This window comes from Streptomyces sp. NPDC003284 (assembly GCF_053589675.1).
This window is the reverse complement of record NZ_JBSFSI010000003.1, coordinates 113,560-224,912: the sequence shown is the minus strand read 5'-3', so window position 1 is coordinate 224,912 and position 111,353 is coordinate 113,560. Positions and strand designations below refer to the sequence as shown.

105 protein-coding genes, 4 tRNA genes and 3 pseudogenes (2 of these 112 only partly in view) are annotated in these 111,353 nt (G+C 71.3%); 58 read left to right on the top strand and 54 right to left on the bottom strand.

The window, feature by feature from the left end; translation table 11 throughout:
• On the top strand, positions 1-1,426 hold the 3' portion of the coding sequence (locus ACWDYF_RS08090) for a glycosyltransferase family 87 protein (RefSeq protein WP_389462764.1). The gene continues 107 nt to the left of window position 1, outside the view; only the last 1,426 of its 1,533 coding nucleotides appear in the window; the start codon falls outside the window, past its left edge; the stop codon is at positions 1,424-1,426.
• 94 nt (positions 1,427-1,520) lie between these two features.
• On the opposite strand, the gene ACWDYF_RS08085 is transcribed toward ACWDYF_RS08090, so the two are convergent.
• From ACWDYF_RS08085 to ACWDYF_RS08075, 3 genes are all read right to left on the bottom strand, one after another.
• Positions 1,521-2,552, bottom strand: coding sequence for an alanine racemase (locus tag ACWDYF_RS08085; protein WP_018566236.1), 1,032 nt, complete (start codon positions 2,550-2,552; stop codon positions 1,521-1,523).
• A 94-nt stretch (positions 2,553-2,646) separates the two neighbouring features.
• Positions 2,647-3,768: a peptidoglycan bridge formation glycyltransferase FemX gene (gene femX, locus ACWDYF_RS08080; RefSeq protein WP_064534046.1), complete on the bottom strand. Its 1,122-nt coding sequence runs from the start codon at positions 3,766-3,768 to the stop codon at positions 2,647-2,649.
• A 209-nt stretch (positions 3,769-3,977) separates the two neighbouring features.
• The gene (locus tag ACWDYF_RS08075; protein WP_018566238.1) at positions 3,978-4,301 is read right to left on the bottom strand and encodes a hypothetical protein; all 324 of its coding nucleotides are present in this window, start codon (positions 4,299-4,301) and stop codon (positions 3,978-3,980) included.
• A gap of 296 nt (positions 4,302-4,597) precedes the next feature.
• Here ACWDYF_RS08075 and rpsF point away from each other — a divergent pair, with 296 nt between their 5' ends.
• The 4 genes from rpsF to rplI all read left to right on the top strand — a co-directional run bounded on the left by rpsF (position 4,598) and on the right by rplI (position 6,341).
• Entirely contained in the window at positions 4,598-4,888 is a 291-nt protein-coding gene (gene rpsF, locus ACWDYF_RS08070) for a 30S ribosomal protein S6 (protein WP_018566239.1), read from the top strand.
• 74 nt (positions 4,889-4,962) lie between these two features.
• Entirely contained in the window at positions 4,963-5,559 is a 597-nt protein-coding gene (locus ACWDYF_RS08065) for a single-stranded DNA-binding protein (protein WP_389462765.1), read from the top strand.
• A gap of 80 nt (positions 5,560-5,639) precedes the next feature.
• Positions 5,640-5,876, top strand: coding sequence for a 30S ribosomal protein S18 (gene rpsR, locus ACWDYF_RS08060; protein ID WP_003949403.1), 237 nt, complete (start codon positions 5,640-5,642; stop codon positions 5,874-5,876).
• A gap of 18 nt (positions 5,877-5,894) precedes the next feature.
• Positions 5,895-6,341: a 50S ribosomal protein L9 gene (rplI, locus tag ACWDYF_RS08055; protein WP_018566241.1), complete on the top strand. Its 447-nt coding sequence runs from the start codon at positions 5,895-5,897 to the stop codon at positions 6,339-6,341.
• Positions 6,342-6,566: 225 nt separating this feature from the next.
• Here the strand turns inward: rplI and ACWDYF_RS08050 are convergent, their stop codons facing one another.
• On the bottom strand, positions 6,567-7,904 hold the full coding sequence (locus ACWDYF_RS08050) for an MATE family efflux transporter (RefSeq protein WP_018566242.1): 1,338 nt from the start codon (positions 7,902-7,904) through the stop codon (positions 6,567-6,569).
• Between the two features lie 459 nt (positions 7,905-8,363).
• Between ACWDYF_RS08050 and dnaB the strand changes: the two genes are divergently transcribed.
• Positions 8,364-9,842, top strand: a complete 1,479-nt coding sequence (gene dnaB, locus ACWDYF_RS08045) for a replicative DNA helicase (protein WP_381738904.1) — start codon at positions 8,364-8,366, stop codon at positions 9,840-9,842.
• Between the two features lie 106 nt (positions 9,843-9,948).
• Here the strand turns inward: dnaB and ACWDYF_RS08040 are convergent.
• A pseudogene (locus ACWDYF_RS08040) lies at positions 9,949-10,213 on the bottom strand (hypothetical protein).
• Between the two features lie 131 nt (positions 10,214-10,344).
• On the bottom strand, positions 10,345-11,007 hold the full coding sequence (gene def, locus ACWDYF_RS08035) for a peptide deformylase (RefSeq protein WP_389462766.1): 663 nt from the start codon (positions 11,005-11,007) through the stop codon (positions 10,345-10,347).
• Positions 11,008-11,090: 83 nt separating this feature from the next.
• On the opposite strand from def, the gene ACWDYF_RS08030 reads away from it, so the two are divergent.
• Positions 11,091-11,666 carry a helix-turn-helix domain-containing protein gene (locus ACWDYF_RS08030; RefSeq protein ID WP_389462767.1) on the top strand — a complete coding sequence of 192 codons (576 nt, stop codon included), beginning with the start codon at positions 11,091-11,093 and terminating at the stop codon, positions 11,664-11,666.
• 80 nt (positions 11,667-11,746) lie between these two features.
• Entirely contained in the window at positions 11,747-13,132 is a 1,386-nt protein-coding gene (locus tag ACWDYF_RS08025; RefSeq protein WP_389462768.1) for a serine hydrolase domain-containing protein, read from the top strand.
• Positions 13,133-13,244: 112 nt separating this feature from the next.
• Here the strand turns inward: ACWDYF_RS08025 and ACWDYF_RS08020 are convergent, their stop codons facing one another.
• Positions 13,245-13,697 carry a GNAT family N-acetyltransferase gene (locus tag ACWDYF_RS08020; RefSeq protein WP_037894530.1) on the bottom strand — a complete coding sequence of 151 codons (453 nt, stop codon included), beginning with the start codon at positions 13,695-13,697 and terminating at the stop codon, positions 13,245-13,247.
• A 43-nt stretch (positions 13,698-13,740) separates the two neighbouring features.
• Positions 13,741-14,217 carry a MarR family winged helix-turn-helix transcriptional regulator gene (locus tag ACWDYF_RS08015; protein WP_389462769.1) on the bottom strand — a complete coding sequence of 159 codons (477 nt, stop codon included), beginning with the start codon at positions 14,215-14,217 and terminating at the stop codon, positions 13,741-13,743.
• Between the two features lie 139 nt (positions 14,218-14,356).
• Here ACWDYF_RS08015 and ACWDYF_RS08010 point away from each other — a divergent pair, with 139 nt between their 5' ends.
• On the top strand, positions 14,357-15,565 hold the full coding sequence (locus tag ACWDYF_RS08010) for an MFS transporter (protein ID WP_389462770.1): 1,209 nt from the start codon (positions 14,357-14,359) through the stop codon (positions 15,563-15,565).
• A gap of 173 nt (positions 15,566-15,738) precedes the next feature.
• Positions 15,739-16,161, top strand: coding sequence for a GlcG/HbpS family heme-binding protein (locus tag ACWDYF_RS08005; protein ID WP_381738915.1), 423 nt, complete (start codon positions 15,739-15,741; stop codon positions 16,159-16,161).
• 86 nt (positions 16,162-16,247) lie between these two features.
• Here the strand turns inward: ACWDYF_RS08005 and ACWDYF_RS08000 are convergent, their stop codons facing one another.
• From ACWDYF_RS08000 to ACWDYF_RS07980, 5 genes are all read right to left on the bottom strand, one after another.
• Positions 16,248-17,114, bottom strand: coding sequence for a GNAT family N-acetyltransferase (locus ACWDYF_RS08000; RefSeq protein WP_389462771.1), 867 nt, complete (start codon positions 17,112-17,114; stop codon positions 16,248-16,250).
• 194 nt (positions 17,115-17,308) lie between these two features.
• A complete protein-coding gene (locus ACWDYF_RS07995; RefSeq protein WP_018566253.1) occupies positions 17,309-17,791 on the bottom strand; it encodes an NUDIX domain-containing protein in 483 nt (160 codons plus the stop codon).
• An 84-nt stretch (positions 17,792-17,875) separates the two neighbouring features.
• On the bottom strand, positions 17,876-18,781 hold the full coding sequence (locus ACWDYF_RS07990; protein ID WP_389462772.1) for a LysR family transcriptional regulator: 906 nt from the start codon (positions 18,779-18,781) through the stop codon (positions 17,876-17,878).
• A 197-nt stretch (positions 18,782-18,978) separates the two neighbouring features.
• Positions 18,979-20,163, bottom strand: a complete 1,185-nt coding sequence (locus ACWDYF_RS07985; RefSeq protein ID WP_389462773.1) for a cystathionine gamma-lyase — start codon at positions 20,161-20,163, stop codon at positions 18,979-18,981.
• A 155-nt stretch (positions 20,164-20,318) separates the two neighbouring features.
• Entirely contained in the window at positions 20,319-20,696 is a 378-nt protein-coding gene (locus ACWDYF_RS07980) for a phage holin family protein (RefSeq protein WP_018566256.1), read from the bottom strand.
• Between the two features lie 48 nt (positions 20,697-20,744).
• Here ACWDYF_RS07980 and ACWDYF_RS07975 point away from each other — a divergent pair, with 48 nt between their 5' ends.
• The 4 genes from ACWDYF_RS07975 to ACWDYF_RS07960 all read left to right on the top strand — a co-directional run bounded on the left by ACWDYF_RS07975 (position 20,745) and on the right by ACWDYF_RS07960 (position 23,084).
• Positions 20,745-21,062 carry a cupin domain-containing protein gene (locus ACWDYF_RS07975; protein ID WP_018566257.1) on the top strand — a complete coding sequence of 106 codons (318 nt, stop codon included), beginning with the start codon at positions 20,745-20,747 and terminating at the stop codon, positions 21,060-21,062.
• Between the two features lie 178 nt (positions 21,063-21,240).
• On the top strand, positions 21,241-21,453 hold the full coding sequence (locus ACWDYF_RS07970) for a DUF5326 family protein (RefSeq protein WP_018566258.1): 213 nt from the start codon (positions 21,241-21,243) through the stop codon (positions 21,451-21,453).
• Between the two features lie 321 nt (positions 21,454-21,774).
• Complete coding sequence (locus ACWDYF_RS07965; RefSeq protein WP_018566259.1) at positions 21,775-22,548, top strand: IclR family transcriptional regulator; 774 nt, start codon at positions 21,775-21,777, stop codon at positions 22,546-22,548.
• Between the two features lie 98 nt (positions 22,549-22,646).
• Positions 22,647-23,084: an SsgA family sporulation/cell division regulator gene (locus ACWDYF_RS07960; RefSeq protein WP_018566260.1), complete on the top strand. Its 438-nt coding sequence runs from the start codon at positions 22,647-22,649 to the stop codon at positions 23,082-23,084.
• Positions 23,085-23,185: 101 nt separating this feature from the next.
• Here the strand turns inward: ACWDYF_RS07960 and ACWDYF_RS07955 are convergent, their stop codons facing one another.
• Positions 23,186-24,577 (bottom strand): YibE/F family protein, encoded by a 1,392-nt coding sequence (locus ACWDYF_RS07955; RefSeq protein ID WP_381738924.1) that lies wholly within the window; start codon positions 24,575-24,577, stop codon positions 23,186-23,188.
• A gap of 241 nt (positions 24,578-24,818) precedes the next feature.
• On the opposite strand from ACWDYF_RS07955, the gene thiC reads away from it, so the two are divergent.
• Positions 24,819-26,609 (top strand): phosphomethylpyrimidine synthase ThiC, encoded by a 1,791-nt coding sequence (gene thiC / locus ACWDYF_RS07950; RefSeq protein ID WP_389462774.1) that lies wholly within the window; start codon positions 24,819-24,821, stop codon positions 26,607-26,609.
• A 77-nt stretch (positions 26,610-26,686) separates the two neighbouring features.
• Here thiC and ACWDYF_RS07945 read toward each other — a convergent pair whose 3' ends face one another.
• The 3 genes from ACWDYF_RS07945 to ACWDYF_RS07935 form a co-directional block, all read right to left on the bottom strand.
• The gene (locus ACWDYF_RS07945) at positions 26,687-27,553 is read right to left on the bottom strand and encodes a hypothetical protein (RefSeq protein ID WP_389462775.1); all 867 of its coding nucleotides are present in this window, start codon (positions 27,551-27,553) and stop codon (positions 26,687-26,689) included.
• A gap of 182 nt (positions 27,554-27,735) precedes the next feature.
• Positions 27,736-28,839: a metallophosphoesterase gene (locus ACWDYF_RS07940; RefSeq protein ID WP_381738929.1), complete on the bottom strand. Its 1,104-nt coding sequence runs from the start codon at positions 28,837-28,839 to the stop codon at positions 27,736-27,738.
• A 183-nt stretch (positions 28,840-29,022) separates the two neighbouring features.
• Positions 29,023-30,135 carry a LacI family DNA-binding transcriptional regulator gene (locus ACWDYF_RS07935; protein ID WP_078510031.1) on the bottom strand — a complete coding sequence of 371 codons (1,113 nt, stop codon included), beginning with the start codon at positions 30,133-30,135 and terminating at the stop codon, positions 29,023-29,025.
• Between the two features lie 446 nt (positions 30,136-30,581).
• On the opposite strand from ACWDYF_RS07935, the gene hisC reads away from it, so the two are divergent.
• Positions 30,582-31,661, top strand: coding sequence for a histidinol-phosphate transaminase (gene hisC, locus ACWDYF_RS07930; RefSeq protein WP_064534024.1), 1,080 nt, complete (start codon positions 30,582-30,584; stop codon positions 31,659-31,661).
• 81 nt (positions 31,662-31,742) lie between these two features.
• Here hisC and ACWDYF_RS07925 read toward each other — a convergent pair whose 3' ends face one another.
• Positions 31,743-32,171: a cyclophilin-like fold protein gene (locus ACWDYF_RS07925; protein ID WP_389462776.1), complete on the bottom strand. Its 429-nt coding sequence runs from the start codon at positions 32,169-32,171 to the stop codon at positions 31,743-31,745.
• Positions 32,172-32,374: 203 nt separating this feature from the next.
• On the opposite strand from ACWDYF_RS07925, the gene ACWDYF_RS07920 reads away from it, so the two are divergent.
• From ACWDYF_RS07920 to cydD, 3 genes are read left to right on the top strand one after another with little or no spacing between them, the layout of a single operon-like run.
• A complete protein-coding gene (locus tag ACWDYF_RS07920) occupies positions 32,375-33,883 on the top strand; it encodes a cytochrome ubiquinol oxidase subunit I (protein WP_389462777.1) in 1,509 nt (502 codons plus the stop codon).
• A gap of 18 nt (positions 33,884-33,901) precedes the next feature.
• Complete coding sequence (cydB, locus tag ACWDYF_RS07915) at positions 33,902-34,906, top strand: cytochrome d ubiquinol oxidase subunit II (protein WP_389462778.1); 1,005 nt, start codon at positions 33,902-33,904, stop codon at positions 34,904-34,906.
• A 52-nt stretch (positions 34,907-34,958) separates the two neighbouring features.
• Positions 34,959-38,486, top strand: a complete 3,528-nt coding sequence (gene cydD / locus ACWDYF_RS07910; RefSeq protein WP_389462779.1) for a thiol reductant ABC exporter subunit CydD — start codon at positions 34,959-34,961, stop codon at positions 38,484-38,486.
• A 46-nt stretch (positions 38,487-38,532) separates the two neighbouring features.
• Here cydD and ACWDYF_RS07905 read toward each other — a convergent pair whose 3' ends face one another.
• Positions 38,533-39,441, bottom strand: a complete 909-nt coding sequence (locus tag ACWDYF_RS07905) for a Cof-type HAD-IIB family hydrolase (RefSeq protein ID WP_381738937.1) — start codon at positions 39,439-39,441, stop codon at positions 38,533-38,535.
• Between the two features lie 91 nt (positions 39,442-39,532).
• A pseudogene (locus ACWDYF_RS07900) lies at positions 39,533-39,649 on the bottom strand (LLM class flavin-dependent oxidoreductase); the annotation flags it as partial.
• On the opposite strand from ACWDYF_RS07900, the gene ACWDYF_RS07895 reads away from it, so the two are divergent.
• The 9 genes from ACWDYF_RS07895 to ACWDYF_RS07855 all read left to right on the top strand — a co-directional run bounded on the left by ACWDYF_RS07895 (position 39,617) and on the right by ACWDYF_RS07855 (position 44,558).
• Positions 39,617-39,877 (top strand): recombinase family protein, encoded by a 261-nt coding sequence (locus tag ACWDYF_RS07895; protein WP_389462780.1) that lies wholly within the window; start codon positions 39,617-39,619, stop codon positions 39,875-39,877. The pseudogene ACWDYF_RS07900 and the gene ACWDYF_RS07895 overlap by 33 nt on opposite strands.
• Before the next feature lie 497 nt (positions 39,878-40,374).
• Positions 40,375-40,668 carry a hypothetical protein gene (locus ACWDYF_RS07890; protein WP_389462781.1) on the top strand — a complete coding sequence of 98 codons (294 nt, stop codon included), beginning with the start codon at positions 40,375-40,377 and terminating at the stop codon, positions 40,666-40,668.
• A 233-nt stretch (positions 40,669-40,901) separates the two neighbouring features.
• Entirely contained in the window at positions 40,902-41,504 is a 603-nt protein-coding gene (locus ACWDYF_RS07885) for a hypothetical protein (protein WP_389462782.1), read from the top strand.
• 14 nt (positions 41,505-41,518) lie between these two features.
• Positions 41,519-41,734, top strand: coding sequence for a hypothetical protein (locus tag ACWDYF_RS07880; RefSeq protein WP_389462783.1), 216 nt, complete (start codon positions 41,519-41,521; stop codon positions 41,732-41,734).
• Between the two features lie 241 nt (positions 41,735-41,975).
• Positions 41,976-42,434, top strand: a complete 459-nt coding sequence (locus ACWDYF_RS07875) for a hypothetical protein (RefSeq protein ID WP_389462784.1) — start codon at positions 41,976-41,978, stop codon at positions 42,432-42,434.
• On the top strand, positions 42,431-42,808 hold the full coding sequence (locus ACWDYF_RS07870) for a hypothetical protein (RefSeq protein WP_389462785.1): 378 nt from the start codon (positions 42,431-42,433) through the stop codon (positions 42,806-42,808). The genes ACWDYF_RS07875 and ACWDYF_RS07870 overlap by 4 nt, the downstream gene beginning before the upstream one ends.
• A gap of 9 nt (positions 42,809-42,817) precedes the next feature.
• Positions 42,818-43,666, top strand: a complete 849-nt coding sequence (locus tag ACWDYF_RS07865; RefSeq protein WP_389462786.1) for a glycosyltransferase family protein — start codon at positions 42,818-42,820, stop codon at positions 43,664-43,666.
• On the top strand, positions 43,663-43,947 hold the full coding sequence (locus ACWDYF_RS07860; protein WP_389462787.1) for a hypothetical protein: 285 nt from the start codon (positions 43,663-43,665) through the stop codon (positions 43,945-43,947). Before ACWDYF_RS07865 ends, ACWDYF_RS07860 begins: the two co-directional genes overlap by 4 nt.
• Positions 43,947-44,558, top strand: a complete 612-nt coding sequence (locus ACWDYF_RS07855) for a hypothetical protein (protein ID WP_389462788.1) — start codon at positions 43,947-43,949, stop codon at positions 44,556-44,558. The genes ACWDYF_RS07860 and ACWDYF_RS07855 overlap by 1 nt, the downstream gene beginning before the upstream one ends.
• On the opposite strand, the gene ACWDYF_RS07850 is transcribed toward ACWDYF_RS07855, so the two are convergent.
• A complete protein-coding gene (locus ACWDYF_RS07850) occupies positions 44,516-45,016 on the bottom strand; it encodes an ATP-binding protein (RefSeq protein ID WP_389462789.1) in 501 nt (166 codons plus the stop codon). The genes ACWDYF_RS07855 and ACWDYF_RS07850 overlap by 43 nt on opposite strands.
• A gap of 168 nt (positions 45,017-45,184) precedes the next feature.
• On the opposite strand from ACWDYF_RS07850, the gene ACWDYF_RS07845 reads away from it, so the two are divergent.
• From ACWDYF_RS07845 to ACWDYF_RS07835, 3 genes are all read left to right on the top strand, one after another.
• Positions 45,185-46,042: an FkbM family methyltransferase gene (locus ACWDYF_RS07845; protein WP_389462790.1), complete on the top strand. Its 858-nt coding sequence runs from the start codon at positions 45,185-45,187 to the stop codon at positions 46,040-46,042.
• 89 nt (positions 46,043-46,131) lie between these two features.
• Positions 46,132-46,611 (top strand): NUDIX domain-containing protein, encoded by a 480-nt coding sequence (locus ACWDYF_RS07840; protein WP_389462791.1) that lies wholly within the window; start codon positions 46,132-46,134, stop codon positions 46,609-46,611.
• Between the two features lie 112 nt (positions 46,612-46,723).
• A complete protein-coding gene (locus ACWDYF_RS07835; RefSeq protein WP_389462792.1) occupies positions 46,724-47,629 on the top strand; it encodes an LLM class flavin-dependent oxidoreductase in 906 nt (301 codons plus the stop codon).
• On the opposite strand, the gene ACWDYF_RS07830 is transcribed toward ACWDYF_RS07835, so the two are convergent.
• The 6 genes and pseudogenes from ACWDYF_RS07830 to ACWDYF_RS07805 form a co-directional block, all read right to left on the bottom strand.
• A complete protein-coding gene (locus ACWDYF_RS07830; RefSeq protein ID WP_389462793.1) occupies positions 47,626-48,042 on the bottom strand; it encodes a hypothetical protein in 417 nt (138 codons plus the stop codon). The genes ACWDYF_RS07835 and ACWDYF_RS07830 overlap by 4 nt on opposite strands.
• Before the next feature lie 4 nt (positions 48,043-48,046).
• A complete protein-coding gene (locus ACWDYF_RS07825) occupies positions 48,047-48,970 on the bottom strand; it encodes a ParA family protein (RefSeq protein WP_389462794.1) in 924 nt (307 codons plus the stop codon).
• Positions 48,971-49,172: 202 nt separating this feature from the next.
• A pseudogene (locus ACWDYF_RS07820) lies at positions 49,173-49,397 on the bottom strand (LLM class flavin-dependent oxidoreductase); the annotation flags it as partial.
• A gap of 41 nt (positions 49,398-49,438) precedes the next feature.
• Positions 49,439-49,900, bottom strand: a complete 462-nt coding sequence (locus ACWDYF_RS07815; RefSeq protein ID WP_018566273.1) for a hypothetical protein — start codon at positions 49,898-49,900, stop codon at positions 49,439-49,441.
• Positions 49,901-49,911: 11 nt separating this feature from the next.
• On the bottom strand, positions 49,912-50,460 hold the full coding sequence (locus ACWDYF_RS07810) for an RNA 2'-phosphotransferase (protein ID WP_389462795.1): 549 nt from the start codon (positions 50,458-50,460) through the stop codon (positions 49,912-49,914).
• A gap of 174 nt (positions 50,461-50,634) precedes the next feature.
• On the bottom strand, positions 50,635-52,398 hold the full coding sequence (locus ACWDYF_RS07805; RefSeq protein ID WP_389462796.1) for an SDR family oxidoreductase: 1,764 nt from the start codon (positions 52,396-52,398) through the stop codon (positions 50,635-50,637).
• Positions 52,399-52,673: 275 nt separating this feature from the next.
• Between ACWDYF_RS07805 and ACWDYF_RS07800 the strand changes: the two genes are divergently transcribed.
• From ACWDYF_RS07800 to ACWDYF_RS07780, 5 genes are all read left to right on the top strand, one after another.
• Entirely contained in the window at positions 52,674-53,645 is a 972-nt protein-coding gene (locus ACWDYF_RS07800; protein ID WP_381739133.1) for an ABC transporter ATP-binding protein, read from the top strand.
• Positions 53,635-54,552 carry an ABC transporter permease gene (locus tag ACWDYF_RS07795; RefSeq protein ID WP_381738944.1) on the top strand — a complete coding sequence of 306 codons (918 nt, stop codon included), beginning with the start codon at positions 53,635-53,637 and terminating at the stop codon, positions 54,550-54,552. Before ACWDYF_RS07800 ends, ACWDYF_RS07795 begins: the two co-directional genes overlap by 11 nt.
• The gene (locus tag ACWDYF_RS07790; RefSeq protein ID WP_018566278.1) at positions 54,549-55,460 is read left to right on the top strand and encodes an ABC transporter ATP-binding protein; all 912 of its coding nucleotides are present in this window, start codon (positions 54,549-54,551) and stop codon (positions 55,458-55,460) included. The genes ACWDYF_RS07795 and ACWDYF_RS07790 overlap by 4 nt, the downstream gene beginning before the upstream one ends.
• An 11-nt stretch (positions 55,461-55,471) precedes the next feature.
• The gene (locus ACWDYF_RS07785; RefSeq protein ID WP_018566279.1) at positions 55,472-56,191 is read left to right on the top strand and encodes an ABC transporter permease; all 720 of its coding nucleotides are present in this window, start codon (positions 55,472-55,474) and stop codon (positions 56,189-56,191) included.
• 413 nt (positions 56,192-56,604) lie between these two features.
• Positions 56,605-56,689: transfer RNA gene (locus ACWDYF_RS07780), tRNA-Ser, on the top strand.
• Between the two features lie 127 nt (positions 56,690-56,816).
• Here ACWDYF_RS07780 and ACWDYF_RS07775 read toward each other — a convergent pair.
• From ACWDYF_RS07775 to ACWDYF_RS07735, 9 genes are all read right to left on the bottom strand, one after another.
• The gene (locus tag ACWDYF_RS07775) at positions 56,817-57,653 is read right to left on the bottom strand and encodes an HAD family hydrolase (protein ID WP_389462797.1); all 837 of its coding nucleotides are present in this window, start codon (positions 57,651-57,653) and stop codon (positions 56,817-56,819) included.
• On the bottom strand, positions 57,650-58,927 hold the full coding sequence (serS, locus tag ACWDYF_RS07770) for a serine--tRNA ligase (protein WP_018566281.1): 1,278 nt from the start codon (positions 58,925-58,927) through the stop codon (positions 57,650-57,652). The genes ACWDYF_RS07775 and serS overlap by 4 nt, the downstream gene beginning before the upstream one ends.
• 572 nt (positions 58,928-59,499) lie before the next feature.
• Positions 59,500-60,432 (bottom strand): prephenate dehydratase, encoded by a 933-nt coding sequence (gene pheA / locus ACWDYF_RS07765; RefSeq protein ID WP_381738949.1) that lies wholly within the window; start codon positions 60,430-60,432, stop codon positions 59,500-59,502.
• Between the two features lie 76 nt (positions 60,433-60,508).
• Positions 60,509-61,876, bottom strand: coding sequence for an iron uptake transporter deferrochelatase/peroxidase subunit (efeB, locus tag ACWDYF_RS07760; protein WP_389462798.1), 1,368 nt, complete (start codon positions 61,874-61,876; stop codon positions 60,509-60,511).
• Between the two features lie 6 nt (positions 61,877-61,882).
• Positions 61,883-63,949 carry a copper resistance protein CopC gene (locus ACWDYF_RS07755; protein ID WP_389462799.1) on the bottom strand — a complete coding sequence of 689 codons (2,067 nt, stop codon included), beginning with the start codon at positions 63,947-63,949 and terminating at the stop codon, positions 61,883-61,885.
• A 13-nt stretch (positions 63,950-63,962) separates the two neighbouring features.
• On the bottom strand, positions 63,963-64,439 hold the full coding sequence (locus tag ACWDYF_RS07750; RefSeq protein ID WP_018566285.1) for a copper chaperone PCu(A)C: 477 nt from the start codon (positions 64,437-64,439) through the stop codon (positions 63,963-63,965).
• On the bottom strand, positions 64,436-65,086 hold the full coding sequence (locus ACWDYF_RS07745; RefSeq protein ID WP_381738955.1) for an SCO family protein: 651 nt from the start codon (positions 65,084-65,086) through the stop codon (positions 64,436-64,438). Before ACWDYF_RS07745 ends, ACWDYF_RS07750 begins: the two co-directional genes overlap by 4 nt.
• A 116-nt stretch (positions 65,087-65,202) precedes the next feature.
• Positions 65,203-65,946: a YcnI family copper-binding membrane protein gene (locus ACWDYF_RS07740; protein ID WP_018566287.1), complete on the bottom strand. Its 744-nt coding sequence runs from the start codon at positions 65,944-65,946 to the stop codon at positions 65,203-65,205.
• A gap of 214 nt (positions 65,947-66,160) precedes the next feature.
• Positions 66,161-67,087, bottom strand: a complete 927-nt coding sequence (locus tag ACWDYF_RS07735) for a hypothetical protein (RefSeq protein ID WP_389462800.1) — start codon at positions 67,085-67,087, stop codon at positions 66,161-66,163.
• A gap of 225 nt (positions 67,088-67,312) precedes the next feature.
• Here ACWDYF_RS07735 and ACWDYF_RS07730 point away from each other — a divergent pair, with 225 nt between their 5' ends.
• The gene (locus ACWDYF_RS07730) at positions 67,313-67,759 is read left to right on the top strand and encodes an ATP-binding protein (protein ID WP_018566289.1); all 447 of its coding nucleotides are present in this window, start codon (positions 67,313-67,315) and stop codon (positions 67,757-67,759) included.
• 69 nt (positions 67,760-67,828) lie between these two features.
• Here the strand turns inward: ACWDYF_RS07730 and pdxR are convergent, their stop codons facing one another.
• The 3 genes from pdxR to ACWDYF_RS07715 form a co-directional block, all read right to left on the bottom strand.
• On the bottom strand, positions 67,829-69,196 hold the full coding sequence (gene pdxR, locus ACWDYF_RS07725; protein WP_389462801.1) for a MocR-like pyridoxine biosynthesis transcription factor PdxR: 1,368 nt from the start codon (positions 69,194-69,196) through the stop codon (positions 67,829-67,831).
• A 72-nt stretch (positions 69,197-69,268) separates the two neighbouring features.
• Entirely contained in the window at positions 69,269-70,726 is a 1,458-nt protein-coding gene (locus ACWDYF_RS07720) for an aminopeptidase P family protein (protein ID WP_381738962.1), read from the bottom strand.
• A 111-nt stretch (positions 70,727-70,837) separates the two neighbouring features.
• Complete coding sequence (locus ACWDYF_RS07715; RefSeq protein ID WP_381738963.1) at positions 70,838-72,385, bottom strand: PP2C family protein-serine/threonine phosphatase; 1,548 nt, start codon at positions 72,383-72,385, stop codon at positions 70,838-70,840.
• A 501-nt stretch (positions 72,386-72,886) separates the two neighbouring features.
• On the opposite strand from ACWDYF_RS07715, the gene ACWDYF_RS07710 reads away from it, so the two are divergent.
• Together ACWDYF_RS07710 and ACWDYF_RS07705 are read left to right on the top strand one after the other, a co-directional pair.
• Entirely contained in the window at positions 72,887-73,552 is a 666-nt protein-coding gene (locus ACWDYF_RS07710; RefSeq protein ID WP_381738965.1) for a bifunctional DNA primase/polymerase, read from the top strand.
• A gap of 53 nt (positions 73,553-73,605) precedes the next feature.
• Positions 73,606-74,316 carry a hypothetical protein gene (locus ACWDYF_RS07705; RefSeq protein ID WP_389462802.1) on the top strand — a complete coding sequence of 237 codons (711 nt, stop codon included), beginning with the start codon at positions 73,606-73,608 and terminating at the stop codon, positions 74,314-74,316.
• 264 nt (positions 74,317-74,580) lie between these two features.
• Here the strand turns inward: ACWDYF_RS07705 and ACWDYF_RS07700 are convergent, their stop codons facing one another.
• From ACWDYF_RS07700 to ACWDYF_RS07690, 3 genes are all read right to left on the bottom strand, one after another.
• Entirely contained in the window at positions 74,581-75,546 is a 966-nt protein-coding gene (locus ACWDYF_RS07700; protein ID WP_389462803.1) for a DUF5926 family protein, read from the bottom strand.
• A gap of 532 nt (positions 75,547-76,078) precedes the next feature.
• Positions 76,079-76,720 (bottom strand): ATP-binding protein, encoded by a 642-nt coding sequence (locus ACWDYF_RS07695; protein WP_037894587.1) that lies wholly within the window; start codon positions 76,718-76,720, stop codon positions 76,079-76,081.
• A gap of 193 nt (positions 76,721-76,913) precedes the next feature.
• On the bottom strand, positions 76,914-77,741 hold the full coding sequence (locus tag ACWDYF_RS07690; protein ID WP_018566297.1) for a glycerophosphodiester phosphodiesterase: 828 nt from the start codon (positions 77,739-77,741) through the stop codon (positions 76,914-76,916).
• 257 nt (positions 77,742-77,998) lie between these two features.
• Between ACWDYF_RS07690 and ACWDYF_RS07685 the strand changes: the two genes are divergently transcribed.
• On the top strand, positions 77,999-79,594 hold the full coding sequence (locus tag ACWDYF_RS07685; protein WP_389462804.1) for a S1C family serine protease: 1,596 nt from the start codon (positions 77,999-78,001) through the stop codon (positions 79,592-79,594).
• A 99-nt stretch (positions 79,595-79,693) separates the two neighbouring features.
• Here ACWDYF_RS07685 and ACWDYF_RS07680 read toward each other — a convergent pair whose 3' ends face one another.
• Positions 79,694-81,211 (bottom strand): MFS transporter, encoded by a 1,518-nt coding sequence (locus tag ACWDYF_RS07680; RefSeq protein ID WP_389462882.1) that lies wholly within the window; start codon positions 81,209-81,211, stop codon positions 79,694-79,696.
• A 214-nt stretch (positions 81,212-81,425) separates the two neighbouring features.
• On the opposite strand from ACWDYF_RS07680, the gene ACWDYF_RS07675 reads away from it, so the two are divergent.
• A tRNA-Ser gene (locus ACWDYF_RS07675) sits at positions 81,426-81,510 on the top strand.
• A gap of 136 nt (positions 81,511-81,646) precedes the next feature.
• On the opposite strand, the gene ACWDYF_RS07670 is transcribed toward ACWDYF_RS07675, so the two are convergent.
• A complete protein-coding gene (locus tag ACWDYF_RS07670) occupies positions 81,647-81,847 on the bottom strand; it encodes a site-specific integrase (protein WP_389462805.1) in 201 nt (66 codons plus the stop codon).
• Between the two features lie 265 nt (positions 81,848-82,112).
• Between ACWDYF_RS07670 and ACWDYF_RS07665 the strand changes: the two genes are divergently transcribed.
• Positions 82,113-82,622: a hypothetical protein gene (locus ACWDYF_RS07665; RefSeq protein WP_389462806.1), complete on the top strand. Its 510-nt coding sequence runs from the start codon at positions 82,113-82,115 to the stop codon at positions 82,620-82,622.
• A gap of 222 nt (positions 82,623-82,844) precedes the next feature.
• Complete coding sequence (locus tag ACWDYF_RS07660) at positions 82,845-83,333, top strand: hypothetical protein (RefSeq protein ID WP_389462807.1); 489 nt, start codon at positions 82,845-82,847, stop codon at positions 83,331-83,333.
• Positions 83,334-83,434: 101 nt separating this feature from the next.
• Here ACWDYF_RS07660 and ACWDYF_RS07655 read toward each other — a convergent pair whose 3' ends face one another.
• The 3 genes from ACWDYF_RS07655 to ACWDYF_RS07645 form a co-directional block, all read right to left on the bottom strand.
• On the bottom strand, positions 83,435-84,196 hold the full coding sequence (locus ACWDYF_RS07655) for a DUF4145 domain-containing protein (RefSeq protein WP_389462808.1): 762 nt from the start codon (positions 84,194-84,196) through the stop codon (positions 83,435-83,437).
• 979 nt (positions 84,197-85,175) lie between these two features.
• Positions 85,176-86,450: a protein kinase domain-containing protein gene (locus ACWDYF_RS07650; protein ID WP_389462809.1), complete on the bottom strand. Its 1,275-nt coding sequence runs from the start codon at positions 86,448-86,450 to the stop codon at positions 85,176-85,178.
• A 139-nt stretch (positions 86,451-86,589) separates the two neighbouring features.
• Positions 86,590-87,558, bottom strand: coding sequence for a bifunctional DNA primase/polymerase (locus ACWDYF_RS07645; RefSeq protein WP_389462810.1), 969 nt, complete (start codon positions 87,556-87,558; stop codon positions 86,590-86,592).
• 398 nt (positions 87,559-87,956) lie between these two features.
• Here ACWDYF_RS07645 and ACWDYF_RS07640 point away from each other — a divergent pair, with 398 nt between their 5' ends.
• The 3 genes from ACWDYF_RS07640 to ACWDYF_RS07630 all read left to right on the top strand — a co-directional run bounded on the left by ACWDYF_RS07640 (position 87,957) and on the right by ACWDYF_RS07630 (position 91,048).
• Positions 87,957-88,268 (top strand): hypothetical protein, encoded by a 312-nt coding sequence (locus ACWDYF_RS07640; RefSeq protein ID WP_389462811.1) that lies wholly within the window; start codon positions 87,957-87,959, stop codon positions 88,266-88,268.
• 387 nt (positions 88,269-88,655) lie between these two features.
• Entirely contained in the window at positions 88,656-89,213 is a 558-nt protein-coding gene (locus ACWDYF_RS07635; RefSeq protein WP_018566302.1) for a SigE family RNA polymerase sigma factor, read from the top strand.
• A 158-nt stretch (positions 89,214-89,371) separates the two neighbouring features.
• On the top strand, positions 89,372-91,048 hold the full coding sequence (locus ACWDYF_RS07630) for a long-chain fatty acid--CoA ligase (protein ID WP_389462812.1): 1,677 nt from the start codon (positions 89,372-89,374) through the stop codon (positions 91,046-91,048).
• Positions 91,049-91,244: 196 nt separating this feature from the next.
• On the opposite strand, the gene ACWDYF_RS07625 is transcribed toward ACWDYF_RS07630, so the two are convergent.
• Complete coding sequence (locus tag ACWDYF_RS07625; protein WP_389462813.1) at positions 91,245-92,546, bottom strand: MFS transporter; 1,302 nt, start codon at positions 92,544-92,546, stop codon at positions 91,245-91,247.
• A 185-nt stretch (positions 92,547-92,731) separates the two neighbouring features.
• Here ACWDYF_RS07625 and ACWDYF_RS07620 point away from each other — a divergent pair, with 185 nt between their 5' ends.
• On the top strand, positions 92,732-93,310 hold the full coding sequence (locus tag ACWDYF_RS07620; RefSeq protein WP_018566305.1) for a TetR family transcriptional regulator: 579 nt from the start codon (positions 92,732-92,734) through the stop codon (positions 93,308-93,310).
• Between the two features lie 98 nt (positions 93,311-93,408).
• Here ACWDYF_RS07620 and ACWDYF_RS07615 read toward each other — a convergent pair whose 3' ends face one another.
• A complete protein-coding gene (locus ACWDYF_RS07615) occupies positions 93,409-98,115 on the bottom strand; it encodes a PAS domain-containing protein (RefSeq protein ID WP_389462814.1) in 4,707 nt (1,568 codons plus the stop codon).
• 234 nt (positions 98,116-98,349) lie between these two features.
• Entirely contained in the window at positions 98,350-98,817 is a 468-nt protein-coding gene (locus ACWDYF_RS07610; protein ID WP_451584265.1) for an SSI family serine proteinase inhibitor, read from the bottom strand.
• Between the two features lie 289 nt (positions 98,818-99,106).
• Between ACWDYF_RS07610 and ACWDYF_RS07605 the strand changes: the two genes are divergently transcribed.
• A tRNA-Ser gene (locus ACWDYF_RS07605) sits at positions 99,107-99,197 on the top strand.
• Between the two features lie 201 nt (positions 99,198-99,398).
• A tRNA-Arg gene (locus ACWDYF_RS07600) sits at positions 99,399-99,471 on the top strand.
• A 244-nt stretch (positions 99,472-99,715) separates the two neighbouring features.
• On the opposite strand, the gene ACWDYF_RS07595 is transcribed toward ACWDYF_RS07600, so the two are convergent.
• Positions 99,716-100,384 carry a YdcF family protein gene (locus ACWDYF_RS07595; protein ID WP_389462816.1) on the bottom strand — a complete coding sequence of 223 codons (669 nt, stop codon included), beginning with the start codon at positions 100,382-100,384 and terminating at the stop codon, positions 99,716-99,718.
• 13 nt (positions 100,385-100,397) lie between these two features.
• Positions 100,398-101,498 carry a helix-turn-helix domain-containing protein gene (locus ACWDYF_RS07590; RefSeq protein ID WP_389462817.1) on the bottom strand — a complete coding sequence of 367 codons (1,101 nt, stop codon included), beginning with the start codon at positions 101,496-101,498 and terminating at the stop codon, positions 100,398-100,400.
• A gap of 343 nt (positions 101,499-101,841) precedes the next feature.
• Between ACWDYF_RS07590 and ACWDYF_RS07585 the strand changes: the two genes are divergently transcribed.
• Positions 101,842-102,258, top strand: a complete 417-nt coding sequence (locus ACWDYF_RS07585; protein ID WP_389462818.1) for an ATP-binding protein — start codon at positions 101,842-101,844, stop codon at positions 102,256-102,258.
• Positions 102,259-103,043: 785 nt separating this feature from the next.
• Here ACWDYF_RS07585 and ACWDYF_RS07580 read toward each other — a convergent pair.
• Entirely contained in the window at positions 103,044-103,802 is a 759-nt protein-coding gene (locus ACWDYF_RS07580) for a DUF3800 domain-containing protein (RefSeq protein WP_389462819.1), read from the bottom strand.
• Between the two features lie 1,387 nt (positions 103,803-105,189).
• Here ACWDYF_RS07580 and ACWDYF_RS07575 point away from each other — a divergent pair.
• Both ACWDYF_RS07575 and ACWDYF_RS07570 read left to right on the top strand, forming a co-directional pair.
• Positions 105,190-105,831: an NPCBM/NEW2 domain-containing protein gene (locus ACWDYF_RS07575; protein WP_389462820.1), complete on the top strand. Its 642-nt coding sequence runs from the start codon at positions 105,190-105,192 to the stop codon at positions 105,829-105,831.
• Positions 105,832-105,974: 143 nt separating this feature from the next.
• A complete protein-coding gene (locus ACWDYF_RS07570) occupies positions 105,975-106,301 on the top strand; it encodes a hypothetical protein (RefSeq protein ID WP_389462821.1) in 327 nt (108 codons plus the stop codon).
• 15 nt (positions 106,302-106,316) lie between these two features.
• Here the strand turns inward: ACWDYF_RS07570 and ACWDYF_RS07565 are convergent, their stop codons facing one another.
• Complete coding sequence (locus ACWDYF_RS07565; RefSeq protein WP_381739003.1) at positions 106,317-106,844, bottom strand: DUF6790 family protein; 528 nt, start codon at positions 106,842-106,844, stop codon at positions 106,317-106,319.
• Between the two features lie 56 nt (positions 106,845-106,900).
• On the opposite strand from ACWDYF_RS07565, the gene ACWDYF_RS07560 reads away from it, so the two are divergent.
• The 6 genes from ACWDYF_RS07560 to ACWDYF_RS07535 all read left to right on the top strand — a co-directional run.
• A complete protein-coding gene (locus ACWDYF_RS07560) occupies positions 106,901-107,323 on the top strand; it encodes a MarR family winged helix-turn-helix transcriptional regulator (RefSeq protein ID WP_389462822.1) in 423 nt (140 codons plus the stop codon).
• Positions 107,324-107,423: 100 nt separating this feature from the next.
• The gene (locus ACWDYF_RS07555) at positions 107,424-108,056 is read left to right on the top strand and encodes a YciI family protein (protein ID WP_389462823.1); all 633 of its coding nucleotides are present in this window, start codon (positions 107,424-107,426) and stop codon (positions 108,054-108,056) included.
• Between the two features lie 73 nt (positions 108,057-108,129).
• A complete protein-coding gene (locus tag ACWDYF_RS07550) occupies positions 108,130-109,062 on the top strand; it encodes a DUF2797 domain-containing protein (protein WP_389462824.1) in 933 nt (310 codons plus the stop codon).
• 78 nt (positions 109,063-109,140) lie between these two features.
• A complete protein-coding gene (locus ACWDYF_RS07545) occupies positions 109,141-110,154 on the top strand; it encodes an amidohydrolase family protein (protein ID WP_389462825.1) in 1,014 nt (337 codons plus the stop codon).
• 156 nt (positions 110,155-110,310) lie between these two features.
• Positions 110,311-111,051 carry a response regulator transcription factor gene (locus ACWDYF_RS07540; RefSeq protein WP_199790734.1) on the top strand — a complete coding sequence of 247 codons (741 nt, stop codon included), beginning with the start codon at positions 110,311-110,313 and terminating at the stop codon, positions 111,049-111,051.
• A protein-coding gene (locus tag ACWDYF_RS07535; RefSeq protein ID WP_389462826.1) for a sensor histidine kinase crosses the window boundary here: on the top strand, positions 111,048-111,353 show its beginning. The gene runs 1,515 nt beyond the window's last position; only the first 306 of its 1,821 coding nucleotides appear in the window; its start codon is at positions 111,048-111,050; the stop codon falls past the right edge of the window. Before ACWDYF_RS07540 ends, ACWDYF_RS07535 begins: the two co-directional genes overlap by 4 nt.

Genomic DNA, 111,353 nt, shown 5'->3' with positions numbered 1-111,353 from the left:
TGTCGGGCGGTACGCGCTGCTCGGGACGTCCTGGTGGACCCCGGTGCGGGTGATCGCCCTGGTCGCGATCGGCATGTTCGCCCTCGGCCTGGTCCAGAAGGCGCCGTGCTACCACAGCGCCTGGTTCTTCGGCGCGAGTTCGCAGTACACGAAGGCCTGCTACTCGGACATCCCGCACCTCTACCAGGGACGCGGATTCGCCGACGGCCTTGTGCCGTACTTCGACAAGCTCACCGGGGACATGCCCTACCTCGAGTACCCGGTACTGACCGGTGTGTTCATGGAGGTGGCCTCCTGGCTGACCCCGCACAGCGGCAGCATCCAGCACCAGGAGCGCTGGTACTGGATGGTCAACGCCGGGATGCTCATGGCGTGCGCGGCCGTCATTGCGGTCTGTGTGACCCGGACGCACGCCCGGCGCCCGTGGGACGGTCTGCTGGTCGCCCTGGCGCCGGCCCTGGCCCTGACCGCCACGATCAACTGGGACCTGCTGGCGGTCGCCCTGACGGCCGCGGCGATGCTGATGTGGGCGCGCGAGCGTCCCGTCGCCTTCGGTGTCCTGCTCGGGCTCGCCACGGCCGCCAAGCTCTATCCCGCGCTGCTGCTCGGTCCGCTGCTCGTCCTGTGCTGGCGGGCCGGCCGGTGGAGCGAGTTCGGCAAGGCGCTCACGGGCGCGGTCGTCGCCTGGCTGGTCGTCAACCTGCCGGTGATGGCCTTCGCCGGTGACGGCTGGTGGCAGTTCTACCGGTTCAGCCACGACCGGGGCGTCGACTTCGGATCCTTCTGGCTGATCTGGGCCCAGAACTCGACCGACCCGCCCAGCACCGACTTCGTGAACACCGTGGCCACGCTGCTGGTGGTGGTGTGCTCCCTCGGCATCGCGGCCCTCGCGCTCATGGCCCCGCGCCGGCCACGGTTCGCCCAGCTCGCGTTCCTGATCGTGGCGGTCTTCATCCTCACCAACAAGGTCTACTCACCGCAGTACGTCCTGTGGCTGATCCCGCTGGCCGTGCTCGCCCGCCCGAAATGGCGCGACTTCCTGATCTGGCAGGCGTGCGAGGTGGCGTACTTCCTCGGGATCTGGCTGTACCTCGCGTACACGACCAGCGGAGACGCCCACAAGGGACTGCCGACCGACGGCTACCACTGGGCGATCGCCCTCCACCTGGCGGGGACGCTGTACCTGTGCGCGGTCGTCGTGCGCGACATCCTCGTGCCGGACCGCGACGTGGTGCGCCGGTCCGGGGACGACGATCCCTCGGGCGGGGTGCTCGACGGGGCCGAGGACGTCTTCGTGCTGGGAGCCGCGGCCCGCCCGGCCCGGCACATGGCCTCCTACGAGGACGCCGAGGCCGAGGCCGCGTGGGCCGGTGGTCCCGTGGAGCACCGCGAAGAGCCGGAGCACCCCGGAGGGCGTTCGCTCTGAGCGAACGGCGCTGACGGCGCCCCGTACGCCATGCGTGAGGCCCTGCCCGGTGACCACCGGACAGGGCCTCATCCACGCGTGACGGCGACCGGGCTCAGCGGTCCACGATCCGGTCGAACTGCGTGGTGGTGTGCCGCAGATGGGCGACGAGTTCGTCGCCGACCGTCGGTTCCGGCGCGTCCGAGGGCACGAACAGGATCGAGACCTGCATGTGCGGCGGCTCGGCGAACCAGCGCTGCTTGCCGCCCCAGACGAACGGCGAGAGGTTCCGGTTCACCGTGGCGAGGCCGGCCCGTGCGACGCCCTTGGCGCGCGGCATGACGCCGTGCAGCGCCTTGGGCGCCTCCAGACCCACGCCGTGCGACGTGCCGCCCGCCACGACCACCAGGAAGCCGTCGGAGGCCACCTTCTGCTGCCGGTAGCCGAAGCGGTCGCCCTTGGCCACGCGCGTCACGTCCAGGACCGCGCCGCGGTACTGGGTGGCCTCGTGGTCGCCCAGCCACAGCCGGGTGCCGATCCGGGCGCGGAAACGGGTCTGCGGGAACTGCTGCTGGAGCCGGGCGAGTTCGTCGGCCTTCAGATGGCTGACGAACATGGTGTGCAGCGGAAGCCGGGCCGCGCGCAGCCGGTCCATCCAGCCGATGACCTCCTCGACGGCGTCCGAGCCGTCCGTGCGGTCCAGCGGCAGATGGATGGCGAAGCCCTCCAGGCGGACGTTCTCGATGGCGGCGTGCAGCTGCGGCAGCTCCTGCTCGCTGACACCGTGCCGCTTCATCGAGGACATCACCTCGATGACGACGCGGGCTCCGACGAGGCCGTAGACACCGTCGATGGAGGACACCGAGCGGATCACCCGGTCGGGCAGGGGCACGGGCTCCTCGCCGCGCCGGTAGGGCGTCAGCACCAGCAGGTCGCCGCCGAACCAGTCCTTGATCCGGGCGGCCTCGTACGTCGTGCCGACGGCGAGGATGTCCGAGCCGAGCCGGGTGGCCTCCTCGGCCAGGCGCTCGTGCCCGAAGCCGTAGCCGTTGCCCTTGCAGACCGGGACCAGTCCGGGGAACTGCTCCTGCACGTGCTTGTGATGCGCCCGCCAGCGCGCGGTGTCGACGTAGAGCGTGAGCGCCATGGCCGGACCTGGGGCCTTTCTCGTGGCTGGGGTGTGGTGAGGTGGGGCAGAGAGGTGGAGGGGACCACCGGCGCCGTCGGAGCGGAGCGCGGGGTCAGCGTCGCGACATGTAGATGTCGAGCGCCTTGTGGAGCAGCTTGTTCAGCGGGAAGTCCCACTCGCCGAGGTACTCGGCCGCCTGGCCGCCGGTGCCGACCTTGAACTGGATCAGGCCGAAGAGGTGGTCGGTCTCGTCCAGCGAGTCGGAGATGCCGCGCAGGTCGTAGACCGTGGCGCCGAGCGCGTAGGCGTCGCGCAGCATCCGCCACTGCATCGCGTTCGAGGGCCGGACCTCACGGCCGATGTTGTCCGAGGCGCCGTAGGAGTACCAGACGTGCCCGCCGACGATGAGCATCGTCGCCGCGGCCAGGTTCACCCCGTTGTGCCGGGCGAAGTACAGCCGCATGCGGTTGGGGTCCTCGGTGTTGAGGGCGGACCACATGCGCTGGAAGTACGACAGCGGCCGGGGCCGGAAGTGGTCGCGCACGGCCGTGATCTCGTACAGCCGCTGCCACTCCTCCAGGTCGTGGTAGCCGCCCTGGACGACCTCGACGCCGGCCTTCTCGGCCTTCTTGATGTTGCGGCGCCACAGCTGGTTGAAGTTCTTGTGGACCTCTTCCAGGGAGCGGTTGGCCAGCGGCACCTGGAAGACGTAGCGGGGCTGGACGTCCCCGAAGCCGGCGCCGCCGTCCTCGCCCTGCTGCCAGCCCATGCGGCGCAGCTTGTCGGCGACCTCGAAGGCGCGGGGCTCGATGAAGTCGGCCTCCAGATCGCGCAGCCGCTTGACGTCCGCGTCCTGGATGCCCTTCTTGATGCTCTCGGAGTTCCAGCGCCGGATGATCACCGGCGGGCCCATCTTGACCGAGAAGGCGCCCTGCCGCTTCAGATGGGCCAGCATCGGCTGGAGCCAGTCGTCGAGGTTGGGCGCGAACCAGTTGATGACCGGGCCCTCGGGCAGATAGGCGAGGTAGCGCTTGATCTTGGGCAGCTGGCGGTACAGCACGAGCCCGGCGCCGACCATGTACCCCGTACGCTCGTCGAACCAGCCGAGGCTCTCGGAGCGCCACTCCGCCTTGACGTCGGCCCAGGCCGGGACCTGCATGTGACTCGCCGCCGGCAGGCTCTGGATGTAGGCCAGATGCTGCTCTCGACTGATGGTCCTCAGGGTCAGGCTCATTCGGGGCGCTCCTCGGGCTGGCGTGTCCCCATGGGTTCAGGGGCTCCGGCTCTCGCGCCGAAGCCTACTGCGCCAGGGGAGCGCGCAGACTGGCCGCACACCACCTTCGCCCCGGCCTGTCGCCCGGGGCGGCAGCGGCGCACGGCGCGCGGACGGCGCCCGCGGGGTGCGGCGGACGCCGTCCGCGATCCGGCCGGCCCGGTGCGGTGTCAGCTGATGACGCCGCCGAAGAGGCCGCCGTGGGCCATGCCGAGGAAGAACCCGATCGCCGAGGCGCCGAGACCGAGGATGAGGCCGAAGCGTTCGCGCGTGGTCACCGAGATCCACTGGCCGTACGCGCCGGTGAGGATGCCCACCAGCCCGGCCCAGGAGCTCACCAGATGCAGGCTGTGGAAGAGGAGGCCGGTGATGAAGGCGAGGACGCCCAGCACCAGGGTCGTCGCGAGCAGCGCGTCCTGGAGCGGGTGGGACTTGCCGTCCGTGGCGAGGAGGCCGTTGTTCGCGGCGGTGTTCGGTCGCATCGTCTGTGCCATGGGGCACCTCCTGCGAGAGGCAGCGCTTCGTAGCGCCGTGTACACCCGAGGTGTCCAGATTGCCGGGTTCTGTGCCCGGATTTCAACCGGAAGCCGGGTGCGGGTAGTCTGTACCGTCTGCACTTGTGTCTGCCCGGCCCGCGCACGGGACAACCCGAGGACGGCCCGGAGAATCCGCCGGTCCGGCCCCGTTGTCAGTGCCGGCTGTTTTACTGGCACACACGATTGCGTACGCATCACAACCCTCCTGCCACGGAACGACCGTGGCCGCTGAGTCCGAAGGAGGTGGGTTCCACATGCGTCACTACGAGGTGATGGTCATCCTCGACCCCGATGTCGAGGAGCGCGCTGTCTCCCCGCTGATCGAGAACTTCCTTTCTGTCGTCCGTGACGGCGGCGGAAAGGTCGAGAAGATCGACACCTGGGGCCGTCGCCGTCTCGCGTACGAGATCAAGAAGAAGCCCGAGGGCATCTACTCGGTCATCGACCTGCAGGCCGAGCCTGCGGTCGTCAAGGAGCTCGACCGCCAGATGAACCTGAACGAGTCGGTCCTCCGGACCAAGGTCCTCCGCCCCGAGACCCACTGAGCCCCGGCTCAGCGATCTCGGGATCCGAGTAGCAGCACCAGCAGCCAGCAGCAAACCCGCCGAGAGGTACCCCCATGGCAGGCGAGACCGTCATCACGGTCGTCGGCAATCTCGTCGACGACCCCGAGCTGCGCTTCACCCCCTCCGGTGCGGCGGTCGCGAAGTTCCGCGTCGCGTCCACGCCCCGCACCTTCGACCGCCAGACGAACGAGTGGAAGGACGGCGAGAGCCTCTTCCTGACCTGCTCGGTCTGGCGTCAGGCGGCGGAGAACGTCGCGGAGTCGCTCCAGCGAGGCATGCGCGTCATCGTGCAGGGCCGGCTGAAGCAGCGGTCCTACGAGGACCGTGAGGGCGTCAAGCGCACGGTCTACGAGCTGGACGTCGAGGAAGTCGGCGCCAGCCTGCGCAACGCCACGGCCAAGGTCACCAAGACCAGCGGCCGCGGCGGCGGCCAGGGCGGGTACGGCGGCGGTGGCGGTGGCGGCCAGGGTGGCGGCGGCTGGGGCGGCGGCTCCGGTGGCGGCCAGCAGGGCGGTGGCGGCGCTCCCGCCGACGACCCGTGGGCGACCGGCGCTCCTGCCGGTGGCAACCAGGGCGGCGGCGGCTGGGGCGGCGGTTCCGGCTCCGGCTCCGGCGGCGGTGGCGGCTACTCGGACGAGCCCCCCTTCTAGGTCTGTGCACCGGGTCCCCGGACCCGGCCGGACCGAGGGTGGGCCGTACCCACACTTCTTGATCACACAGGAGAAACACCATGGCGAAGCCGCCTGTGCGCAAGCCTAAGAAGAAGGTCTGCGCTTTCTGCAAGGACAAGGTCACGTACGTGGACTACAAGGACACGAACATGCTGCGGAAGTTCATTTCCGACCGCGGCAAGATCCGTGCCCGCCGCGTGACCGGCAACTGCACGCAGCACCAGCGTGACGTCGCCACGGCCGTCAAGAACAGCCGTGAGATGGCGCTGCTGCCCTACACCTCCACCGCGCGATAAGGGAAGGGTGAGCCATTCATGAAGATCATCCTGACCCACGAGGTCACCGGCCTCGGTGCCGCGGGCGACGTCGTCGACGTCAAGGACGGTTACGCTCGCAACTACCTGATCCCGCGGAAGTTCGCTATCCGCTGGACCAAGGGTGGCGAGAAGGACGTCGAGCAGATCCGTCGTGCTCGCAAGATCCACGAGATCCAGACCATCGAGCAGGCCAACCAGATCAAGGCCCAGCTCGAGGGTGTGAAGGTCCGTCTGGCCGTCCGCTCCGGCGACGCCGGTCGTCTCTTCGGTTCCGTCACCCCGGCCGACGTCGCTTCGGCGATCAAGGCCGCCGGTGGTCCCGAGGTCGACAAGCGCCGCATCGAGCTGGGCGCGCCGATCAAGACCCTGGGCGCCCACGCGACGTCCGTGCGTCTGCACCCCGAGGTGGCCGCCAAGGTCAGCATCGAGGTCGTCGCGGCCTGATCGCCGTGCTCGGCTGAACGCAGCTGAGAGAGGGGCCGCACCCGGCAGGGTGCGGCCCCTCTTCGTGCTCGGGGCGGGCTCGCGCCACGCAGGCCGTACGGCGTGCGAGCGCGGCTCACGAGGCGGGAAGGACGTCCGTGTTTCACGGTGTGACGGTTTCACCGGTTTTCACGGTTTCACGTGAAACAGCGCGATCACCGGGGCGGTGACGGGCGGGCGCCGGCCTCAGCGCGTCGCGCCCGTCACCAGCCAGCGGCCCGACCGGGTGCGTATCCACAGGGTCAGCATGCGCACGGTCATCATGAGCGCCATCGCGGCCCACAACGCGGTGAGCCCGCCGCCGAACACGGGCACCAGAAGCGCGGCGGGGGTGAACACCGCCAGGGTGAGGATCATCGCCCCGGCCAGGTACGGGCCGTCGCCCGCGCCCATGAGTACGCCGTCGAGGACGTAGACGATGCCGCAGACCGGCTGGGAGAGCGCCACCAGCAGCAGAGCGGGAAGCGCGGTGTGCTTCACCGTGGCATCGCTGGTGAACAGGGGCAGGAACGCCGGGCGGCTCACGACCACGAGAAGTCCGAGGACGACGCCGACCACCGCGCCCCACTGCACCATGCGCCGGCAGACGTCCCGGGCGCCCGCGGTGTCACCGGCGCCCAGGAAGCGGCCGATGATGGCCTGCCCGGCGATCGCGATGGCATCGAGTGCGAAGGCGAGCAGGCTCCACAGGGACAGGATGATCTGATGGGCGGCGATGTCCGCGTCACCGAGGCGGGCCGCGACCGCCGTGGCGATCATCAGGATCGCCCGCAGGGAGAGTGTGCGCACCAGCAGGGGAACACCGGCCTGCGCGCAGGCCCTGATGCCCGCGGCGTCGGGGCGCAGGGACGCGCCGTGCCTGCGGGCTCCGCGGACCACCACGACGAGGTAGACCGCGGCCATGGCGCACTGGGCGATCACGGTGCCCCAGGCGGAGCCCGCGATGCCGAGGCCGGCGCCGTAGACCAGTCCGACGTTGAGGACGGCATTGGCGACGAAGCCGCCCACGGCGACGTAGAGGGGGGTCCGGGTGTCCTGGAGGCCGCGGAGCACCCCGGTGGCGGCGAGCACGACGAGCATGGCGGGGATGCCCAGGGCGGAGATCCGCAGATACGTCGTCGCGTACGGGGCGGCCGTGTGCGAGGCGCCGAAGAGGTCCACCAGCGCCGGTGCGGTGGGCAGCACCGCCACGATGACGGCGGCGCCGAGCAGCAGCGCCAGCCATACGCCGTCCATCCCCTGGCGGATCGCGGCCTGGAGGTCGCCCGCGCCGACACGGCGTGCGACCGCCGCCGTGGTGGCGTAGGCGAGGAAGACGAACACACTGACGGCGGTGGTCAGCAGGGCGGAGGCGACCCCGAGACCGGCCAGTTGCGCCGTGCCGAGGTGGCCGACGATCGCGCTGTCGGCCAGCACGAAGAGCGGCTCGGCGACGAGTGCGCCGAAGGCCGGGACCGCCAGTGCGACGATCTCTCGGTCATGCCGGCGGCGGTCGGCCGCGGGGCGTGCGGGGGCCTGTGTCATGGGCACCAATCTATCCGTCCACAGGTAAGCGATGCAAAGCGCTTTGGACCCTTACTTTTGCTGGTGGGCTGTGCAGGTGTGCGCACTGTTCGAAGCGATCTTGGTCCGATGGGGAAAGTTTTTCTTCTGCACAGCCGGTGGACGGGAAACCAGCAGGTCAGCAGTGGTCCCTGGAATCCGGCGAGGGCTTGTTCACAGCACTGTCCACCGGGTCGTGCACAGGTTTCGCCGAGTTCTCCACAGCATCGGGCCCGTCGTCCACATGGCCTGTGGATAACCAGATTGGCTGACGGTGCCCGGGGGCCTACCGTGGTCCGGCGCCCGCTCCTTTCGCCTGCTCCCGAACCGTCGTGAGACGACGCGCCGGAAGCGGAGGCGGGCTGCTCGATATGTCAGTGCCGTGCCGTAGAAATGAGGGGCACGGCGAGGTCCGCTCGGCGGACGGGAGGAGGCCGCTCGGTGAGCATTTCCGAGCCCTTGGACGACCCGTGGGCCGACAGCGGACCAGGTGATCGTCTGCCTGCCTCCCGCCGACGGCCCGAAGGCGGGCGCGGCCGCGACGAACAGCACGACCGGGGCCAGGAGAGCGGTGCCTGGGAGGGCGGCGGCTCGGCCTTCGAGCGGGTCCCCCCGCAGGACCTCGACGCGGAGCAGTCCGTCCTCGGCGGCATGCTGCTGTCCAAGGACGCCATCGCGGACGTCGTCGAGATCCTCAAGGGCCACGACTTCTACAAACCCGCCCACGAGACGATCTACCAGGCCGTCCTCGACATCTACGCCAAGGGCGAGCCCGCCGACCCGATCACCATCGCGGCCGAGCTGACCAAGCGCGGCGAGATCAACAAGGTGGGCGGCGCCTCGTATCTGCACACGCTGGTGCAGACGGTGCCCACCGCGGCGAACGCCGCGTACTACGCGGAGATCGTCCACGAGCGCGCGGTGCTGCGCCGCCTGGTCGAGGCCGGCACCCGGATCACCCAGATGGGTTATGCGGGCGACGACGACGTGGACGAGATCGTCAACCGCGCCCAGGCCGAGATCTACGCGGTCACCGAGCAGCGCACCAGCGAGGACTATCTGCCGCTGGGCGACATCATGGAGGGCGCCCTCGACGAGATCGAGGCCATCGGGTCGCGCAGCGGCGAGATGACGGGCGTGCCCACCGGGTTCACCGACTTCGACTCGCTGACGAACGGTCTGCACCCCGGCCAGATGGTCGTCATCGCCGCCCGTCCCGCGATGGGCAAGTCGACGCTCGCCCTGGACTTCGCGCGCGCCGCCTCCATCAAGCACAACCTGCCCAGTGTCATCTTCTCGCTGGAGATGGGCCGCAACGAGATCGCGATGCGACTGCTGTCCGCGGAGGCCCGCGTCGCCCTGCACCACATGCGCTCGGGCACGATGACCGACGAGGACTGGACCCGGCTGGCCCGCAGGATGCCGGACGTCTCCGCCGCCCCGCTCTACATCGACGACTCCCCGAACCTGTCGATGATGGAGATCCGGGCCAAGTGCCGCCGCCTGAAGCAGCGCAACGACCTCAAGCTGGTCGTCATCGACTACCTCCAGCTGATGCAGTCCGGCGGCTCCAAGCGCGCCGAGAGCCGCCAGCAGGAGGTCTCGGACATGTCCCGTAACCTCAAGCTGCTCGCCAAGGAGCTGGAGCTTCCCGTCATCGCCCTCTCCCAGCTCAACCGTGGTCCCGAGCAGCGCACCGACAAGAAGCCGATGGTCTCCGACCTGCGTGAGTCCGGCTCCATCGAGCAGGACGCCGACATGGTCATCCTGCTGCACCGCGAGGACGCCTACGAGAAGGAGTCCCCGCGCGCGGGCGAGGCGGACCTGATCGTCGCCAAGCACCGAAACGGCCCGACCGCGACGATCACGGTCGCCTTCCAGGGCCACTACTCCCGCTTCGTGGACATGGCCCAGACCTGACCACGGCCCCTGTGGAGTCTCCCGGCCGAGGTCGTCACCCCACGGGCCGTGTCGCGCCGGTGCTCTGTACGGCGGCACCGTGAGACCAGCGCGCGGGTGCTGCTGCTCAGTGTCTCGTCCCGTACCTGGTCAGGACCACGCCGCCGGGAAAGGTCCGCGTCCCCACCAGGTCCAGGTTCACCCAGCTGTCCAGCACGGCGAAGAAGGGCGTACCGCCACTGAACAGGCGGGCGCAGGTCACTCGCCCGCTCGTGGTCGAGCCACCACCGGAACAGCTCGTCGCTCGGCGGTCCGCTCCAGCCGATGTCGTCGTCGGCCGCGGCGATGCAGCCGTCCAGGGACAGGTGCATGCCGTAGATCGGTTTCCGCACGGCCCCGCCTTCCGTCCGTGGGTGCCCGGCGGAGGGACCGGCGCGGCGCGGGAACTCATCGGTGCGCGGTCCGGGCTCGTCGGCGGTGCTCGCGCTCAGGGCGAGGTGTGGTGCGCTCGGTCGTCCACGCCTCAGCCGTTCAGCGCCGCGGCCCGGGACGCCCGCTGGGCGAAGACGGCCTCGCGGCGGTCCGCCATCTGGCGCAGCGCGTCCTTGCGGTCGCGTGCGGAGAGCCGGTCCAGGTAGGTGTGACCGGCCAGGTGGTCGGTCTCGTGCTGGAGGCAGCGGGCGAAGTAGCCCGTGCCCTCGATGACGAGCGGGGCGCCCTGCTGGTCGAAGCCGCGCACCACGGCGCGGTCGGTGCGGGGCACGGTCATGTTCGCGCCGGGTACGGACAGACAGCCCTCGACGTCGTCGATGAGCCGGCGGCCGCCCGGCTCGGGCAGTTCCAGGACCGGGTTGACCAGGTGGCCGACATGCCGGATCCCGTCGTCGTCCGGGCAGTCGTACACGAAGAGCCGCAGGCCGACGCCGACCTGGTTGGCGGCGAGACCGGCCCCGTCGGCCAGGTACATGGTCAGGAACATGTCGTCGATCAGCGCCGCCAGCTCCGCGGTCCCGAACGCGGTCACCTCCAGGCACGGACGGCTCAGCACCTCCTCGCCCACCACCGTGATCCGGCGGAACGAGCCGTGCTCCGCCCGCGCGGCCCGGTCCGGAAAGGCGTCGACGGGACGGCCCTGGACGCGGATCCGCCGGTCGGCGGGGCGGGAACGCCCGGTTCGCTCGGTCACGGCGTCTCTCCTCGGCTCTTCGGCTCTTCGACTGGCGGCTCTTCGGCTTGCGCTTGGCTTTGCAAAGTAGCAGACTTTGCAAAGTGACTGAAGACCGCGACATCCCGCGTGACCGTACGGGTGACACCGACGGCGGACTGCGCGAGCACGAGGTCCGCACCGCGCTGCTGGACCTGCTCGCGGAGGTCGGCACCGTCACCGCCACCGAAGCCGCTTCCCGGCTGGGCTACAGCTCCGGCCTGTGCTCCTTCCATCTGCGGCAGCTCGCCCGGCACGGTCGCATCGAGGAGGCGCCGCACCGCGGAGGACGTGCCCGGCCCTGGCGCCTGGCGCGGCACAGTCCCACCGCCGACGGGTCGGCCGAGGACGCGTTCGGTGATCTGGCCAGAGGGCTGGAGGACGAGAGCTGGCAGCGCTGGCTGACCCAGCGGGACGACGCCCCTCCCGAGTGGCGTCACGACGCGGCCTTCAGCGCGGTCGCCTATCTGACGCCCGAGGAGATGAACCGCGTCGCGGAAGCGGTCCGGCAGGCCCTCGCGCCTTACCAGGACCGTGAACAACGGCCGCTGGCCCGCCCGGAGGGCGCCCGGCCGGTGGCACTCATCACGCGGCTGTTCCCCCTGATGCCCCACGCGCCGGAGACCACGGACCGCGACTGACGAGGCGTCCGTCCGCACGGCGCGGCGCGGCCCGGCGAAATGGGCTCGACGCGCACAGCCGTCCCGGATGGACTGGGGGCATGACGACACCTCAGGATGAACTGCTGCCCGGCACCCGCCGCGCCCTGACGCACCGGATCGCCGTCGCCCAGGCCGAAGGGCGGGCGCCCTCGCTCGTCGCGTCCGTCGTGCGGGACGGCAGGACGGTCTGGCACGGCGCGCGGACGTCGGTGGACGGACACGCACCGGACGAGAACACCCAGTACCGCATCGGCTCCGTCACCAAGACCTTCACCGCCGTGCTCGTCCTGCGGCTGCGCGACGAGGGTCTGCTCGACCTCGGCGACCCGCTGGAGAAGCATCTGCCGGGCACCGGCGCGGGCGACGCGACCATCGTCGACCTGCTGGCCCACACCGGCGGTCTGGCCGCCGAGTCGCCCGCCCCCTGGTGGGAGCGGACACCGGGGACGCTGCGCCCCGAACTGTCCGACGTCCTGGGGGAGGAGCCGCTGCGGCACCCGGTCGGCCGACGGTTCCACTACTCCAACCCCGGCTACGCCCTGCTGGGCGCGCTGGTCGAGAAGGTGCGCGGGGCCGCGTGGGAGGACGTCCTCCGGCGTGAGGTGCTCGATCCGCTGGGGCTGAACGCGACGGGAGTGCGGCCCAGGGCGCCGCACGCGGGCGGCTGGGCCGTGCATCCATGGGCCGATGTGATGCTCCCCGAGCCCGTGGAGGACCTCGGGCGGATGGCTCCGGCCGGGCAACTCTGGTCCACGACGGGGGACCTCGGCCGGTTCGCCTCCTTCCTCGTCCGGGGCGACGACCGGGTGCTCGGTCTCCGGTCGCTCCAGGAGATGCGCACCCCCGCGGCCCCGGGTGCGGCGGCGGATGTGGTGACGGGCTACGCGTACGGGCTGGGAATGGAGCTGCGGCGCTCCGGCGAACGGCTCCTGGTGGGGCATTCGGGATCGCTGCCCGGCTTCCTCGCCTCGCTCACCCTCTCCGTGGACGACGATGTGGCCGCCGTGGTGCTGGCCAACTGCACCTCCGGTGTCCCGACGGCCACGGTGGGAGCCGAGCTGGTCCGGATCGTGGCCGATGCCGAACCGCGTATCCCGGAGCCCTGGCGGCCGTCGCGGGACGTCGATCCGGCGGTGCTGGAGCTGGCGGGGCAGTGGTACTGGGGGACCCATGGCTTCGGTCTGCGGCTGACCGGCGACGGACTCCTCTCGCTGGAGCCGCTCGCCGGCCCCGGGCGCCGGTCACGGTTCCGGGCGAACGGTGACGGCACCTGGACGGGTCTGGAGGGGTACTACGCCGGCGAGCCGCTGCGGGTGGTGAGGCGACCGGACGGATCCGTGGACCACCTCGATCTCGGCTCGTTCGTGTTCACCCGTCAGCCGTACGACAGCGGTTCCGCCGTGCCCGGCGGCGTGGACCCGCAGGGGTGGCGGGGCATCGGCTAGCCGTGGAGAGCTGAACGGTGGCCGTTTCACGTGAAACGGCCACCCTCGAAGCCGGTGTCGGTGGGCCGGGCGCGAGGGTGGCCGGGGCGCTCCGCCATCGGTCCCGCGGCGGTCACAGGGGCAGCTTGTAGCCCACGTGCGAGGCCTCGAAGCCCAGCCGTTCGTAGAAGCGATGCGCGTCGGTGCGGCTCCGGTCGGTCGTCAGCTGCACCAGGGCGCAGCCCTCGCGCCGTGACGTGCCGACCGCCCACTCGATGAGCTGGGTGCCCAGGCCGCTGCCGCGTTCCTCGGCGTGGATACGGACCCCCTCGATGATCGACCGGGTGGCTCCGCGCCGGGACAGCCCGGGGACGATCGTGAGCTGGAGGGTGCCGATGACGCGGCCCTGCCGCACGGCGACCACCAGATGCTGGTTCGGATCGGCACGGAGCCGCTCCAGGGCGGCCAGGTACGGCGCGAGGTCGTCGGGGGACTCGCGCAGCGCGCCCAACGGATCGTCCGCGAGCAGGGCGACGATGGCGGGGACGTCCTCGGCGGCGGCGGCGCGTATCTCAAGATCTCCCATGCCCCGCAGCCTAGGCGGAGACGGTGAACGCGGGGCGCCGGGGCTACACGGGCGCCGGAGCCGGGGCGGGGGCGTGCAGCGACTCCACGACGCGCACCAGAGGGGCCAGTTCCGGCTTCTGCGCGGCCTCGTCGAGTGCCTCCCGCAGCGCGGTGTCGTTCGTCGGCCTGGCCTCCTCCAGGAGCCGGAGGCCCGCCGGGGTGACGTTGGTGTAGATGCCGCGGCGGTCGGTCGGGCACAGGTACCGCTCCAGGAGGCCGCGGTCCTCCAGCCGTGTGACGAGCCGGGTGGTGGCGCTCTGGCTCAGGACGACCGCGTCGGCGACCTGCTTCATCTGTAGATGACCGCCCTCGCCGTCGTGCTGCCGACTGAGCACGTCGAGCAGGGAGTACTCGCGCACGCTCAGCTCGTGTCCCGTCTGGAGGGCGCGCTCGATGTGCGTCTCGATCCTGCCGTGCAGCAGAGAGAGGGCGCACCAGCCCTGGGCGAGCGCGGTGAGCGCCGGATCCGTCGCTGTCATGGGCGTTCCTCCATCCCGGGGTGGCTGCTTCCAGGATAGAGCAGCCGCGCAATTGTCATCGCTTGCCTTTAACCCGCGTCTGCAACTATTGTCAGAGAACGTAAAGCGCTCCTGCAATCTTCTGGGAAGGTTTCTCCCCATGCCTCTCGCGCTTCTGGCCCTCGCGATCGGGGCCTTCGGGATCGGCACGACCGAGTTCGTGATCATGGGCTTGCTGCCCGAGGTCGCGGGCGACTTCGGGGTCTCCATCCCCACCGCGGGCCTCCTCGTGACCGGCTACGCACTCGGCGTCATGCTCGGCGCCCCCCTGATGACCGTTCTGGGCACCAAGATCTCCCGCAAGCGGATGCTGATGCTCCTGATGGGCCTCTTCATCGCCGGGAACCTGCTCTCGGCACTGGCCCCCTCCTTCTCCGTCATGCTGATCGGCCGGGTCGTCGCCTCGCTGGCCCACGGCGCCTTCTTCGGCATCGGCTCGGTGGTCGCGGCAGAGCTGGTCGCTCCGGGCAAGCGCGCCGGTGCCATCGCGATGATGTTCACCGGTCTCACGGTCGCCAACGTCGTCGGCGTGCCCCTGGGAACCCTGGTCGGGCAGTCCGCCGGCTGGCGCGTCACCTTCGCCGCGGTCGCCGCCCTCGGCGTCGTCGGCCTGGCGGGCATCGCCCGGCTCGTCCCCGACCTGCCCCGGCCCGAGGGCGTCCGCCTGCGCCACGAACTCGCCGCCTTCAAGAACGCCCAGGTGCTGCTCGCCATGGCGATGACCGTGCTCGGCTTCGGCGGTGTCTTCGCGGCCATCACCTACATCGCGCCGATGATGACCCGTGTCGCCGGTTTCTCGGACGGCTCCGTCACCTGGCTGCTCGTCCTCTTCGGCCTCGGCATGGTCGGGGGAAACCTCGTCGGCGGCCGGTTCGCCGACCGCGCCCTGATGCCCCTGCTGTACGTCTCCCTGGGCGCCCTCGCGCTGGTCCTGGCGCTCTTCACCGTCACCGCGCACAACAAGATCGCGGCGGCCGTGACCGTCGTCCTCATCGGCGCCCTCGGCTTCGCGACCGTACCGCCGCTTCAGAAGCGCGTCCTCGACCAGGCCCACGGCGCCCCGACGCTGGCCTCGGCCGTGAACATCGGCGCCTTCAACCTCGGCAACGCCCTGTCCGCGTGGATCGGCGGGCTGGTCATCGCCGCCGGGTTCGGCTACACCGCGCCCAACTGGGTCGGTGCCGCACTCGCGGCGGGCGCCCTGGTGCTCGCCGTCGTCTCCGCCGCGCTGGAACGCCGGGACAGCGCCTCTGGCCCGGTCGTCACCGGGCCGGTACCGGCGGAGCACCCGGCCCCCGTCCCCCACTGACCCGGGACGACCGGCTACCGCGGAGCCGACGCCGTCACCGCGCCGACCGAATCACGGCCCTCCCCATCCGTCCGTGACCCCTCACGGCACCGTCCGTCCCCGGCACCCCCGGGGCAGCACCGTCCGCCCACGGCACCCCCGCCCAGGGCACCACCCACGAGGAGAACCCTCCGATGAGCACCATCCACGCCGTCGCCCCGCTGACCGTCCAGGACGCCGAGACCCTGGTCACCGCAGCCCACCGCGCCGCCGAGGCGGCCGGTGTCGCCGTCAGCGTCACCGTGCTGGACGCGGGCGGTCATCTGCTCGCCTTCCGCCGTGATGACCGGGCCGTCCTGATCTCCGGGGAGACCAGCACCCGCAAGGCGTACACAGCCCTTCAGCTGGACTCCGCCACGGCCGAACTCGTCGACGCCGTGCAGCCGGGCGGCCTCTTCCACACGCTGCCCACGGCGCTGGACCGGCCGCTGCTGTTCATCGCGGGCGGCGTGCCCGTACACCGCGACGGCCGCCTGATCGGAGCGATCGGGGTCGGCGGCGGAGCACCGGAGCAGGATCACGGCTTCGCCGTCGCCGCGCTGGAGCAGCTCGCCTGACACCGGCCGCAGAGGAGGTGAGCGCCGGCCTCCGTCCCGCTCGGGGACGGAGGCCGGCGCTCAGGCGTCTGGGGAGACCGGGTGGCTCAGCCCGCCGCCACGGTCAGCGGAGCGAACCGGCGCGCCGCGTCCCCGGGCAGCTCGGGGATCCCGTACGTCATCACGGAGTTGAAGGCGACGGAGGTCAGCCCGCGCTGTGCGGCCCACTCCCGCAGCTCTTCGTGGCGCACGTCGATGTCGGTGCGCAGGGGGCGGTCGGTGTGGGCGGCGAGGGAGGCGATGAGGGCCTTCGCGGTCTCGGTGTCCCGGGCGATCAGCGGGCCCACCACGTGTGTGTCCATGTTCGGCCAGGCGGCGGCGTAGCCGATCAGACGGCCGTTCTCCTCGGCCACCCGGAACTGGTCGGCGAACGCGGGCAGCCGGGTGATGACCGGGGTCCGGTCGGCGCCGAACACCTCCTCGTCCAGCCGCAGGATCGCGGCGAGGTCCTCGGCGGACGCCGGACGGGTGGCGGGGCCTTCCGGCCGGGGCTCCGGTGAGAACCGTCCGCGCACCATCTCGGAGCGGCCGATGACCTTGAAGCCGAGCTCCTCGTACAGCGGACGGCCGTTCGGAGTGGCGTAGAGGGTCAGCGGTGTGGTGCCCGCCGCGGTGATGATGTGCCGCATCAACCGGCGGCCGATACCGCGGCGCGCATGGCGCTCGGCGACCAGGACCATACCGACGGCGGCGAGGTCCGGTCCGTCCTGCGGCCCGTACCCGGTGACGACGCAGGCCGCCACCAGTCCCCCGTCGGGGTCGTCGATGCCGTACCCCCTCCCGGCGGAGAGGAGGAGGCCCCATTTGTGTTCCTCCCGTGGCCAGCCCCGGTTCTCGGACAGGTCGGCGCAGGCGGTGAGGTCACGGCGCGTCAGAGGACGAATGGGCCACGCGGCGGGGGAAGGAGTCGACACGCAGGTCAGGCTGTCCGATGGATGTCGTCGGCGTCCACTTGTTTCGGGAGAGACGTACGTGCTTTTGGCCACGTCACGGGCCGGGTGCGGGTGTGGGGGACGACTCGGGGGCCGACGCGGGCCGGGCCCGGATCGGGGCTGTTGGGGTGTTTCACGTGAAACGTGACCGTGCGGTACGGCCGAGGTTCTCGTGATCAGCCCAGATCCGGGGTGTGCAGGGCGCGGACGCCCTCGATGTTCCCGTCGAGGTAGTGCCTCAGCGACAGGGGGACCATGTGGACCGAGGCGATGCCGACCCGGGTGAACGGCACTCGTACGATCTCGTACTCGCCGGCGGGCTCGTCCACCTCCGGACCGTGCCGCAGGGAGGGATCCATCGACTCCAGACGGCACACGAAGAAGTACTGCACCTTCACTCCGGTCGCGCCGCCGTCCGCACCGATGTGCTCCACGGTGTCCACGAAGCAGGGGACCACATCGACGATCTTGGCGCCCAGCTCCTCATGGACCTCGCGGTGCAGGGCTTCGACGACGGTCGTGTCGTCCGGTTCGACCCCGCCGCCGGGGGTGACCCAGTAGGGATCGACACCTGGTTTGGTGCGCTTGATCAGGATCAGGTCGTCACCGTCGAGGAGAACGGCTCGGGCGGTGCGCTTGACCACGGGTCGGACGGTCATGGGAGAAATGTGGCCCCGCTGGTTCCACGTGAAACATCGCGGGACGTCATCGCCGCTGTTGTGCCGCGATGCCCCTTGATGTCCTCAGCACCAGTCGGCGGCCGCGCGCAGCAGCCAGTCATGGGCCCGCGCGATGTGCGGCATGGCCATGGTGCCGGTCCGAATCACCAGGAAGTACGTCCGCAGCGGTGGCACCGCCGGCTCGTGCAGTGCCACCACGTCCCCGCGCTCCAGGGCTGCGGCGCACAGATAGCGGGGCAGCACCGCGAGCCCCGCGCCCGCCACCGCGCAGGCGAGCACCGCACGCAGGTCGGCGACGATCACCGTGCCGGATCCGGTCGGCGGGGTGTCGAACACCGAGGCCCAGTAGCGGGAGACGAACGGCAGCGACTCATGGACCTCGATCACCGGAACGTCCTCCGGGGCGGGCGCCTTCCTGCCCGCGCGCCGGGCGGAGCCGTTGCCGTGGGCCCAGCGCGGAGCGGCGACCAGGACATGCTCCTCGTCGCACAGCGCCGTCGCCGTGAGCAGGGCGCCGCGCGGCTGGGCCGTGCTGATGACCAGGTCGTGATGGCCGGCGGACAACCCCTCCAGGGCTTCCTCGGCGGTTCCGAACGAGGCGCGCAGCGCGAAGCCCTGGCCGTCGTACCCGGTCAGCTCGCTCAGCGCGGGCAGTGCCCGCTCGGCGGTGAACTCCGGGGGCCCGGCCAGATGCAGCGTGCGCAAGGAGGACTCGTCGTCGAGGCCCGCCTCGGCGATCTCCACCAGCGCGTCCAGGTGCGGAGCGGCCTTGTGGGCGAGTTCCTCCCCGATGGACGTCGGTGTCACGCCTCGGGCCTGGCGCAGGAACAGGGGCCGCCCCAGCTGTCGCTCCAGCGTGCGGATCTGGGAGGTGACGGCCGGCTGGGAGAGGCCGAGCAGCGCTGCCGCCCGGGTGAAGGAGCCGGCCCGGTGCACGGTCACAAAGGTGCGCAGCAACGCCAGGTCCACGGAACGCCCTCCCCTCTCGGTGCCCCCGTCCAGCCCCCGGCCGCCCCACTATAAATATGTCGATAGGCCTCTGTCGCTACGGTGATTGGACACTGACTCAGAGTCAACTAGCCTTGTTCGGGCGGTTCTTCGCGCGCGGAACCGAGGGCGGTCCGAGCCACGAGGGGGGAGGTTCGGACCGCCCGCCGCACCTGCCGTCAGTGCGCCGACGCGTCCAGCGCCCGCAGGACGTCCGCCACCAGGTCCGCCGGGTCCTCCGCGCCGACGGACAGCCGGATGAAGCCCTCGGGCACCACGTCACCGCCCCAGCGCCCGCGCCGCTCGGCCGTGGAGCGCACCCCGCCGAAACTCGTCGCGTCGTCCACGAGCCGCAGCGCGTCGAGGAACCGCTCGGCGCGCGCGCGCGTGGGCAGCACGAAGGAGACCACGCAGCCGAAGCGCCGCATCTGCCGCGAGGCGATCGCGTGGGCGGGGTCGTCGGGCAGCCCCGGGTAACGCAGTCCCGTCACCTCGGGACGCCCGCGCAGCGCTTCGGCGACGGCCAGCGCGGAGGTGTTCTGCCGGGCGATGCGCAGTTGCAGGGTCGCGATCGAGCGGTGCGCGAGCCACGCCTCCATCGGGCCGGGAATGGCTCCGACGATCTTCCGCCAGCGGCGGACGGCGGCCATGGCCGGCCGGTCCCGGCCGGTGACATAGCCCAGCAGGATGTCGCCGTGCCCGGTGAGCTGCTTGGTGCCACTGGCCACGGAGAAGTCGGCGCCCAGGTCCAGGGGCCGCTGCCCCAGCGGGGTGGCGAGGGTGTTGTCCACGGCGACCAGGGCGCCCCGCGCGTGCGCCGCCTCGGCCAGGCGTCGGATGTCGCACACGTCGAGCCCGGGGTTCGAGGGGGACTCGATCCACAGCAGCCGCGCGCCGTCCAGCACCTCCAGCTGGGCGTCCCCGCCGGTCGGCGCGGTGCGCACCTCGATGCCGTACGCCTCCAGTTGGTCGCGCACCAGGGGCAGTGCCTGGTAGCCGTCGTCGGGCAGGACCACCGCGTCGCCCGCGCTCAGCTGGGAGAAGAGCACCGAGGAGACGGCCGCCATGCCGGAGGCGAACACGAGGGTCTCGACACCGTCCGCGTCCTGCGCGCCGGGCGCCTCCAGCTCGCCGATGGCGCGTTCGAGCAGGGTCCAGGTCGGGTTCTCGTCGCGGCCGTAGGTGTACGGCCCCGTCGGGTCGCCGGGGAGGTGGAAGTGGGCGGCGAAGACCGGTCCAGGGAGCGTGGGTTCGTGCTTGACCGGTTCGGGGAGCCCGGCCCGGACGGCGCGCGTGCCGTCACCGACGGGCGTACGGGCGACGCCGTCCCCGCCGTTTCTGCCACCCGCAGCGGAATCGTTCATGCCGTCCGTCCCTTCACATGTCACATGCTCTCGCGGCACGTGCTCTCGCGCCGTGGCGAGCAGGCTGTGGCTCGCCGTACCCACCCTCTCAGGACACCGCAGCCGGACCGGTGCCGCATCCTCCGCGGCGAAGGACGCGACCCTCCGGCACCTGCTCAGTCCTCGTCCGGCAGGACCATGTGCAGCGCCCAGGAGACGACCGAGATGATCAGTCCGCCGAGGACGGCGGTCCAGAAGCCCTCGACATGGAAGCTCAGGTCGACCTTGTCGCAGACCCAGGACGTCAGCAGCAGCATCAGCGCGTTGACGACGAGGGTGATCAGGCCCAGCGTCAGGATGAACAGCGGGAAGGTCAGCACCTTCACCACCGGTTTGACCAGGAAGTTGACCAGCCCGAACACCAGCGCGACACCGATGAGGGTGCCGACCTCCTTGGCCGTGTTGTCCCCGGTCAGTGTGATCTTGTCGAGCAGCCAGACGGCGACGGCCAGGGCGCCTGCGTTGGCGATCGTCTTGACTACGAAATTCTTCATGTGTCTGATCGTGGCAGACGAGATCGGCGACGAACACGGGCGAGGGTGATGAAGGCATTCCGGCTGGACGAACTGGAGGCGGAGCGGGCCGCCAACGACGGCGCGTACTTGCAGTTCCTGCGGGAGCGGAACATGTCCGTCGGCCTGTACGCGCTGGACGCGGGCGGCCACGACCCGCAGAACCCGCACCGCCAGGACGAGGTGTACTTCGTCGTGAGCGGCCGCGCCTCCCTCACGGTGGGCCTGGAGACGACCGAGGTGGCGCGCGGCAGCGTGGTCTACGTACCGGCCGGGGTCGCCCACAAGTTCCACCACATCAGCGAGGATCTGCGGGTCCTCGTGGTGTTCTCTCCGCCGGAAGCGTGAGGCGCCGTCTCAGGGTTCCCTAGGGGAACGGTCAGGGGAGGACAAGGGATGCGGAAGCCCCGTCCGGGCCCGCATCGGCCCTAGCATCGAAGCAGGACGTACGAGAGGTCCCGGCACCGGACGGTGCGGGCCACCGAGCACCCGGCGCAGGGCCGGCGGAGAGGTAAGGACGAGGGCAATGCGAGAAGTCTTCACGGGACTGCCGTGGTGGGTGAAGTGGATCGCGGTGCCGGTCATCGCCCTGGTCGTCTTCGGCAGCCTGATAGCGACGGTCGTCGGCTTCGTGATCGGTCTGCTGTTCAAGCTGCTGATCTTCGTGGCGCTGATCGGCGGTCTGATCTACATCGTGCGGAAGTTCATGTCGAGTTCGTCGTCGCGCGGCGACTGGTGAGCCTCAGGGGGCACCGGTGACCCGTGAGGGGCGTCGCCGGGTCCCCCGCGGGAGGGAAGTTTTCCGGACAGGCCGTCCTGGAGCGGTGACAGGCGGATAGGGTCCGGGAATCGAAGCGGGGGCCGGCCCCCGCGGGCAGCGTTCCCCCACCCGTGTCCTCCGCACGGGCTGCCCCTCGCGCTACGGGAGTGACCCTTGGCCACGGTTGACACCGCACCCGCAGAACCGCACGCGCCCCCGGGTCCCCGGGCGCCGTCGGGTTCCACCGGGCTTCCCGCGCAGCCGCGCTCCGCGCCCGCGGTGGAGCGTCCGCGCGTCGGTGTGCCGGAGCAGCCGCCCGCCCCGGCGGGACAGACCCTCATCGGATCCGTGCAGCGTGCGATGCGCCTGCTGGAGACCGTCGCGGGGCATGAGCACGGGGCCCCGGCCAAGCAACTGGCCCGGGAGACCGGCCTCGCCCTCCCCACCGCCTACCACCTGCTGCGCACCCTGGTCCACGAGGGCTATCTGTACCGCGACCGCGGGCTGTTCTTCCTCGGGACGGCGGCCGAACGGCTGAGCAGCAGCGGAGCGGCGCAGAAACGTCGCAGCACGGTCGTCGACTCGCTCGCACAATGGCGCGATCTGATCGGCGTCCCGGTGTACTACGCCATGTACCGGGACGGTGAGATCGAGGTCGTGTGCGTCTCCGACACCCCGGCGAATCCGGCCGTCCAGGAGTGGGCGGACTTCCGGGAGACCGGGCACGCGCACGCGATCGGCCAGTGTCTGCTGTCCCAGCTGGACGAGAGCGCCCGCCGGGACCATCTGTCCCGCTACCCGGCGCGGTCCATCACTCCGTACACCGTCCGCGACGACCACACCTTGCTGCGGCGGCTCGAACGGATGCCCAGGATGCAGCCGGTGACGGAACGGCAGGAGTACGCGCTGGGGACGGTCTGCGCGGCCGTGCCGATCACCGTGGGGGCCACGGCGGCGACGATGGCGCTCTCGCTCCCCGCGCACCAGGCCGACCGGCTGCTGCCCGCGGCGCGGCAGCTCCAGAGCGAGGTGGGACGGCGTGTCGGCGCCCTCGCGCTCGCTATCAGTATCTGAAAACTCACTCCTTGTGATCTGCCATATACGTTCAGCAAGATGCCACCAGTATCAAGGGGACCATTCCCGGCCAGTCGACGGCAGATGACGGGGTAGCGATGCGCGAGTCCGTACAGGCAGAGGTCATGATGAGCTTTCTCGTGTCCGAGGAGCTCTCCTTCCGCATTCCGGTGGAACTGCGGTACGAGACCCGTGATCCCTATGCCGTACGGCTGACCTTCCATCTGCCCGGCGACGCCCCTGTCACCTGGGCCTTCGGCCGGGAACTGCTGGTCGACGGGGTGGGCAGGCCGTGCGGCGACGGCGATGTGCGCATCGGTCCCGCCGACAACGAGGAGCTGGCCGAGGTGCTGATCCGCCTTCAGGTCGGCGCCGACCGGGCGCTGTTCCGGTCCTCCACCGCGCCCCTGGTGGCGTTCCTCGACCGCACGGACAAACTGGTCCCGCTGGGCCAGGAGGGCGCTCTGGAGGACTTCGACGCCCATCTCGACGAGGCCCTGGACCGCATCCTGGCGGAAGAGCAGAGCGCGGGCTGAAGCGTTTCGGCAACCGAGTGTGTGCGGAGGAGTAACGCTTCACCACACGGTCCGTGACCTTTTCGCCGTCCCTGCGGGCCATGGTCCCGCCCAGGGGCGGATCACCGTTTGCGGCGCCTGCCCCGGCCGCCGCGCGCCGGTGCGGGCAGCCCCGCCGCGGCAGGGGCGGCCACCGGCTGCGGCCGGTCGGCCGCGACGACGAGCGCCGCCAGCGCCGTGGTGACCGGCACCGAGGCGACCAGGCCGATCGAGCCCACGAGCGTGCGCACGATCTCCTCGGCGACGAGTTCGCTGGTGGCCACCGTCCCCACGCTGCTCTGCGCGATCGAGAAGAGCAGCAGCAGCGGCAGCGCCGCGCCCGCGTAGGCCAGGACCAGGGTGTTGACGACGGACGCGATGTGGTCGCGCCCGATCCGGATGCCCGCTCGGTACAGCCCCCGCCAGCCCATCGCCGGATTGGCCTCGTGCAGCTCCCAGACCGCCGATGTCTGCGTGACCGTCACGTCGTCGAGGACACCGAGCGACCCGATGATCACCCCGGCGAGCAGCAGGCCGCTCATGTCGATCGACGGATACAGGCCATGGATCAGTCCGGTGTTGTCGTCGGTGTTGCCGGTGAGCGAGGCCCAGCCGATGAACAGCGAACCCAGGACGCCGATCAGCACCAGCGAGACCAGCGTGCCGAGTACGGCCACCGAGGTACGGGCGGACAGGCCGTGGCACATGTACAGCGCGATCAGCATGATCGCGCTCGCTCCCACCACGGCCACGACCAGCGGATTCGACCCTTGCAGGATCGCGGGCAGGATGAAGAGGTCCAGCACCACGAAGCTGATGGCCAGCGCGACCAGCGCCATCACCCCGCGCATCCGCCCGACGACCACGACGGCGAGTGCGAAGATTCCGGCCAGCAGCGCCATGGGGAAGCCGCGGCTCACATCCGTGACCGAGTACTGCAACTCCCTCGGCGCGGCAGGCTCGTAGGCGGCCACGACCTTCTCGCCCTGGTGCAACTGCCGCGACTGGTCCGGCTGCACGATCTCCGTGAAGGTACGCCCCTTGTCCTTGCCGGTGTCGACGCGGATCGTGGCCTTCTTGCAGGTGCCGGACGCCTGTGCCTGGGCGGAGGCGCCCTCGGCGGTGGAGGTGTCGCCGGTCGGTGTGTCGCCCGAGGTGTTCACCGCCTTGCAGCTCACCGCCACCACCTGGGTGACCGTGGCCTGCTGAGTCTGCCGGTCGAAGCCCACGCCGGTGCGCTGGTGCGCGGGGGCGCCGCCGGGCCAGAGCACGACGAGCCCGACCACCACGGCGGCGGCGAACGGGACCAGAACCGCAGCGATGATCTTGCGGAGGTGCTGCGAGACCGGCGCGGCCGGGCCATGACTGTGGCTGTGCGCATGCCCGTGACCGTGTCCGGATCCATGGCCGTGCCCGGACTCGGGGCCGGGGCGTGGTTCCGGCGGCGGATGGGGGAACTGCTGCGTCGTGGTCACCGACCGATCATCGCAAGAACGCCGGGGGCCCACTGTTCACCGCGCCACACATGGCGCTAGCGTGGAGGCACCTTTGCACACGCGGGAGCTCGGAGCACCGGGCTGAGAGGGCGCTGACCTTCGTCTTCGCGATGTTTCACGTGGAACGTACGACGTTCCCCGGGAAATGCCGCCGGACGGAAGCCGCTGCGTCGACCGCCGAACCTGTTACCGGGTAATGCCGGCGTAGGGAGTAGGTCTCATGACCAACAAGGACGCACGCACGCCTGCCTCCGTCCAGGACGAACAGTCCCCGGAGGCCGGGAAATCCATCGGCTGGCACAAGGCGTATGTCGAGGGCACCCGCCCCGACCTGCGGGTGCCGGTCCGTCAGGTGCACCTCACCAACGGGGAGTCGGTCACCCTCTACGACACCTCGGGCGCGTACACCGACCCGCTCGTGGACACCGACGTCCGGCGCGGTCTGCCGCCGCTGCGGGAGAACTGGATCATCGTCCGCGGCGACACCGAGGAGTACGCGGGCCGTCCCGTCCGTCCCGAGGACGACGGGATCAAGCACACCTCGCCGCGCGGAGGACTGCGCAACCTCGACGCGGTGTTCCCCGGCCGCCCGCGCCAGCCGCGGCGGGGGCGCGGCGGACAGGCGGTGACGCAGCTGGCCTATGCGCGCCGCGGGGAGATCACCCCCGAGATGGAGTTCGTGGCCCTCCGGGAGAACGTCTCCCCCGAGGTCGTCCGTGAGGAGATCGCCGCCGGCCGTGCGGTGCTCCCGGCCAATGTGAACCACCCGGAGATCGAGCCGATGATCATCGGCAAGCGGTTCCTGGTGAAGGTCAACGCCAACATCGGCAACTCCGCGGTCACCTCCTCGATCGAGGAGGAGGTCGAGAAGATGACGTGGGCGACCCGCTGGGGCGCCGACACCGTCATGGACCTCTCCACCGGCCGCAACATCCACACCACGCGCGAGTGGGTGCTGCGCAACTCCCCCGTGCCCATCGGCACGGTGCCGCTCTACCAGGCCCTGGAGAAGGTCGACGGCAGGGCCGAGGAGCTGACCTGGGAGGTCTACAAGGACACGGTCATCGAGCAGGCCGAACAGGGCGTGGACTACATGACGGTCCACGCCGGCGTACGCCTCGCGTATGTGCCGCTGACCGCGAACCGCAAGACCGGCATCGTCTCGCGCGGCGGCTCGATCATGGCGGCCTGGTGCCTCGCGCACCACAAGGAGTCGTTCCTCTACGAGAACTTCGAGGAACTCTGCGAGATCCTCGCCGCCTACGACGTCACGTACTCGCTCGGCGACGGCCTCAGGCCCGGATCCATCGCGGACGCCAACGACGAGGCACAGTTCGCGGAGCTGCGCACGCTCGGGGAACTCAACACGATCGCCAAGCGTTTCCACGTACAGACGATGATCGAGGGCCCGGGACATGTCCCGATGCACAAGATCAAGGAGAACATCGACCTTCAGCAGGAGATCTGCGATGAAGCTCCGTTCTATACGCTCGGCCCGCTGACGACGGACGTCGCCCCGGCGTACGACCACATCACCTCCGGTATCGGCGCCGCCATGATCGCCTGGTGGGGCACGGCCATGCTCTGCTACGTCACGCCCAAGGAGCACCTCGGCCTGCCCAACCGTGACGACGTCAAGACCGGCGTCATCACCTACAAGATCGCCGCCCATGCGGCCGACCTCGCCAAGGGACACCCGGGAGCCCAGGAATGGGACGACGCGCTCTCCGACGCCCGGTTCGAGTTCCGGTGGGAGGACCAGTTCAACCTGGCCCTCGACCCGGACACGGCCCGGGAGTTCCACGACGAGACCCTTCCGGCGGAGCCCGCCAAGACCGCCCACTTCTGCTCCATGTGCGGTCCGAAGTTCTGCTCGATGAAGATCTCGCAGGACATCCGCCGCGAGCACGGCACCGGCCGGGCCGAGACCGACATCGAGGAGGGCATGGCCCAGAAGTCGAAGGAGTTCGCCGCGGCGGGCAACCGGGTGTACCTGCCGATCGCGGAGTGAGACCGGTGTGACAGCCGGCGGCTGCCGGTGCCGGAGGGGGCGGCGGATCCCGTCCCCTCCGGCACCGGTCCGGTCGCTCACTCCGGGCGGTGTTCCGGACCCCCGAAGTCCGGGCTGGAGAAGTCCGGGCTGGAGTAGCTCGGACGGGAGCCCGGGGCCGCCCCGTCGTCCGGGCTGCTGAAGCCGGGGCGGCCGTAGCCCAGGTGCGGCATCCGGCCGCTCGGGGCCGCGGGGTCCATGCGGTGCGGCGCCGCACCGGCGGAGGCCGCGAGGGCCTCGCGCAGGAACGGCAGGAGGCCCCGTTCGAGCAGGGCCTCGCGCCAGGCGTCCCGGGCCCGTGCGAGGTCCTCGTCGAGGACGCCGTACGGCCCGGCGTCCGGCGCGGGCCGGTTGCGCAGCGCGGTGGCCAGCAGTGCCACACCGGCCGCCAGGAGGGCCGCCGCGGTCACGGCGCCGAACACCCAGCCGACGGTGACCAGACTCTGCGCGAAGGCCGGTGCCGGGTCGAGGGCCTTCAGGGCGTAGCCGACGAGGAGGAAGAGGGCGGCGGCGATCCCGGCGAGGACGGGGGCGAGAACCGCGACCACCGCGGCGGCCCCCGCGCCGCCGGTCTCCACGGCCTCGCCGACGGTGGCCGCGAGTTCCGGCGCGGCCGGGTCCGGTTCCGCGGTGCCGGGGTCCCGGACGGCCGGCGCTCCGGCCGGTGCCGGCCGACGCAGCTTCTCGCGGACCGTCACGTAGTGGTGGTACTCGGTCGCCGCGGCCGCGGTGATCAGGGCGGTGGCGTTGAGCGCCATGGTGCGCAGCTGTTCGGTGGTGAGCCGCTGTCCGACGGCGGTCGCTTCCAGGTGGTGTGGGGCGGAGCGCAGCGCCTCATCGAGGATCCGCTCGTACTCCCGGCGGTCCTCGCTCAGCAGGTGCTGCGGAACGCTGTTCATGTGCATCCCCCGATGCTCCGTAGGGCTTGGGGCTCGCATGACAGCGAGCCGTCGGGCAGAAACGGAGGGGAGCCTGCTACGGATAAACCGATGGTAGAGCCGCGACGGTGCGCGGTGACAGGGGGTTTCCACAAATTGCGTGCCGGGCCGCGGCCGGGCCCGGCACCGACGGGGTGGCCGTCGAACGGTCAGACGTCCAGCGGAAGTTGCTGGACCAGCAGCTTTCCGGCCATGGTCACGCCGCCGTCCATGGCGATGGCGAGGCCCTCGGCGTAGACATGCGGTCCCTCCACGACGGGGCCCGCGGCCTCGTCGCCGTCCTCGGAGCCGACTTCGCCCAGCAGATACGGGATGGGGCTGTGGCCGTGCACGATGCGGGCGCCGCCGTAGGTGCCGAGCAGCGAGCGCACGGCGTCGGCGCCGCCCTCGTCACGGAAGGAGAAGCGCTTGGTGAACTTGCGGAACAGGTCCCAGCACTCGTCCGCGTCATTGCGCGTGAGGGTGTCGTGGACCGTGTCGTTGACCGCTTCGATCGAGTCGCCGTAATCGAGGTAGGAGGTGGTGTCGGAGTGCACGAGGAGGTAGCCGTCGACCTCCTCCATCGCGTCGAGGCGGGCCATCCACTGCAAGTGGTGGTCCTGGAGACGGTCCATGTCGGACTTCTGGCCGCCGTTGAGCAGCCAGGCCGCCTGGAAGGTGGCGGTGCCCGCGCCGGAGTTGACGGGGGTGTCGCCGAACCGCTTGGCGCCCAGCAGCAGCAGCTCGTGGTTGCCCATGAGGGCCTTGCAGTAGCCGCCGGCCGCCGCCGCCTCGGCGGACAGCCGCATCACCAGATCGATGACGCCGATGCCATCCGGGCCGCGGTCGGTGAAGTCGCCGAGGAACCACAGCCGTGCGGTGCCGGCGCACCACTGGCCCGCGGCGTCGACGAGTCCCTGCTCCTGGAGCGCGGCGACCAGTTGGTCGAGATAGCCGTGCACGTCGCCGACGACGAACAGCGGTCCGGGCCCGGCCGGGGCCTGCGCGGCGACGGGGTCCACCGTCACCTGGACCGTGTCGCCGCGGTGGATGACGGGCAGGTCGCGCTGGGTCGGCGTGTACACGTCCGGGTAGCCCTCCTCGGGCGCCGGGCGCTCCTCCTCGAGCGGCGGCGCGCTCTCGGCGGGAGGCGCGCCGGTGGGGTACGGACCGGCCTCGTTCATGTACGCGGGCACGCGGAAGTCGCGCAGTGTCGCCGTCCGCTCCACCTCGGGTCCCTGACCGGCCCCCTGAGTCATCGACCCCTCCACCATCGCGCCGCGTCTGCACCGCTTCGGACTGCCTGGTCGCAGCGGCCCGCGGTGTCGTGCGCCCATCATAGGAATGCGGATCGCGCCGTGTGATGACCCAGGGGTGGTGAATCGGAACGGGACTCAGGTTCACCGTGGCTTTCGCCCCGTTTGGACACTCTTCGGCGGGCCCGCGGCGCGACGCTCCTACTGCTCCTCCGGTGACCGGGGCGGGCTGACGGTCGTGCGCGGCGGGCGCCGCTGCGAGGAGGTGCGCACGATCAGCTCGGTCGGTATGACCTGCTCGACCGGCTGGTCCGACTCGACTCCCTCGATGGCGTCGATGAGGAGCTGGACCACCGCGGTGCCGATGCGGCGCGGTTTGAGGGAGAGCGTGGTGATCGGCGGCTCGGTGTTGGCGTAGACCGTGGACTCGCTGCAGCACACCAGCAGCAGGTCGTCGGGGACGCGCAGGCCGTAGCGGCGGGCGGCGGCGAGCAGGTCCGTGCCGTTGGGGTCGAACAGCCCGTAGACGGCGTCGGGCCGGTCGGGGCGCGCCAGCAGCCGGTCGGCGGCGACGGCGCCCGCGCACGGATCGTGTGCGGGGTAGGACTCGTAGACCGGGTCCTGGCCGACGCGCTCGCACCAGCGCAGGTAGGCGGTCGTCGACAGATGGGTGTACGTGTCGGTGGTGGTGCCGGTGAGCAGGCCGATGCGGCGGGCGCCGGCCTCGGCGAGGTGGTCGAGGATGTCGAGGACGGCGGCCTCGTGGTCGTTGTCGACCCAGGCGGTGACCGGGAGGGCGCCGGCCGGGCGGCCGTCGCTCACCACCGGTAAGCCCTGCCGGACCAGCTCGCTGACGACCGGGTCCTGGTCGGAGGGGTCGATGACGACCGTGCCGTCCAGGGCGACGTTCGACCACACGTCGTGGCGCGAGGTCGCCGGGAGGATGACGAGCGCGTAGCCGCGGGCGAGCGCGGCCGAGGTGGCGGCTCGCGCCATCTCGGCGAAGTACGCGAACTCGGTGAAGGTGAAAGGTTCATCCCCGTACGTCGTCACGGTCAGGCCGATGAGGCCCGACTTCCCGGTACGGAGCGTGCGTGCTGCGGCCGAGGGGCGGTACCCCAGCCGGTCGGCGACCTCACGGACATGGCGGCGGGTGGCGTCCGGGAGCCGGCCCTTGCCGTTGAGGGCATCGGAGACGGTTGTGATGGAGACTCCGGCGGCGGCGGCCACGTCTCTGATGCCCGCCCGACCCGGCCGGCTGCCTCGACGAGAGGTATCCGCGCGGCTCACCTGGTGCTTCCCTGCTGCTGTCATGGCGAGCCGATAGTAGGGCTCATGCGGTGGGGTAGTGCGGACGCATATGCACGCATTGACAGGCACGTTTCTGCATGGTCATAAAGGGTCAACTGCCTTAGAAAGTGAGTCAGTTAAGCGATTTCATGCCAGGACGTGATGCGACGACACCCATGGGCCTGTCGAGCCCTGGAGGTCTCGAAGAGGTCTCAACTCACCTGCACGAGCGACGCGCGCCACGGCGCAAGCCACCGGCGCATAGATATATGTGAGATGCGCCCCTCATTCGTACATATTCGTACGAAGACGCCCGTGATGTCGCACGGACGGCCGCGCGGCCGTCCGTGCGGCGGGCGGCGGGTGCGGAACCGGTCCGAGGTGATGGCTTCCGACCCATTCGCAGCAGCGCCCAATCCTCATAAGGTATGGAGTATTGGATGTCGGTGGTGGCCATGAGGAGGACTGCGGTGAGCGAGACGAACCCGAAGCTGCGCGCCGAGCTGGAAGGCATCCCCACCTACAAGCCCGGCAAGGCCGCCGCGGGCGACGGCCCGGTGGCGTACAAGCTGTCCTCCAACGAGAACCCCTATCCGCCGCTGCCCGGTGTCATGGAGACGGTGACGGCGGCGGCCTCCTCCTTCAACCGGTACCCGGACATGGCCTGCACCGATCTGGTCAACGAGCTGGCCGAGCGCTTCGGCGTGCCGGCCGCGCACGTGGCCACCGGCACCGGTTCCGTCGGGGTGGCCCAGCAGCTGATCCAGGCCACCAGCGGTCCCGGCGACGAGGTCATGTACGCCTGGCGGTCCTTCGAGGCGTATCCGATCATCACGCAGATCAGCGGCGCGACCTCGGTGAAGGTGCCGCTCACGCCGGGCGATGTGCACGACCTGGACGCGATGGCGGACGCGATCACCGAGCGCACCCGCCTGATCTTCGTGTGCAATCCGAACAACCCGACCGGCACGGTGGTGCGCCGGGCCGAGCTGGAACGGTTCCTCGACCGGGTGCCCGGCGATGTGCTGGTGGTGCTGGACGAGGCCTACCGCGAGTTCATCCGGGACCCCGAGGTGCCGGACGGCGCGGTGCTCTACCGGGACCGGCCCAACGTCTGCGTGCTGCGCACCTTCTCCAAGGCGTACGGCCTCGCCGGACTGCGGGTGGGTTTCGCCATCGCCCACGAGCCGGTCGCGGCGGCGCTGCGCAAGACGGCCGTGCCCTTCGGGGTGAGCCAGCTGGCGCAGGAAGCGGCGATCGCCTCCCTGCGGGCGGAGGACGAGCTGCTGGGCCGGGTGGGTTCGCTGGTGTGCGAGCGCACGCGCGTGGTCGACGCGCTGCGTGCACAGGGCTGGACCGTTCCCGAGACGCAGGCCAACTTCGTGTGGCTGCGGCTGGGGGAGCGCACGGCGGCCTTCGCCGAGACCTGTGAGCGTGCGGGCGTGGTCGTGCGGCCGTTCCCCGGCGAGGGGGTGCGGGTGACCGTCGCGGAGACCGAGGCGAACGACATCTTCCTGAAGACGGCCGAGGCGTTCTTCAAGGAGGTCTGAGAGCGGGGACGACAGGTCCTTAAGGGCCGCCGGTCCCCGGCGAGCGGTCGTTTCCGGCCGTTCCCGGGAGCCGTGCGGCCCTCAGGGCGACGTGAGGAGTTCCACACGTACCGGGTCGCCGTCGCGCACCGTCGCCAGGCGGCGCGGGTCGCCGTCGATCCGGCCGAGGACGTTGCACGGGCTCGCGAGACGGCATTCGGTGCCCCGTGAGAGGGGCGTGGGCCCGTAGGGCAGGGCCAGCGCGTCGCCGTCGGTCCAGAAGGCGACCGTGCCGGGCTCGACGACCTGCCGGGCGTCCGTTTCACGTGGAACACGGGTGCCCGTGTCGAAGTAGACCTCCTCGCCCCAGGTGCGGGCGGTGGAGACGAGGGGGAGTTCACCGACGAGTGCCCGCGTGGTCGGGGTGTCGTCGAGGGCCGCGGTGAGGTGCCCCGCCGGCCAGGAGATCCGTATCCGCGTCGGTGGCGTGGGCTGTCCGGGCTGTGTCGGCTGTCCGGGCTGTGTCCGCATGCCGCGGATTCAACAATATGTTGAAGCCTCTGCCAAGGGGCTGGCCGGAAAGGGACCCCCCTTCGGATGCCGGGCGGGTGTGCGTCATAATTGCTTGTGAATGTGAACGCGTTCACAAGCTAGTCCGATTGCTGCACTGTTGTGCAGGTCACACCGGGGCAAACCGCCGCCGTAGGGCACGGCGACGTAAGGAGAGTGACGACGTGAACCTGGCTTTGGCGCCGGAGACACTGGCGCGCTGGCAGTTCGGCATCACGACCGTCTACCACTTCCTGTTCGTTCCCCTGACGATCTCCCTGGCCGCCCTCACGGCCGGGCTACAGACCGCCTGGGTGCGCACGGAGAAGGAGAAGTACCTCAGGGCGACCAAGTTCTGGGGCAAGCTCTTCCTGATCAATATCGCCATGGGCGTGGTCACCGGCATCGTGCAGGAGTTCCAGTTCGGCATGAACTGGTCGGACTACTCCCGCTTCGTCGGTGACATCTTCGGGGCTCCTCTCGCCTTCGAGGCGCTGATCGCGTTCTTCTTCGAGTCCACCTTCATCGGCCTGTGGATCTTCGGCTGGGACAAGCTCCCCCAGAAGATCCATCTGGCCTGCATCTGGATGGTCTCGATCGGCACGGTCCTGTCGGCGTACTTCATCCTCGCGGCCAACTCGTGGATGCAGCACCCGGTCGGCTACCGGATCAACCAGGCCAAGGGGCGCGCCGAACTCACCGACTTCTGGGCCGTACTGACCCAGAACACCGCGGTCGCCCAGGCGTTCCACACACTCGCCGCGTCCTTCCTGACCGGCGGCGCCTTCATGGTCGGCATCGCCGCCTTCCACCTGTTCCGCAAGAAGAACGTCTCCGTGATGAAGACCTCGCTGCGGCTGGGCCTGATCACGGTCGTCGTCGCCGGTCTGCTCACCGCGATCAGCGGCGACACGCTCGGCAAGGTCATGTTCAAGCAGCAGCCCATGAAGATGGCCGCTGCCGAGGCCCTCTGGGACGGCCAGAACTCCGCACCGTTCTCGGTCTTCGCGTACGGCGACGTCAGCAAGGGGCACAACTCCGTCGAGCTGTCGATCCCCGGAATACTGTCCTTCCTCGCGGACGACGACTTCCACTCCTACGTCCCCGGTATCAACGACACCAACAAGGCCGAGCAGCAGAAGTACGGTCCGGGCGACTACCGGCCCATCATCCCGGTCACCTTCTGGGCCTTCCGCTGGATGATCGGCTTCGGCATGGCCTCGTTCGCCATCGGGCTGGCCGGGCTCTGGCTGACCCGGAAGAAGTTCATGCTGCCGCAGCATCTGCGGGTGGGTGAGGACGAGGTCCCCCATCTGGTCCTCTTCAAGAACAAGGCGCTCAGCCCCAAGCTCGGCCGGCTGTACTGGCTCGTCGCCATCTGGACCCTGGGCTTCCCGCTGATCGCCAACTCCTGGGGCTGGATCTTCACCGAGATGGGCCGTCAGCCGTGGGTCGTCTACGGCGTGCTACAGACCCGGCACGCGGTCTCCCCCGGCGTCTCCCAGGGCGAGGTCCTCACCTCCATGACCGTCTTCACGGCGCTGTACGCCATCCTCGCCGTCATCGAGGTGAAGCTGCTCGTGAAGTACGTGAAGGCCGGACCGCCCGAGCTGACGGAGGCCGACCTCAACCCGCCCACGAAGATCGGCGGCGACCACCGTGACGCCGACAAGCCGATGGCCTTCTCCTACTAGGCCGAGGAAGGCACCGTCATGGAACTGCACGACGTCTGGTTCGTCCTGATCGCCGTCCTGTGGACCGGCTACTTCTTCCTGGAGGGCTTCGACTTCGGAGTCGGTGTCCTCACCAAGCTGCTGGCCCGCGACCGGACCGAGAAGCGGGTGCTGATCAACACCATCGGCCCGGTCTGGGACGGCAACGAGGTGTGGCTGCTCTCCGCGGGCGGCGCGACCTTCGCCGCCTTCCCCGAGTGGTACGCCACGCTGTTCTCCGGCTTCTACCTGCCGCTGCTGATCATCCTGGTCTGCCTGATCGTGCGCGGTGTCGCCTTCGAGTACCGCGCCAAGCGGCCCGAGGAGAACTGGCAGCGCAACTGGGAGCACGCGATCTTCTGGTGCTCGCTGATCCCCGCGTTCCTGTGGGGCGTGGCCTTCGGCAACATCGTCCGGGGCGTCAAGATCGACCGTAATTTTGAGTACGTCGGCAGCTTCGGCGACCTGCTCAACCCGTACGCGCTCCTCGGCGGCGCCGTCACCCTGACGCTCTTCACCTTCCACGGCGCGGTGTTCACGGCACTGAAGACCGTGGGGGAGATCAGGGAACGGGCCCGCGCTCTGGCGCTGCGCGTGGGGCTGGTGACGGCCGTGGTGGCGCTGGCCTTCCTGCTGTGGACACAGGCCGACTCGGGCAACGGCCGGAGCCTGGTGGCGCTCGTCGTCGCGGTCGCCGCCCTGGTCGCCGCGCTGGTGGCCAACCAGGCAGGGCGCGAGGGCTGGTCCTTCGCCCTGTCGGGCGTCACCATCGTGGCCGCCGTGGCGATGCTCTTCCTGTCGCTGTTCCCGAACGTCATGCCGTCCACGCTCGACGCGGACTGGAGCCTGACGGTCACCAACGCCTCGTCCAGCCCCTACACCCTGAAGATCATGACCTGGTGCGCAGGGATCGCCACGCCGATCGTCCTGCTCTACCAGGGATGGACGTACTGGGTGTTCCGCAAGCGGATCGGCACGCAGCACATCGCCGAAGCCGCGCACTGAGTCCGGTGAGGGGTGCGTTTCACGTGAAACGCACCCCGGTGGGCCGAAGGGCATGTTTCACGTGAAACCGATCGATCCGCGTCTCCTCCACTACGCCCGTGCCACCAGGTTCTTCCTGATGGCCGTCATCGGCCTGGGTGCTCTGGGCGCCGGGCTCGTCATCGCCCAGGCCATGCTCATCGCGGAAGTGGTGGTCGGCGCCTTCCAGCACCGGATGCCGGTCGCCGACCTCCGCACCCCCCTGCTGCTTCTGGTGGCCGTCGCCTGCGGCCGGGCGCTGGTCTCCTGGCTCACCGAGCTGGCGGCGCACCGGGCGAGCGCGGCGGTGAAATCCGAGCTGCGCGGGCGGCTGCTCGCCCGCGCCACGGCGCTGGGCCCCGGCTGGCTGAGCGCGCAGCGGACCGGTTCGCTGGTCACGCTGGCCACGCGCGGGATCGACGCCCTGGACGACTACTTCTCCCGCTATCTGCCGCAGCTCGGACTCGCGGTGGTCGTCCCGGTGGCGGTACTGGCCAGGGTCGTCACCGAGGACTGGGTGTCGGCGGCCATCATCGTCGGCACCCTGCCCCTCATCCCGGTCTTCATGATGCTCATCGGCTGGGCCACTCAGTCCCGTATGGACCGGCAGTGGCGTCTGCTGTCCAGGCTGTCCGGGCACTTCCTGGACGTGGTGGCCGGCCTGCCGACCCTGAAGGTGTTCGGCCGGGCCAAGGCGCAGGCCGAGTCGATCAGGCGCATCACCGACGAATACCGGCGGGCGACCCTGCGTACGCTGCGCATCGCCTTCCTGTCCTCCTTCGCGCTGGAACTGCTGTCCACGCTCTCGGTCGCCCTGGTCGCCGTGACGATCGGGATGCGGCTCGTCAGCGGCGGCATGGACCTGTACACCGGCCTGGTCATCCTTGTGCTGGCGCCCGAGGCCTATCTGCCGCTGCGTCAGGTGGGCGCGCAGTACCACGCGGCGGCCGAAGGGCTGGCGGCGGCCGAGGAGATCTTCGACGTCCTCGGGACGCCGGTGCCGGAGTCCGGCACGGCGGCCGTCCCCGCCGGGGCTCTCACCTTCGAGGGCGTCGGTGTCCGCTACCCCGGGCGGTCGGCGGACGCCGTGTCCGCGGTGTCCTTCACGGTGGAGGCGGGCGAGACCGTGGCGCTCGTCGGGCCGAGCGGTGCGGGCAAGTCGACGCTGCTGAACGTCCTGCTGGGGTTCCTCCGGCCCACCACGGGCCGTGTACGCGTCGCGGGCACCGACCTGTCCGACATCGACCCGGAGCAGTGGCGCTCGCACATCGCCTGGGTGCCGCAGCGGCCCCAGCTGTTCGCCGGGACCATCGCGGAGAACGTCCGCCTCGCCCGGCCCGGCGCGGACGACGCCGCGGTCCGCGCGGCGCTGGCCGACGCGGGCGCGCTGACGTTCGTCGACGCCCTGCCGGGCGGTACCGGGACCGTTCTGGGCGAGGACGGCGCGGGGCTGTCCGCGGGCCAGCGGCAGCGGCTCGCGCTCGCCCGTGCCTTCCTCGCCGACCGTCCCGTCCTGCTGCTCGACGAGCCGACGGCGGCGCTGGACGGGGAGACCGAGGCCGGCATCGTGGAAGCGGTACGGCGCCTGTCCGCGGGACGCACGGTGCTGCTCGTGGTGCACCGGCCCGCGCTGCTGGAGGCCGCGGACCGGGTGGTGCATCTGGAAGGCACCGAGACACGGGGCCGGACGCACACGGCAGCGGTGGCCGGGCGAGGCGGGGCAGAGGTGACGGCGGCGCGGGAGACGACGGCCGGACCGGCCGCGCCCCTCGCGGAGGAACAGGCGACCGAGCGCGGCGTTGTCCCGGCGGCGGGCGGCGTTCTCGCCCGTGTCCGTGCGGCCTGCGGCCGCCGCCGCGGTCGCCTCGCCCTGGCCATGCTGCTGGGCAGCCTCGCCCTCGGCAGCGCCGTGGGACTGATGGCCACCTCCGGCTGGCTGATCTCCCGGGCGTCGCAGCATCCTCCGGTGCTCTATCTGATGGTGGCCGTCACGGCGACGCGGGCCTTCGGCATCGGCCGGGCCGTCTTCCGCTACGCGGAGCGGCTGGTGTCGCACGACGCGGTGCTGCGGATGCTGGCCGAGACCCGCGTGGCCGTCTACCGGCGGCTGGAGCGGCTGGCTCCCGCCGGGCTGCGGCGGACACGCCGGGGCGATCTGCTGTCGCGGCTCGTCGCCGACGTGGACGCGCTCCAGGACTACTGGCTGCGCTGGCTGCTGCCCGCCGGTGCGGCGGTGACCGTGTCGGCCGCCTCCGTCGCCTTCACGGCCTGGCTGCTGCCCGAGGCCGGTGCGGTCCTCGCCGTGGGACTGCTGGCGGCCGGGGCGGGCGTCCCGGTGATCACCGGTGCCGTGGCACGCCGGGCCGAGCGGCGGCTCGCTCCCGCCCGCGGTGTCCTCGCGACCCGTGTGACCGACCTGCTCACCGGGACCGCCGAGCTGACGGTCGCCGGTGCGCTGCCCGCGCGGACCGCCGAGGCCCGCCGCGCCGACGGCGTACTGACCCGGATCGCCTCGCGCGCCGCCACCGCGACCGCGCTCGGCGACGGGCTCACCGCCCTCCTGTCGGGCCTGACCGTGGCGGCGGCGGCACTCGTCGGCGCCCAGGCGGTCACCGAGGGCCGGCTGAGCGGCGTGGCCCTGGCCGTCGTCGTACTCACCCCGCTGGCCGCCTTCGAGGCCGTCCTCGGCATGCCGCTCGCCGTCCGCCACCGCCAGCGGGTGCGGCGCAGCGCCGAGCGCGTGTACGAGATCCTGGACGCCCCCGAGCCCGTCCGCGAGCCGGAGGCTGCGCACCCGGAGCCCGCGACGCCCTTCCCGCTCACCGTGAGGTCCCTCACGGCCCGGCACACGGGCCAGGAGTCGGACGCGCTGGCCGGACTGGACCTCACCCTGGAGGAGGGCCGCAGGGTCGCGGTGATCGGAACGTCCGGGGCCGGCAAGACGACCCTCGCGCAGGTGCTGCTGCGGTTCCTCGACCCGGCGTCGGGCACCTACCGCCTGGGCGGGGTCGACGCCCGCTCCCTGGACGGCGACACCGTACGGCGGTTCGTGGGCCTGTGCGCCCAGGACGCCCACCTCTTCGACAGCTCGGTGCGGGAGAACCTGCTGCTGGCCAGGAAGGACGCCGACGAGCCCGCGCTGCGGGCCGCGCTCGCCCGTGCCCGGCTGCTGGACTGGGCCGACAGCCTCCCCGACGGTCTCGACACGCTCGTCGGGGAGCACGGCGCACGGTTGTCGGGTGGCCAGCGGCAGCGGCTTGCGCTGGCCCGTGCCCTGCTCGCCGACTTCCCCGTCCTGGTCCTCGACGAGCCGGCCGAGCATCTGGACCTGCCGACCGCCGACGCGCTCACCGCCGATCTGCTGAGCGCCACCGAGGGCCGTACGACGCTGCTCATCACGCACCGGCTGGCCGGGCTCGACGCCGTGGACGAGGTGATCGTCCTGGCGGAGGGACGAGTGGTCCAGCGCGGACCGTACGCGGAACTGCTCGCCCTGCCCGGTCCGCTGCGGAGCATGGCCGAGCGGGAGTCGGCGGCCGAACTGCTGGTGGCGGCCCGGTAGAAGAGCCGACGGCGTGCCGGACCCGGCGCGCCGTCGGCGGCTGCCGTCAGCGCCGCTCGGCCAGGATCCGTTCGATCACGAGGGCGACGCCGTCGTCGTTGTTGGCCGCGGTGCGTCCGGTCGCGGCGGCGACGGCGTCCGGGTGGGCGTTGCCCATGGCGTAGGACCGGCCGGCCCAGGTGAGCATCTCGATGTCGTTGGGCATGTCGCCGAAGGCGACGACCTCCTCGTGGGAGATGCCGCGGTCGGCGCAGCACAGGGCGAGGGTGCTGGCCTTGGAGACACCGGGTCCGCTGATCTCCAGCAGGGCGCTGGGGCTGGAGCGGGTGACGGTGGCGCGGTCACCGACCGCGAGCCGGGCCACGGTGAGGAAGGCGTCGGGGTCGATCGTCGGGTGCGAGGCGAGGATCTTCAGGATCGGGTACCGGGCGGTGGCGCCGTCGGGTGCGAGCAGTTCCTCGGCGGGCGCCAGGGTGTCCGGCGCCTCCATGTGCAGCTTCGGATAGTCCGGCTCCTGATGGAATCCGTACGTCTGCTCGATCGCGTACGCGGTGCCGGGTGCCGCGTCGCGCAGCAGCCGTACGGTCTCCAGCGCGTTCTCCCGGGCGAGGTCCCGCACCTTGACGAAACGGTGGGCGCCCGGCCCGCCGTGCAGGTCGACCACGGCCGCGCCGTTGCCGCAGATCGCCAGGCCGTGGCCGTGCACATGCTCGCTGACGACATCCATCCAGCGGGCCGGGCGGCCGGTGACGAAGAAGACCTCGATACCGGCCTCCTCGGCGGCGGCGAGGGCGGCGACCGTGCGCGGGGAGACCGACTTGTCGTCGTGCAGCAACGTTCCGTCAAGATCGGTTGCGATCAGCCGCGGGGGGACGGCGGGGGCCGCTCCCCGCGCGAGCGAGGTCGAGAGCTGGGAGGAGGCCGGGGGCTCGGGCTGTCGCGTCGCTGAGGTCACCGCCTCATTGTCCCGTATCGCCTCGCACGATCGTGCGGGTCTGCGCACAGGTGAGACGTCGCTTCGGTCACGCCGGCCGAGCGGGCTTCGGTCACGCCAGCTGAGCGGGGGCGTCCGTGGCGATCTGCTCGAAGACCTTCTCGTCCGCGGCGAAATCGGAGTCCGGGATCGGCCAGTGGAGCACGATCTCGGTGAACCCCAGCTCCTCGAACACGCTCGGCGTCGCGAGTTCCGGCACATCATCGCGTACCACCCCGACCGGCTCATGCGGCAGCCGCGCGACCTGGAGGAGCTGCTCCAGGTCTCCGACGAGCAGGAGATCGTGCTGCACGGCGAGGCGAACCGCCGGAACCTCTCCGACCCCGACGACCGGTTCATCCTCCGCATCGAGGGCGTCCACGCCTGCCGCTCCTCCGACGACACCTCCCGCGCCTGAAATCCGCGCTGGCGGAACGGGCCGAGACCGGCACGCCGCACTCGGGCAAGCGGCGGTTCGGGGACGAGCCCGACGGCATGACCGTCAGGGAGGACGAGACCGAGATCGTCCGCGAGGTCTTCGACCGCTATCTCAAGGGCCATAGCCAGGTCGTCATCGCCCTCGTCCTCCACAAGCGCGGCATATCAGGACCGTGTACGGCAAGGAGTAGCGCGGCATATCAGGACCGTGTACGGCAAGGAGTGGACCGAGGGCGCCGTCCGGGCCCTGCTCGACCCCCACCACGTCGCTGGCATCCGCATGCACCAAGGTCGGGGCGGTGCCCTCGTACCTGTGCACGCGCAAGAGCCGTAACGACGAGAAGAAGTACGTCCGCCGCATCGCTGCCGTGAAGCTGGAGGAACTCGTCACCGAGGCCGCGATCGACCTGCTCGGCCGCCTCACCGTCTCCGGTCGGCTCGCCTCCGCCACACCCACGAAACGCCCTGACCGAGGCGGTGGAGGCGGACCAGCGGCAACTCGCCGAGCTCGACCAGATGTGGACCGCCAAGGAGATCTCCCCGGCGGAGTACCGGGCGATGAGCAAGGACATCACCGACCGGATCGCCAAGGCTCAGAAGCGGCTGGTCGTGCGGCCGGTGAAGCCGCTCGACGGACTCACGGGTCCGGGGGCCAGGGCGGCCTGGGAGGCCGACGAGATGACGGACGAGCGGCGCAACGCGGTGCTCCGCTTCCTCTTCTCCGCCGTGGTCATCGACGCGTCCGGCAAGCCGAGCGGGGTCTTCGCCTGAGACCGCATCGACATCGAACAGAACCAGGTCTGAGGGTCGGGCAGGCTCGGGCGGGGGCGGATTATCCACGAGATCGCTGGTTCACCCAACCGGCGATTCTCCGGAAACTGAGGGCGTCGCGTTCGGACGACCTGCCAGTCGGCCATGAGCGCGGCACGCGCGGCCACAGGTGTTGGAGCATCTGGACGCAGCGCGATGCAACCGACCGCCCGACGACCTCAGGCGGTGCGGGGGTGGACGCGCTGATCGCGGGCTACTGCCACTACCCGCCGTTCTCCTTCACCGACACCGGAGTCCTGGAGCTGGACTCCGCGATGAACGACCGGGGCCTGGGCCGCAGCGTGCTGCTGGCCTTCGCCGCCGGGCTCGGGGCCTGGGACCGCGCCCTCGTCCACTCCTCCACCGCCGCCTCCCGGACGATCGCGGCCGCCGCCCGTACCGGCGTCGAACTCGGCGACAGGCTGTACGTCGTCCCCGCCCCCAGGGACGTACGGCTGGTACGCGACCCGGCCGACATCACCCCGCCCGCAGGCAGGGCCACCGGCATCTACAACCACCGCCTGTACAGGCGTTACGGCACCTCCCGCTTCACCCGGCTCGCCCGGCGTCTCGTCGCCGATGCCCCGGTGCGGCTCACCGTGATGGACCTGTTCGGCACCCGCAGCCCCGAGCGAATCCGCCTCGACCCCAGCCCCGAACGGCACCTGGAGGAGCTGGCGACCACGGACGGCGTCAGCATCGCCTCCGACCGTGGCGACCGCATCCGCTACCTGCTGGCCGACGCCCACTTCGGCATCGCCCCTCCCGCCCGGGCTGCCCCTGGTCCATGTCGGTGATCGACTGTCAGGCGATGGCTCTGCCGATGATCGGCCCACGGACCGGCTGGCTGGCCGAGCACATTGACCACGAACTGCTGTTCGACACCGACGGGCAGGCCGTCCAGATCGCCGAGCGCCTCGCCACGGATGCCGAGTTCTACTTGGTGCACGCCAAGCGCGCGCACGCCTCCACCGCCGACCTCACGCCTGCCGTGGTGGCAGCCCGTTGCCTGGAGGCGATCAAGTGACCGGCTTCGAGGCAGCGCAGCTCTCGTACGACGAGCCGTTGGCCGGGTCCCTGCACACCCGCCTCGCCCGGGTGTTGGGCGGCACCGTCAAGCGCCTGCACGGAGTCCGCGGGATGCGACCGCCTACCGGCTCACCGCCGAACTGGTAGACACCGAACAGTTCTTCCTCGCTGATGGTGACTTCGCCATCGACCCCGAGTTCCCCACCGCAGCGGTCCAGCCTCTGGCCGACGGTGTGGCGATGCGGGTCTGGCAGGCGGTCACCCCGGTCAACGGCCTGACCTACGGCTACGGCGGCCTCAAGCTGATCCGCGGCTCGGCGCTCAGGGAGATGGGCCAAGCCGTCGACGTGCTGGCCGCACTGCCCGGACGCGTCGAGTTCTGCCGCCGGACTGCCGGGTTCACGCGGTTCAATCAGAGCCCATTCCACGCGTGGAAGGCGGGCTTCCGAGAGTGTGCGATGCTCGCGCGCGGCAGCGAGTACGGCATGGCCGACGCCTCTGCCCAGGAGCGCATCGCCGCCTGGACGGCCAGCCGCGACGGCGAATTCGCCGCCTATGCGGCCGCCGGAGCCCGTGACGGACTCGGCTTCGCCAAGGCTGCTGCCCGAGACACTCAGCGCTTCGAGGCACTCAACGACCCGCCCTGGCTGCACCAGCACTTCACCACCCTGTACGGCGAGCAGGCGGTCACCGGATGAACGCCGCCCCCGATCCGCTGGTGCTGATCGAGCCGTACGCACACCGGCGCGGCGGACACCACCAGCGCACGCTGGCGGCGCTCGCCGCCGAACGGCCTGGCAGCCTCGTCATCGCCCCTGGCGGCCTGAGCGAGGACCTGGCCCCGCTGGTTCGATCGGGAGCCCGAGTCGCTGCCGGTCCGGCTGGACCGACAGCGAGAATCCTTCTGACCGTCGCACGGGCGGTAGCCCGCGTCGCTGCCGCCGGTCAGCGGGTCTTCGCCTCCCAGAGCTGGCCGCAGACGGTCCGCAGGTCCCCGCACCAGGTCACCCTTCTCGCCCAGTGCCCGGCCGAGGCCGCCTGCCTTCGCACCGCACGCCGTCTCGCCCCGTGAGCCTCGTCCGTGGTGATCCTCAGCGCGAGCAAGGCCCTGCACGGTGTCACCGCCCTGCTCGGCGATGTCCCGCACCTGCGGTTCGTCCACGAGGCGGTCACCATCGAAGACCGTCCCGTCCGGTGGCTGGGCCGGCTCGCCCGCAAAGGCGAGAAGCGGATGATCGCGCTGTACCCGACCGCTGCCGTCCGTGACCAGGTCGGACCGAACTTCCCTCACCTTCCCGGCGTGGTGCGGGCGTTCGCGGTTGATGACGGCCGCCCGCTGACCGACTCCGAGCGTGGCGGAGCTCGGAGCGCCTTCACGATCCCCGCAGACGCGAAGGCAGTGTGCGTGGTCGGCGGCTGGTGGCCGTACAAGGACATCTCCACCGTCGATACGGCCCTCGCCCGCCTCACCGCCCCGCTTCACGTCCTGGTGTGCGGCACCCCACTGGACGACGCCGTCCTCACCCGCTGGCACCAGTTCCCCAACGTCCACCTGCGCACCGTGCCCGGCCCGGTCGGCGACCAGGTCCTGCGGCTCGTGTACGCCGCTGCCGACGCGGCCCTCGTCGCCCGGAAGTCCGGTGTGGGCAAGGAATCAGGACTGGTCATGGACACCGTCCGCCTCGGCGTCCCTCTGATCGTTTCCGCGCACGATCCCGAGCTGACCACCCGCCTCGCAGGGGAACCCTGGACCCGGCTCTTCCCGGCCGGTGATCCGGATGCCCTCGCCAAGGCGCTGGACCAGCTCACGGCAGATGCTCCCGCCCGCTCGGGTCCGTCAGCGTGCGGGGCTTTGGACATGACCTCGGCGGCCGACCAGGCCGCCTTCCTCACCGACACCTACACCCGCCTGACCAAGGAATGCCGATGAAGACACCCATCTCTCCCGCCTTGGTCGCGGTGGTCGGCCCGGTCGAACCGGCCCTGCTGGCCGCCTGGACCGCCCACTACCGCCGGCTCGGCGTCGAGCGGTTCCACATCGCCTTCCACTTCCCCGACCACATCCACGACGCCTGGCGGCACCAGCTCATCGCGGCCGGCCACGACCTCGGCATCGTCCCTGCCCGGATCAGCACCGGACCCTGGCACGAGCACACCAACACCCAGCTCCGCGACTTCCTGTGCGAGCAGGCGGGCCCGGCTGGCACCTGATGGCCGACTCCGACGAGTTCCAGACCTACCCCGCCCCGCCCACCGAGATGATCGCCCGGGCCGAGGCTGCCAAGCACAAGGTGATCGGCGGGCTGATGCTCGACCGGGCCACGAACGACGGCCGCCTGGCCCTCTGGCGCCCGGAAACCGGGCTGGACCGGTCCTTCCCGCTCGGCGGGCACCTCACCCACCGGCTCCTCAAGGGCGACCCCCGAAAGATCGTCCTTGCCCACTCCTCGGTAGCCGTTGCATCCGGCAACCACCGGGCACTGGGCCACAAGCCAGACCCGGATAGGCTCGCATGCGTGCACCACTTCAAGTGGCGCTTGGGCGTCCTGGACGACCTGCGACGACGGGTCGACCGGTTCACGTCCGGTGACTGGGTCGAGCACACCCCGGCCGTCCGCAGCGAGGCGTCCCGCCTGTTGCAGCACATCGACCGCCACAACGGCCGGATCGATGTCGCCGACCCGCGTCTGGCCTTCCGGCACGTCACGCTTGATCGGCTGCCGAGCGGCTGGGCCGTCGAAGCCGCCAAGATCGCAGCCGCCTGGCGCCCGCACACGGCTCAGAGCCAGCTTGGCTCCACGATCTCCTCCCCCTCGTCCTGAGGCTTCTCGAAGCGAGCAAAGAAGTCGTCCAGGGCCTCCGGGGTCACGACCAGCGCATTGGCGTCTTCCCGCTCATTGCGCTCCGCCAGCCTGCGCAGCAGCTCTTCGCGCTCCACCGGGAAGTACAGCAGCCGCCACCGGCCGTCGGCCGCCTCCACCAGATCCTTCATCGCGTCGCGGTCCTTACGTGGCCACAGCCCGTGGTCCCACACCACGTCCCGGCCCTCGGCGACCAGCTCGGCGAGCCGCTCGTGCAGCTCGGCGACGACCGGAGCCTCTTTCTCGAAGTAGGTGTTCTCCGGGTAGTCGACGCCGTACTGACCGTGCCGTTCATGGACGACCTCGTCCACCGACAGCCGCACGGCACCCTCCGGCTCCAACTTCCGCTGGGCATAGGTGGTCTTCCCCGCGCCGGTGAGCCCCACCAGCAGGAACACCATCGGAGTGTCCTCGGCCACCGCCAACTCCCTCCAACACCAACAGCGCTCCTTGGCCAGTCTGCCACCGTCGGCCGGCCCAGGGCCCCGTTCCTCCTCACCAGCACCCGAAGGAGCCGCCCGTGACCGCCTCCGCACTCGCCCGCGCGCTGCGGGTCTACGTCCGTTACGCGTTACGCCCCCGGAACGGTGGGCAAGGCCCGGCTCGTCGGCCGCTTCCTCGACGAGCACCTGCGAACCCACCCCGTCCACACCACCGTCAGGCTGCGGTCCGGCGACAAGATCGGCGTGACCACCAGCGACGTCATCCAGCGCTACCAGTACCTCTTCGGCGAGTGGGAGCCGAGCCTGAGCACCTTCCGCCGTGACCGGCTCCGCCCCGGAGACACCTTCATCGACGTCGGCGCCCACCGAGGCGCCTTCAGCCTCCTTGCCTCCCACGCAGTCGGCCCCCACGGGCACGTCATCGTCGTGGAACCCTCCCCGCAGTTCCACGACGACCTGACCGCCGCGATCACTGCCAATCGCCGCACCAACATCCAGTCGATCCGATCGGCCGTCTCCGACACTCACGGCAGGCAGACCCTGTACCTGGAGGACCCCACCAACCTCGGCCACACCACCGCCGTGCGGCCCCGCCATGCCCACATGACCTTCGACGTACAGACCGCGCCGCTGGCCGACCTCATCAGCAGCGCCCAGTTCGCTACCACTCGGATCATCAAGATCGACGTCGAAGGCGCCGAAGCAGCAGCCGTCCGCGGACTCCTACCGGCGCTCGCGCACTTGCCGGACGACGCGGAGCTTGTCGTGGAGGTCACCCCTCGGCTCTTGGCCAAGCAGGGCGAGAGCGCCACCGGGATCATCGACATCCTGAGCGAGAACGGCTTCCATGCGTACACGCTCACCAATGACTCCGACCCGACCACCTATCCCAGGACCATGCGGCACCCGCAGCCGCCCATTCGATGCACCACGGTCCCCGAGGAGATGACCGACCTGGTGTTCTCGCGCACCGATGCGGGCCACCTCGTATCCGGGCGTTGAAGCCGCCCGCGCTCCAAAAGGGAGCCGGCATCCCCGGATGCCCGCACGACCCCGAAGAATCCGAAGCACGTCGACAAGGAGCGGACACGGTGAGCAGCAAGAGTGTGATGAACAGTCGCAATGCGGTCTGCGTGATCGTCCACGACAAGAACACCGACACGGTCGCGTCCCTGCTCTACGGGGCCCGTAGCTGGTCCCCGCAACCGGTCTGGACCCTTCCCGGCGGCAAGGCCGAACCCGGCGAACCCCTCGACGAAGCCGCTGCCCGCGAACTCAAGGAGGAGACGGGCCTTCTCGTCGACCCGGCCAACCTCTCACTCGTCCACGTCGTTCACGTCGAACAGGGCTGGGACCGGTCCGGGCAGTTTGTGCTCTTCGCCTTCGCCACCGACACCTGGACCGGTGAACTGACCAACGCCGAACCGGACAAGCACCTCGCAGTCCAGTGGCTCGCGGCCGAACGCCTCCCCGAGCTCGCGTTTCCGACAGCCGCACAAGCCCTGGCTGCGTACAGGGATGGTGGTCCGTCCTTCTCCCGCTACGGATGGCCGGCCACCATCACGAACTGAATCGTCTCGCTGTTCTGGACGGCCCGGCGGCCGCACGGCACCGCGCCTGATCAGTGGGGACTCGCCTACGTCGAGCCGCGACCAGGAACGCGCTCGACGTAGGCTCACCGGCATGAGCCTGCGCCTGAGCACCGTGATCCTTCCTGTCGACCGCTGGCACGAGGGTGGCCGCGCCAAGTGGCAGCGCGCCGAGGAACTCGGCTTCCACGCCGCGTACACCTACGACCACCTCTCCTGGCGCAGCTTCCGCGACGGCCCGTGGTTCGGCGCCCTTCCCACCCTCACCGCCGCCGCCACGGCTACGGACCGCTTGCGCCTGGGCACCTTGGTCACGTCGCCAAACTTCAGGCACCCAGTGACGCTCGCCAAGGAACTGATCTCACTCGACGACATCTCCGGCGGACGCGTCACCCTCGGCATCGGCGCCGGCGGCAACGGCTTCGACGCCACCGCACTCGGCCAGGAGCCGTGGACGCCCAAGGAGCGGGCGGACCGGTTCGGCGAGTTCGTGCCACTGCTCGACCGCCTGCTCACCGAGGGTGCGGTCTCACAGAAGGGCGACTTCTACACGGCCGAGGAGGCCCGCAACCTCCCCGGCTGCGTACAACAGCCCCGACTGCCGTTCGCGGTGGCTGCGACCGGCCCACGCGGCCTGAAGCTCGCCGCGCGACATGGGCAGGCGTGGGTGACGACGGGTGACCCGAAGCTGTACGAGACAGGCACCCCGGAGCAGTCAGTCGAGGCACTGCGCGGGCAGATCGAAAGGCTCGGCAAGGCGTGCGCCGAGGCCGACCGAGACGTGACCGACCTCGGCAAGATCCTGCTCCACGGCTTCACCCCCGACCGGAACAGGCCGCTGGAGTCCGTAGACGCCTTCGTCGACTTCGCTGGCCGCCACCAGGAGCTCGGCTTCACCGAGATCGTGATCCACTGGCCGATCCCCGAATCGGACTTCGCCGCCGACCAGCATGCCTTCGAGGAGATCGCCTCAGGGGCAGCCACCCAGCTGAGCTACTAATTAGCATCACCTTCAGTCGGGGCGTTTCCGCGGATCGCATCAGATCTCAAGCGGTATCCAATTGTAGCTTCGACAACACTCTCCCTGATGGCGTCCATGTTGTCACCCTTACGCACTGGAATATCCAGTACGCGGGCAAGGGCCTGCAGATCCGCGCGACTCAGCTTTTGTTTTTTAAGATACTCCTCTCCAACTTCCCGGGATTCAGCACCGGAAAGATAGAGACGCAGTTGCTCCAGATCGACGCTCGGGCCCCTTCGGGAGGTTTTAGCTTCTCGCGGCGCCTGCGTTCTGACCAGGGAAATTCGACTACGCCCTGCTGCCAGATCTTCGACCTGTTCAGGCGATAGGGATTGCAGGAAAGCCCCCAGCTGCTTTAGTACCAAAATCGACTGCCCCGCAGACGGTTCCATATACTTACACCCCAAGCTTGAGCATGAATTCCGCAACCAGGTCTTCGAGTTCACCGATCAACTGCTTCTCGGTCGCAGTCTTTCCTGCCCTAAGAACTAGGGGCCGTCCACTGCCAGGGGAGCTAGCGAACAGCGTCTTCGCTTCCCGCATAAGGCTGTCGAATACTGGAACTCCGAGCGAAGCGGTCTGACGCATGTATGGGCGCAGGGCCGAGATGGGCTGACCGCCATAGAATTGCATCATCGTAAAAACAACGCCAAGCACCTGCGGATTAATAACGCGCACATCTCCGCCTCCAGACTCGAGTTGCGCGTATTCGTTGTAATCCCCTACGAGTTCGCGCAGACTTCGTTGCAGATAGTCGATGCCGAGCGTCGAAAGATAGTCCGCTTTGGCTGGAATTAGTACGCTGTCACTAGCAACGATTGCATTTTTCGTCACAACGTTGAAGTTCGGCGGACAGTCGATCAGGATTACATCGAATTCACCGAAAGAATCCTCCTTGAGTCCTTCGGCAAGGCGTCGATGGACGCGCAGATAGTTGATTTTGGATTGTTTGAGAGAGGCTCCTCCGAGTTCTGTAGCAAGTTCCAAATCGACGTTGATCAGGCCAAGATGCGAGGGAATGAAGCGTAGAATTCCACCGTTTCTGAAGTCTCGAATTCTCGGAGCTCTCGTCACGAGGGACGATAGGCTCAGAGGGGAGCTGGAGTCAAATGATTCATACCACCGCTTGATCGTCTTATCAGCTTCAAGATTTTGTTGCCAGTACTCGGGCCGAACAAGTGAAAATGTCAGGCTCGCCTGCGGGTCGAGATCGATGAGCAGAACCTTCTTCCCTCGAAATGCAAGCTCTGCTCCGATATTTGCAGTAAGGGTGGTTTTTCCGACTCCACCCTTGTAATTGATGACTGACACAATGCGCACGCCTAACATCCCCTCCCGCCGCGCGAAACACTTCGGATCGCACGCCGTGACGCTACAGCGCGCGGCCATCCAGCGTCTTCGAATTTGACAAACCAGGAACCATGTCTTGCCAAGGCGGTTGAGTAGGAGCATTTCGAGTGGCGTGTTGACCGAGAGCCCTGATGCGACGCCCACGCGACCTGGTGGGTCAAAAGGGCTTGACCGAGGTCACCAGGGTCCCCAGGCGCATGCGCTCGGTCGTGGCCGCCGCGGCAGTCAGGGTCGGCACGGCACCGAACCACGGGCCGTCCCGGAAGCTGCGCCAGGACAGATGGTCGTAGGTGTAGCCGGTGTGGAATCCGAGTTGCTCGGCGCGGGTCCACGCCGCACGGCCGCCCTCGTGCCACCGGCGGTAGGGGAGGATGACGGTGCTCAGGCGCAGACTCATGACCCCGAGCCTAGGGCCCCGCGTGTTTCACGTGAAACGGGTCACCGCACGTGGCTGCTCAGCCACGAGGTGAGACCGATCATCGGGATCAGTTCCTTGTACGTGCGGTCGCCGGGCAGGGGGACGACCAGGCGGTAGCCGGGCGGGAAACGCCGCGCCTTGACGAACGCGGTGCCCTCCAGGACGGAGCGCAGGAACGCGGGGACGTCGTCGCGGGGCACATCGTGGAAACGGACGCCCTCGACGGTGATCAGGGCGTCGTCCTCCGGATAGAGCTGCACGGTCAGCCGGGGCAGCCCGCCGAACTCGACGAACGCCTCGTGCGGCAGCGAACCGTCCGGGTCGGTGGTGACGCCGACCCCCACGGAGCTGCGTCGTGAGGTCTGGTCGGCGCCGATGTCGTGGGTCACCTCGATCTCGCGTGCGTAGGCGGCGGCGAGGGCACGACAGGCGGTGACGGCGGCTTCGGTCGTGGCGAGATGACGGTCCATGCCCACGATCATGCCGGACCGGGTCAGTGACCCGAGCCGAACCGCAGGTACCGCGGTGGTACGGCCTGTGTCAGCCACACGCCGTTGGCGCTGACCCGGAAGACATGGCCGTCGCGGTGCATCGCGGCGGCGTCCACGGCGAGCACGACCGGCCGGCCACGGCGGGCACCCACGCGGGTCGCGGTCTCCCGGTCGGGCGAGAGGTGCACGTCGTGCCGGTTCATGGGCCGCAGCCCCTCGGCGCGGATGGCGTCGAGGGCGCGGCCCACCGTCCCGTGGAAGAGGTACGGCGGCGGGGTCGCGGGCGGCAGCCCGAGGTCCACGTCGACGCTGTGTCCCTGGCTGGCCCGGATGCGCTCGCCCCGGATCTCGAAGCGCCGCTTGTCGTTGGTGGCGACGACGTGGTCCAGCTCCTCGCGGGTGAACCGGAAGCGATGCCCGGCCGCCGCCGCGATCAGGGCCTCGATCCCGACCCAGCCGGCCTCGTCGAGCGTGAGCCCGATCCTCCCGGGCTGGTGGCGCAGATGCCGGGAGAGGTACTTCGACACCTTCACGGTGCGTTGTTCGTCCATGCCACCAGCCTGCCGCGAGAGACGAGCCTCGCGCTGAACTTTTTCGCCGGGCAGGTTTGATCCACAGCCAAGTGAGGTTATCCACAGGCGGATTGAGGATTCTGTGGACAACTGGCGTCCGGGGCAGGCGATTTCACCCGCCCCGGACCTGCCCGGCAGCGCGTCGGGCAGAACTCACAGACGTGGCCGCACCCGTGCCAGCCTGCGCAGCGTGCGCGGACTGAAGCGGGACAGGGCGTGGAAGAGGCGCGCCTCCGGGGTCACGGGCACCACCGCCGCGTCCCGGACGACCGCGCGCAGGATCGCGTCGGCGACCTTCTCCGGCGGGTAGTTCCGCAGTCCGTACAGCCGGGACGTGCGCTTCTGGCGGCGCTTCTCCTCCTCCGCGTCGACGCCCGCGAAGCGCGTCGTGGAGGTGATGTTGGTGTTGACGAAGCCGGGGCAGATCGCCGTGACCCCGATCCCCTGCCCGGCCAGCTCCGCGCGCAGGCACTCGCTGAGCATCAGCACCGCGGCCTTGGACGTGCTGTAGGCGGGCAGCGCCTGCGACGGCTGGTAACCGGCCGCCGACGCGATGTTGACGATGTGGCCGCCCTGGCCGCGCTCGGCCATCTGCTTCCCGAAGAGCCGGCAGCCGTGGATCACACCCCACAGATTGACGTCGAGGACGCTTCTCCAGTCCGCCGCGGTGTGGTCGAAGAACGAGCCGGACAGGCCGATGCCCGCGTTGTTCACCAGGACGTCCACCACGCCGTACTCGGCGGCGACCTTCTCGGCGAGCTTCTCCATGGCGCTCTCGTCGGAGACGTCCGCCGTCTCCGCCCAGGCGGCCCGCGCGCCCAGCGGCAGGGCCAGCCCGGCGGTGCGGGCCGCGGCCTCGCCGTCCCGGTCCACGGCCACGATCCGCGCCCCGGCGGCGGCGAAGGCGAGCGCCGTGGCCCGTCCGATGCCGCTGCCCGCGCCCGTGATCAGCACGAGCTGCCCGGCGAAGCGGTCGGCGTGGCGTCCGGTGGCCGCCGGAGCGGGCCGGCCGTCCTCGACGGTGTCCACGAACTCCGTGATCCAGTCGGCCAGCCGGTCGGGCCGGGTGCGCGGGACCCAGTGCCGGGCGGGAAGGGTACGGCGCACCAGGTGCGGGGCCCACTGCTCCAGGCCGTCGTACAGCCGTTCCGACAGGAACACGTCGCCCGCCGGGACGATGAGCTGCACCGGCGCGTGGGCGCGCGCGTCGGGCCGCGGCCGGCGCAGCCGCGTCCGGACGTTGTCCCGGTACAGCCAGGCGCCGTGCGCCGCGTCCTGGGGCAGTGACGCGGTCGGATAGTCGCCCGCGGGCACCTGTTCGAGGCGCTGGAGCAGCTTCGGCCACCTCTTGCCGAGCGGGCCGCGCCAGGCCAGTTCGGGCAGTACGGGGGTGTGCAGCACGCCGACGTACCAGGACTTGGCGCCCTGGCCGAGGAGCTGGCCGACCCGGCGCGGGGTGGGGCGGGTGAGACGCGAGTTGATCCAGTGGCCGAAGTGGTCGAGCGACGGTCCGGACATGGAGGTGAAGGACGCGATGCGGCCCTCGGTGCGCGCGACGGTGACGAACTCCCAGGACTGGACCGAGCCCCAGTCGTGGCCGACCAGGTGCACCGGCTCGTCCGGACTGACGGCGTCCGCGACCGCCAGGAAGTCGTCGGTGAGCTTCTCCAGGGTGAACCCGCCGCGCAGCGGCCGCGGGGCGGTGGAGCGGCCGTGGCCCCGGACGTCGTACAGCACGACGTGGAAGCGGTCGCGCAGCCGCCCGGCCACCTCGGACCAGACCTCCTTGCTGTCCGGGTAGCCGTGCACCAGGACGACCGTCGGCCGCCCGGGATCCCCGAGTTCGGCCACGCACAGCTCGACCTCGCCGGACCGTACCCGGCGTTCCCGCGCGCCCTCCAGCGGCGACACGCGCATCACCTCTCCTCCGCCCGGCGGCACGCTCCCCCGCTCGCCTCGGCCGGGGACGCGCGCCTGTCATGCGACGTGGGCGACTGTGGCAGTTGTTAGACTGAACGTCAATAGGGTGCCCCGCGAGGCTCGTCCCTGTCGCACAAGGCCGGGTTGTCCGGAACCTGTAGGACTTGGGAGCCGCACCCCCTAGGGCCCCGTAATACTCCAGAGGGACGCGAAGACGGCTCTGGGGTCTGACGACTCGCGTGGCGGGCGTCACTATCGTCGACGACGTGACTGTGATCGCGACCGAAAGCCTGAGCAAGCGGTTCCCCCGGGTGACCGCTCTTGACCGGCTCTCCGTGGACGTCGGACCCGGTGTGACCGGACTCGTCGGCGCCAACGGGGCCGGCAAGTCCACACTGATCAAGATCCTGCTGGGTCTGTCCCCCGCCACGGAGGGCCGCGCCGAGGTGCTCGGCCTCGACGTCGCCACCAAGGGCGCCGCGATCCGCGAGCGGGTCGGGTACATGCCCGAGCACGACTGCCTGCCGCCGGACGTCTCGGCCACCGAGTTCGTCGTCCACATGGCGCGCATGTCCGGCCTGCCGCCCACCGCCGCGCGCGAGCGCACCGCGGACACCCTGCGCCACGTCGGGCTCTACGAGGAGCGCTACCGGCCCATCGGCGGCTACTCCACCGGCATGAAGCAGCGCGTCAAGCTCGCCCAGGCCCTGGTGCACGACCCGCAGCTGGTCTTCCTCGACGAGCCGACCAACGGCCTCGACCCGGTCGGCCGCGACGACATGCTCGGCCTCATCCGGCGCATCCACACCGACTTCGGCATCTCGGTCCTGGTCACCTCGCACCTCCTGGGCGAACTGGAGCGCACCTGCGACCACGTCGTCGTGGTCGACGGCGGCAAGCTCCTGCGCTCCAGCTCCACCACCGACTTCACCCAGACCACGACCACCCTCGCCGTCGAGGTCACCGACAGCGACGAGCACCCGGACGGCACCCGCGCGGTGCGCGAGGCCCTGACCGCCCGCGGTGTGCAGACCGAGGACAGCACCGGACTGCCCGGCGCGGGCCACGTGCTGCTCCTCACCGCCCAGAGCGAGGAGACGTACGACCTGGTCCGGGACGTGATCGCGGACCTCGGACTCGGCCTGGTGCGCATGGAGCAGCGCCGGCACCACATCTCGGAGGTCTTCCGGGACGACGAACAGCGCGACGGACAGCGGAAGGAGGCGGTCGGCCATGGCAATTGAGCAGCCCCTGCGCAATCCGGTGCCGCCCTCGGGCGACCAGACCCGGATCCACAACATCGGCTACCGCAACTACGACGGTCCGCGCCTGGGCCGCGCCTACGCCCGCCGCTCGCTGTACTCGCAGTCCCTGCGCGGCTCCTACGGCCTCGGCCGCTCGGTGAAGTCCAAGGTGCTGCCGATGCTGCTGTTCGTGGTGATGTGCGTGCCCGCGGCCATCATGGTCGCCGTCGCGGTCGCCACCAAGGCCAAGGACCTGCCCGTCGACTACACGCGCTACGCCATCATCATGCAGGGCGTCATCAGCCTGTACGTCGCCTCGCAGGCGCCCCAGTCCGTCTCGCGCGACCTGCGCTTCAAGACCGTGCCGCTGTACTTCTCGCGGCCCATCGAGACCGCCGACTACGTCCGCGCCAAGTACGCGGCGCTGGCCTCGGCGCTGTTCATCCTGACCGCCGCCCCCCTGCTGGTCCTCTATGTGGGCGCCCTGCTGGCCAAGCTCGACTTCGCCGACCAGACCAAGGGATTCGCCGAAGGACTCGTCTCCGTGGCCCTGCTCTCCCTGCTCTTCGCCGGCATCGGCCTGGTGATCGCGGCGATCACCCCGCGCCGCGGCTTCGGCATCGCCGCCGTGATCGCCGTGCTCGTCATCTCCTACGGCGCGGTCTCCACGCTCGAAGCCATCGCGGACGCCCAGAACAGCACCTCCGCCATCCCGTGGATCGGCCTGTTCTCACCGGTCACCCTCATCGACGGCGTGCAGACCGCCTTCCTGGGCGCGACCTCCTCGGCGCCCGGAGCCGCGGGCCCCGGCAGCGGACAGGGCGTCGTCTACGTCCTGGTCGTCCTCGGCCTCATCGCCGCCGCCTACGGGCTCCTGCTGCGCCGCTACAAGAAGGTGGGACTGTGACCACGCTGAGCATCGACCACGTCTCCCGCTGGTTCGGCAACGTGGTCGCCGTCAACGACATCACCATGAACGTCGGCCCCGGCGTCACCGGCCTGCTCGGCCCGAACGGCGCCGGGAAGTCCACGCTGATCAACATGATGGGCGGCTTCCTCGCCCCCTCCACCGGCACCGTCACCCTCGACGGCCAGCCGGTCTGGCGCAACGAGCAGATCTACCGGCACATCGGCGTGGTCCCCGAGCGGGAGGCGATGTACGACTTCCTCACCGGCCGCGAATTCGTCGTCGCCAACGCGGAACTGCACGGCCTGGGCGCCAAGGCCGCGCAGAAGGCACTGGCCACGGTCGAGATGGAGTACGCGCAGGACCGGAAGATCTCCACCTACTCCAAGGGCATGCGCCAGCGCGTGAAGATGGCCAGCGCCCTCGTCCACGACCCCTCGCTGCTCCTGCTGGACGAGCCGTTCAACGGCATGGACCCGCGCCAGCGCATGCAGCTGATGGATCTGCTGCGGCGCATGGGCGACGAGGGCCGTACGGTGCTCTTCTCCTCCCACATCCTGGAGGAGGTCGAGCAGCTCGCCTGGCACATCGAGGTCATCGTCGCCGGCCGGCACGCTGCCAGTGGTGACTTCCGCAAGATCCGCCGCCTGATGACCGACCGTCCGCACCGCTATCTGGTGCGCTCCAGTGACGACCGGGCCCTCGCGGCGGCGCTGATCGCCGATCCGTCGACATCCGGCATCGAGGTGGACCTCGCCGAGGGCGCGCTGCGCGTCCAGGCCGTCGACTTCGGCCGGTTCACCGCGCTGCTGCCGAAGGTGGCCCGCGACCACGGCATCCGGCTGCACACGGTCTCGCCGTCCGACGAGTCCCTCGAGTCCGTCTTCTCGTATCTGGTCGCGGCGTAGGAGGCCCCACGATGTACGACCCCACAGTCGCCCGGCTCACCTATCGGGCTCTGCTCGGCCGCCGCCGGGCCCTCATCCTCGGCGCGCTGCCCCTGCTGCTGATCGTCATTGCCGTGGCCGTCCGCGCCCTCACCGGCGCCGACGACCAGACCGCGGTGAACGTCCTCGGCGGTTTCGCCCTCGCCACGATGGTGCCGATCATCGGCGTCATCGCCGGCACCGGCGCCATCGGACCGGAGATCGACGACGGCTCGGTGGTGTACCTGCTGTCCAAGCCGCTGAAGCGGCCGGTCATCATCTTCACCAAGCTGATCGTGGCCATCGCCGTGACGATGGTGTTCTCCGCGGTGCCGACGCTGATCGCCGGACTGATCCTCAACGGCAACGGCCAGCAGGTCGCGGTGGCCTACACGGTGGCGGCGCTGGTCGCCTCCATCGCCTACGCCGCCCTCTTCCTCCTGCTGGGCACGGTCTCCCGGCACGCGGTGGTCCTCGGACTGGTCTACGCGCTGGTCTGGGAGGCGCTGTTCGGCTCCCTGGTGCCCGGGGCGCGCACCCTGAGCGTCCAGCAGTGGGCCCTGGCCGTGGCGCACAAGGTCGCGGGCGGGGACCTGGTGACCTCCGAGGTCGGGCTGACGACGGCGACGGTCCTGCTGGTGCTGGTGACCGTGCTGGCCACCTGGTACGCGGGGCAGAAGCTGCGGGCCCTGACCCTCGCCGGCGAGGAGTGAGAGCCGGACCTGTCCGGGGGTGGGCGAGCGGGCGCGGCCCCTCGCTCACCCGGCCGACGGTTCATCCGGCCGTCGGCTCGCCCGGCAGGCCCGCTGCCGACGAGGCCGCTGCCGACGAGGCCGCTGCCGACGAGGGCGGCGCCGAACGGCCGGGCGTCCGGGGCTAATTCAGTGGCGCCGCGGCTGCCCGGTGGGCACAGTGGAGATGTCCGCAGCGCCGGATCGGACCGGCGCCCATGCACCGGGAGAGGAGCGAGGCGATGCCCATGCACGGCAGTACGCCCGGCTCCCGACAGGGCAGCCCGCGGCGGAGTCCGGAGCGCTGACCCGCTCCGTGGAACCGCCCCGCACGGGGCACTGCCCGGGGCGGCTGCTTCGAGCACGCGACCCGTTGTCGCGTGAGCCGCCCACCCGGAGGATTGGCCGAGTGGCAAGGCACCGGCTTGCTGAGCCGTGGTCGGGGTCACCCCCGCGCACGTTCGATCCGTGCATCCTCCGCAGAGACCAGAAAATCAGCGACCAGCGGACCAGCGACCGGAGAACGCACGGGCGCAGGTCACAGCCCACGGGCCACAGGCCACAGGTCACAGAGCTTGGTCGGGCTGGGCGGCGTGATGGTCCGGGCTCAGCCCAGCCACCGTTCCAGCACCACCGCGATGCCGTCCTCCTCGTGGGAGGCCGTCACCTCGTCCGCGACCGCCTTCAGCTCCTCGTGGGCGTTGGCCATGGCCACCCCGTGGGCGGCCCAGGCGAACATGGGGATGTCGTTGGGCATGTCGCCGAAGGCGATCGTGTCGGCCGGCTTCAGGCCCATCCGCCGGGCGGCCAGTGACAGCCCCGTCGCCTTCGACAGGCCGAGCGGAAGAAGCTCCACTATGCCCTCGCCGGCCATGGTGACCGAGACGAAGCCGCCCGCCGCCCGGTGGGCGGCCTCGGCCAGCGCGTCGTCGGAGAGCGTCGGGTGCTGGATGTAGATCTTGTTGAGCGGAGCGCTCCACAGCTCGGAGGCGTCCGTCAGCGGGGTGGCGGGCAGGGCGCCGGTCACGGCATATCCGGGACCCACCAGCACCTCGCCGTCCAGCCCGTCCCGGCTCGCCGCCAGGTACAGCGGGCCGACCTCGGCCTCGATCTTGGCCAGCGCCACCCCGGCCAGCTGCCGGTCCAGGGTCACCGAGGTCAGCAGCCGCTGCTCGCCGGCGTGGTACACCTGGGCGCCCTGGCCGCAGACCGCGAGGCCGCGGTAGCCGAGGTCGTCCAGGATGTGCCGGGTCCAGGGGGCGGCGCGGCCGGTGACGACGATGTGCGCGGCACCCGCCGCGGTCACCGCGGCGAGCGCCTCGCGCGTGCGGGGCGAGACCGACTCGTCGGACCGCAGCAGGGTGCCGTCCAGGTCGGTCGCGATCAGCCGGTAGGGGAGGCCGCCGGAGTTCTCGCCGACGGCCGTGGTGGCGGTGGCGGTCACTTGGCCAGCGGCTCCAGGACCTCCCGGCCGCCGAGGTAGGGACGCAGCACCTCGGGCACGCGCACGGAGCCGTCGGCCTGCTGGTGGTTCTCCAGCAGGGCGACGATGGTGCGCGGGACGGCGCACAGCGTGCCGTTCAGCGTGGCCAGCGGCTTGACCTGCTTGCCGTCGCGGACGCGGATGGACAGCCGCCGCGACTGGAACTCGGTGCAGTCCGAGGTCGAGGTCAGCTCGCGGTACTTGCCCTGGGTCGGGATCCACGCCTCGCAGTCGAACTTGCGCGCGGCCGACGAACCGAGGTCGCCCGAGGCGACGTCGATCACGCGGAACGGCAGCTCCAGCGAGGTCAGCCACTGCTTCTCCCACTCCAGCAGCCGCTGGTGCTCCGCCCGCGAGTCCTCGGGGGCGACGTAGGAGAACATCTCGACCTTGTCGAACTGGTGCACACGGAAGATGCCCCGGGTGTCCTTGCCGTGCGAGCCGGCCTCGCGGCGGAAGCAGGGCGAGAAGCCCGCGTAGCGCAGCGGCAGCCGGTCCGCGTCGATGATCTCGTCCATGTGGTACGCCGCCAGCGGCACCTCGGACGTGCCGACCAGGTACAGGTCGTCCTTGTCGAGGTGGTAGACGTCCTGGGCGGCCTGGCCGAGGAAGCCGGTGCCGGCCATGGACTGCGGGCGCACCAGCGCCGGGGTGAGCATGGGCGTGAAGCCGGCGGCGGTGGCCTGGGCGATCGCCGCGTTCACCAGGGCCAGCTCCAGCAGGGCGCCGACACCGGTGAGGAAGTAGAAGCGGGAGCCGGAGACCTTCGCGCCGCGCTCCACGTCGATCGCGCCGAGGAGCTGGCCCAGCTCCAGGTGGTCCCGGGGCTCGAAGCCCTCGGCGGCGAAGTCGCGGTGGGTGCCGTGCGTCTCCAGGGTGACGAAGTCCTCCTCGCCGCCGACCGGGACCTCGGGGTGGACGAGGTTGCCGAGCCGGAGCAGCAGCTCCTGGGTCTCGGCGTCGGCCGCGTCGCGCTCGGCGTCGGCCGTCTTGACGTCGGCGGCGAGCTGGCTCGCCTTCTTCAGCAGCTCGGCCTTCTCGTCACCGGCGGCCTTGGGGATGAGCTTGCCCAGCGCCTTCTGCTCGGCGCGCAGCTCGTCGAAGCGGACGCCGGACGACCTGCGCCGCTCGTCGGCAGACAGGAGGGAGTCGACGAGCGCGACGTCCTCTCCACGGGCACGCTGCGAGGCGCGCGCACGGTCAGGGTCCTCACGGAGCAGACGAAGGTCAATCACGTGCTCAAGGCTACCGGTGCGGCGTTCCGGCTCACGACCCAGTATTCGGGTCCGCTCCCCTGCGATTCGGGTCCGCCGCTCCGCGGGGCCGTACGCACGGTCAGGGCAGAATTGCGCACCGTGTCAATTGAGCCCCCGGCGGCCCCCCGGAAGAGGACGTCCGACCGCCGTCCTGTTGACTGGATTCCCTTGTGGGCAACCGGACTTGGCGGGTCGGTTGTCCACAGGAATCCGGGACTGCGGAAAAGTTATCCACAGGCTGTGCGAAAGATCTGTGGACTTCGGAATTGATCACTCCGGAAGTACGGGGCACCGCAAGAATTCCCGGTCCAAACGGGTTCGACACCCACTTTCGGGTGGAAAAGGGTCGCCCCAAAAGATGAACCATGGGAAACGAGTGGACGAAGGGTGACCTGCCGCCCGATGACCCGCCCTGGGGTCCGAAGGGCGATTTGTCGACCGACTCGGCTGCCGGTGTCGACTTGTCCCCAGGTCGAGAAGCGGACCTGTGGATAACTTCTGTGGATAACGAAGATCTGCAGGTAGGACTGGTCGTACCCGATCGGAAGTGACTAGAAACGGCCGTCCTGGCAGCGGGCCACCCACTCGGCCGCGGCCATGAACTCCTCGTCCGACGTTCCGGCGAACGGGGGCCGCACGTCCGCGGCGCCGATGTCCGCGCGCGGATACGAGCCGAGGAAGCGCACCTCCGGGCAGACCCGCTTCAGGCCGGTCAGCGCCTCGGCCATCCGGCGGTCGGCGATATGTCCCTCGGCGTCGATGCAGAAGCAGTAGTTGCCGATGCCCGCGCCGGTGGGCCGGGACTGGAGCAGCATCAGGTTGATCCCCCGGCCGGAGAACTCGCCCAGCAGGTCGCGCAGGCCGCCGGGATGGTCGGCCCGCTGCCACAGGACCACGGACGTCTTGTCCGCACCGCTCGGCGCGGCCGGCCGTGCGGGACGGCCGACGAGAACGAACCGGGTCTGCGCGTTCTCCGCGTCATGGATGCCCGTCTCCAGCGCTTCGAGCCCGTACCGGGCCGCGGCGAACTCACCGGCGAAGGCGGCGTCGTAGCGGCCCTCCTGGACCAGCCGGGCGCCGTCGGCGTTCGAGGCGGCCGACTCCCAGCGGGCGTCGGGCAGCCGCGCCGTCAGCCAGTTGCGCACCTGCGGCTGGGCGGCCGGATGGGCGGTGACCGTCCGGATGGCGTCGAGCCCGGTGCCGGGCCTGACCAGCAGCGCGAAGGTGATCGAGAGCAGCACCTCGCGGTAGATCATCAGCGGCCGGCCCGCGACCAGTTCGTCGAGCGTCGTGGTGATGCCGCCCTCGACGGAGTTCTCGATGGGCACGAACGCGGCCTCGGCCGCCCCGTCGCGGACCGCGTCCAGCGCCGACTGCACGGACACCTGGGGGACCAGCTCCCGGGTGGCCGCCTCCGGGAGTCTGCGGAGCGCCACCTCGGTGAAGGTGCCTTCCGGACCGAGATAGGCGTAGCTCGCTGACATGCCCTCACCCTAAGGTCCGCCCCGGCTCCCCTCACCCTTCCGAAGAGGGTGTGCCCTCCGGGGGCCCTCCGAGGCGTCATCCCTCCAGGAGCCGCTGCCCGACGTACTCGCCCCGCGCGGCCCCGCCCGGCACGGCGAACAGCCCGCTCGCCTCGTGCCGGATGAACGGTGACAGCGCGTCGCCGCGGTCCAGCTTGCGCTGCACCGGTACGAAGCCCCGCAGCGGATCGGCCTGCCAGCAGATGAACAGCAGCCCCGCGTCCGGTGTGCCGTCCGGGCCGATGCCGTCGTGGTACGAGAACGGGCGCCGCAGTATGGCCGCGCCGCCGTTCTGGTCGGGGCGGGTGATGCGGGCGTGCGCGTTGACCGGGACGACGTAGGTGCCGTCCTGGCCGGGCTTCTCCAGGTCCATGGCGGTCGTCTCGGTGCCCCCGCTGAGCGGTGCGCCGTCGGACTTGCGGCGTCCGATGACGTTCTCCTGCTCGGGGAGGGACAGCTTCTCCCAGTCGTCCAGGAGCATGCGGATCCGGCGTACGACGGCGTACGAGCCGTTCGCCATCCAGGCGGGCCGGCCCCCGCCGGGCACGAAGATGCGCTGGTCGAAGTCGGGGTCCTTGGGCTTCGGGTTGTTGGTGCCGTCGACCTGGCCCATCAGGTTCCGTGCCGTCATGGGGTGCGCGGTGGCGCCGGGGGACCGGTTGAAGCCGTTCATCTGCCAGCGCACCCGGGCGGCGCTGCCCGCGTCCTTCTGGAGGGCCCGCAGAGCGTGGAAGGCGACCAGGGCATCGTTGGCGCCGATCTGCACCCAGAGATCGCCGTCGCTGCGGGCCTTGTCGAGCCGGTCGGAGGAGAAGGCGGGCAGCGGCTCCAGGGCGGCGGGCCGCTGCTGCGCCAGACCGGTCCGGTCGAAGAACGACCGGCCGAAGCCGAAGGTGATCGTCAGGGACGAGGGACCCGCGTCCCGTGCGACGCCGGTGTCACCGTGCGCGGCGGGCTCGCCCGCCATCAGCCGTTCGGCGGTCCCCGACCACCGGCGCAGCAGGGCAGCCGCCTCCTTGCGGCCCGACCCGGCCGTCAGGTCGAAGGCGACGAGATGGCCACTGGACTGGAGCCCCTCCGTGATCCCGGGCTGGTGTTTCACGTGAAACACGGCCCGATCGGAGCCGAGCGCGGTCAGCGGGGTGGCACCGGCGGGCGCGGCGGTGTAACCGATGGCCGCGCCCGCCGCACCCAGAACCAGCCCACTGGCACCGGCCGTGCCGAGCAGCCGCCGCCGCGAGATGCCCGCCCCGGTGGCGGCGTCGGCCGCCCTGGGCTCGGGCACGGCCGAAGCGGAGCCGGAGCCGGCGGCGGGGACGGAACCCCCGGAGGACCGGGAACCCCCGGAGGACCGGGAAGCCCGGGTGCTCCGGGAGGTGTTCTTCGGGGCGGACTGGTCGGTCATGGTGGTTCAGCCGATCTTGACGTTCTTGGTGACGGTCACCTGGTCGATGTCGGAGGTCCGCACGGTCACGGCGACCTCCCAGTCGCCCGCCATGGGGATCTGCACCCCGTCCGCCGCCCAGTGTCCGATGGTGATGTGGTCGGGGGCGACGGGGAGCGGCCCGATCTTCTGGGCGGGGAGGGTGAAGGCGATCTTCAGCTCGGCGACGTCGAACGGCTTGCCGTCCGGCCGCTGAGCGTAGACGTGCAGCTCGTTGGCGCCCACGCGTGCGGGGTCGAGGTCGATCCGGACGACGCCCCGGCCGTTCTGGCCACCGGTGTCGAACGGCACGTCGAGGGCGGCCGCACCGGTCGAGGACGAGGCGGCGGAGGACGACGAGGACGCGGTGGCCGCCTTGGCCTCCTCCTCGGTGCGGCCCGGTTCGGTCTGGGTCAGCACGGTGGTGACGGCGAGCAGGACGACGGCGACACCGGCCTCCATCAGCACCGAGCGGCGCAGCCCGAACCGGTTCGGGTCGCCGTCCCGGAGCCGCTTCTGCCGCGCCGCGTCCACGGCGGCCCGCTGCCGGGCGAGCTGGGCGGCCCGGCGGGAGTCGCCCGCCTTCGCACCCGCCTCACCGGCTGCGCCGCCCCCACCGGCTGCCCCGCTGTCCGTCTCTCCCGCCGAGTCCCCGTCGGCGCCGTCTCCCCCCGTCTCCCCGTCCGCCGCACCCGTCCGCGCGCCGACCGGCTTCTTCGTGCCGACCGGCGCCTTGCGCGGACCCGTGACAGAGCCGCTCCCGGAGCCGGTGGCGGAACCGGCCGCGGAGCCGGTGGCCGTTCGGGCGGCGGCACCGCCGGTCACCGCGTCCGCCAGCCGTCCCGTCCAGCGCCGGGAGAACCAGGCGACCGCGACCATCAGCAGCACCAGACCGGCCTTGATCAGGAGGAGCTGCCCGTAGCGGGTGCCGGTCAGCGCCGACCAGGAGCCGACCTGGCGCCAGGACTGGTAGATGCCGGTGGCGACCAGGGCCACCACGGAGCCGAAGGCGAGACGGGAGAAGCGGCGTACGGCCGCGGCCTCGACCGGGGTGTCGGCGGGCGCCCGGTAGAGCGCGACCAGCAGCGCGACGAGTCCGCCCAGCCAGGCGGCGACGGCCAGCAGATGGACGACGTCGACCGGCATCGCGATGCCCGGCTGGAGGCCGACCGAGGCGTGCTCGGCCAGGGCCCAGCTCGCCGCCAGCCCGGCGGCCACCACAATGCCCCCGATCGCCAGCCCGAACGTCAGATCCCGCTTCTCCTCGGCCTCCCGCTTCTCGTACGCCCCGAAGAGCACCGCGACGAAGAGCGCCGCGGCGGCGAGCAGCAGCAGCCGGGAGACGAGGGCGGCGCCCGTCTTGGTCTGGAGCACCTCGCCGAGCAGGTTCAGGTCGAAGATGTCCCCGGCCTTACCGGAGGTGGTGTAGGAGCCGCGCAGGAGCAGCAGCGCCAGGGTGGCCGCGGTGAGCGCGATCCAGCCGGAGACGACGAGCCGCTGCACGGCCCGCACCCCGGCGCCGCGCTGCCAGCAGGCCAGGACGAAGGCGGCACCGCCGGTCAGGACGATGAAACCGGCGTACGACACATAGCGCCCGATGCCGTACAGCCAGCCGACGAACCCGCCGCCCACGTCCTGGCCGCCGGCCACGACCGCGGTCTTGGAGGGCGCCCCGATGGAGAAGGTGTAGGCGCCGCCCACGGGGTGGCTGTCGGCGGAGACCACCTGGTAGGTGACGGTGTACGTGCCCTTGGCCAGGCCGCCGCGCAGCCGCACGCTGTACGTGGTGCCGCTGACGTGGGCCGGTTTCCCGGTGTCGACGCGGGCACCCTTGGGGTCGAGCACCCGCAGCGAGTCGCCGTTCATCGCGACCTCTTCGGAGAAGGTCAGCGCGACCTGGGCGGGTGCCTGGGCGACCACCGCCCCCTGCCGGGGGTCGCTGCCGGTCAGCGCGGCGTGCGCGGAGGCCGGTGCGGCACCGGCCAGGAGCGCGCAGGCGACGGCCAGGAACAGCAGCACCAGGTTCCGTACGCGGGGGGTGATGGTCGGCATCAAGGTGGTCCCTCCCTCAGTGTCCGGTCTCGGGGACGTACGTGGCGGGCTTCACCGGCATCTCGACCCGCAGCTCGCCGGACTTGGCGAAGTGCAGCTGGACGGAGACCGTCTGGCCCTGCTCGGGTCTGCGCTTGAGCATGTCGAACATCAGGTGGTTCGCACCGCTCTTGAACACCAGCCGGCCGTGGGCGGGCACGGTGAGCCGGTCCGCCTCCTGCATCGTCTGGCCGACCGTGCGGTGCGCGGTCACGGAACCTGCGGCGTCACTGGTCACCGAGGTCAGCTCGTCGTCGGCGCCGCCCTTGTTGACTATCGTCAGGAAACCGGCCGCCATCGAGTCGGACACCGGCTGGGGCATGTAGGCTCCGCTGACGGACAGTTCGGCCTTCCCGGCGGACTCGGCGCCGGAGGCCGAGCCGCCGCAGCCGCTCAGCAGGGCCGTGCCGGCCAGGGCCACCGCCGTCAGTCCGGCCGCCGCCCGGCGCCTCACGGGTTCTGTCCCTTGATCAGCTTGGGCAGGCCCTTGGTGTAGTCGCCGACGGTGGCGTCCTCGCCGTAGACCACGTAACCCGTGTCGTTCTTCGGGGAGAACGCGACGACCTGGGCGCCGTGCACCGACACGAGCTTGCCGTTCTTGTCCTTCTTGGTCGGCTCGACGGTGATGCCGATGCTGCGCGCACCGGCCTCGATGGTGGCGTAGTCGCCGGTCAGCCCGACGAACTGCGGGTCGATGCCGTTGAGCCACTTGCCGAGTTCGGCGGGTGTGTCACGGCCCGGGTCGGTGGTGACGAACACCACGCGCAGCTTGTCCTGGTCCGCCTTGGGCAGGGCCTTCTTGGCGACCGCCAGGTTGTTCATCGTCAGCGGGCAGACGTCGGGGCAGTGGGTGTAGCCGAAGTAGATCAGGGTGGGCCGGCCCGCGGTCTCCTTGCGGAGGTCGTACTTCTTGCCGTGGACGTCGGTCAGCACCAGGTCGGGCTTCTCGAAGGGCTGGTCGAGCACGGTCGCGGGCTGCTGCGAGGGCTGCTCGGCGACGACGGTGGCGGCCTTCTCGTCGCCGTCGCCGCTGCCGCAGGCGGACAGGGTCATCGTCGCGGCGGCGAGCAGTGCGGCCGCGGCGAACGTCTTCTTGCGCATAGAAAAATGTCCCAGATGTGAGAACTCCGGCGCGCACCGGGCCCGTACGCCCCACAGCGGGGGACGGCCGTACCCGGACCTCGTGCGGTCCCGGTGCGCGGCACGGACGAGCAGGATCAGGCGGCGGTGCGGCGGCGCCCGGCGAACACGCCGTACGCCACGCCGGCCGCGCCGACGACGATGCCCACGACGCCGAGGACGCGGGCGGTGGTGTCACTGCCGCTCTCGGCGGCGGCGGTGGAGGTGCTCTCGGCGGACTTGGAACCGGCGGAGGCGTTCTGGGCCGCCGCTCCGTGGGCGTCGTCCGCCGCGGCGGTCAGCTGGAGCGTCGGCGCCGGGTTGTCGGGCTCGGCCTGGCCCTTCTGCGGGACCTCGATCCAGCGGACGACCTCCTTGTTGGAGTACGTCTGGAGGGCCTTGAAGACGAGCTGGTCGGCGTCTTGGGGCAGCGCGCCCACGGACACCGGGAACTTCTGGAAGTAGCCCGGCAGGATGCCCTTGCCGTCGGTGGCGGTCCAGGTGACCTTGCTGACCGCCTCGGAGATCTGCTTGCCGTGCATCTCCAGGGGCTTGTCCAGCTTGGACTTGGTGACCTCGACCTTCCAGCCGTTGACCGGCTCCGGCATCACCGAGGCCAGCGGGTGGTCGGTCGGGAAGGCGACCTCCAGCTTGGTGGTGGAGGCGTTGTCGCGCTCGTTGGGCACCTTGAAGTCGACGACGGCGTAGCCGCCCTTGGCCGCGGCGCCCTCCGCCGCCACGGTGACGTGCGCGAACGCGGGGACGGAGACGGCGAGGACGGCCGCGCCCGCGAGGGCGCCGACGGTGGCGAGACGAGAGGTCTTGCGGCTGATGGCCTGCATCACAGAGAACACTCCACTTCGAGTGGGTCCGGTGGATCCGGTGGTCGGGAGAGGGCGCGTGCTCCGGGGCGGCTGCGAGAGAGCGTGTGCACCGGGACGTACGCCGGTGCGGACCGCCCGCGGGGCGGGCACGCGCGGGGACGCCGCACGACGGCGGCCTCCCCCTCCGTTCCGGCCGGGTGGGCCGGGACCGTGGAGTGCTGGTCGCGTCGTGTCAGGCGGCGAGGACGAGGACGGCGGCGGGCGGACCGCGCCGGATCACCGTGTGCTGGAGGGCGGTGGCGGTCGGCGGCGGCAGGACGCGGTCGGCGGCGCGCGGGAAGCGCGGGCCCGTGCCCGGCAGCGCCGGCAGCCCGGCGCACAGGGCGCACACCAGGGCGAGCGCCCCGCGCAGGGACCGTACGAGCGCGCCTTCGGCGACTCCGTGCGCCGACAGCGCGATCAGCCGCACCAGGGCGAGGTCACCACGGCGCAGCAGCCAGCCCGCGGCCAGCGCGGCGAGCACATGGCCGAGCAGCATGGGCAGGGACGGCAGCAGCGCGGCGAGGGACCCGGCGCCGTGCGGCGCGGCCGCCGAGCTGGTCGCGCCGGTCGGCGCCGCGGCTCCGGACGGGTAGACATGGGCGTCGACGAGGATCCGGTAGGCCCGCGCCGGGGTGATCCCGGCGGTGGTGGTGCCGCACAGGTACCGCGCGGCCCGCTCCACCAGCGCGGCGTCGGACAGCACATGGCCCGGGTGGCCCAGGGACCCGCCCGGCACCGCGGAGCCCGCCGCGCCCGGCGAGGCCGCCGAGCCCAGGGACCCCATGGCTCCCATGGACCCCATCGAGCCCATCGGTATCGCGCCGGACACCATGCCCGCCCCGTGCTGCCCGAGTCCGAACAGCGCGTGCAGCACCAGCTGGCCCGCCGCGAGCAGCGCCGCGATCCCGGGCAGCGAGCGGGCGCGCCCGGCCAGCGGTACGACGACCACGAGCGCCCCCAGGAAGCCCGCGCCCAGCGTCCACAGCGGGACGGTGGCGCAGGAGCCCAGGGTGTGCCCCGCCGCGGCCAGCACGACGCAGACCGCGGCGAACACCGCGGCCCGCAGCAGCCGGAGATCGCGTCCGGCGGATGCCGCGCGCGAGTGGGGGGCAGTCATGGCGGCCTCATCATCCCACTGGGCACCCGTGCTCCGTACGGCAGGTCCACAAGGTGCGGTACCTCCGGACAGGTCACCTTCCACGGCGTATGCGCCCGTGCATACACCGATACCCTCCGTCCCCGCATCCGCCGAACGGGCGTCGCCGTGTCAACGCGGTGCTTACGGCCGGGCACGCCGGGCAATACGTATCGGTATGTCGAGCCGCGGCCAGGAGGCTGGAGCATGAGCATCTGGTGGTCACTCCATCTGCGGCGTGACGCTGCGAGCGTGCCGCTCGCCCGGCGGCTCCTGCTCGGCACGATGGAGACCGCGGGCGTCGACCCCGACGTCTCCTTCGACCTGTCGGTCGCCCTGAGCGAGGCCTGCGCGAACGCCGTCGAGCACGGTGGGGACGGCGCCGGTTCGCAGGACTACCGGGTGACCGCCTACCTCGACGGGGAGAAGTGCCGTATCGAGGTGGCCGACACGGGCCCCGGTTTCCCGGGTGGCGGGCCCCGCGTGCCGGTCCGCCCCCCGCACACGGACGCCGAGCACGGCCGCGGCCTGTGCCTCATCCGCGAGCTGGCCGACCATGTCCACATCGGCAACGAGCCGGAGCGGGGCGGCGCGGTGGTGAGCTTCGACAAGATCCTCAAGTGGCGCGACGACGCTCCGCTGGCGGCGGTCTGACCCCGGCTGCCCCTGCGGCCCCCGGCCCCCGGCGGCACCACCCCGCCGCCCCGCGGCGGCAGCGCGGCCTCACGCGCCGTCCAGGACCTTCGCCAGCACCTCCAGCGCCTCCGGGTACATCCGCTCCCTGGGCGTCCCGTAGCCGACGACGAGCCCTTGCGGGTGGCCCGCGCCGGGCGTGTGCCAGTGCTCGCCGAGACGGCCGAGCGCGAGCCCCGCCTCCTCGGCGCGGGCCAGCACCCGCTCCTCGTCCGCCACATCGACCAGGGCGTGCAGCCCGGCGGCGATCCCGCGCACCGGACGGCGCCCGCCCAGCCGCCCCAGGAGCTGGTCCCGGCGGCGCCGGTAGCGCAGCCGGCACGCGCGCACATGCCGGTCGTAGGCGTGGCTGTCGATCAGCTCGGCGAGCGCCAGCTGCCCGATGGTCTCGGTGTGGTGGTCGCTGTGCAGCTTGGCCTCGGCCACCGCGTCGACCAGCTGCGGCGGCAGCACCATCCAGCCCAGTCTCAGGGCGGGTCCCAGGGTCTTGGAGGCGGTGCCGAGGTAGGCGACGTGACCGGGCGCCATGCCCTGGAGCGCGCCCACCGGCTGGCGGTCGTAACGGAATTCGCCGTCGTAGTCGTCCTCGACGATCAGGGCACCACGCGCGCGTGCCCAGTCGGTGAGCGCCCGCCGCCGCTCGGGATGCAGGGTGACGCCCGTCGGGTACTGGTGCGCGGGGGTGACCACGACGGCCGCCTGCTCGCCCAGGTCCTGCGCGCGCACCCCGCGTTCGTCGACCCGGACCGGCACCACGGCGCCGCCGTTGTGCCGCACCACGTCCCGGTGGAAGGGCAGCCCGGGGTCCTCCATCGCGACGGAGGCGCCGTCCAGCACCCGGGTGAGCAGGGCCAGCCCCTGCACGTATCCGGAGGTGATGACGATCCGCTCCGGCGGCGCGACCACCCCGCGGGCCCGCCCCAGGTACCCCGACAGCGCGGTGCGCAGCTCGATGCGCCCCCGGGGGTCGCCGTAGTCGTACGCCAGGGAGGGCGCCGTCGCGATGGCGCGGCGCAGCGCCCGCAGCCAGGCGGCCGCCGGGAACGCGCCCACGTCCGGGCTGCCGGGCCTGAGGTCGAAGCGGGGCGCACGCGCGCGTGCCGCCGCTCCGGGCTGCTCCGCGTCCACGGCGGGCAGCGCGGCGACCCGGGTGCCCGAGCCCTGCCGCGCCGTCAGGTATCCCTCGGCGACCAACTGGTCGTACGCGGCCTTCACGGTGCCCCGCGAGACGCCCAGTTCCAGCGCGAGACGCCGGGTCGCGGGCAGCCTGGCCCCGGGAGCCAGCCGCCCCTCCCGCACCGCGGCCCTGAGTGCCTTCTCCAGTCCGGCCCGGCGGCCCGTCGCCGCGTCCGGTTCCAGGTGCAGATCCACCCCGGCACCGGGCAAGAAGCCGTTCACCTGCACGAAACCCTCCCCCTGGGCATGTGTACGGCCGGGCACCGCTCGGGTGCCCGGCCGCTCCTTCGCCGGTCAGCCCTTCAGGGCCGCCATCCACGCCTCGACCTCGTCGGACCGGCGCGGCAGCGCGGCCGACAGGTTCCGGTTGCCGTCCTCGGTGACCAGGATGTCGTCCTCGATGCGGACGCCGATGCCGCGGTACTCCTCGGGGACCGTCAGGTCGTCGGCCTGGAAGTACAGGCCCGGCTCGACGGTGAGGACCATGCCCGGCTCCAGCGTGCCGTCCACGTACGTCTCGGTGCGCGCGACGGCGCAGTCGTGGACGTCGAGGCCGAGCATGTGACCGGTGCCGTGCAGCGTCCAGCGGCGCTGGAGGCCCAGCTCCAGGACCCGCTCGACCGGGCCCTCGACGAGGCCCCACGCGACGAGCCGCTCGGCCAGCACGCGCTGCGAGGCGTCGTGGAAGTCGCGGTACTTGGCGCCGGGCTTCACGGCCGCGATGCCCGCCTCCTGGGCGTCGTACACGGCGTCGTAGATCTTCTTCTGGATCTCGCTGTACGTGCCGTCGACCGGCAGCGTGCGCGTCACGTCCGCGGTGTACAGGGTGTGCGTCTCCACGCCCGCGTCCAGCAGGAGCAGATCGCCGGAGCGGACCGGGCCGTCGTTGCGCACCCAGTGCAGCGTGCAGGCGTGCGGGCCGGCGGCGGCGATGGTGCCGTAGCCGACGTCGTTGCCCTCCACGCGCGCGCGCAGGAAGAAGGTGCCCTCGATGTAGCGCTCGCTGGTCGCCTCGGCCTTGTCGAGGACCTTCACCACGTCCTCGAAACCGCGCACCGTGGAGTCGACGGCCTTCTGCAGCTCGCCGACCTCGAAGTCGTCCTTGACCAGGCGGGCCTCGGACAGGAAGACGCGCAGCTCCTCGTCGCGCTCGGCGGTGACCTTGTCGGTCAGGGCCGCCTCGATGCCGGCGTCGTGGCCGCGCACCACGCGGACCGGGCCGGTGGCCTCGCGCAGCGCGTCGGCCAGCTCGCGGACGTCGGCCGCCGGGATGCCGTACAGCGCCTCGGACTCGGTCAGGGAGTGGCGGCGGCCGACCCACAGCTCGCCCTGCCCGTCCAGCCAGAACTCGCCGTTCTCCCGGTCGGAGCGGGGCAGCAGGTAGATGGTCTCCTGGTGGCCGTCCGTGGTGGGCTCCAGGACCAGGACGCCGTCCTCCGTCCGGTTGCCGGTGAGGTACGCGTACTCGACCGAGGAGCGGAAGGAGTACTCCGTGTCGTTGGAGCGGGTCTTCAGGTTGCCCGCGGGGACGACCAGGCGCTCACCGGGGAAGCGCGCGGAGAGCGCGGCGCGGCGCCGGGCGGTGTGCGCGGCCTGCTCGACGGGCTCCAGCTCGTGCAGCTCGGTGTCGGCCCAGCCGGACTTCATGCTCTCGGCCAGCTCGTCGGACACGCCCGGGTACAGGCCGTTCTTGCGCTGCTTGATCGGCTCTTCCTCGGCAGTCTCCGGGGTCTCCGGGAGCTCCTTCGCCACGGTCTTCCTCCTTGATACGGCACTGGACCACTCCCATCGTACGGTCGTACGGAAGGGGTCCGAGGAGAGCGTCCGCGACGGGCGCGACGGTGACCCGGAGTGCCGGGGGAGCTACTCGAAACGGGCCGCCAGCAGGGCCACGTCCTCCCTGCCGTCGGTCACGTCCAGGCCGTCGGGCAGGACGGTGCGCAGCACATGGTCGGCGACCGCGTCCGGGTCGTGGCGCACCGCGCGCGGGACCCCGGCCGCGGCGGCGCGCAGCCGCGCGACGGCACGGTCGGCGGGGTCGCCGGTGCGGTGCAGCAGCCCGTCGGTGTACAGCAGCACCGTTTCGCCTGCGCCGACCTGGAACTCCACACTGGGCGCCTCCCAGCAGGCGAGCATGCCGAGCGGCGCGGACACGGTCGTCTCCACGTACTCGGTGCGCCGCTCGCCGAGCACCAGCGGCGGGCAGTGCCCCGCTCCGGCCACGGTGATGCGGCGCAGCTCCGGCTCGCAGTAGGCGAACAGGGCGGTGGCGGAGCGGGCGGGCTCGGTCAGCCGCAGCAGCAGCTCCAGATCGGACAGGACGGCGACGGGGTCCTCGCCCTCCATCACCGCGTACGCCCGCAGCGAGGCGCGCAGCCGGCCCATCGCGGCGACCGCGCCGGGTCCGGAACCGGTCACCGAGCCGACCGCGAGGCCGAGCGCGGCGTCGGGCAGCGGCAGCGCGTCGTACCAGTCGCCGCCGCCGCGCGGGCCGGTGCGGTGCCGGGCGGCCAGCCGGACACCGGGCACCCGCGGCAGCCGGGACGGCAGCAGTTCCTCGTACATCGTCGCCATGCACGCGCGCGTGCGCTCGCCTTCGAGCAGCCGGGCCAGGTGCTCGGTGGCGAAGCGGACGTAGAGACCGGCCAGATGACGCTGTCGTTCGTCGGGTTCGGCGGGCTCGTCGTAGAGCCAGGTCGCGGCGCCGAGCCGGCCGGCGGCCTCGGTGGACAGGGGCAGCGCGTAGCCCGCCGCGTAGCCGAGCCGGGCGGCCACCTCGCGGTGGCGGGGGTCGAGGCCCTCCTCGGCGAACAGGTCGGCGCGCACGATCTCGGCGTCGCCGCCGGGCAGTCCCGCCGCGGTGTCCAGCAGGGCGCCGTAGGGCATGGAGGCGCGCGGGACGGTCTCGATGTGGCCCAGGTCGGCGCGGGCCAGCCCCAGGCCGACGGTGGTGTCGGGGCCGAGTCCGTCGTCCGGTTCGAGGACGACCAGGCCGCGCCGGGCGCCCACGAGGGCGGCCCCGGCGTGCAGCAGTTCCTCCAGCGCGGCGTCGAGCCGGTTCGTACGGGCCAGCCGCTCCGTCAGTTCGTGCAGCGTGGTGAGGTCGGAGACCCAGCCGGCGAGCCGGTCCTGGAGGAGGGCGCCCGGCGGGTGGGCGGTGTGCGCGGAGTGCGCGCTGCTCGCGCCGGCGGCGGAGGAGGCGTCCGGGGCAGGGGGGACGGGCGCGACAGTGTGTGCGGGTGCGGGAACCGTTGAATCGATTCCGGCCACTTTCGGAGGGTGCGGGGCGTTCATGGCGTCCGGCTTTCCGGCCGGTGCGTACTGCTCAAAAGCATCGCAAACCCCCATGTCATTCTGCGCCGCCAGCAGTGTCTCCACATGTACACGCACTCGTGAGGGGATGTCCAGCATTGTCCTGCCGGGATTCCTGGTGTCAGCGGGCCTGCCGTGGTGATGTGCCTGGACTCTTGCGTATCAACGAAGTTGGCTTGAAACTGCCTCGGGTAACGGCTTATTGCGGTCGACTGGTTTCGCTCCACAGAGCGTCACAGCGGTCGTGATGGGTACGTACTCGGAGAAGACCAGGGGTGGTTGGGAGCTGCCCGGAACCTGGCGACGGACCCGGGCGTCCTATCCACCGACGGCCGTGCCCCATCCTCGCGTGACGGCGGCGGAGAGCAGAACGCGCGACAGCAAAACGCCACACTCCGCCACCCCGCGCCACGCCCATGCTCCTGAGAGACGCGTATGGGCAGGGCTGCGCAGCAAAGCAGCCGGTGCCCGGCCCAGAGGGTTCCCCGTGCTGACGGCAGGGGTGTGATGCGCCAACAGGTACGCCCAGTGAAGTGATCGACACATGGTGTGATGTGGTCCACGGTGTTGCCAGCGGTGCAACGGAAAGGACGAGCGCTCATGCGCGAGATCCCCGGAAGGCGACGCAGGCTCCTGTCCAGGCGCGGTGACGGGAGGCCCGAGCCGATCGACGCGGCCCTGACCTTCGCCGCCCAGTGGCAGTGGCCGGTGCTCCCGGGCGTGGCGAGGGACGCGCGGCGGCCCGAGCGCTGCGCCTGCCCCGACCCCGAGTGCACGGTGCCCGGCGCACACCCCTTCGACCCCGGCCTGCTCGCGGCGACCACCGACGCCCGGATGGTCCGCTGGTGGTGGACCAACCGGCCCGCCGCGCCGATCGTCCTGGCCACCGGCGGCAAGGCGCCCTGCGCGGTGAGCCTGCCGGCGCTGGCGGCCGCGAGCGCCCTGCGCACCCTGGACCGGGCGGGCATGCGGCTCGGCCCGGTCGTCGCCTCGTCCGCGCGCTGGTCCATCCTCGTCGAGCCCTACTCCCTGGAGCAGCTCGGCGAACTGCTCTACGCCAAGGACTTCGTGCCCGGCTCGCTGCGCTTCCACGGCGAGGGCGGCTACATCGCCCTGCCGCCCTCGGAGACGGGGACCGGCCCGGTCCGCTGGGAGCGCGCCCCGCTGCCCGGCTCGGCCTCCCCGTGGGTGCCCGGCGTGGAGGCCGTGGTGGACGCGGTGGTGGACGCCCTCACTCGGAAGGGTGTGAGCGCGCCCGAGTTGTAGGGGTGTCGGGCGCGCCGGGGGCAACCGCCCGTTCTGGTCGTTATCTTCCCTTTATGTTGCGTCATCCCGAGGGACACGGAAGCGGTCACCCGCGCGGACGCGGAGACGGCGGTCCGCGCGGACGCGGCGACCGCCGGGGCCGAGGGGCGGAGCGTACGGACGGCGCCGATCCCCGGCGGGTCCGGCTGTACGCCCTCATCGGCGTCGTGGTGTGCGCCGTCGCGCTGCCGCTGGCCGTGGCGTCCGCGGGCCAGGTCGGCGACCGGGGTGTTCCGGGAGTCCTGGGAGCCCCGGGTGGCCCGGACGGCCGGGGAAGTGCCGCCGCCTCGTCCACCGCGCCGGACCGCCCGGCCGCCGACGGCAAGATGCCGACCGCCGCGCCCACCCGTACGCCGTTCCTGCTCGGGCTGGGACTGGCGACCGCCACCCGCTGCGGTCCCGAGGTCGCCTCGCCCGGCGGTGTCGAGGCGCAGACCTGTGTGCTGACCCAGGGCGCGGACACCTGGGCGCGTACCTACTACCGCAACGCGACCGGCCGGGCCCTGGACGCCGCGCTGACCCTCATGGGCCCGGACGACCGCACCCTGCGGATCCACTGCGCACTGGACGGCGGCGACGAACCCGGGACGTGCGACACGCCCCGGGAGCACACTCGTGGCGCGCCGGGTGCCTACACGGCCGTCGCCGAGTTCGCCGGGCGCCCCGGAAGCGGGCCGATGCTGCTGCGCTCCGGCTCCAACTCACCTGCGAAAACGGGGAGTTGACGGACGACTGCGCTCGGTGATCGACGGTGCACATGGAAAGACCCGGTTGCTGGCGACGGGGGATGCACCAGCAACCGGGCTACTGGAACGGTAACAAGAGATCGGCGGTTCGCAAATTCGATCCCGGCTTTCCAGTCACCCGGTGTGCCGTCTTTCCGGTCACACCGACTGGCCCGCGCGGACCGGGAGTTGAAACCGGAGCTACCCGTTCCGCGCGAGGCGTCCGGCTGACCGGTCGGTCAGCACGGCCGGTGGGCCCCCGGCTCAGCTGAGCGTGACCTGCCGGTTGGTGAGCCCGCCGCGGGCCCGGCGCTCCTCGGGGGTCAGCGGCGCGTCCGCGGCCAGCGCCCCGGCCAGCCGCTCGGCGAACTCGGCGGCCGGCTTCTCCACGTCCTGCGCACCGACCCCGCGGGGCAGGTCCCAGACGGGCACGGTGAGCCCGTGAGCTCGGAAGGAGCCGACCAGCCGGGTCCCTTCGCCGAGGCTGGAGGCACCCGCGGCGTGCAGCCGCGCCAGAGCGTCCAGAAGCTGCTCCTCCGGGTGCGGCATGACCCAGCGCAGGTGGTTCTTCTCCGGCGTCTCGCACCAGTAGGCCGAGTCCACGCCCTCCAGGCGCACGGTCGGGATCGCCGCGGCGTTGGCCCGCTCCAGGGAGGCGGCCACCTCCGGCGCCGCGTTCCCCGCGTCCGGGACCCAGAACTCGAAGCCCTCGTGCACCTCGGGCGCGAAGGGGGACTCGGGGTCCAGCAGGTCCTGGAGCCGGGGGCCGTCGGCCGGGGCGCGGCGGCCCTGCACCGGGTTGCCGGGCTCGGCCTCCAGCGCGCGCAGGAGGGTGTCGGCGAGGTCGCGGCTGATGTCACCGGACGCCGTGTCGTTCTGGAGGCCGATGAGGACCGAGCCGTCGTCGCGGCGCAGCGCGGGCCAGGCCATCGGCAGGACGGTGGCCAGCCGGACCGACGGCACGCCTTCGGGCAGGCCGTCCTTGAGCGTCAGCTCGGCCGTGGCCGCGGGGACCAGCTCGCGCAGCGCCACCCAGTCGCACTCGCCGGGCAGGCCCTCGAACGGACGCTGCACCAGCTCGGTCGCCGCGTGCGCCGCGGCCCGGCCGTGGCAGGCCTTGTAGCGCCGGCCGCTGCCGCACGGGCAGGGCTCGCGGGCGCCGACGACCGGGATCTCTCCGTCCGTGAGCTGCGGGCGCTTGGCCTTCGTCTGGGGTCGCTTCTTGGCCATCTGGGTGTCTCCCGGTTACGGCTCGTCTTGTACGGGCGCGAGCCTAGTCGTTCACACCCTCCGCGACGGGAAGCTGTGGACGGGGCGGCCGTTGTGGACAACCCGACCGCGCGCGGCGGGGCGTACGGAGGCGTGCGGGGCACCCGGGGCAGGGGCGGCGGGGCGGGCCGGGGCGAGGTGGGGCGGACGCACCGTAGGGAAGCCCTGTGGGCGGGTGGGACGGACGCACCGTACGGAAGCCCCGCGGGCTCATGGGGGCGGCGGCACGTGCGCGCGTACGGGGAACGCCTGCGCGGGAACGGACGCACGGGAGGCGCCCGCGCCGGGGAGCGCCGGTGCGGGAACGTGTGCGTGGAGGCACCCGCGCGGGAACGCCGCTCGACCTCCGCGCGGGGTCCGGCCGGGCGCGGGCGCCCGGCCCGGGACGCGCACGCGCACGCCTTGCGCACGGGCGGGCGCACGCGCCGGAGTCCCCCGCCCACGTGTCCGCGTGTCGCGTGCCCACGTGTCCCGCCGCGTCGGCCGGGGCGGGTCAGCCCAGGTCGCCGAAGGGCCCGGCGAAGCCCAGCTCGGGCAGGGCGGCCACCGCCGCGGGTGCCGCGACGCGCCCGGCGAAGCCGTCCCGGCGGTGACCGGCGTCCGGGTCGTGGACGTCGTCGTGGACGATCACCCACACGGTGACCTCGCCGCGGACGTCGTCCCGCACCCCCCAGTCGTCGCAGAGGGCCGTGATGATGTTCAGCCCCCGGCCGCCGTGCGCGGTGACCGACGGGGTGGCCGGGGCCGGGCGGGTCGGGCCGCCGCCGTCCGTCACCTCGACGACCAGCCGGCCCGCCGCGTCGACGCGCCACGCGGCCCGGACGTCCCCGTCGCCGGCCAGGGCGTCGCCCAGCGGCCGGCCGTGCCTGCACGCATTGCTCAGCAGTTCGGAAAGGACCAGAACGGCGTCGTCGACGACCGATTCCGCCACACCACCCCTGCGCAACTGCTCGCGCATCCGGTGTCTTGCTTCCCCCACGCCCGCAGGGCCATGGGGTACGGCCATGCACGACGACGTGGGCACTTCCTGTGCCACCACCAACGCCACCCCCGAGACCTCCTTCGCCCCACGCCACGGTGTGGATGCCCCATCGGCCTGAACCGGAAACCGGCCATCCAGCGCCCGACGACGCATTCACGAGGATCGAACACGCAGCGAACGCGCCGGAGCACTCCCTGTCACCACATGGCCGAATACCGTCGAAGTGGCTTGAACCGGAGCCTGCTGGAGCGGCGGGCAGGAGGTCAAGGCCCGTGACCGATCAGTGGCCGATCGGTGGCCTGCCGGCGGCTTGTCCGCGGCTGGTCGGCGGCTGGTCGGCGGCCCCTCAGCGGCCGAGCTGGCGCAGGACGGGGCCCGGACGGTTGGTGATGATGGCGTCGACGCCGAGGTCCGCGCAGAGAGCGACGTCCTCGGGGTCGTTCACCGTCCACACGTGGACCTGGTGCCCGGCCGCCTTCAGCCGCTCGACGTACCCCGGATGCCCGCGCACGATACGGATCGAGGGGCCCGCGATCCGGACCCCGGCCGGCAGCCGCCCGTCGCGCAGCCGGGGCGAGACGAACTGCATCAGGTAGACCGTCGGCAGCGTCGGGGAGGCCGCCCGCACCCGGTGCAGGGAACGCGCCGAGAAGCTCATCACCCGCACCGGCGACTCGGCGGGGGCGGGCGGCGCGTCCAGGCCGAACCGCTTCAGCAGGGCGAGCAGCCGTTCCTCGACCTGGCCGGCCCACCGCGTGGGGTGCTTGGTCTCGATGGCCAGCTCCACCCGCCGTCCCGCGTCGGAGACGAGTTCCAGCAGCCGCTCCAGGGTGAGGACGGAGGTGTCCTCCGGGTCCTCGGGGCGTACGACCCAGTCGGGCTCCTCGTCGCGGCCGCGCCAGGGGGCGCGGGAGTGCCGGGAGCCGAAGTCCAGCGCGGCCAGGTCGGCGAGCTCCAGGGCGGAGACCGCGCCGCGGCCGTTGGACGTACGGTTGACGCGGCGGTCGTGCACGCACACGAGGTGGCCGTCCGCGGTCAGCCGCACGTCGCACTCGAGGGCGTCGGCGCCGTCCTCGATCGCCGTCCGGTAGGCGGCAAGGGTGTGCTCCGGCGCGGCCTCGGAGGCTCCGCGGTGTGCGACGACCTGGATGTGATGCTGCCGTGCGTGGGTCACCGCGTCATGGTGCCACCGCGGCGGAGCGGGTGTGGCCACGGGAAGGTGTCGATAGTGTGTCCGTTTACTGCGAGATGACCCGTATAAGGAGTGGTGGCAGACCCACAGCCTCGGCTTATGGTGCTCTGACGGCCTGTGGGAAAAGCTGACCACGTACAGATGCACCTGCACAGCTGGAGCACGCCGGGTCGTCGGCAGCCAGGACGAGCGTGACGAGTGCGACCGACAACAACAGCCGTGGATCGAGGAGAAGAGCTGTGAGCACCGAGAACGAGGGCACCGAGGTACCCCCGGCCCCGTCCGCACCTCCCGTGCCGGTGGAGACCTCCGCAGCTTCCCAGCCGCCCGCTCCCCAGGGCGGTGCCCCCACGCCCCCGCCGCCCAGCACGCCTCCGTACGTGCCGGGCGCCCCGCAGCAGGACACCGCACCGGCGGCTCCGTCGGCGGCACCCGCCGACGCGGGCGCCCACCCGGTGGCCCACCCGGTGATCCAGGGCGGCCCGGGAACCGCCGGTGAGGGGCCCACACAGACCTTCCCCGCGGCCGGACACCCGCAGCAGCCGCAGGGCGCCGGGGTCCCCGGCGCGCCCGTCGACGGCTCCTGGCCGCCGCCCCAGCCCCCCGCCGTGCCGTCGTACGCGGACGGCGGCGCGGGCGCGGCCGGTGGCGCCGGGGGCGCGGGCTGGGGCGCGGCGTACCAGCAGCCCGCGCCGAAGCCGCGCGGCCGGCGCGGCGGTCTGATCGCCGCGGTCCTGGTGGCCGCGCTGGTCGCGGGCGGCCTGGGCGGCGGCCTCGGCTACACGCTGGCGAAGAACGACGACGGCGGTTCCACCACGGTCGCCGCCTCCGACGCGGGCGCCTCCCAGGTCAAGCGCGATCCGAACTCGATCGCGGGCGTGGCCGCCAAGGCGCTGCCGAGCACCGTCACCATCGAGGCGGAGAGCACCAACGGCCAGGGCGGCACCGGCACCGGATTCGTGTTCGACACCCAGGGCCACATCGTCACCAACAACCACGTCGTGGCCGACGCCGTCGACGGCGGCAAGCTCACCGCCACCTTCCCCGACGGCAGGAAGTACGACGCCGAGATCATCGGCCACGCCCAGGGCTATGACGTCGCGGTGATCAAGCTGAAGAACGCGCCCTCCGATCTCAAGCCGCTCGCCCTCGGCGACTCCGACAAGGTGGCCGTGGGCGACGAGACGATCGCCATCGGCGCGCCCTTCGGCCTGTCGAACACGGTGACGACGGGCATCATCAGCGCCAAGAACCGCCCGGTCGCCTCCAGCGACGGCAGCAGCGACAGCAAGGCGTCCTACATGAGCGCCCTTCAGACCGACGCCTCGATCAACCCCGGCAACTCCGGCGGCCCGCTGCTCGACGCGCGCGGCGCGGTGATCGGCATCAACTCCGCGATCCAGTCCTCCGGCAGCGGTGGCGGTCTGGGCGGTTCGGGGCAGTCCGGTTCGATCGGCCTGGGCTTCGCCATCCCGATCAACCAGGCCAAGTACGTCGCCCAGCAGCTGATCAAGACGGGCAAGCCGGTCTACGCGAAGATCGGCGCCTCCGTCGCCACCTCGCAGGACGGGTCCGGCGGAGCGACCATCTCCGACCAGGGCGCGGGCGGCGGCGCCGCGGTGGAGCCGGGCAGCCCGGCGGCCAAGGCGGGCCTCAAGTCCGGTGACGTCATCACCAAGCTGGACGACACGGTGGTCGACTCCGGTCCGACCCTCATCGGCGAGATCTGGACCCACAAGCCCGGCGACACGGTGAAGATCACCTTCAAGCGCGACGGCAAGGAGCACACCGTCGACGTGACGCTGGCGTCCCGGATCGGCGACAGCGCGAGCTGACGCACGCGCCCACGCCCACGCGCGCCCCACGCGCGCGTGCCCGCTGCCCGCGCCACCGCCCCGGACGGGCGGCGGCGCGGGCAGCGGCCGTCTCCCGGCTCACGGCGCGCCGGTGCCCGAACCACCGGCAGGACTGCTGCTCGCACCGTCCCCCGGATCCGTGCGGGCGCCCGGGGCCGCCCCGGAACCGTCCGCTGCCCCGGACCCGACCACGGTCCGCGACGCCGTCCCCCCGGTCCCGCGGGCCCGCCCGGCGAGCACGGCGATCACCAGCGTGGGCACCGCCAGCAGCCCGAAGGCGGCCCCGTACCCGGCCAGGCCGGAGGCGCCGGCGCCCAGGCAGGCGTTGAGCACCACGGAGTACAGCGCCATCACGGAGATCTGGCCGAGGTTCTGGCTGGTCTGCATCGCGCTGCTGGCACGGCCCTGCCGGTCCCGCGGGCTGTGGGCGAGCGACAGCACGGTCAGCGACGGATCCAGCAGCCCCATGCCGACCGCCGCGACGATCATGGACGAGGCCGCGGTGAGCGCGGGCACCCCGGGCAGTGTGCCCGCCACGGCGAGCGCGACCGCGGCCGTCATGACGACGGCACCCGCGGCGACCAGGCGGTGCCGGGGCAGGTTCTCCAGCAGCCGGCCCTGGACCCACGACGCCCCGGCCCACACCACGGCGGCGCCCGTGAAGGCGAGGCCGGTCACCACCGGGGCCACCTTGCGCTCCGCGATCAGCATCAGCGGTACGAACGCCTCGATCGTGAAGTACGTGCCGGACGCCAGGCCGCGCAGCAGCACCGAGGCCGGCAGGCCCCGGGCCGCCCGCCAGGTGCCGACGGGCAGCAGCCGGGGCGCGCAGACCACGAGCAGGCACAGCGCGGCGGCCGCGAACAGCAGATGCCGGGCGTCCCACCCCGACACGCCGTACTGCCCCAGCGCCGCGCCCAGGCTCACCAGGGCGGCGAGCAGCAGCGGCGGGCGGGCGGTCCGGTCCTCGCGCACCTCGGCCGCGCCCCGCCAGGAGGGGCCGCGCAGGACGGTCACCAGGACCAGCGCCGGCAGCACAGTGAGGACGGCGAGGCCGTAGAACACCACGCGCCAGGACCACCACGCGGAGACGAGCCCGGCCAGCGGCGGCCCCGTCAGCGACGGGATGACCCAGCACGCGCTCATCAGCGCCAGCGCACGCGGACGCAGGCGCTCCGGATACGCCTGTCCGATGGCGGCGTTGACGGACACCGCGACCGCCCCGGCGGCGAGCCCGTCCAGGAAGCGCCCGGCCGCCAGCTGCCAGATCGAGGTGCTGGTGGCCGAGACGACCAGGGTGACCACGGTCAGCGCCATGCCCGCGGCCAGCGGCCCGCGCGCGCCCGAACGGTCCGCCCAGTGCCCGCCGAGGACCCCGCCCAGCAGGCCCGCCGCCACGAAGCAGCCCGCGACCAGCGGGAACAGCGACACCCCGCCCAGATCCCGGGCCGCCGTCGGCAGTGTGGGCACCACCGCGAGCGCCGCGAACCCGGTCAGGAACATCACCAGCGAGAAGCTGGCGGTGGCCGCCAGATGCGCCCGCGAGAACAACGTCTCCCCGGCGCCCCCGGAGGCCACCCCGCCCCGGTCAGCCACGGCCGCCCGCCCGCCCCTGACCACCCTCACCGGCACACCGTCCGCCGGACAACCACGTCTCTCCGCAAGCCCTCGGACGATCAGTCACGGCCGCGCAGGCTACCCACCACCCGCCCGCCGGAGCCACCGGTTTTCCCCCGCCGCGCCCCACACCCTCGACCCCCCGCCCGCGGCCGGTACGCTGTACCCGCCCCGCCCCGGTGGGCGAGGCCCAGGTGGGTTGCCCGAGCGGCCTAAGGGAACGGTCTTGAAAACCGTCGTGGCGCGAGTCACCGTGGGTTCAAATCCCACACCCACCGCAGCAGGTCAGCATCAGCGCTGGGCAGAGGGCGTGACCCCGACTCGGGGGCACGCCCTCCGTGCTTGCTCTGTCTCACCCCGGATCGGAGGTGTACCGCCTCTGATCAGTGCGTGTGGGCCATGCGTGGGCCAGGATCAGACGTCATCGGCCTCCGCCAAACCCTTCTGGACCGAGCTGTTGGCTTGGGCCGAACTGCCCTTGAGGATCTTGGCGTAGAAGCGGTAGAGCACCGCGACGCTGTGGCCCGCGCGGTAAGCGACCTCCACCGGGTCCACGCCCTGTTTGATCCACAGGGACACGGCAGCGTGGCGGAGGCAGTACGGCACGTCTGCCATCTTTGTCTCCACCGCAGAGGGGGAGATGACGGCTTCGCGGGCCTGGTCTCAGACCGAGCAGTACTCGTTCGACGTGAGCCGTCCGCCGCGCGCTGCCCAGAAGAGCCGTCCGTCCGGTGCGAGACCACGCGCGATGTGAGCGCGGACCATCCGTACGTACACCGGGGGGGATGGGCACGGCCCGCACGGCGTTGCGGGCACGGTGCTTGAGCCCGCGCCGGTCATGTGACTTCCCGTCGTCCGTCCATCCCGCACCGACCTCCGGATGGCTCTCGGAGACCAGTACTTCGCCCCAGGCATCGGGCTCGTTCTCAGACGGAAGCGTGAAGTCCTTCGCCCGCAGAGAGACGGCTTCCCCGGGACGAGTGGCCACGTAGTAGATCGCGCCGAAGAACGTCTCAAGGTGCTGCCCGCGACCACCCTGTGCGGCGACCGCGCCCAGGAGTCGGCGGGCGAGCCGGGGGTCAGGGACGTAGCGGAAGTCGACTTCGTCCGACGTGGCGGGAGCCGCCCAGTCGACAGCAAGGAACGGGTGGCGGTTCAGGAGTGCACGTTCCTCGACTGCGTACTGGAACGCGTTGCTGAGGACCCGACGCTTGCGGTTCGCCGTGTTCTCGGCGGCCGGGGCCCCGTTCAGCTTCCTGGAGAGCGCGGCGAACGCGGCCCGGATGTGCTCTGGCCTGGCCGCCTCACTGACCTTCAGGGAGTTGTCCGCGACCCAGTCAAGGGCCTTCTTCGCGTCCTCCGGGAGAGCTTCGGTCTCACAGCGCGGTGACCAATCGCCACCCTCGGACCTCACGGCCCTGAACGCCCACTGGTAGAGCGCGGCGCGGAGAAGGCGTTGTGTATTGATATCCCGGCTCAGCCTGTTGGGGTGATGCCCTTTACTGTTCCGGGTCCCAGTGACCGGAAGGGTAGGCCGAGTGGAGCTTCTATCGCCGTACCCTTGCGGACGGGCGATGGAACGCAGTGGCTGTCAAGGGCGGAGCTGCAAGGCATGCTTGTCGCCGGATGGGCGGCGGGCGGTTCTGGAGGCGCTGTCTCCGCGAGCCAGAGCCAGACGCCGGATCAGGCAAAGGCGGCACGGCTTGTCGAGACGATCCCCCTGGATGCCAAGTGGGTCGCAGGGAAAAAGAATCTATCAATGCATAGAGTTCCAGTGTGGATCAGTAACGCCGCATATTTGGCACAGAAGCAGCTCGGTGATGACATCGTCGATTTTCTTGATCCGGAGGCGGCGACCGTACATGAGGAACTGGTGAAGTCTCTCGATCTCCTGTGCGGAGAATTTTCCGGGATGTTCTATCCGAGAGTGTGGCACCCCGATAACGAGTACACGGAAATTCCGCCGGAATGGAAAGATGGTGACCATGTGCGATATCGGCGGACGCTTGATGCTTTGACGTCTGCTAGCGATAAGTTCCTGGCTAAGTATCAACAGTGCGTCAACGTACTAAACAGGAAAGGTCTGCTTCCCCGCAGTTGATCTCTTGCGTTCGCTCAGCCGTTCGCATGCAAGGGCTAGGTGGGAACGGTCGGTCGGCGCCGGAAGGAGGCCCTCCCCTTTTATGCATCTCGGTAAATATCTTACGGGGAAGTTTTAGCCGCCAGGTGCCTGGCAGCGCGTGCCGCCGCCATACGTGCCCGCTGTGCCGGTTGGACGTAAAGGATGAACACGGCCTCATCGATCAACTCGGCGATGTCTGCAATCTCCTCTGCAGAATACGCCAACCCATCGTGAACTGCGTCGTTCCCGACCACTCTGGCCTCATGGAAAGCGTCCACGATATTCTGCGAGACGCCTCGCGCAGCCAGAGAGGTGATCCGGTTATGCAGATTACTTCCGGTAGCACCTTGCTCTTTGGTTATCTGCTCCACGACTGCTCGATAGCCGACACCTGCCAGCCGGTAAGCCCCAGCCGCCTCAGTCAAGGCCGCTTCGCTAAATACTTCGCGCACCGATGGCGGCGCATCCGTGGAAATTTGGCGCGGTTTTGGCTCCGCTTCAGGGTACACTTGCGAAAGTTCGAAAGTCTCGTACCGTGCAGTCGCCTTTTTTTCTGTCGGGTTTATTGCAGTCCACAGAAATAGACTGTTAGCCGAGCAGTAGTCACAGGTTAGCGTGATAGTGAATAGCGTGAGGTGCTGCTTTTTGCCGTCTGTGAACTTTCGAGTCAGAGATTGAAGGTCCCGGCGATGCGCTACTTGCATTGACGTATGCATTGCACAGTGAGGGCAACGCAAATAAACCTGGCGCTTAACGCCAAACACAGTTGGCTTTCCATCCACGGGCTCAATCTCTGAGAGCTGATCAGATAATTCACGCACAGTGGGATAGTAGCCCATCATGTATCCCCCCGTCATGCGATTTCAGCCCGCTCGCGTCGAGTAGGTGCACGACCATGCACCCGCGATCAAGGCGAAGTCGTCACCGTGCGCAAGAGCGGTACAGGGAGGTGACAAGACCGGTACGGCGACGTGGCCCTTTTGAGAACCGGCCGGGTCCTTGTCCCACCTGTTCTGTCGGTACCCCTCGTTGTCCTGGTCTTTGTCCAGTGCGCCGACGGTCGCCACCGTTCACCGGCGTACGCGCGCCTTGTCTGGCCTGCCCAGCGAACGCCTACGATCGCTCCCGGACGGCCGCGCGGACAGTTGGAAAGCGTGTACCGAAGGGATGCGCCGGTTGTCTGACCGCGTGCGCGGGGGCTTGGCACGCTGCCTGCCATGCGCCCTCCCCTATGCGGGCACGGTCACGCACCCTGGTTGCGACAGGTGCGCCGGACTGCCGGGGGTGGACGATGGGCGAGTGGAAGCAAGGGAAGTGCGGTTGGCCAACGGCGGCCGGCGGTCGCTGCCAGAACAAGACGGTGAAGGGCACGTCACGCTGCTACCTCCACCAAGGCGACTGGACCAAGCGCGGCCAGGCCGAGCTGAAGAAGAGGGCGGGTAAACGCCGCAAGAGGTGAGCCCGAGTCGAGGCAGGTAGGTGTCCAACTACGCTGCACCCGGGGCGAACGAGTCGCACCTACTTCATGGGGCCTGTGGGCCATGTGTGGGCCAGACAGCCCTTGACGGAGGCCGAAACGGCCGGTGATCAGGGCTTTCGTGCTGGCCGCTTGACGCTCTTGAAAACCGTCGTGGCGCGAGTCACCGTGGGTTCAAATCCCACACCCACGGCTTGAACGGACGGCCCCTGACCAGGTGAGACGGTCGGAGGCCGTGGTGTTGCGTGGTGCCTGCCCGTCGTCGCGACTCCCCGTGGTTCCCTGCCCGCGACGGATGCGCGCCGGACCGGCTGACGTGCACAGGGGCAGCAGGCGTCACGTCATCAGAGGTGCAGCAGGGGGAATCCGAACAGCCAGGTGCCAAGGTGGTAGGCGCTCCATAGGCCATTGACGACGAGGCAGGCGACGGCCGAGGAGTGCCGCCGTGTGCGCCGGGCCGCTGTACGGGCGTGATAGGTGCCGACGGCCAGGCCGAACAGGACGGTCAGGTACATCGGCCCGTAGCCCAGTGTGTAGGCGCAGACGGCGGTGGCCGTCGGCGTGAGTCCGGCGGAGAAGATCTGCGAGAAACCGATCGTTCCGGCGAAGTATCCGGGAACGGCGGCGACGAGGCCGGTCTTCAGGCTTCCGGGAATGGCTGGGGACGGTGGTGCCATGGGGGTGGTGGAAGCAAGGGGAGGTGGCGGCTGTGCGGGTGCATACGCGGGCCGGGCGGGGATGCGTGGGCGGGGTGCATTCCGTGGCGGGGCGGTGTCGGCCGAGTTCAGGGCGTCGAGAACGAGGCGGCGCATCTGGCGGGCTGTGGCTGGTCTGCCCTCCGGATCCTTGCTCAGAGCGCTGGAGAGCAATTCCTGCACCGGTTCGGGAACGGCGATTCCCAGCTCGGCCAGGAGAGGGGGAGCGGTGTGGACGTGGTGGTACAGCAGCGCCGCGTCGGAATCGGCGTCGAACGGGCGCCTCGCGCTGAGAAGTTCGAAGAGAAGCACTCCGGTCGAGTAGAGATCGCTGCGCCGGTCCAGCTTCTTTCCCTGGGCCTGCTCGGGCGACATGTAGGGGGCTGTGCCCACAACGGTTCCGGTGCGAGTGACCGGAACGGCGTCGACAGCTTTCGCGATGCCGAAGTCCAGGACCTTCACGGTGTCGTTCTCGGAGATCATGATGTTGGCCGGCTTGATGTCGCGATGGATCAGCCCGGCATCGTGACTCGCGGCCAGAGCGGACAAGATGTCGGCGGTGATCCTCAGGGCTCGGTGGGCGGGCATCCCGTGGCCGGAGACGAACTCGCCGAGGGGGCGTCCGTCGATGAACTCCATCACCAGGTAGGGAGTGGGCGTACCGCTCGGGTCTGCTTCCTCCCCGACGTCGTGGATCGCGATCACATTGCGGTGGTTGAGCGCCGCCATGGCTCGGGCTTCCTGCCGGAACCTGGTTCTGAACTCCTCACCGGCGGCCACGCGGTCCATGACCTTGACCGCGACCCTGCGGCCCAGTGCCGTGTCCGTGGCTTGGTGGACCGTGGCCATGCCGCCACGTCCGACAGCCCGGATCAGCTTGTAGCGTCCCGCACCGACTGACGCCAGTTCTTCGCTCTGAGCCACCCGTCCTCCCCCGGCTGCGCGGCTGAGTGGCAACGATGGCAGCAGCGCCCTGGGACCAACAAGCCGGGGAACAGCGGGATTCTGCGGGGAGACGTCCCGCGCGGGGCCGGTTCTCACGGGTGAGGTGACGCGCCGGTCGTCATGGATGGTGCCCCGTCGCGCGGGCCGCCGACATGAGGGTGGCGCGGGCTTCGGGGAGGGGGAGGCCGGTGGTGAGGGCGGCGTCGAGGAGGAGGGCGTGGAGGGTGGGGCCGAGGCCGGATTCGTAGGTGCGGCAGGCGGCCCAGAAGAGGCGGGTGTTGCGCTGGCCCTCGGGGGCGTCGAGGACGAAGCGGACGAGGCCGTGGGCGGTGTGGCGGCCGGGGGAGGGCGGTGGGGTGCGGCGGGGCGGGGGCAGGAGGAGGCGCAGGAAGGGCGGTGGGCAGGGCGCGGGGGCGAGGTGGGCGGTGCCGGGGGCGAGGGCGTACGTGCCGTGGTGGGTGCGGGAGCCGGGGCCGATCAGGTAGCCGCCGGTGCCGCGGATGTCGATGCCGGGGGCCAGTCGGCCGGCCGAGTTGGGGACGGCGACGTCCGGGGGGCCGCTGAACCACAGGTGGCGGCCGCCGCTCGGGGTGAGGACGACGACGGTCGCGGGGAGCGGGAAGCGATGGCGCCGGGCCAGTTCGCGCAGGGCGGCCAGGGTGTCCGTGCCGGTCTTGGTGTCCAGGTCGACGCCGATCAGATGGTGCGGCGGCACTCCGCAGGCGATCCCGTAGCCGGTGGCCCGGGGCGCCGCGGCGAACAGGTCCCGGATGCGGGCCGGGTCGGACGAGGCGTCGTACACCCCGTGGCCGAAGGCGCCGCACTCACCGCGGCAGGGCCGCCGCCGGGCCGTGTCCGGGGCGCCGTCGGGAGGTGCGGTGCCGTTCGCGCGGCGCGCGGCGGGGTGGTTCGTACCGTCGTGCGAGGCGGGGTGGTGCGGGGAGCGCAGGGCCGGGTGCTTGGTCGGGGACAGCGGGATGACGGCCAGGCCGCGGGCGGCGGCCGTCAGGGCGTGGGTGAGGGCGGGGGCCGGTGCCGGGTCCGAGGCCGGTGCCGGGGCCGAGGGCTTTCGGGCGGTGGTGGCCATGGCTTCATATTCGTACGAGCGTTCGAGGATGGGAAGGGGGCATTTGTGGGGCGTGGCAGGGGCGCTCGGTACGGCCGGATTGCGCCGGGCGCTTGCCGGAACGCTTCACCTCTTGTCGCGCTTGGGGTGAAGGGGGGCGCTCTGTGTCCGGTCGGGGCTTTGGAGACAGGAAAGGTGGTGAAGGGGGTTTATCGACATGTCCTCACGCTTGCGTGCTAATCGGGGCTTCCGGGGTGGTTCCCCGGTGGTCCGTGGGCAACTCTGATCTTGCGACGTCGTGGGAACCCGCTGGGGCGGTCGGCCAACTGCCCTGGTGAAAGCCGTAGTCCAGGTAGCTTCACGCAGCTTCACGTACTTCCGGCAGGCAGCCGGTGCGTACCTCTTACTGGAGGAGCAATATGGCAAGCATCCGTACCGCCCGCGTTCTCGCCGCCGTCACCGCCGTCCCGCTCGCGGCAGCCCTCTTCACCGGCATCGCGGCGGCGGACACCGGCGCCGTGGCGGGCACCGGATCGAGCGCGGGTGTCGCCGGGATCGTCGGCAGCGGAGTCGGCCACAACAACAGCGGCAACTCGTCCACCACCGGTCAGCAGGCGGTGGGTTCCGGCGCCACGAACCAGAGCAACACCGCTCAGGTCAACGGCTCCGCGTTCACGGCCATCCAGCAGGGCAACCACAACGTGGCCATCCGCTTCACCCACTTCTGGTGAGCCGGGGCGGGCCGGCGTGCGCGTTGGGGACCTGCCGGCCCCGAGACCCTGTGGGTGTGCTTGTGGGGATGTGACACACAACTGCGCGGCGGTGCTTCGGCACCGCCGCGCAGGCGTATGCGGGCGTGTGTAGGCGTATGCGGGGGTGCGCAGGCGTGTGCGGGCGCATGCCGGGAACCCGTCCCTCCGGCGCCAGGTGCACCGCCCGGCCGCATCACCCGCCGCACCGCCCGGCCGCGTCACCCCAGGGTGAACCCGCACCCCGGTCCCCCTCCCCGTCCACCTTCAGGAGGTGCGGTCAGCCCCACCCCTACAACCTGAGGCGGACCCCGCTTCGGGACCTGCGGGCGATCCGCCGACCGGGGGACCGCTCCTAGCGTGGAGGACATGACCACACCCGTATGCACCAGCGCGTCGACCGCCGCCGTACCGGCCGTGCCGAGCCTGGCGTATCCGTCGTTCGCCTCGTACGTGCGGGCCCGCCAGTCGGTGCTGCTGCGCACCGCCCGGTCGCTGACCGCCAACCCGTGCGACGCGGAGGACCTGCTCCAGACCGCGCTGACCAAGACGTATGTCGCCTGGGAGCGGATCGAGGACCACCGGGCGCTCGACGGCTATGTCCGCCGCGCGCTGCTGAACACGCGTACGTCGCAGTGGCGCAAGCGCCGGGTCGACGAGTTCGCCTGCGACGAGCTGCCCGAACCGGATCCGCTGCCCGGCGCGGCCGACCCCGCCGAGCAGCAGGCGCTGCGCGACGCCATGTGGCGGGCGATCACCAAGCTGCCCACCCGGCAGCGGGCGATGGTCGTCCTCAGGTATTACGAGGACCTCTCCGAGGTGCAGACGGCCGAGGTGCTCGGCGTCTCCGTGGGCACCGTGAAGTCGGCGGTCTCGCGCGCGCTCGGCAAGCTCCGCGAGGACCCTGAGCTGGGGCGCGTGCGCTGACCGACCGTCCCGGCGTCCGGCGGCTACCCGTCCGGCGGAGCGTTCGGCGAGTGGTCCGGCGGGCCGTCCGGCCCCTCGGCTGATCGATCACCCGGAGCTAGTGACATACCGCGTGGTATGTGCGCAGAATCAGCGCACACCCTACTGCCGCGTAGGCAATGCCGCCCCGGGAGGACGCCGTGCTGAGCACCATGCAGGACGTACCGCTGACCGTCACCCGCATCCTGGTCCACGGGACGCGCGTGCACGGCCGGTCCCAGATCACCACCTGGACCGGGGAGGCCGCACCGCAGCGGCGCAGCTTCGCCGAGGCGGGCACCCGCGCGGTGCGCCTGGCGAACGCCCTGCGCGACGACCTCGGCGTCCGCGAGGACGATCGCGTGGCGACGCTCATGTGGAACAACGCGGAGCACGTCGAGGCGTATCTCGCCGTCCCCTCCATGGGCGCCGTGCTGCACACGCTCAATCTGCGCCTGCCCGCCGAGCAGCTGACCTGGATCGTCGACCACGCGGCCGACCGGGTGATCATCGTCAACGGCTCCCTGATCCCGCTGCTCGCCCCGCTGCTGCCGCACCTGAGGACGGTCGAGCACGTCGTCGTCTCGGGCCCCGGCGACCGCGCCCCGCTCGACGGCTGCTCGGCCCGGGTGCACGAGTACGAGGAACTGATCGCGGACAAGCCGGCCACCTACGACTGGCCGGAGCTGGACGAACGCCGCGCCGCCGCCCTGTGCTACACCTCCGGCACCACCGGTGACCCCAAGGGCGTCGTCTACAGCCACCGTTCGATCTATCTGCACTCCATGCAGGTCAACATGGCGCAGTCGATGGGCCTGACCGACCGCGACACCTCGCTGGTCGTGGTCCCGCAGTTCCATGTGAACGCCTGGGGGCTGCCGCACGCCACCTTCATGACCGGCGTCAACATGCTGATGCCGGACCGTTTCCTCCAGCCCGCCCCGCTCGCCGAGATGATCGAGCGCGAGCGCCCCACGCACGCCGCCGCCGTCCCCACCATCTGGCAGGGCCTGCTCGGCGAGCTGACCGCCCGCCCCCGCGACGTCTCCTCCCTCACCCAGGTCACCATCGGCGGCTCGGCCTGCCCGCCCGCCCTCATGCAGGCGTTCGACCGGCTCGGCATGCGGGTCTGCCACGCCTGGGGCATGACGGAGACCTCCCCGCTGGGCACGGTGGCCCGCCCGCCGGCGTACGCGTCCGGCCCGGACGAGGAGTTCGCCTACCGTCTCACCCAGGGCCGCTTCCCGGCCGGTGTCGAGGCCCGCCTGACCGGTCCCGGCGGCGAACGCCTCCCCTGGGACGGCGAGTCGGCGGGCGAGCTGGAGGTGCGCGGCCCGTGGATCGCGGGCGCCTACTACAACGGCCCGGACGCCGAACCGCTGCGCCCCGCCGACAAGTTCAGCGAGGACGGCTGGCTGAAGACCGGCGACGTCGGCACCATCTCCCCGGACGGCTTCCTCACCCTCACCGACCGCGCCAAGGACGTCATCAAGTCCGGCGGCGAGTGGATCTCCTCCGTCGACCTGGAGAACGCGCTGATGTCCCACCCGGATGTCGCCGAGGCCGCCGTCGTCGCCGTCCCCGACGACAAGTGGGGCGAGCGCCCGCTGGCCACGGTCGTCCTCAAGGAGGGTTCCACCGCCGACTTCGAGTCGCTGCGCGCCTTCCTCGCCGAGGAGGGGAAGATCGCCAAGTGGCAGCTCCCGGAGCGCTGGACGATCGTCACCGCGGTGCCGAAGACCAGCGTGGGGAAGTTCGACAAGAAGGTGCTGCGCAGGCGGTACGCGGCGGGCGAGCTGGACGTCACCAGCCTCTGAACCGTCATGCGGCAGGCTGCGGCTCCGGAGGAGGACGCTCCGGGGGAGGACAGACAGCGGTGCCGGGCAGGGAGCCCTCCGGCTTCCCGCCCGGCACCGGGCAGCGGGTCCGGACGCGGGCCAACGCGAGCCCGAACACGCCGCGTCCCTCCCCGCGTCCCCCTGCGCCTCCCGCGTCCCCCTGCGCCTCCCGGCCTCACCGCCGTACCGACGTGCTCACCCAGCCCACCACCAGCCACAGCGCGGCCACCGCGCAGACCCCGGTCCAGCCCCAGTGGGCGAAGGCGGGTGCCGCCACGGAGGAGGCCAGCGCGGCTCCGGCGAAGCCCGAGACGACGTAGGCGGTGTTGGCGGTCGCCGGGGCGGAGGTGGTGGTCAGCGCCAGGGTCTGGTTGGCGACGTGGGAGGCGACCAGGGCCGCGTGGATCGCGATCGCGGCCACGAACAGCGCCACCACCGTGTGCCCGCCCAGCCAGAACAGCGGCACGGAGACGGCGGCCAGGACGTAGGCCGACCGTACGACCTTGGCGGCGCCGAAGCGGTCCACCAGCCCGCCCGCGAGCGGCGCCACCGCGCTCGCCGCCAGTCCGAAGAGCCCGAAGAGTCCGGCGGTCGCGATCGACAGGCCGTACGCCGGGCCGGTGAGCAGCAGCGCGAGCGAGGTCCACAGCGCGCTCCAGGCGCCGAACATGCCCGCCTGCCGCAGGCACGCCCGCCACAGGTCGGGCGAGCGGCGGGCCAGACCGGGCAGCGAGGTGATGCCGGACAGCAGCGGGCCGGTGCCGCGGCGGCCCTCCGACGGCAGGGCGAGGGCGGTCGCCAGACCGAGGACCACGGTCAGCAGGGACGCGCCGACGAACACCCACCGCCAGCCGAACGCCTGTCCGGCCAGCGCGCCGACGACCCGTGCGGCGACGATGCCGGTGAACAGGCCCGCGATCACGACGGCCACGTGCCGGGCGCGGCGGTCGGCGGGGGCGCGTTCGACGACCAGCGGGACGAGCAGCTGCGGGACGACGGTCGCGGCGGAGGCGACGAAGACGGCGGCGGCGAGCGCGCCGGTGCCGGGCGCGACGGCGGCTATGAGCAGGGCGGCCGTCGTCGCCACGGACAGCGCGGCCACCAGCGGGCGCCGGTTGACCCGGTCGCCGAGCGGGGCGAAGAAGAGCAGGCCCGCCGCGTACCCGAACTGGGCCACCGAGGCGATCCAGGCCACCGCCGAGGGCGCCGAGCCGAAGTCGTGGGCGATGAGGGGGAGCAGCGGCGCCGCGAGGTAGATGTTGCCCGCGGTCACCGCGGTGCACACGGCGATCAGCGCCAGGAAGGCGTTGGGGCCGAGCCCCCGCCGGGCGGCCGGAGCCGGGGCGGCGTCGACGGCGTCGGCGGCATCGGTGGTGACGGTGGTGACGGTGGTGGCGGTGGTGGTGACGGGGGTCGTGGCCGTGAGGACCGCGGTCCTGGACGCGGCAGGGGCTGGGGACGACGGGGACGACGGCATGGTGCGTGGGCCTCCGGTACGGGCGGGTGGGCGAGGGGTGGAGCTGGAGCGTGGAGCCGTTCCATGGCGCCATGGCCAGCCGGTTGTCCATAACCAACTGGTTGGTTGGCGCGTGGAACAGTCTGCTCCCGCTCTGGATCTTCTGTCAACCAAATAGTTGGTTGCTAACGGGGTACGCTGCCCTCATGGCACCAAGAGACCCCGAGGCCACCAAGGCGCGGATCTTCGACGCGGCGGTGGCCGAGTTCGCCCAGCACGGCATCGCGGGCGCCCGTATCGACCGGATCGCCGCTCAGGCCAAGGCCAACAAGCAGCTCATCTACGCCTACTTCGGCAACAAGGCGGAGCTGTTCACCCATGTCCTCGGCAGATCCATGGTCGACCTCGCCGCCGCCGTCCCCATCGATCCGGACGACATCGACGGCTGGATGGACCGCCTCCTGGACTACCACGCCACCCACCCCGAGCTGCTGCGCCTGCTCTTCTGGGAGGGCGTCGAGTACGGCACCGGCGAACTCCCCGACGAACCGGCCCGCCACGCGCACTACGCCGCCAAGGTCACCGCGCTCCGGGACGGCCAGGAGCGGGGCGTGATCACCGACGCCCTCCCGCCCGAGGACCTCATGTTCCTGCTGGTCTCCCTGGCGGGCTGGGCCTCGGTGGTGCCGCAGATACGACGGATCCTGGTGGGTGACGACGACGCGGCCCGCGACCGCCTGCGGTCATCGATCCGCGAGGCGGCCCTGCGGGTGGTACGGCCCTGACACCCCCGGGGCCGCGGCAAGGGCGCCCCCGGCACGGAGGAGTACGGGAGGAGCCGGGAGGAGTACGGGGCACGGCGGCGTACGGGGACGGGGGTACGTCAGTTGGTCCCGATGCGGGCCAGCAGATCCACGATCCGGGTCTGCACCTCGGTACTGGTCGACCGCTCCGCGAGGAACAGCACCGTCTCGCCGGACGCCAGCCGCGGCAGCTCCGCCTGGTCGACGGCGGCCGTGTAGACCACCAGCGGGGTGCGGTTGAGCTGCCCGTTGGCGCGCAGCCAGTCGAGGATCCCGGCCCGGCGGCGGTGCACCTGCATCAGGTCCATCACCACCAGGTTCGGCCGGAACTGCCCCGCGAGCGCCACCGCGTCGGCGTCGCTCTCGGCCCGCGCCACGCGCATCCCGCGCCGCTCCAGCGTCGCGGTCAGCGCCAGCGCGATCTCCGTGTGCTCCTCGATCAGCAGGACGCGCGGCGGGTGCTGCTCGCTGTCGCGCGGCGCGAGCGCCTTCAGCAGGACGGCCGGATCGGCACCGTACGCCGCCTCCCGGGTCGCCTGTCCGAGTCCGGCCGTGACCAGCACCGGAACCTGCGCGGCGACCGCCGCCTGGCGCAGCGACTGCAACGCGGTCCGGGTGATCGGCCCGGTCAGCGGGTCGACGAACAGCGCGGCGGGGAACGCCGCGATCTGCGCGTCGACCTCCTCGCGCGAGTGCACGATGACGGGCCGGTAGCCGCGGTCGCTGAGCGCCTGCTGCGTGGTGACGTCCGGCGCGGGCCAGACCAGCAGCCTGCGCGGGTTGTCCAGCGGCTCCGGCGGCAGCTCGTCGTCCATCGGCTGCGGGCGCGGCGGATCCGCGACCTCCACGGCACCGCCGGGCCCGTCCAGCGGTTCGGGTCCCTCGGCGGCGTTCTCGTCCGGGGCGCCTATGGCGTACGAGCGTCCGGCGCCCTCGGTGCCCGGCGCGCGCCGCGGCTGACCGGGGCCGGGCAGCGGCGACGGGGCCGGGGCGCCCGGCGCGCCGGAGGCTCCCGGGGCTACGGGGGCCGGAGGGGCTGCCGGGGCGGGGGGCATGGCGGGCGCGCGGCCGGGAGCCGGCTGCGCGGCGGGCCGTTCGGGCGCCGACGGGTGCGGGCGGGTCCCCGGCTCCGGGCGCTGCTGCTCGGTGCGCGCGGCGGCCGGGTCGGGCGGGGTGCCCAGCTTGCGGCGGCGCCCGGAACCGCCCGGCGCGTGCGGGGGCGGGGTGGCGGACGGCTGCTGCACCTGAGCGGCCTGACGGCTGAAGGGCACGCCCTGCCCGAGCGTGCGCACGCTGATCGAACGCCCCTGCGTCGAGTCGGGGTCCGCCGGTGCGGCGGCCTCGGCGGGCAGCGGCTGGGCGGCCCTCGGCGGCCTGACGCCCGGTCGGCCCTGGCCCTGAGGACGGCCGGCGGGCTGCTCGGGCGGCAGAGGGGTGCCGGTGGCCGGGGTGGCGTGGCCGGGCGTGCCGTGGGGCGGCGTACCGGCGTCCGGGACGGGGGCGGACGGCACGGAGGGCGGCGCGCCCGGGACGGGGGGACGGCCGGGCGGTGCCGGTACGGAGCCGGTGGCGCCGTTCGGCGGCGGCGGTACGGGGACGCCGGTGCCCGAGGTGTCGTCGGCGCCGCCGGGCCACGGCGGCGGCGGAACCGGGGCGACCGCGGGGGTGCTCGCGGGAGGGGTGGGCTGTCCGGCCGGGACGGGACCCGTGCCCCGGGCGGGCAGCGGGTGACGCGCGGGCAGCGGCTGCCCGGGGACCTGCGGGCCCGGGGCCTGAGCACCTGGCGCCTGCGGTCCGGTGCTCTGCGGTCCGGTGCTCTGCGGTCCGGGCACCGCCGGGGGAGCAGACGCGGGTGAGGCGGGTGAGGCAGGTGTGACAGGCGGGGCAGGGGCGATCGTGCCCTCGGGGGGCTGGGTCATCGCCCGCCGACGGCGACCGGTGGGCGCGCTCGTGGGGTGGGGCTGCGGCGGAGTGTGATCTTCAGCCTGGTCGTGGCCCACGGGGTCGTGTCGGCCGTCGTCGGCGCCGGAAGCCGCCACCGCGCCCCGCGCTGCGGACGGCTGCTGGGCCTGGGCCTGGGGCTGAGCCTGGGCCTGCTGCGGCATGTGCGGCACGGCGGGCCGGTGCGGCGGCGGTGGCGGAACCGGCGGACCACCGGCCTCGGCACCGGGCACCCCGGGCGCCCCGAGACGGACGCCGTTCTCGCCCTCGCCCTCGGCATCGTCATCGGCTTGGTCGGCGGGCCGGTCCGCGTCGGCGGGCGGCAGCGCGAAGACCGTACGGGGAGCCGCTTCCTGCGCGGCGGCACGCTCGTTCGCCGCCGCCAGGGCACGCCGACGGCGCCCGGTCGGCTGCACGGCGGGGTCACCGGGTGCCTCGTCGGCGGGGCCGTCCGGGGCGGCGGGCAGGGCCGGGGGCAGTGCGTGCGGTTCGCCGGTCTGCGGCCGGGCCCGGCGGCCGGTGGGCGCGGCGGGTGCGGGCACGCCCTGCGGCGGCACCGTACCGCCGAGGCCGGTGCCTGTCGCCGCCGTACCCGCGGCGTGCTCGGCCGCCGTCAGCACGGCGCCCTCGCTCACATCGGGGTCCTCGGCGGGCCGGCCGCGCCGCCGCCCCGTGCCGCCGGAACCGTCCGTGCCGCCGGAGCCGTCCGTGCCGGATGAGCCGGGAAAGCCGGAAGAGGCGCCCGGAGCGGATGCCGACGCGGCCGCGGACCCGGACCCGGACCCGGACCCGGACGCGGGGGCCTCGGCCGCCCGCCGCCTGCGCCGCCCGGTCGGAGCCGACGCGGCACCGGGCACGTCGCCGGAACCCGGTCCTGCGGCGGTCCCGGCGTCGGGCGCCGAGCTGCCGCCCGGCTCGCCGTCCCCGTCCAGGAACGCGTCCGTCGAGGACCGCCGGGCACGGCGCCGTCCGCCACCGGGCGCCGTGGCGGAGCCCGAAGCCTGCGCGGGCAGGGCGACCACGGCGGCACCCGCCGCGCCCCCCGGGACCGCCTCGGCGCCCGCGCCCACGGCGGGTTGATCCGGTCCGGGTCCGGGGCCGGGTCCGGGTCCGGCCGGGCCCAGGGCGGCCGTGTGCGGAGCCGCCGGGCCGAGGGCACCGGGCAGACCCGCCGCGACGGCGCCCGCCCCGCCGCCGATCGGCACTTCGAGGACGTACGCGCTGCCGCTCATCCCCGGCACCTGGTGGGTCTGGAGCACACCGCCGTGCGCCCGGACGATCCCGCGCACGATCGGCTCGTGCACCGGGTCGCCGCCGGCGTACGGCCCGCGCACCTCGATGCGTACCACCGAGCCGCGCTGCGCCGCCGCGACCACCACGGTGTTGTCCATGTAACCGGCCGCCGACACGGGCGCGTTGCCGGTCGCGTCCACGCCCGCGACGTCCGCGACGAGGTGCGCGAGCGCGGTGGCCAGGCGACCCGGGTCGACCTCGGCCTCGATGGGCGGCGCGTGCACGGCGAACTGCACCCGGCCGGGCCCGACCAGGTCCACCGCCCCGTCGACTCCCGCCGCGACGACGGCGTCCAGCATCACCTTGGTACGGGTGATCTCCTCGCTGCCGATGTCGAGGCGCTGGTAGCCGAGGACATTGTCGATGAGGGTGGTGATCCGCGAGTAACCGGCGGAGAGGTGGTGCAGCACCTGGTTGGCCTCGGGCCACAGCTGGCCGGCGTCGTCGGCGGCGAGGGCCGCCAGTTCGCGGCGCAGCTCGTCCAGGGGGCCGCGCAGGGAGTCGCCCAGCAGGGTCAGCAACTGCTCGTGGCGGGCGGCGAGGGCCTCGTAGCGGTCCTTCTCGCGCTCGCCCAGGGCGGCGTACCGGTCCTCGCCCGCGGCCAGTTCCTCCGCCTGCCGTTCGATCAGCTCCTCGACCTCGGCGGCATGGCGGCGGCGCAGCGTGTCCAGTGCGGCGGCGTGCTCCTCGGCGAGCTGCTCCCGCTCCTGCGCGTAGTGCTCCTCGGCGGCGGTCTGCGCCTCGACGAGCGCGTCGTAGGGGCGCCGGTCGGTGAACGTCATCACGGCGCCGACGAGCTGGTCGCCGTCGCGCACGGGCGACGTGGTCAGGTCGACGGGCACCTTGTCGCCCGCCTTGGACCACAGCACCTGGCCGCGGACCCGGTGCTTGCGCCCGGAGCGCAGGGTGTCGGCGAGCGGGGACTCCTCGTACGGGAACGGCGAGCCGTCGGCGCGGGAGTGCAGGACGAGGGTGTGCAGTTCGCGGCCGCCGAGTTCACCGGCGCGGTAGCCGAGGATCTGGGCGGCGGCCGGGTTGACGAGCACGATGCGCCCGTCGGTGTCAGTGCCGACGACGCCCTCGGCCGCGGCCCGCAGGATCATCTCGGTCTGCCGCTGCGAACGGGCCAGTTCGGCCTCGGTGTCGACGGTGCCGGCGAGGTCGCGGACGACCAGCATCAGCAGTTCGTCGCCGGTGTAGCCGGAGCCGTCGTAGGCGTGCTGGCCGTTCGGCAGATTCGCGCTCGTGACCTCGACCGGGAACTCGGTCCCGTCGGTGCGCCGTGCGGTCATCCGGGTCGGCTTGGTCCGCGCGCGCGGGTCGATGTGGTCGGGGCGGCGCATCGAGCCGGGGATGAGCTTGGAGTCGAACTGCGGCAGCAGATCGAGCAGCCCGCGCCCCACCAGGGCGGTGCCCGGCGTCTCGAAGGTCTCCAGGGCGATGGTGTTGGCGTTGACGACGGTGCCGTTGGCGTTGACCAGCAACAGCGCGTCGGGCAGCGCGTCGAGTATGGCAGCGAGGCGAGCAGCGCCTCGGGATGGCCTGCTGCTCACGAACGCTTCCTTCCTGTCACCGCTCCTTGCCCACCGCGGGGGCCATCTTGCCAACCGGCCCGCGGAGTGTCACGCGAGCGAGTCTAAGCGCTGAGGTTGCGCGCGCGACGCCGGATGAGAGGGAGGTCGCACGGGGAAGTGACGTCGGACCTGTGACCGTACGGTTCCGTGAACCGGTGACCGCAGGGTCCGCCGCGTGCCGGACTCCGCCCGCCCGCCCCGGTCTTCCGCGCCCTACCTCCCGAGGCCGGGCAGCACCGGCACGAGCCCGTCCCAGCGGCTGATCGCGCACCCGTCGCGGCGGTCGTAGCGCGCGTCCACCGGGCGTCCCGCCCAGGTCCCCGTGATGTGCGCGGTGGCCGGACCGCCGTACTGGAGCGTGCAGACACTGCCCTCCTGGACCGGCGCGAAGGTGTCCCGGCCCCAGCGCGTCTGCCCGTCCAGCACCCGGCAGGCTCGCCGCACGTCCGGGTGACTGCCGCCGCCCGGGTGGCAGTACAGCTCGTACGTCCCGTCCTTGCCCGCACCGGCGTGCCGCACTGTCACGGTGAGGTGGTCACCGCCCCGGTCCTCGGGCCGGACCGGCGGAGGCGCGCCGACCGAACCGGGGCCGACCGAGACAGGGGAGACACCGGGGACGCCCGGGACACCAGGGGCCGCCGAGGCAGGCCCGGCAGCCATGGTGGACACGGCGGACAGCACCGCCAGGGACGCGGCGGCCCCGAGGAGGAACCGGAACCGGCGCGCGGAAGCGGCACGAGCCGAAGCCGCGCGGGAGACGGACGACGACGCTGAGGAAGAACCGACCTGGACCATGCCCGGACTAACGCGCCGCGCCCCGAGACGTTGCGCCCGACCCGCTCGGCCCCACCGGAAGGGCTTTGCCCTGGGGCCCGCCTGCCTAGTACCGTGGGAGGCGATTGGTGACACCCCGCTCGTCTGTGTCATCATCTGCACGCACCGATCACGCGCTCGCGTGGGCGGTTGTGCTGGAGGCGTCGCCTAGTCCGGTCTATGGCGCCGCACTGCTAATGCGGTTTGGGCCTTAAAGCCCATCGAGGGTTCAAATCCCTCCGCCTCCGCGCAAGATCACGAAGCCCCGGTCCATCGGACCGGGGCTTCGTCGTTCCCTCCCCCGGCCCTCCCCCCCACCGCACCACGTTTCCGCAGGTCACAAGGGGTGCGGGGAATGGATTTCACATGGCGGCGGCAGTCATGTAATGTTCTTCCTGTCGCCGCGAACGGCCCGCAAGGACCGGAAGCCAAGACACAAAACAGAACAAGCACTCGTAGCTTAACGGATAGAGCATCTGACTACGGATCAGAAGGTTGCAGGTTCGAATCCTGCCGAGTGCACAGCAGACCAGAAGCCCCGGAGAGATCCGGGGCTTCTGGCGTTGGTGGTGGATGCCTGTAGTCGGGCAGCACCTTGCGTTCCGCGCCGGGCCTTCGAGGCAGTCAGCTCGCGTTCGTGCGGCGGCGCCCCCGGAGACGGCAGTCGGGAACGGCAGCCAAGAGCCCGGGACGCGGGCGCCGCGCTCCCGCGCGTCCCGGAACAGAGATCGGGCTGGTGCGAAGAGCGCGTCCGGCTTCCGGCAGGTCAGGAAGCGATGAGGCGGCTGGTGAAGCCGTCGCGGATGAGGGATTCGTACGCTCCACACACGTCGGCCGGGACATCCTGTTCGACGGCGAATCCGCGCCTCGGGTACTCGATCACCCGCTGGAGATCACCGACGAGCATGTCCAGGACGAGCTTCTCGTCACCGATGGACTTCACGTAGTCGTCGAGTTCCAACGGCTCCGACGCGCAGAGGATCTCGACGTCGGGCCACAGCTTGCGGGCGGTCGCGTACGAGCGCCGTTCCATGTACGGCTTGGAGACCAGGAGCACGGTGGCCGGGACGATGCCGACGGCGGCGAGGACCGCACGGGAGAGGGTGATGTTCTGCCCGGTGTTGCCGGCGGACGGTTCGAGCAGGATCGCCTCGGAGGGGACGCCGAGGCCGATGGCGTGCTCGCGGAAGTGGACGGCTTCGCCGCGTGGGAAGACCTTGGCGGTGGTGGGGCTGTTGCCGCCGGTGAAGACCAGGGTCGGGAACAGCCCGGCGCGGTACAACTCGGCCGAGCGGGTGGCGACGCCGAGGTCGTGACTGCCCAGGCCGATCGCCACGTCGACCGGCCGCAGCGCGTGGCGCATCTGGTGGTACTCCCAGATCAGCGCGGCCCGCTTCCACTGGTCTTCAGTGATGGCCTGCTGGTTGTCGCCCACGCGTCTCTCCCTGTCACCGTCGCCGGGGGCCAATCCGGCTCTCTCTCGTAGCCTTGATGCCCTCGATGCTGCGCAGTTGGTGCACGAGTCCGTACTGGGCGGCCGTGCGAATGGCTTGATCGAGGACGAGGAGTCCATCATCCCGGGTCGCCGGGTCGGAGAGCAGGATGTGGCCGTAGGCGGTGTCCAGCCGTACGCGTTGCATCGGTGAGTCGGTGGTCCCACTGCTGCGGGCGATGCCGATGAAGTGCAGGGCTTGGGTGAGGTCGCCGGCACCACGACGGGCAAGGGCGAGTTTCTGGTGGGCCACCGACCAGTCATCGGGTTCGGTCAGGTCCTCGAAGTCGCGGGTCGCGGCCTGCATGACGTGGGTCGCGTAGCCATGCCGGCCGTTCTTGCTCAGCGCGGTACCGACCCACAGGCGGGCCCTGGCACGGTCCCGGAGGGAGAGCCGGTCGTCGGCGGCGAGGGTTTCGTATTGGCGGGCCGCGATCTCCAACTTGCCGGACATTTCCGCGACCACCGCGAGGGAGAGGTCGAGCTGGGCAACCCGACGCGGGATGCCGAGCTGGGTGAAGACCGCGCGTGCCGCTGCATACGAGTGCTGGGCGGAAAGGGGACCGAGTACGCAGCCTTGATCGCGTTTGAGATCACCGAGCAGCGCGGTCGAGCGGGCGAAAAGATACAGGCCCTTCTCGTCCAGTTCCCGGGCGTCGTACCGGGCCAACCAGCGGCTGAGGAGGCTGTCGGCGAAGGCGAAGTTCTGCTGGGAGAGCGCGATCACCACGCGGTCCAGGTCCTCGGCCCACGATTCGTACTCCCAAGCGCGAGGGCCGGTGCCGATGACGCGGCGGGCAGCATTCTGTACGGTGCCGGCCATCCCGGACAAGATCGTCTCGAAGCGCAGATGGGCGGAGGCATCCGCGCGGGCGAGGGCGGTGTCGAGGATGGCCTGCGTGTCGGGCCGTGGCTCGGTTGCCGCGCGCTTGCTCTCCCACTTCGAGACCGTGGCGACGGCAACTCCGAGGTGCTCGGCGAAGGCGCGCACGCTCAACCGCAAGGCGAGACGCAGGGCCCTGGTCTCTAAGCCGGTCCACTGGTGCACGGTGGCCACGCGTCACTCCCTTCCACCGTCATCGAAGCAGACGCGAGTAGGCCGCGGGACGAAAGTGGAACGAAAGTAGAACGATGGGTGATTGGCCGGAAGTTCGCTGACGTTCATGCTCGTTTCCGTCACCACGTGGCGACCCATGGGAGGGCCCCCGGACGGCCCTCTCACTGAACGCCGCCTGGTCAGCAGACCGGTGATCAACGGTCTGCTGCGGTGACACGGGTCTCCGAAGCCCGGCAGGAGGAGCTGGGTCCTCGGTAGAGGGCGCCGGCTTCCGGAACGCACAAAGCCCTGACGACCGCGGGAACGGCCCCAGGGCCCGGCCGATCTGAGAGAGCAGACCGACATGCCGCAACCTACAACGCGGGTCCGTCCGACCGGGCACCCCGACTACAGCGAGACGCTGTCGCGTGATCCCGGAAGCGCCGTGACCGCGCGTGGCCTCGTACGCACCGCCCTTGCCGCCTGGGGGCTCGACGACCTGACCGACGACGCCGTCCTGATCGTCTCCGAGCTGGTGGCCAACGCCGTTCGGCACGCCAGGCGGCGGTCCATCCGCGTGATGGTGGAACGCATCGCGCCGCGCACGGTACGGGTGGCCGTCGCGGACTTCTCCCGTGCGCTGCCTGAACTCTGTGCGCCGAAGAATGACGAGGAGGGCGGACGCGGCCTGGCTCTCGTCGTGGCGCTGGCGGCGAACTGGGGCGCGGATGAGCGGCACTGGGGGAAGGTCGTGTGGGCAGATCTGGAGGCGCGCAGGTGACCGACGGACCAAGCCCCACGCGTAGCCTGGCCCGAGCCCACCTGTCCCAACTGATCGCCATGTTCGGCACGGACGGGCGTCTGCGGATCAACACAACTCCTGCTCCCGCCCCAGCCAGCTCAGCCCCCGCTGCCGCCCCTGACGGTGATGAGCCGGAGGACGACGAGCAGACCTGAGGCCGGTGCTACAGATCTCCCTACCTCATCAAGGCACCCGGCTGCGCTCCGCTCCGCCGGGCGCGCTTCCCGGCTCTGGCTGCGCCCGCGCTCCTGCCCTCGGCTCGCTCGGCGCTGCCGCCGCCGACGCGCGCCCGCTGTGTAGGCCCGTGGGGCATGAGACGAGAACCAAGCCCGCGGCTTCAAGACGATGCCTCCGGCGGGGGCGCTCAGACTCCGGGATGGGACGGGGCACCGTTCGCGAGTGCCGGCCGGAGCGGGGCGAGCGTCGTGGGGCTCCCATCCCGACCACCTTCGACCCAGGCAGAGCCGAGCAGTCGCGGCCCAGGGTGTCAAGGTCGTTCGTACAGTGGCGCGCTCCACCTTGACGCCCTGAACCACGCCCGCTCCACGGTGTGTGGGTCGACGGCGGACGGGATGGGAGCTAGGGAAGTGGTGGGTGAGGAAGTCGGTTAGCTGACTCAGGTAGTCGATAGAGAACCTTCACACCCTTTACGCGCCGGTCCGGTTCCGCTCCTAAGGACTTTTGCCGTACGGTGGGGTCAAGCGCTGACCCGTGGCTCATGCTGCGGCTAGGCACTTTCCGCCCCCTGGTGATGCCAGGGGGCCTTAACTTTTTCGCACGACAATTCCGGGCGCTGGACCGCCGGACATCCTGTTGGTCTCGCGCCTCATGGCATCACCCAGCTCAAGCCACATATCCGCTGGGCACACCGTAGAGACCGAACGTGAGGGCGGCACGTACGTGCGAAACGCCGCATAAGCTACAAGGTCGGCAAACTGGATGAAGTAGGAATGATCCGAACGTCGTGGCACAGGGTCGTCAAGTAGCATCCGCGCTGGGACCTTGAGAGAGCCCGTTCCGTAGGCGCTACCAGCGGTCATGTGCCGACGAGATTTTCGCACGAGGCGCCGAACGTGATCGTCTTCACCCTCGTCATGGAAGATCATGATCGGAGTCTGCGCTGCGTGGCTAGCTCGCTCCAAGCGCTGTAGGAGCGTTGTCCAGGCAAGTTCGAAGCAAGCTCCGTCACTGAGCTCAACACCTCGCTTGTCAATGATGACGGCGAAGGCTTTGGCTCCTAGATCCGCCAAGACTCGCATGTGAGCTCGGTAGATGACTTGCCGACCACTCGGGCCGATGCCTAGCTGCCGGATGCTTCCACTGTTCCGCAGAAGAAAGTTGGCCTTGAGCTCTGACCGCATGAGGATGCCGAACTTGTCCCGGAGGCGCCTCCGGAAGGCAACGGCCTCATCGAACGAGGTGGCCCACTTGTGATCTTCTATCAGGACGCACCCAAGGGTGTACGTCAGGGTGCCTCCCCGCTCAACGGCACCAGTGTTGCCAGACTCGTCGATGTAGGCCATTAGCACCACAACATCATGCAGCACTCACCCGGGGTAAAACCATCCTGTCATTCAAGCTGAGTGATCTATGGTCGCTGCCCAGTCCGGTCTAACCGTCGATGTCAGTGGTTGGCGCCAGACTTGACTTATGACTACTCGAAGAGGTTGGCCGCGAGACCGGTACACCGGGCCGGGCGGCGGTATGTCTACGGGGCCAGGAGGAGGCATGTCCACTGGGCCAGGTGGAGGCATGTCGACTGGGCCCGGGGGTGGGATGTCCACCGGTCCCGGCGGCGGCATGTCAACTGGACCAGGCGGAGGACTATCTACCGGTCCCGGCGGAGGGCTGTCCACTGGACCGGGAGGTGGGCTCTCAACCGGTCCAGGAGGCGGTCTTTCGACTGGTCCCGGGGGCGGGTTGTCTACCGGCCCAGGGGGAGGTCTCTTCACGGGGCCGTGCACCAACCCTTATCGGAGTGTGCAACCGCCTCGACATGTCCTGCTGCCGTACCTCAGACAGCATGGCATGGGTCACATCGCTGATCTCCTGGAGAGATACGGGTAGATCACGGCTCTGTGAGCCGTACGGCAGTTTGGCCACTGCTGTACAGCAGCGAAGTACCCCAACCTCAGCAACCGGCTCCGTCCAGTTGCGTCTCTCGGCGGCCCTGGTGTGGCTGGTATGACCGTTCGCGACCAAGTCACATAGAGCTACGGATCAGAAGGTTGCAGGTTCGAATCATGCCGAGTGCACACAGATGAGAGGCCCCGGAGAGATCCGGGGCCTCTTGCGTTTCAGGTTTGGACGGTACGGGTTTCGGCCGTGCCCTTGGTGCGGAAGCGGGTGCCGCCACCCGGCAAGTGCAAGTGAAGTACGGCAACGCTCCTGTACGGCACCGTCCATGGTGAAGGTGAGGCACTGGACCAGGGGCGGTCCCGTCCCGGGGTGCGTCAGCGGCCGATGGCTCGCAGGATCCGCTCATGAGGTCGCGAGTCTCCCGACCGGACTTCTTGGCCGTCCGTGCCTGATCGCTTCTATGCCGAGGGGCGGCCTGCGAGCTGGGCCACTCGAAGTGCGTGGGAACGGATCTGCGCGCCTGGCTGGTGTCTGCTGGTTACGGACGGACGGACGGACGGACGGGTGAGGTGGTGGTGTCCGGCCCCGTGGGCGCAGTGCCGCGGTGTCTGGACCGGGCTGACGGGTGGCTGCCATCATCAGCGGAAGCCAAATCGACTGTGAACAACGGGGGTTGGGATGCCGGGAGCGCCCTCGGGAGGTGGTGCGCCGGGACACGGGCCGGACGGCGGACCGAGGCCGGCGCCGACACCGTCCCCCGATCCAGCGCCGACTCCGCCCCCCGACCCGACTCCGCCCCCCGGCCCCTCACCGGTGCCCGATCCGCCACCGGTGCCCGCGCGCAGGCCGCTCGGAGAGGTTGCCGCGCTGATTTCGGCGGGCACCGGGCTGCTGGGGCTGCTGCTCGGCTTCTTCGGGCTGCCGGCGGTGGTGAGCTCGCCCACCGCGGTGCGGGTCACGGTGACGGAGACGGCGACGGTTCCCGGGCCCACCGTGACGGTGACCGCTCCGAGTGCCGATCACCCTGATCCCGGCTCCGGCCCCTCGGCATCGCCGTCCGGCTCCCCCGGCGCGGAACGGCAGTCGCTGACGTTGTTCGACCCCGTCGACGGGAGCGCAGCGCTCAGCGCGGGTTCGGGGACGTTGAAGGGGAAGGCGTATGCGGACGCCGTCACGGTGGCCTTCTGCACCACCGGCAGGTTCACCGAGTACAACCTCGGCACGGACTGGAAGAAGTTCCGCGCGACAGTCGGGCTCGACGACGGATCCTCCGACTGGCCGATGAGGGTGCAGATCGATGCCGACGGACGTCACCTCAAGAATGTCCGCGCGGGCCTGGGCGATCCTCAGGGGATCGACGTCGACGTCACGGGAGTCACACGGCTGAGGATCGGCTATGAGGTGCTGGGCGACACCTGCGACTACGAGAACCAACCCCGGCTGGTGCTCGGGAACCCGGCTCTGTCCCGCTGAGGGAGGGGCCCGCCCCCAGGGGGGAGCCCTGGCGGACGAGAGGCCCCGGAGGGGGCCGGGGCCTTCGGCCGATTCCGGCGAGTGCGGTGGCGGAGAGAGACTGACGTCCGGGGGACGTGGTGCGGGCGGCTGGGGAGGGTGCTGTGCAGCAGGAGTGGCCGGAGGGGGAGTACGCGGATCCGGATGCGGCGCGGGAGCGTTATGACGCGGACATGCGGGCGTCGCGTGGTGCGATGCGCAATCTGTTCCGTGTGGAGATGCCCGTCGCACACGTGGGCCTGGTGATCGTGATCATCGCGACCGTGTTCGTGGGGACGGTCTGGTCGCCCCGGGCGGGGGCGACCGTCGCGGGGGCCTTTGCCGGGCTGTTCGCCGTCGCTCTGGGCGTGGCGCTCCTGGTGGGTGGCCGGGGGCGGGACGCGGTGCGCGCCGCGTACAAGTTCACGTTCGGCTGGGCGGAATGGATCTAGCCCCGGGCCCGGACGTCAGGCGGGGACGTGCGCGGTCGGCCGGGGGGAAGGGGCCAGGCGGCGGGAGCGTACCGCCAGGGCGATCATGACGGCCGGGATCAGGAGGTCGTTGACGAGGACTCCGCCGGTGTTGCCGGGGGCGTGGTCGCCGTTGGCGAACCACTGGTAGAGGTGGCCGGCCAGGGCGCCCCAGAGGAACATCCCGCCGCCGAGCCCGATGGTGATGCGCTCGCGGGCGGAGGCCGAGGCGGCCCGGAAGCCCATGACGGCCAGGCCGAGGTTGGCGAAGGCGATCTCGACCATGAAGGGCGTCCGGCCGAAGCCGATCGCCTCGGCCATGGTGTCCGGGACGGCGAGGAACGCGACCGTCATCCACAGGCTCCCGATGCCGAAGGCGCCGATGGCCCACCAGCGCTGCCAGATCTCCAGCGCCTCCTCGCGGGAGCGGGCGCGGCGGGCGCGCAGGAAGGCGCCGGCGGCCGGTACCAGGATCCAGACCAGCGGGAAGGCGGAGCGGGCCAGGTAGGAGAAGTTGTCGTCCATGACTTCAGTCTTACCTAGTTAACATTAACGCGTCAACACTCAGGTAGGGTGATGCCGTGGATGACGGACTCGGAGATCTGCTGCACCGCGTGGTCCTGCTGCTGGGCGAGGCGGCCCGGCGGCGTACGGACGGCGGCCCCGGCGGGCTCACCTACAGCCAGATCAGGCTCCTGGGCACGCTGGAGGACATCGAGCCGACGACGCAGCACGGGCTGGCGCAGGCCCTGTCGGTGTCCGACCCGGCGATCAGCCGCGCGCTGCGGCCGCTCGAAGCGGACGGCCTGGTACGCATCACCGTCGACCCCGCACACGCACGCCGCCGCCTGGTCCGCCTCACCGAGACCGGCCGGAGGGCCTTCCACGGCGCCGGAAGGCCGCTGCACGACGAACTCCGCGCCGCACTCGTCGCGGCCGGCTTCCCCTACGAGCGCTACCTCGAAGACACCGTTCGGCTGGCCGAGTTCCTGGAGCCCGACTGAGGAAGCGGACGCGCTCCCCCGGCTCCCACCCCCCGTACCTCGTGGTGTCTCTTGGTATCTCTTGTGTCCCAGACGGCACAGCACCAGGAGTGAGCGCGCCATGGAGTACTTCTGCTACCACCGGGACCGGCCGGGATCCCTCGCGCTGCGCGAGGAACTGGTCGAGGCGCACTGGTCCTACATGGACGGGTACGCGGACCGGATGATCGCCCGCGGGCCGGTCTTCGACGAGGAGGACACGCTCCTCGGCAGTGTGCACATCCTCGACCTGCCCGGCCCCGCCGCCGCCCGCGCGTTCGCCTTCGACGAGCCCAACTACCAGGCCGGGGCCTACCGGGACGTCCTGCTGCGGCGGTGGCGCAATCTGCTGGGGCGCACCATGTGGGACTTCCCGGGCGGGGCCGCCGACGGCCGGCGGTACCTGGTGATCGGCCTCGGACCCGGCCCTCGCCCCGGCGTCGGTTCCGGCCCCCGCCCTCGCCCCGGCGTCAGCTCCGGCTCAGGCTCCGGGTCCGGCGCGGCCGAGGGCAGGGCGGCGTCCGGGCCCGCCGTACCGGACGTGCGCGACGACCTGATCGCGTACGGGCCGCTGCTGTCGGACGACGGCACCGCGTGGCTGGGCACGGCGGCGCTGGTCCGGGCGCGGGACGCGGCCGCGGCGCGCGCCGTACTGGGTGACCAGCCGTACGACGGCATCGATGTGCACCTGTGGGAGTTCGGCGGCAGGCGGTGAGGTGTGCCGGACGGCGGCCGGGACGGTCGTGCGGCACCGCCGTTGTCAGTGGTGGCTCGTACGCTCGTGGGTGATGGACCGGGTGTGGAGGTGTGCGGGGCTGCGGTGGGCGGCCGACGGACCCGTGCTGACGTGGCAGGGCGGGCGCACCAGCGCGCTGCCGTGGGGGAAGCGGGTGGCCTTCGAGGTCGCCGAGGGGGGAGTGCGGACCTGCGTGGGGGCGCGGGGACACGCGTGTCCGGTACGGGCCGCCGTGCCGGGGCGGAGCACGGGGGCGCGGTGCGAGGAGTGCGCGCGCCTGGACCGGGCCCACTCCGTGGCCGCCGACACGGCCGCGGACGACCCCCGGCCGTACCACGTGTATCTGGCGTGGTTCGGGCCCGGCCTGACCAAGGTCGGGATCACCGCGGTCGAGCGGGGACCGGTGCGGCTGCTCGAACAGGGCGCGATCTGCTTCAGCTGGCTCGGCGCCGGACCGCTGATGGCGGCGCGCCGGACCGAGGAGCTGCTGCGCGCCGCGCTGGGGGTCCCCGACCGGATCCCCTACGCCGCGAAGCGCGCCGTGCGCTCCGCGCTGGACCCGGACCCGGCGGCGCGGGCCGCCGAGCTGAGCGCGCTGCACGAACGGGCGGGTGCGCTGCCCGACTGGCCCGAGTCGCTGGAGCGGGAGCCGTTCCGGCCGGTGGACCACGTCGGCGTGTACGGGCTCGACGGGAGGGTTGAGGGGAGGGGTGACGGGAGGGGTGACGCGAGGGTTCCCGAAGCCGTCGCCGAGGTGGGCGAACTGGTCGCGGGCGGCGTGGTCAGCGGTGCGCTGGTCGCCGCCGCCGGACCGGATCTGCATCTGGCCCAGGGCAGCGGGGCCGTCGTCCTCGACACCCGGCTGATGACCGGCTGGCCGCTGGGTCCGGCCGCGGGCGGTGCGGACGGGGGCGACCGGCTCACGGTGCCGGTGCGGGATTTCGGGCAGGGGCGGGCGAGGGGCGTTCAGGGCGGTCTGTTCTGACGCCGGGGGTGTGAGGGTGCGCGGGAGGGAGCCCGCGGGGGTGGACGCGCGGCGCGCGCGAGGGTGATCGTGGGCGGCATGAGCGATCAGCCTCAGCCTCACCTCCGGCCCGAGCACCAGCACCCGCACTCACACCCGCACCAGCACCCGCACCCGCCGCACCCCCAGCCCGAACGCCAGCCCCAGCCCACCCCCCGTACCGCACCCGAAGTGGCACAGGAGGCGGCCGAGGTGCGGCGGTTCCAGGGCCGGTTCGGCCTGCCCGGACTCGTCGACGTGCACACGCACTTCATGCCCGAGCGGGTGCTGCGCAAGGTCTGGGACTACTTCGACGGGCTCGGCGCGCTCACCGGCGGCCTGGAGTGGCCGATCACGTACCGCGAGGAGGAGGACCGGCGCGTCGACCGGCTGCGGGAGTTCGGGGTGCGGGCCTTCACCGCCATGCTCTACCCGCACAAGCCCGGCATGGCCGCGTGGCTGAACGGCTGGGCGGTCGGCTTCGCCCGCCGCACCCCCGACTGCCTGCACACCGCCACGCTCTTCCCGGAGGAGGGCGTGCACACCTACGTGCAGGAGGCCGTCGAGGCGGGCGCGCGGGTCTTCAAGGCACACGTCCAGGTCGGCGCGTACGATCCCGCCGACGAACTCCTCGACCCGGCCTGGGGGCTGCTCGCCGAGGCGGGTGTCCCCGTCGTGATCCACTGCGGCTCGGGACCCGCGCCCGGCAAGCACACCGGGCCCGAGCCGATCGGCCGCGTGCTCGCCCGGCACCCCCGGCTGCCGCTGATCGTCGCCCACATGGGCATGCCGGAGTACGAGGACTTCCTCGGCCTCGCCGAGCGGTACCCGCAGGTCAGACTGGACACGACCATGGCGTTCACCGACTTCGGCGAGAGTTTCGCGCCGTTCCCGCGCCGCGCCCTGCCCCGGCTGGCCGCCCTCGGTGACCGGATCCTGCTCGGGACGGACTTCCCCAACCTCCCCTATCCGTACGTCGAGCAGCTGTACGCCCTGGAGCGCCTCGGCCTGGGCGCCGACTGGCTGCGCGCGGTCTGCCACGACAACGGGGCACGGCTCTTCGGCCTGGAGTGACACCGTGGGGGGCCGGTCCGGGCGGGCGCACGGGCGCACGGGCGGGCCGGAGCGGTGAGGCTCCCAGGTGTTCCCTGAGCGGTCCCTGTGCGTTTCTCAGGGAAAACACAGATTCGTGCAAGCGTGTTCTCAGAGGGCGCCGCCAAGGTGGCCGACATGACCACGACTTCGCCCCAGGGGCGCACCGAACTGCTGAGGGCGGACGGGAGCCCCGTCCGCGTGCTCGTGGTGGACGACGAGCAGTCGATCACCGAACTGCTGTCCATGGCCCTGCGCTACGAGGGCTGGCAGATCCGCAGCGCCGACGACGGGGTGGGCGCGCTGAAGAGCGCCCGCGAGTTCCGGCCCGACGCCGTCGTCCTCGACATGATGCTGCCCGACATGGACGGCCTCACCGTGCTGGGCCGGCTGCGCCGCGACCTGCCGGACGTGCCCGTCCTCTTCCTGACCGCCAAGGACGCCGTCGAGGACCGGATCGCCGGTCTCACCGCGGGCGGGGACGACTACGTGACCAAGCCGTTCAGCCTGGAGGAGGTCGTCGCTCGGCTGCGCGGACTGATCCGGCGTGCGGGCGCCGCCGACCGGCGCTCCGAGTCCGTGCTGGTCGTCGGCGACCTCACCCTCGACGAGGACAGCCACGAGGTCTCGCGCGGCGGCGACAACATCCATCTGACCGCCACCGAGTTCGAGCTGCTGCGCTTCCTCATGCGCAACCCGCGGCGCGTGCTGAGCAAGGCGCAGATCCTGGACCGCGTCTGGTCGTACGACTTCGGCGGCCAGGCCAACGTCGTGGAGCTGTACATCTCCTATCTCCGCCGCAAGATCGACGCGGGCCGCGATCCGATGATCCACACCCGGCGCGGCGCCGGATACCTGATCAAGCCCGCGGTGTCGTGACCGACGGCGGACCACGGCGGCCCCAGCAGGCCCAGCGGACCCAGCGGTTCCGGCGGCCCCGGCGCGGACGGCAGCCGCGCACCCTGCGGACCCGGCTCGTCGTCGCGTCCGTCGTGCTGATCGCCGTGGTCTGCGGGGTCATCGGCTCCGTGACGGCGCTGGCGCTCCGCTCCCATCTGTACGAACAGCTCGACGGGCAGCTCGGCGAGGTCGCCGCGCGCGCCTCCGGTGTGTTCCGGCCGCCGGGCCGGCCCGGCAAGCAGTGGGCCCCCGACCAGCGGCTCGGCGCCCCCGAGCCCAAG

What these genes read in the sequence shown, in the direction of transcription:
- ACWDYF_RS07810 (WP_389462795.1), bottom strand. Translation starts at nt 50,460, where the DNA reads ATGGACGAACAACGCACCGTGAAGGTGTCGAAGTACCTCTCCCGGCAT.
- ACWDYF_RS08025 (WP_389462768.1), top strand. Translation starts at nt 11,747, where the DNA reads ATGACGACACCTCAGGATGAACTGCTGCCCGGCACCCGCCGCGCCCTG.
- cydB (WP_389462778.1), top strand. Translation starts at nt 33,902, where the DNA reads ATGGAACTGCACGACGTCTGGTTCGTCCTGATCGCCGTCCTGTGGACC.
- ACWDYF_RS07830 (WP_389462793.1), bottom strand. Translation starts at nt 48,042, where the DNA reads ATGGAACCGTCTGCGGGGCAGTCGATTTTGGTACTAAAGCAGCTGGGG.
- ACWDYF_RS07815 (WP_018566273.1), bottom strand. Translation starts at nt 49,900, where the DNA reads ATGATCGTGGGCATGGACCGTCATCTCGCCACGACCGAAGCCGCCGTC.
- efeB (WP_389462798.1), bottom strand. Translation starts at nt 61,876, where the DNA reads ATGACCGACCAGTCCGCCCCGAAGAACACCTCCCGGAGCACCCGGGCT.
- ACWDYF_RS07630 (WP_389462812.1), top strand. Translation starts at nt 89,372, where the DNA reads ATGCCGCCCCGGGAGGACGCCGTGCTGAGCACCATGCAGGACGTACCG.
- ACWDYF_RS07640 (WP_389462811.1), top strand. Translation starts at nt 87,957, where the DNA reads ATGGCAAGCATCCGTACCGCCCGCGTTCTCGCCGCCGTCACCGCCGTC.
- pheA (WP_381738949.1), bottom strand. Translation starts at nt 60,432, where the DNA reads ATGTCAGCGAGCTACGCCTATCTCGGTCCGGAAGGCACCTTCACCGAG.
- ACWDYF_RS07670 (WP_389462805.1), bottom strand. Translation starts at nt 81,847, where the DNA reads ATGGCAGACGTGCCGTACTGCCTCCGCCACGCTGCCGTGTCCCTGTGG.
- rplI (WP_018566241.1), top strand. Translation starts at nt 5,895, where the DNA reads ATGAAGATCATCCTGACCCACGAGGTCACCGGCCTCGGTGCCGCGGGC.
- ACWDYF_RS07555 (WP_389462823.1), top strand. Translation starts at nt 107,424, where the DNA reads ATGGAGTACTTCTGCTACCACCGGGACCGGCCGGGATCCCTCGCGCTG.
- ACWDYF_RS07935 (WP_078510031.1), bottom strand. Translation starts at nt 30,135, where the DNA reads ATGACAGCAGCAGGGAAGCACCAGGTGAGCCGCGCGGATACCTCTCGT.
- ACWDYF_RS07565 (WP_381739003.1), bottom strand. Translation starts at nt 106,844, where the DNA reads ATGGACGACAACTTCTCCTACCTGGCCCGCTCCGCCTTCCCGCTGGTC.
- ACWDYF_RS07625 (WP_389462813.1), bottom strand. Translation starts at nt 92,546, where the DNA reads ATGCCGTCGTCCCCGTCGTCCCCAGCCCCTGCCGCGTCCAGGACCGCG.
- ACWDYF_RS07715 (WP_381738963.1), bottom strand. Translation starts at nt 72,385, where the DNA reads ATGCTGGACATCCCCTCACGAGTGCGTGTACATGTGGAGACACTGCTG.
- ACWDYF_RS07700 (WP_389462803.1), bottom strand. Translation starts at nt 75,546, where the DNA reads ATGGCCAAGAAGCGACCCCAGACGAAGGCCAAGCGCCCGCAGCTCACG.
- ACWDYF_RS07580 (WP_389462819.1), bottom strand. Translation starts at nt 103,802, where the DNA reads ATGGCCTACATCGACGAGTCTGGCAACACTGGTGCCGTTGAGCGGGGA.
- ACWDYF_RS07710 (WP_381738965.1), top strand. Translation starts at nt 72,887, where the DNA reads ATGCGCGAGATCCCCGGAAGGCGACGCAGGCTCCTGTCCAGGCGCGGT.
- ACWDYF_RS07860 (WP_389462787.1), top strand. Translation starts at nt 43,663, where the DNA reads ATGAAGACACCCATCTCTCCCGCCTTGGTCGCGGTGGTCGGCCCGGTC.
- ACWDYF_RS07545 (WP_389462825.1), top strand. Translation starts at nt 109,141, where the DNA reads ATGAGCGATCAGCCTCAGCCTCACCTCCGGCCCGAGCACCAGCACCCG.
- cydD (WP_389462779.1), top strand. Translation starts at nt 34,959, where the DNA reads ATGTTTCACGTGAAACCGATCGATCCGCGTCTCCTCCACTACGCCCGT.
- ACWDYF_RS07870 (WP_389462785.1), top strand. Translation starts at nt 42,431, where the DNA reads ATGAACGCCGCCCCCGATCCGCTGGTGCTGATCGAGCCGTACGCACAC.
- ACWDYF_RS07960 (WP_018566260.1), top strand. Translation starts at nt 22,647, where the DNA reads ATGCGCGAGTCCGTACAGGCAGAGGTCATGATGAGCTTTCTCGTGTCC.
- ACWDYF_RS07805 (WP_389462796.1), bottom strand. Translation starts at nt 52,398, where the DNA reads ATGCGCGTGTCGCCGCTGGAGGGCGCGCGGGAACGCCGGGTACGGTCC.
- ACWDYF_RS08050 (WP_018566242.1), bottom strand. Translation starts at nt 7,904, where the DNA reads ATGACACAGGCCCCCGCACGCCCCGCGGCCGACCGCCGCCGGCATGAC.
- femX (WP_064534046.1), bottom strand. Translation starts at nt 3,768, where the DNA reads ATGAGCCTGACCCTGAGGACCATCAGTCGAGAGCAGCATCTGGCCTAC.
- ACWDYF_RS07980 (WP_018566256.1), bottom strand. Translation starts at nt 20,696, where the DNA reads ATGAAGAATTTCGTAGTCAAGACGATCGCCAACGCAGGCGCCCTGGCC.
- ACWDYF_RS08020 (WP_037894530.1), bottom strand. Translation starts at nt 13,697, where the DNA reads ATGGGAGATCTTGAGATACGCGCCGCCGCCGCCGAGGACGTCCCCGCC.
- rpsR (WP_003949403.1), top strand. Translation starts at nt 5,640, where the DNA reads ATGGCGAAGCCGCCTGTGCGCAAGCCTAAGAAGAAGGTCTGCGCTTTC.
- ACWDYF_RS08015 (WP_389462769.1), bottom strand. Translation starts at nt 14,217, where the DNA reads ATGACAGCGACGGATCCGGCGCTCACCGCGCTCGCCCAGGGCTGGTGC.
- ACWDYF_RS07645 (WP_389462810.1), bottom strand. Translation starts at nt 87,558, where the DNA reads ATGGCCACCACCGCCCGAAAGCCCTCGGCCCCGGCACCGGCCTCGGAC.
- ACWDYF_RS07970 (WP_018566258.1), top strand. Translation starts at nt 21,241, where the DNA reads ATGCGAGAAGTCTTCACGGGACTGCCGTGGTGGGTGAAGTGGATCGCG.
- ACWDYF_RS07995 (WP_018566253.1), bottom strand. Translation starts at nt 17,791, where the DNA reads ATGACCGTCCGACCCGTGGTCAAGCGCACCGCCCGAGCCGTTCTCCTC.
- ACWDYF_RS07945 (WP_389462775.1), bottom strand. Translation starts at nt 27,553, where the DNA reads ATGCACATGAACAGCGTTCCGCAGCACCTGCTGAGCGAGGACCGCCGG.
- ACWDYF_RS07975 (WP_018566257.1), top strand. Translation starts at nt 20,745, where the DNA reads ATGAAGGCATTCCGGCTGGACGAACTGGAGGCGGAGCGGGCCGCCAAC.
- thiC (WP_389462774.1), top strand. Translation starts at nt 24,819, where the DNA reads ATGACCAACAAGGACGCACGCACGCCTGCCTCCGTCCAGGACGAACAG.
- ACWDYF_RS07665 (WP_389462806.1), top strand. Translation starts at nt 82,113, where the DNA reads ATGGCTCTCGGAGACCAGTACTTCGCCCCAGGCATCGGGCTCGTTCTC.
- ACWDYF_RS08010 (WP_389462770.1), top strand. Translation starts at nt 14,357, where the DNA reads ATGCCTCTCGCGCTTCTGGCCCTCGCGATCGGGGCCTTCGGGATCGGC.
- ACWDYF_RS07735 (WP_389462800.1), bottom strand. Translation starts at nt 67,087, where the DNA reads ATGACTGCCCCCCACTCGCGCGCGGCATCCGCCGGACGCGATCTCCGG.
- ACWDYF_RS07705 (WP_389462802.1), top strand. Translation starts at nt 73,606, where the DNA reads ATGTTGCGTCATCCCGAGGGACACGGAAGCGGTCACCCGCGCGGACGC.
- ACWDYF_RS07695 (WP_037894587.1), bottom strand. Translation starts at nt 76,720, where the DNA reads ATGCGTCGTCGGGCGCTGGATGGCCGGTTTCCGGTTCAGGCCGATGGG.
- ACWDYF_RS07550 (WP_389462824.1), top strand. Translation starts at nt 108,130, where the DNA reads ATGGACCGGGTGTGGAGGTGTGCGGGGCTGCGGTGGGCGGCCGACGGA.
- ACWDYF_RS07585 (WP_389462818.1), top strand. Translation starts at nt 101,842, where the DNA reads ATGCCGCAACCTACAACGCGGGTCCGTCCGACCGGGCACCCCGACTAC.
- ACWDYF_RS07660 (WP_389462807.1), top strand. Translation starts at nt 82,845, where the DNA reads ATGCTTGTCGCCGGATGGGCGGCGGGCGGTTCTGGAGGCGCTGTCTCC.
- ACWDYF_RS08085 (WP_018566236.1), bottom strand. Translation starts at nt 2,552, where the DNA reads ATGGCGCTCACGCTCTACGTCGACACCGCGCGCTGGCGGGCGCATCAC.
- ACWDYF_RS08075 (WP_018566238.1), bottom strand. Translation starts at nt 4,301, where the DNA reads ATGGCACAGACGATGCGACCGAACACCGCCGCGAACAACGGCCTCCTC.
- ACWDYF_RS08065 (WP_389462765.1), top strand. Translation starts at nt 4,963, where the DNA reads ATGGCAGGCGAGACCGTCATCACGGTCGTCGGCAATCTCGTCGACGAC.
- ACWDYF_RS07795 (WP_381738944.1), top strand. Translation starts at nt 53,635, where the DNA reads ATGGCAATTGAGCAGCCCCTGCGCAATCCGGTGCCGCCCTCGGGCGAC.
- ACWDYF_RS07855 (WP_389462788.1), top strand. Translation starts at nt 43,947, where the DNA reads ATGGCCGACTCCGACGAGTTCCAGACCTACCCCGCCCCGCCCACCGAG.
- ACWDYF_RS07730 (WP_018566289.1), top strand. Translation starts at nt 67,313, where the DNA reads ATGAGCATCTGGTGGTCACTCCATCTGCGGCGTGACGCTGCGAGCGTG.
- ACWDYF_RS07835 (WP_389462792.1), top strand. Translation starts at nt 46,724, where the DNA reads ATGAGCCTGCGCCTGAGCACCGTGATCCTTCCTGTCGACCGCTGGCAC.
- ACWDYF_RS08005 (WP_381738915.1), top strand. Translation starts at nt 15,739, where the DNA reads ATGAGCACCATCCACGCCGTCGCCCCGCTGACCGTCCAGGACGCCGAG.
- ACWDYF_RS07540 (WP_199790734.1), top strand. Translation starts at nt 110,311, where the DNA reads ATGACCACGACTTCGCCCCAGGGGCGCACCGAACTGCTGAGGGCGGAC.
- ACWDYF_RS07655 (WP_389462808.1), bottom strand. Translation starts at nt 84,196, where the DNA reads ATGATGGGCTACTATCCCACTGTGCGTGAATTATCTGATCAGCTCTCA.
- rpsF (WP_018566239.1), top strand. Translation starts at nt 4,598, where the DNA reads ATGCGTCACTACGAGGTGATGGTCATCCTCGACCCCGATGTCGAGGAG.
- ACWDYF_RS07925 (WP_389462776.1), bottom strand. Translation starts at nt 32,171, where the DNA reads ATGCGGACACAGCCCGGACAGCCGACACAGCCCGGACAGCCCACGCCA.
- ACWDYF_RS07635 (WP_018566302.1), top strand. Translation starts at nt 88,656, where the DNA reads ATGACCACACCCGTATGCACCAGCGCGTCGACCGCCGCCGTACCGGCC.
- ACWDYF_RS07940 (WP_381738929.1), bottom strand. Translation starts at nt 28,839, where the DNA reads ATGGTGGAGGGGTCGATGACTCAGGGGGCCGGTCAGGGACCCGAGGTG.
- ACWDYF_RS07785 (WP_018566279.1), top strand. Translation starts at nt 55,472, where the DNA reads ATGTACGACCCCACAGTCGCCCGGCTCACCTATCGGGCTCTGCTCGGC.
- ACWDYF_RS07880 (WP_389462783.1), top strand. Translation starts at nt 41,519, where the DNA reads ATGGCTCTGCCGATGATCGGCCCACGGACCGGCTGGCTGGCCGAGCAC.
- ACWDYF_RS07740 (WP_018566287.1), bottom strand. Translation starts at nt 65,946, where the DNA reads ATGCAGGCCATCAGCCGCAAGACCTCTCGTCTCGCCACCGTCGGCGCC.
- ACWDYF_RS07745 (WP_381738955.1), bottom strand. Translation starts at nt 65,086, where the DNA reads ATGCGCAAGAAGACGTTCGCCGCGGCCGCACTGCTCGCCGCCGCGACG.
- ACWDYF_RS07620 (WP_018566305.1), top strand. Translation starts at nt 92,732, where the DNA reads ATGGCACCAAGAGACCCCGAGGCCACCAAGGCGCGGATCTTCGACGCG.
- ACWDYF_RS07985 (WP_389462773.1), bottom strand. Translation starts at nt 20,163, where the DNA reads ATGAACGATTCCGCTGCGGGTGGCAGAAACGGCGGGGACGGCGTCGCC.
- ACWDYF_RS07875 (WP_389462784.1), top strand. Translation starts at nt 41,976, where the DNA reads ATGCGGGTCTGGCAGGCGGTCACCCCGGTCAACGGCCTGACCTACGGC.